The organism is Bradyrhizobium sp. 61 (assembly GCF_023073075.1).
Lineage (GTDB): Bacteria > Pseudomonadota > Alphaproteobacteria > Rhizobiales > Xanthobacteraceae > Bradyrhizobium > Bradyrhizobium barranii.
Map to the genome: position 1 here is coordinate 1 of NZ_JADPIU010000088.1, position 110,855 is coordinate 110,855.

General features: G+C 63.9%; 115 protein-coding genes (1 of these 115 running past the window's edge). 64 read left to right on the plus strand and 51 right to left on the minus strand.

The features are described from left to right. Positions 1–196: 196 nt before the first annotated feature. The 4 genes from IVB46_RS36540 to rocF all read right to left on the minus strand — a co-directional run bounded on the left by IVB46_RS36540 (position 197) and on the right by rocF (position 3,531). The gene (locus IVB46_RS36540) at positions 197–481 is read right to left on the minus strand and encodes a hypothetical protein (protein ID WP_166343085.1); all 285 of its coding nucleotides are present in this window, start codon (positions 479–481) and stop codon (positions 197–199) included. A gap of 113 nt (positions 482–594) precedes the next feature. Beyond that, on the minus strand, positions 595–1,137 hold the full coding sequence (locus IVB46_RS36545) for a cytochrome c (RefSeq protein WP_247303333.1): 543 nt from the start codon (positions 1,135–1,137) through the stop codon (positions 595–597). Continuing rightward, positions 1,124–2,395: a sulfite dehydrogenase gene (gene soxC / locus IVB46_RS36550; RefSeq protein WP_247303335.1), complete on the minus strand. Its 1,272-nt coding sequence runs from the start codon at positions 2,393–2,395 to the stop codon at positions 1,124–1,126. The genes IVB46_RS36545 and soxC overlap by 14 nt, the downstream gene beginning before the upstream one ends. A 158-nt stretch (positions 2,396–2,553) precedes the next feature. Continuing rightward, positions 2,554–3,531: an arginase gene (gene rocF / locus IVB46_RS36555; RefSeq protein WP_247303337.1), complete on the minus strand. Its 978-nt coding sequence runs from the start codon at positions 3,529–3,531 to the stop codon at positions 2,554–2,556. A 266-nt stretch (positions 3,532–3,797) separates the two neighbouring features. Here rocF and IVB46_RS36560 point away from each other — a divergent pair, with 266 nt between their 5' ends. Continuing rightward, positions 3,798–4,058: a hypothetical protein gene (locus IVB46_RS36560; protein WP_071911781.1), complete on the plus strand. Its 261-nt coding sequence runs from the start codon at positions 3,798–3,800 to the stop codon at positions 4,056–4,058. Positions 4,059–4,077: 19 nt separating this feature from the next. On the opposite strand, the gene IVB46_RS36565 is transcribed toward IVB46_RS36560, so the two are convergent. Both IVB46_RS36565 and IVB46_RS36570 read right to left on the minus strand, forming a co-directional pair. Beyond that, positions 4,078–6,822, minus strand: a complete 2,745-nt coding sequence (locus IVB46_RS36565) for an EAL domain-containing protein (RefSeq protein ID WP_247344750.1) — start codon at positions 6,820–6,822, stop codon at positions 4,078–4,080. A 61-nt stretch (positions 6,823–6,883) separates the two neighbouring features. Continuing rightward, complete coding sequence (locus IVB46_RS36570; RefSeq protein WP_247344753.1) at positions 6,884–8,131, minus strand: FecR family protein; 1,248 nt, start codon at positions 8,129–8,131, stop codon at positions 6,884–6,886. A gap of 131 nt (positions 8,132–8,262) precedes the next feature. On the opposite strand from IVB46_RS36570, the gene IVB46_RS36575 reads away from it, so the two are divergent. From IVB46_RS36575 to IVB46_RS36585, 3 genes are all read left to right on the plus strand, one after another. Beyond that, on the plus strand, positions 8,263–10,059 hold the full coding sequence (locus IVB46_RS36575; RefSeq protein WP_247303343.1) for a POTRA domain-containing protein: 1,797 nt from the start codon (positions 8,263–8,265) through the stop codon (positions 10,057–10,059). A gap of 148 nt (positions 10,060–10,207) precedes the next feature. Then, positions 10,208–11,038, plus strand: coding sequence for an alpha/beta hydrolase (locus IVB46_RS36580; protein ID WP_063982042.1), 831 nt, complete (start codon positions 10,208–10,210; stop codon positions 11,036–11,038). Between the two features lie 78 nt (positions 11,039–11,116). Next, positions 11,117–11,293, plus strand: coding sequence for a hypothetical protein (locus IVB46_RS36585; RefSeq protein WP_247303345.1), 177 nt, complete (start codon positions 11,117–11,119; stop codon positions 11,291–11,293). A 50-nt stretch (positions 11,294–11,343) separates the two neighbouring features. Here IVB46_RS36585 and IVB46_RS36590 read toward each other — a convergent pair whose 3' ends face one another. Further along, positions 11,344–11,685, minus strand: coding sequence for a phasin (locus IVB46_RS36590; protein WP_014493705.1), 342 nt, complete (start codon positions 11,683–11,685; stop codon positions 11,344–11,346). 145 nt (positions 11,686–11,830) lie between these two features. After that, a complete protein-coding gene (locus tag IVB46_RS36595) occupies positions 11,831–12,016 on the minus strand; it encodes a hypothetical protein (RefSeq protein ID WP_063982041.1) in 186 nt (61 codons plus the stop codon). A 678-nt stretch (positions 12,017–12,694) separates the two neighbouring features. Here IVB46_RS36595 and IVB46_RS36600 point away from each other — a divergent pair. Continuing rightward, a complete protein-coding gene (locus IVB46_RS36600; protein WP_247303347.1) occupies positions 12,695–13,051 on the plus strand; it encodes a hypothetical protein in 357 nt (118 codons plus the stop codon). A gap of 50 nt (positions 13,052–13,101) precedes the next feature. On the opposite strand, the gene IVB46_RS36605 is transcribed toward IVB46_RS36600, so the two are convergent. Both IVB46_RS36605 and IVB46_RS36610 read right to left on the minus strand, forming a co-directional pair. After that, positions 13,102–13,674 (minus strand): hypothetical protein, encoded by a 573-nt coding sequence (locus IVB46_RS36605; protein ID WP_247303349.1) that lies wholly within the window; start codon positions 13,672–13,674, stop codon positions 13,102–13,104. A 39-nt stretch (positions 13,675–13,713) separates the two neighbouring features. Further along, the gene (locus IVB46_RS36610) at positions 13,714–14,244 is read right to left on the minus strand and encodes a GcrA family cell cycle regulator (protein ID WP_247344756.1); all 531 of its coding nucleotides are present in this window, start codon (positions 14,242–14,244) and stop codon (positions 13,714–13,716) included. A gap of 166 nt (positions 14,245–14,410) precedes the next feature. Here IVB46_RS36610 and IVB46_RS36615 point away from each other — a divergent pair, with 166 nt between their 5' ends. Then, positions 14,411–15,019, plus strand: a complete 609-nt coding sequence (locus IVB46_RS36615; protein ID WP_028152904.1) for a S24 family peptidase — start codon at positions 14,411–14,413, stop codon at positions 15,017–15,019. A 99-nt stretch (positions 15,020–15,118) separates the two neighbouring features. After that, positions 15,119–15,394, plus strand: a complete 276-nt coding sequence (locus IVB46_RS36620) for a hypothetical protein (protein ID WP_247303352.1) — start codon at positions 15,119–15,121, stop codon at positions 15,392–15,394. Positions 15,395–15,438: 44 nt separating this feature from the next. On the opposite strand, the gene IVB46_RS36625 is transcribed toward IVB46_RS36620, so the two are convergent. After that, on the minus strand, positions 15,439–16,413 hold the full coding sequence (locus IVB46_RS36625; protein ID WP_247303354.1) for a quinone oxidoreductase: 975 nt from the start codon (positions 16,411–16,413) through the stop codon (positions 15,439–15,441). Between the two features lie 227 nt (positions 16,414–16,640). On the opposite strand from IVB46_RS36625, the gene IVB46_RS36630 reads away from it, so the two are divergent. The 3 genes from IVB46_RS36630 (at position 16,641) to IVB46_RS36640 (ending at position 19,317) form a co-directional block, all read left to right on the plus strand. Beyond that, positions 16,641–16,838: a hypothetical protein gene (locus tag IVB46_RS36630; RefSeq protein WP_208087881.1), complete on the plus strand. Its 198-nt coding sequence runs from the start codon at positions 16,641–16,643 to the stop codon at positions 16,836–16,838. A 146-nt stretch (positions 16,839–16,984) separates the two neighbouring features. Beyond that, positions 16,985–17,932, plus strand: a complete 948-nt coding sequence (locus tag IVB46_RS36635; RefSeq protein WP_014493696.1) for a MoxR family ATPase — start codon at positions 16,985–16,987, stop codon at positions 17,930–17,932. A gap of 5 nt (positions 17,933–17,937) precedes the next feature. After that, on the plus strand, positions 17,938–19,317 hold the full coding sequence (locus tag IVB46_RS36640) for a VWA domain-containing protein (RefSeq protein ID WP_247303365.1): 1,380 nt from the start codon (positions 17,938–17,940) through the stop codon (positions 19,315–19,317). A 25-nt stretch (positions 19,318–19,342) separates the two neighbouring features. Here IVB46_RS36640 and IVB46_RS36645 read toward each other — a convergent pair whose 3' ends face one another. Then, positions 19,343–19,525, minus strand: a complete 183-nt coding sequence (locus IVB46_RS36645) for a hypothetical protein (RefSeq protein ID WP_028152900.1) — start codon at positions 19,523–19,525, stop codon at positions 19,343–19,345. A 365-nt stretch (positions 19,526–19,890) separates the two neighbouring features. On the opposite strand from IVB46_RS36645, the gene IVB46_RS36650 reads away from it, so the two are divergent. Further along, positions 19,891–20,112 carry a hypothetical protein gene (locus tag IVB46_RS36650; RefSeq protein WP_247303367.1) on the plus strand — a complete coding sequence of 74 codons (222 nt, stop codon included), beginning with the start codon at positions 19,891–19,893 and terminating at the stop codon, positions 20,110–20,112. Between the two features lie 87 nt (positions 20,113–20,199). Here the strand turns inward: IVB46_RS36650 and map are convergent, their stop codons facing one another. Next, positions 20,200–20,952 (minus strand): type I methionyl aminopeptidase, encoded by a 753-nt coding sequence (gene map, locus IVB46_RS36655; RefSeq protein ID WP_085405731.1) that lies wholly within the window; start codon positions 20,950–20,952, stop codon positions 20,200–20,202. Positions 20,953–21,134: 182 nt separating this feature from the next. Between map and IVB46_RS36660 the strand changes: the two genes are divergently transcribed. Then, on the plus strand, positions 21,135–22,454 hold the full coding sequence (locus tag IVB46_RS36660; RefSeq protein WP_247303369.1) for a dicarboxylate/amino acid:cation symporter: 1,320 nt from the start codon (positions 21,135–21,137) through the stop codon (positions 22,452–22,454). 8 nt (positions 22,455–22,462) lie between these two features. Here IVB46_RS36660 and IVB46_RS36665 read toward each other — a convergent pair whose 3' ends face one another. Both IVB46_RS36665 and IVB46_RS36670 read right to left on the minus strand, forming a co-directional pair. Next, positions 22,463–23,836: a hypothetical protein gene (locus tag IVB46_RS36665; RefSeq protein ID WP_247304728.1), complete on the minus strand. Its 1,374-nt coding sequence runs from the start codon at positions 23,834–23,836 to the stop codon at positions 22,463–22,465. A 101-nt stretch (positions 23,837–23,937) separates the two neighbouring features. Then, the gene (locus IVB46_RS36670) at positions 23,938–25,212 is read right to left on the minus strand and encodes an allantoate amidohydrolase (RefSeq protein ID WP_247303370.1); all 1,275 of its coding nucleotides are present in this window, start codon (positions 25,210–25,212) and stop codon (positions 23,938–23,940) included. Positions 25,213–25,612: 400 nt separating this feature from the next. Between IVB46_RS36670 and IVB46_RS36675 the strand changes: the two genes are divergently transcribed. Genes IVB46_RS36675 through IVB46_RS36700 form a run of 6 tightly spaced genes read left to right on the plus strand, consistent with a single transcriptional unit; the run spans position 25,613 to position 31,485 of the window. Beyond that, complete coding sequence (locus tag IVB46_RS36675) at positions 25,613–26,725, plus strand: BMP family ABC transporter substrate-binding protein (RefSeq protein ID WP_247303372.1); 1,113 nt, start codon at positions 25,613–25,615, stop codon at positions 26,723–26,725. Beyond that, positions 26,722–27,834, plus strand: coding sequence for an ABC transporter permease (locus IVB46_RS36680; RefSeq protein ID WP_247303374.1), 1,113 nt, complete (start codon positions 26,722–26,724; stop codon positions 27,832–27,834). The genes IVB46_RS36675 and IVB46_RS36680 overlap by 4 nt, the downstream gene beginning before the upstream one ends. A 1-nt stretch (position 27,835) precedes the next feature. After that, positions 27,836–28,762 (plus strand): ABC transporter permease, encoded by a 927-nt coding sequence (locus IVB46_RS36685; protein WP_038957599.1) that lies wholly within the window; start codon positions 27,836–27,838, stop codon positions 28,760–28,762. 11 nt (positions 28,763–28,773) lie between these two features. Further along, positions 28,774–29,457, plus strand: a complete 684-nt coding sequence (locus tag IVB46_RS36690) for an isochorismatase family cysteine hydrolase (RefSeq protein ID WP_063982027.1) — start codon at positions 28,774–28,776, stop codon at positions 29,455–29,457. Further along, positions 29,454–30,986 (plus strand): ABC transporter ATP-binding protein, encoded by a 1,533-nt coding sequence (locus IVB46_RS36695; RefSeq protein WP_247303376.1) that lies wholly within the window; start codon positions 29,454–29,456, stop codon positions 30,984–30,986. The genes IVB46_RS36690 and IVB46_RS36695 overlap by 4 nt, the downstream gene beginning before the upstream one ends. Positions 30,987–30,999: 13 nt before the next feature. Further along, the gene (locus IVB46_RS36700; RefSeq protein ID WP_247303378.1) at positions 31,000–31,485 is read left to right on the plus strand and encodes a nucleoside deaminase; all 486 of its coding nucleotides are present in this window, start codon (positions 31,000–31,002) and stop codon (positions 31,483–31,485) included. Between the two features lie 183 nt (positions 31,486–31,668). Here IVB46_RS36700 and IVB46_RS36705 read toward each other — a convergent pair whose 3' ends face one another. Continuing rightward, a complete protein-coding gene (locus IVB46_RS36705) occupies positions 31,669–32,778 on the minus strand; it encodes a hypothetical protein (protein WP_085405721.1) in 1,110 nt (369 codons plus the stop codon). A 573-nt stretch (positions 32,779–33,351) separates the two neighbouring features. Between IVB46_RS36705 and IVB46_RS36710 the strand changes: the two genes are divergently transcribed. The 4 genes from IVB46_RS36710 (at position 33,352) to IVB46_RS36725 (ending at position 38,055) form a co-directional block, all read left to right on the plus strand. Then, complete coding sequence (locus IVB46_RS36710; protein WP_247303381.1) at positions 33,352–34,923, plus strand: ABC transporter ATP-binding protein; 1,572 nt, start codon at positions 33,352–33,354, stop codon at positions 34,921–34,923. Further along, complete coding sequence (locus IVB46_RS36715; protein ID WP_247303383.1) at positions 34,907–35,998, plus strand: ABC transporter permease; 1,092 nt, start codon at positions 34,907–34,909, stop codon at positions 35,996–35,998. Before IVB46_RS36710 ends, IVB46_RS36715 begins: the two co-directional genes overlap by 17 nt. After that, positions 35,985–36,902: an ABC transporter permease gene (locus IVB46_RS36720; RefSeq protein ID WP_085405716.1), complete on the plus strand. Its 918-nt coding sequence runs from the start codon at positions 35,985–35,987 to the stop codon at positions 36,900–36,902. The genes IVB46_RS36715 and IVB46_RS36720 overlap by 14 nt, the downstream gene beginning before the upstream one ends. A 76-nt stretch (positions 36,903–36,978) precedes the next feature. Beyond that, the gene (locus IVB46_RS36725; protein WP_247304731.1) at positions 36,979–38,055 is read left to right on the plus strand and encodes a BMP family ABC transporter substrate-binding protein; all 1,077 of its coding nucleotides are present in this window, start codon (positions 36,979–36,981) and stop codon (positions 38,053–38,055) included. Between the two features lie 109 nt (positions 38,056–38,164). On the opposite strand, the gene IVB46_RS36730 is transcribed toward IVB46_RS36725, so the two are convergent. Next, the gene (locus IVB46_RS36730; RefSeq protein WP_247303385.1) at positions 38,165–39,514 is read right to left on the minus strand and encodes an 8-oxoguanine deaminase; all 1,350 of its coding nucleotides are present in this window, start codon (positions 39,512–39,514) and stop codon (positions 38,165–38,167) included. Positions 39,515–39,665: 151 nt separating this feature from the next. On the opposite strand from IVB46_RS36730, the gene IVB46_RS36735 reads away from it, so the two are divergent. Continuing rightward, positions 39,666–40,493: an FAD binding domain-containing protein gene (locus IVB46_RS36735; RefSeq protein WP_247303387.1), complete on the plus strand. Its 828-nt coding sequence runs from the start codon at positions 39,666–39,668 to the stop codon at positions 40,491–40,493. Then, positions 40,490–43,216: a molybdopterin cofactor-binding domain-containing protein gene (locus IVB46_RS36740; protein WP_247303389.1), complete on the plus strand. Its 2,727-nt coding sequence runs from the start codon at positions 40,490–40,492 to the stop codon at positions 43,214–43,216. Before IVB46_RS36735 ends, IVB46_RS36740 begins: the two co-directional genes overlap by 4 nt. Here IVB46_RS36740 and uraD read toward each other — a convergent pair. The 4 genes from uraD to IVB46_RS36760 all read right to left on the minus strand — a co-directional run bounded on the left by uraD (position 43,213) and on the right by IVB46_RS36760 (position 45,832). Continuing rightward, positions 43,213–44,100, minus strand: coding sequence for a 2-oxo-4-hydroxy-4-carboxy-5-ureidoimidazoline decarboxylase (gene uraD / locus IVB46_RS36745; RefSeq protein WP_247303397.1), 888 nt, complete (start codon positions 44,098–44,100; stop codon positions 43,213–43,215). The two genes, IVB46_RS36740 and uraD, sit on opposite strands and share 4 nt — an antisense overlap. Positions 44,101–44,105: 5 nt before the next feature. Continuing rightward, positions 44,106–45,041, minus strand: coding sequence for an allantoinase PuuE (puuE, locus tag IVB46_RS36750; RefSeq protein ID WP_247303399.1), 936 nt, complete (start codon positions 45,039–45,041; stop codon positions 44,106–44,108). After that, on the minus strand, positions 45,042–45,455 hold the full coding sequence (locus tag IVB46_RS36755) for a DUF3830 family protein (RefSeq protein WP_014493672.1): 414 nt from the start codon (positions 45,453–45,455) through the stop codon (positions 45,042–45,044). It abuts the gene before it with no gap. Positions 45,456–45,544: 89 nt separating this feature from the next. Continuing rightward, entirely contained in the window at positions 45,545–45,832 is a 288-nt protein-coding gene (locus tag IVB46_RS36760; protein ID WP_247303400.1) for a hypothetical protein, read from the minus strand. A 253-nt stretch (positions 45,833–46,085) separates the two neighbouring features. On the opposite strand from IVB46_RS36760, the gene IVB46_RS36765 reads away from it, so the two are divergent. Beyond that, a complete protein-coding gene (locus tag IVB46_RS36765; RefSeq protein WP_063982016.1) occupies positions 46,086–46,301 on the plus strand; it encodes a hypothetical protein in 216 nt (71 codons plus the stop codon). 539 nt (positions 46,302–46,840) lie between these two features. On the opposite strand, the gene IVB46_RS36770 is transcribed toward IVB46_RS36765, so the two are convergent. The 3 genes from IVB46_RS36770 to IVB46_RS36780 all read right to left on the minus strand — a co-directional run bounded on the left by IVB46_RS36770 (position 46,841) and on the right by IVB46_RS36780 (position 50,374). Beyond that, positions 46,841–47,341 carry a hypothetical protein gene (locus IVB46_RS36770; RefSeq protein WP_071911727.1) on the minus strand — a complete coding sequence of 167 codons (501 nt, stop codon included), beginning with the start codon at positions 47,339–47,341 and terminating at the stop codon, positions 46,841–46,843. Positions 47,342–47,778: 437 nt separating this feature from the next. After that, positions 47,779–49,704 carry an AI-2E family transporter gene (locus tag IVB46_RS36775; protein WP_247303402.1) on the minus strand — a complete coding sequence of 642 codons (1,926 nt, stop codon included), beginning with the start codon at positions 49,702–49,704 and terminating at the stop codon, positions 47,779–47,781. A gap of 274 nt (positions 49,705–49,978) precedes the next feature. After that, entirely contained in the window at positions 49,979–50,374 is a 396-nt protein-coding gene (locus tag IVB46_RS36780) for a hypothetical protein (RefSeq protein WP_247303404.1), read from the minus strand. A 289-nt stretch (positions 50,375–50,663) separates the two neighbouring features. Here IVB46_RS36780 and IVB46_RS36785 point away from each other — a divergent pair, with 289 nt between their 5' ends. Then, entirely contained in the window at positions 50,664–50,921 is a 258-nt protein-coding gene (locus IVB46_RS36785; protein WP_247303407.1) for a DUF2798 domain-containing protein, read from the plus strand. A gap of 66 nt (positions 50,922–50,987) precedes the next feature. On the opposite strand, the gene IVB46_RS36790 is transcribed toward IVB46_RS36785, so the two are convergent. From IVB46_RS36790 to IVB46_RS36800, 3 genes are all read right to left on the minus strand, one after another. Further along, entirely contained in the window at positions 50,988–52,775 is a 1,788-nt protein-coding gene (locus IVB46_RS36790) for a chloride channel protein (protein WP_166100381.1), read from the minus strand. Positions 52,776–52,788: 13 nt separating this feature from the next. Next, complete coding sequence (locus tag IVB46_RS36795; protein ID WP_247303409.1) at positions 52,789–53,436, minus strand: L-fuculose-phosphate aldolase; 648 nt, start codon at positions 53,434–53,436, stop codon at positions 52,789–52,791. 176 nt (positions 53,437–53,612) lie between these two features. Then, positions 53,613–54,239 (minus strand): MarC family protein, encoded by a 627-nt coding sequence (locus IVB46_RS36800; RefSeq protein ID WP_247303411.1) that lies wholly within the window; start codon positions 54,237–54,239, stop codon positions 53,613–53,615. A 145-nt stretch (positions 54,240–54,384) separates the two neighbouring features. Between IVB46_RS36800 and IVB46_RS36805 the strand changes: the two genes are divergently transcribed. The 4 genes from IVB46_RS36805 (at position 54,385) to IVB46_RS36820 (ending at position 58,088) form a co-directional block, all read left to right on the plus strand. Continuing rightward, positions 54,385–54,954 carry a ferritin-like domain-containing protein gene (locus tag IVB46_RS36805; protein WP_063982009.1) on the plus strand — a complete coding sequence of 190 codons (570 nt, stop codon included), beginning with the start codon at positions 54,385–54,387 and terminating at the stop codon, positions 54,952–54,954. 187 nt (positions 54,955–55,141) lie between these two features. Then, positions 55,142–55,525: an Hsp20/alpha crystallin family protein gene (locus tag IVB46_RS36810; protein WP_014493661.1), complete on the plus strand. Its 384-nt coding sequence runs from the start codon at positions 55,142–55,144 to the stop codon at positions 55,523–55,525. An 8-nt stretch (positions 55,526–55,533) separates the two neighbouring features. Further along, positions 55,534–57,927 (plus strand): endopeptidase La, encoded by a 2,394-nt coding sequence (lon, locus tag IVB46_RS36815; RefSeq protein ID WP_247303413.1) that lies wholly within the window; start codon positions 55,534–55,536, stop codon positions 57,925–57,927. Then, the gene (locus tag IVB46_RS36820; protein ID WP_247304837.1) at positions 57,924–58,088 is read left to right on the plus strand and encodes a hypothetical protein; all 165 of its coding nucleotides are present in this window, start codon (positions 57,924–57,926) and stop codon (positions 58,086–58,088) included. The genes lon and IVB46_RS36820 overlap by 4 nt, the downstream gene beginning before the upstream one ends. A 72-nt stretch (positions 58,089–58,160) precedes the next feature. Here the strand turns inward: IVB46_RS36820 and IVB46_RS36825 are convergent, their stop codons facing one another. The 6 genes from IVB46_RS36825 to IVB46_RS36850 all read right to left on the minus strand — a co-directional run bounded on the left by IVB46_RS36825 (position 58,161) and on the right by IVB46_RS36850 (position 62,833). Continuing rightward, complete coding sequence (locus IVB46_RS36825; protein WP_014493658.1) at positions 58,161–58,463, minus strand: HU family DNA-binding protein; 303 nt, start codon at positions 58,461–58,463, stop codon at positions 58,161–58,163. Positions 58,464–58,744: 281 nt separating this feature from the next. Then, positions 58,745–59,977, minus strand: coding sequence for an acetyl-CoA C-acetyltransferase (locus IVB46_RS36830; protein ID WP_247303416.1), 1,233 nt, complete (start codon positions 59,975–59,977; stop codon positions 58,745–58,747). Between the two features lie 278 nt (positions 59,978–60,255). Beyond that, positions 60,256–61,719 (minus strand): GH1 family beta-glucosidase, encoded by a 1,464-nt coding sequence (locus tag IVB46_RS36835; protein ID WP_247303418.1) that lies wholly within the window; start codon positions 61,717–61,719, stop codon positions 60,256–60,258. Then, the gene (locus IVB46_RS36840) at positions 61,628–62,107 is read right to left on the minus strand and encodes a hypothetical protein (protein ID WP_247303420.1); all 480 of its coding nucleotides are present in this window, start codon (positions 62,105–62,107) and stop codon (positions 61,628–61,630) included. The genes IVB46_RS36835 and IVB46_RS36840 overlap by 92 nt, the downstream gene beginning before the upstream one ends. 89 nt (positions 62,108–62,196) lie before the next feature. Beyond that, positions 62,197–62,604, minus strand: a complete 408-nt coding sequence (locus IVB46_RS36845) for a hypothetical protein (RefSeq protein ID WP_085405692.1) — start codon at positions 62,602–62,604, stop codon at positions 62,197–62,199. Positions 62,605–62,665: 61 nt separating this feature from the next. Beyond that, positions 62,666–62,833, minus strand: a complete 168-nt coding sequence (locus IVB46_RS36850) for a hypothetical protein (protein ID WP_166343176.1) — start codon at positions 62,831–62,833, stop codon at positions 62,666–62,668. 124 nt (positions 62,834–62,957) lie between these two features. Between IVB46_RS36850 and IVB46_RS36855 the strand changes: the two genes are divergently transcribed. Then, positions 62,958–63,521: a DinB family protein gene (locus tag IVB46_RS36855; protein WP_247303422.1), complete on the plus strand. Its 564-nt coding sequence runs from the start codon at positions 62,958–62,960 to the stop codon at positions 63,519–63,521. A gap of 9 nt (positions 63,522–63,530) precedes the next feature. Here the strand turns inward: IVB46_RS36855 and IVB46_RS36860 are convergent, their stop codons facing one another. Beyond that, a complete protein-coding gene (locus IVB46_RS36860) occupies positions 63,531–64,493 on the minus strand; it encodes a LysR family transcriptional regulator (RefSeq protein WP_247303424.1) in 963 nt (320 codons plus the stop codon). Positions 64,494–64,572: 79 nt separating this feature from the next. On the opposite strand from IVB46_RS36860, the gene IVB46_RS36865 reads away from it, so the two are divergent. Then, complete coding sequence (locus tag IVB46_RS36865) at positions 64,573–65,160, plus strand: DUF4440 domain-containing protein (RefSeq protein WP_247303434.1); 588 nt, start codon at positions 64,573–64,575, stop codon at positions 65,158–65,160. A gap of 48 nt (positions 65,161–65,208) precedes the next feature. Here IVB46_RS36865 and IVB46_RS36870 read toward each other — a convergent pair whose 3' ends face one another. Then, positions 65,209–67,686: a TonB-dependent receptor gene (locus IVB46_RS36870; protein ID WP_247303436.1), complete on the minus strand. Its 2,478-nt coding sequence runs from the start codon at positions 67,684–67,686 to the stop codon at positions 65,209–65,211. Between the two features lie 153 nt (positions 67,687–67,839). Continuing rightward, complete coding sequence (locus tag IVB46_RS36875; RefSeq protein WP_063982002.1) at positions 67,840–69,189, minus strand: histidine kinase; 1,350 nt, start codon at positions 69,187–69,189, stop codon at positions 67,840–67,842. A 193-nt stretch (positions 69,190–69,382) separates the two neighbouring features. Here IVB46_RS36875 and IVB46_RS36880 point away from each other — a divergent pair, with 193 nt between their 5' ends. Then, positions 69,383–70,003 (plus strand): response regulator transcription factor, encoded by a 621-nt coding sequence (locus IVB46_RS36880; RefSeq protein WP_014493646.1) that lies wholly within the window; start codon positions 69,383–69,385, stop codon positions 70,001–70,003. Positions 70,004–70,078: 75 nt separating this feature from the next. After that, positions 70,079–70,924, plus strand: coding sequence for an S-formylglutathione hydrolase (fghA, locus tag IVB46_RS36885; protein ID WP_247303438.1), 846 nt, complete (start codon positions 70,079–70,081; stop codon positions 70,922–70,924). 238 nt (positions 70,925–71,162) lie between these two features. Here the strand turns inward: fghA and IVB46_RS36890 are convergent, their stop codons facing one another. Continuing rightward, on the minus strand, positions 71,163–71,735 hold the full coding sequence (locus IVB46_RS36890; protein ID WP_247303440.1) for a DUF3280 domain-containing protein: 573 nt from the start codon (positions 71,733–71,735) through the stop codon (positions 71,163–71,165). A gap of 59 nt (positions 71,736–71,794) precedes the next feature. Between IVB46_RS36890 and IVB46_RS36895 the strand changes: the two genes are divergently transcribed. From IVB46_RS36895 to IVB46_RS36920, 6 genes are all read left to right on the plus strand, one after another. Then, entirely contained in the window at positions 71,795–72,976 is a 1,182-nt protein-coding gene (locus tag IVB46_RS36895; protein ID WP_247303442.1) for an ABC transporter substrate-binding protein, read from the plus strand. Between the two features lie 8 nt (positions 72,977–72,984). After that, positions 72,985–73,953: a YVTN family beta-propeller repeat protein gene (locus IVB46_RS36900; protein WP_166343188.1), complete on the plus strand. Its 969-nt coding sequence runs from the start codon at positions 72,985–72,987 to the stop codon at positions 73,951–73,953. Beyond that, positions 73,950–74,756, plus strand: a complete 807-nt coding sequence (locus tag IVB46_RS36905; RefSeq protein ID WP_247303444.1) for an ABC transporter ATP-binding protein — start codon at positions 73,950–73,952, stop codon at positions 74,754–74,756. The genes IVB46_RS36900 and IVB46_RS36905 overlap by 4 nt, the downstream gene beginning before the upstream one ends. Next, positions 74,753–75,601, plus strand: coding sequence for an ABC transporter permease (locus IVB46_RS36910; protein WP_063981997.1), 849 nt, complete (start codon positions 74,753–74,755; stop codon positions 75,599–75,601). The genes IVB46_RS36905 and IVB46_RS36910 overlap by 4 nt, the downstream gene beginning before the upstream one ends. Next, entirely contained in the window at positions 75,598–76,206 is a 609-nt protein-coding gene (locus IVB46_RS36915) for a hypothetical protein (RefSeq protein ID WP_247303446.1), read from the plus strand. Before IVB46_RS36910 ends, IVB46_RS36915 begins: the two co-directional genes overlap by 4 nt. A gap of 134 nt (positions 76,207–76,340) precedes the next feature. Further along, positions 76,341–76,640, plus strand: coding sequence for a copper-binding protein (locus IVB46_RS36920; RefSeq protein ID WP_063981995.1), 300 nt, complete (start codon positions 76,341–76,343; stop codon positions 76,638–76,640). 309 nt (positions 76,641–76,949) lie between these two features. Here the strand turns inward: IVB46_RS36920 and IVB46_RS36925 are convergent, their stop codons facing one another. Continuing rightward, on the minus strand, positions 76,950–77,507 hold the full coding sequence (locus IVB46_RS36925) for a PQQ-dependent catabolism-associated CXXCW motif protein (RefSeq protein WP_247303448.1): 558 nt from the start codon (positions 77,505–77,507) through the stop codon (positions 76,950–76,952). After that, positions 77,504–78,385 (minus strand): substrate-binding domain-containing protein, encoded by an 882-nt coding sequence (locus IVB46_RS36930; protein ID WP_247303450.1) that lies wholly within the window; start codon positions 78,383–78,385, stop codon positions 77,504–77,506. Before IVB46_RS36930 ends, IVB46_RS36925 begins: the two co-directional genes overlap by 4 nt. Positions 78,386–78,514: 129 nt before the next feature. Between IVB46_RS36930 and IVB46_RS36935 the strand changes: the two genes are divergently transcribed. Both IVB46_RS36935 and IVB46_RS36940 read left to right on the plus strand, forming a co-directional pair. Then, on the plus strand, positions 78,515–79,441 hold the full coding sequence (locus IVB46_RS36935; protein WP_247303452.1) for a quinoprotein relay system zinc metallohydrolase 2: 927 nt from the start codon (positions 78,515–78,517) through the stop codon (positions 79,439–79,441). Between the two features lie 76 nt (positions 79,442–79,517). Further along, on the plus strand, positions 79,518–80,336 hold the full coding sequence (locus IVB46_RS36940) for a quinoprotein dehydrogenase-associated SoxYZ-like carrier (protein ID WP_247303454.1): 819 nt from the start codon (positions 79,518–79,520) through the stop codon (positions 80,334–80,336). Between the two features lie 228 nt (positions 80,337–80,564). Here IVB46_RS36940 and IVB46_RS36945 read toward each other — a convergent pair whose 3' ends face one another. Beyond that, on the minus strand, positions 80,565–80,924 hold the full coding sequence (locus IVB46_RS36945) for a hypothetical protein (RefSeq protein ID WP_247303456.1): 360 nt from the start codon (positions 80,922–80,924) through the stop codon (positions 80,565–80,567). A 135-nt stretch (positions 80,925–81,059) separates the two neighbouring features. Here IVB46_RS36945 and IVB46_RS36950 point away from each other — a divergent pair, with 135 nt between their 5' ends. Genes IVB46_RS36950 through IVB46_RS36970 form a run of 5 tightly spaced genes read left to right on the plus strand, consistent with a single transcriptional unit; the run spans position 81,060 to position 84,694 of the window. Next, a complete protein-coding gene (locus IVB46_RS36950; protein ID WP_247304734.1) occupies positions 81,060–82,007 on the plus strand; it encodes an ABC transporter substrate-binding protein in 948 nt (315 codons plus the stop codon). Position 82,008: 1 nt separating this feature from the next. Then, a complete protein-coding gene (locus IVB46_RS36955) occupies positions 82,009–82,746 on the plus strand; it encodes an ABC transporter permease subunit (protein ID WP_038957639.1) in 738 nt (245 codons plus the stop codon). Next, positions 82,736–83,476: an ABC transporter ATP-binding protein gene (locus IVB46_RS36960; protein WP_247303459.1), complete on the plus strand. Its 741-nt coding sequence runs from the start codon at positions 82,736–82,738 to the stop codon at positions 83,474–83,476. The genes IVB46_RS36955 and IVB46_RS36960 overlap by 11 nt, the downstream gene beginning before the upstream one ends. 58 nt (positions 83,477–83,534) lie before the next feature. Further along, on the plus strand, positions 83,535–84,320 hold the full coding sequence (locus IVB46_RS36965) for a pentapeptide repeat-containing protein (protein ID WP_247303460.1): 786 nt from the start codon (positions 83,535–83,537) through the stop codon (positions 84,318–84,320). Between the two features lie 26 nt (positions 84,321–84,346). Beyond that, entirely contained in the window at positions 84,347–84,694 is a 348-nt protein-coding gene (locus tag IVB46_RS36970; protein WP_187387988.1) for a hypothetical protein, read from the plus strand. Positions 84,695–84,704: 10 nt separating this feature from the next. Here IVB46_RS36970 and IVB46_RS36975 read toward each other — a convergent pair whose 3' ends face one another. The 4 genes from IVB46_RS36975 to IVB46_RS36990 form a co-directional block, all read right to left on the minus strand. Beyond that, positions 84,705–84,914: a hypothetical protein gene (locus IVB46_RS36975; protein ID WP_014493627.1), complete on the minus strand. Its 210-nt coding sequence runs from the start codon at positions 84,912–84,914 to the stop codon at positions 84,705–84,707. Between the two features lie 122 nt (positions 84,915–85,036). Next, on the minus strand, positions 85,037–85,939 hold the full coding sequence (locus tag IVB46_RS36980; protein ID WP_247303462.1) for a hypothetical protein: 903 nt from the start codon (positions 85,937–85,939) through the stop codon (positions 85,037–85,039). Between the two features lie 24 nt (positions 85,940–85,963). Further along, positions 85,964–86,044: a pyrroloquinoline quinone precursor peptide PqqA gene (pqqA, locus tag IVB46_RS36985; RefSeq protein ID WP_012029362.1), complete on the minus strand. Its 81-nt coding sequence runs from the start codon at positions 86,042–86,044 to the stop codon at positions 85,964–85,966. Positions 86,045–86,215: 171 nt separating this feature from the next. After that, complete coding sequence (locus tag IVB46_RS36990) at positions 86,216–86,608, minus strand: EF-hand domain-containing protein (protein ID WP_063981985.1); 393 nt, start codon at positions 86,606–86,608, stop codon at positions 86,216–86,218. Positions 86,609–86,947: 339 nt separating this feature from the next. Between IVB46_RS36990 and IVB46_RS36995 the strand changes: the two genes are divergently transcribed. From IVB46_RS36995 to IVB46_RS37020, 6 genes are all read left to right on the plus strand, one after another. Continuing rightward, complete coding sequence (locus tag IVB46_RS36995) at positions 86,948–88,612, plus strand: methanol/ethanol family PQQ-dependent dehydrogenase (protein ID WP_247303464.1); 1,665 nt, start codon at positions 86,948–86,950, stop codon at positions 88,610–88,612. A 10-nt stretch (positions 88,613–88,622) separates the two neighbouring features. Next, a complete protein-coding gene (locus tag IVB46_RS37000) occupies positions 88,623–88,979 on the plus strand; it encodes a cytochrome c (protein WP_085405669.1) in 357 nt (118 codons plus the stop codon). After that, complete coding sequence (locus IVB46_RS37005; protein WP_247303466.1) at positions 88,976–89,905, plus strand: transporter substrate-binding domain-containing protein; 930 nt, start codon at positions 88,976–88,978, stop codon at positions 89,903–89,905. Before IVB46_RS37000 ends, IVB46_RS37005 begins: the two co-directional genes overlap by 4 nt. 291 nt (positions 89,906–90,196) lie before the next feature. Continuing rightward, the gene (locus IVB46_RS37010) at positions 90,197–91,219 is read left to right on the plus strand and encodes an FUSC family protein (RefSeq protein WP_247303469.1); all 1,023 of its coding nucleotides are present in this window, start codon (positions 90,197–90,199) and stop codon (positions 91,217–91,219) included. Between the two features lie 100 nt (positions 91,220–91,319). Then, a complete protein-coding gene (locus tag IVB46_RS37015) occupies positions 91,320–92,321 on the plus strand; it encodes a tripartite tricarboxylate transporter substrate binding protein (RefSeq protein WP_247303471.1) in 1,002 nt (333 codons plus the stop codon). Positions 92,322–92,441: 120 nt separating this feature from the next. Then, positions 92,442–92,867, plus strand: coding sequence for a hypothetical protein (locus IVB46_RS37020; protein ID WP_028151278.1), 426 nt, complete (start codon positions 92,442–92,444; stop codon positions 92,865–92,867). A gap of 40 nt (positions 92,868–92,907) precedes the next feature. Here IVB46_RS37020 and IVB46_RS37025 read toward each other — a convergent pair whose 3' ends face one another. Beyond that, positions 92,908–93,876: a helix-turn-helix domain-containing protein gene (locus IVB46_RS37025; RefSeq protein ID WP_014493617.1), complete on the minus strand. Its 969-nt coding sequence runs from the start codon at positions 93,874–93,876 to the stop codon at positions 92,908–92,910. 513 nt (positions 93,877–94,389) lie between these two features. On the opposite strand from IVB46_RS37025, the gene xoxF5 reads away from it, so the two are divergent. The 7 genes from xoxF5 (at position 94,390) to IVB46_RS37060 (ending at position 102,299) form a co-directional block, all read left to right on the plus strand. Further along, the gene (gene xoxF5 / locus IVB46_RS37030) at positions 94,390–96,201 is read left to right on the plus strand and encodes a lanthanide-dependent methanol dehydrogenase XoxF5 (protein ID WP_063981978.1); all 1,812 of its coding nucleotides are present in this window, start codon (positions 94,390–94,392) and stop codon (positions 96,199–96,201) included. Between the two features lie 120 nt (positions 96,202–96,321). Beyond that, the gene (locus IVB46_RS37035; protein ID WP_135216089.1) at positions 96,322–96,804 is read left to right on the plus strand and encodes a c-type cytochrome, methanol metabolism-related; all 483 of its coding nucleotides are present in this window, start codon (positions 96,322–96,324) and stop codon (positions 96,802–96,804) included. Positions 96,805–96,861: 57 nt separating this feature from the next. Further along, positions 96,862–97,971: an S-(hydroxymethyl)glutathione dehydrogenase/class III alcohol dehydrogenase gene (locus IVB46_RS37040; RefSeq protein WP_014493614.1), complete on the plus strand. Its 1,110-nt coding sequence runs from the start codon at positions 96,862–96,864 to the stop codon at positions 97,969–97,971. A 33-nt stretch (positions 97,972–98,004) separates the two neighbouring features. Beyond that, positions 98,005–98,568 (plus strand): S-(hydroxymethyl)glutathione synthase, encoded by a 564-nt coding sequence (gene gfa, locus IVB46_RS37045; RefSeq protein ID WP_063981977.1) that lies wholly within the window; start codon positions 98,005–98,007, stop codon positions 98,566–98,568. A 648-nt stretch (positions 98,569–99,216) separates the two neighbouring features. After that, positions 99,217–99,669 (plus strand): (2Fe-2S)-binding protein, encoded by a 453-nt coding sequence (locus tag IVB46_RS37050; protein WP_014493612.1) that lies wholly within the window; start codon positions 99,217–99,219, stop codon positions 99,667–99,669. Between the two features lies 1 nt (position 99,670). Further along, a complete protein-coding gene (locus IVB46_RS37055) occupies positions 99,671–101,983 on the plus strand; it encodes a molybdopterin cofactor-binding domain-containing protein (RefSeq protein WP_247303473.1) in 2,313 nt (770 codons plus the stop codon). A gap of 55 nt (positions 101,984–102,038) precedes the next feature. Beyond that, positions 102,039–102,299 (plus strand): hypothetical protein, encoded by a 261-nt coding sequence (locus IVB46_RS37060; RefSeq protein ID WP_085405658.1) that lies wholly within the window; start codon positions 102,039–102,041, stop codon positions 102,297–102,299. 221 nt (positions 102,300–102,520) lie between these two features. Here IVB46_RS37060 and IVB46_RS37065 read toward each other — a convergent pair whose 3' ends face one another. From IVB46_RS37065 to IVB46_RS37080, 4 genes are all read right to left on the minus strand, one after another. Further along, positions 102,521–104,248 (minus strand): methanol/ethanol family PQQ-dependent dehydrogenase, encoded by a 1,728-nt coding sequence (locus IVB46_RS37065; protein WP_247303474.1) that lies wholly within the window; start codon positions 104,246–104,248, stop codon positions 102,521–102,523. Positions 104,249–104,364: 116 nt separating this feature from the next. Further along, the gene (locus IVB46_RS37070; RefSeq protein WP_247303477.1) at positions 104,365–105,018 is read right to left on the minus strand and encodes a Rieske (2Fe-2S) protein; all 654 of its coding nucleotides are present in this window, start codon (positions 105,016–105,018) and stop codon (positions 104,365–104,367) included. Positions 105,019–105,282: 264 nt separating this feature from the next. Further along, a complete protein-coding gene (locus IVB46_RS37075) occupies positions 105,283–105,747 on the minus strand; it encodes a group III truncated hemoglobin (RefSeq protein ID WP_247303480.1) in 465 nt (154 codons plus the stop codon). Positions 105,748–105,882: 135 nt separating this feature from the next. After that, positions 105,883–106,794 carry a 3-hydroxybutyryl-CoA dehydrogenase gene (locus IVB46_RS37080; RefSeq protein ID WP_155257984.1) on the minus strand — a complete coding sequence of 304 codons (912 nt, stop codon included), beginning with the start codon at positions 106,792–106,794 and terminating at the stop codon, positions 105,883–105,885. Between the two features lie 339 nt (positions 106,795–107,133). Here IVB46_RS37080 and pstS point away from each other — a divergent pair, with 339 nt between their 5' ends. The 3 genes from pstS to IVB46_RS37095 all read left to right on the plus strand — a co-directional run bounded on the left by pstS (position 107,134) and on the right by IVB46_RS37095 (position 109,438). Continuing rightward, positions 107,134–108,189, plus strand: coding sequence for a phosphate ABC transporter substrate-binding protein PstS (pstS, locus tag IVB46_RS37085; protein ID WP_247303483.1), 1,056 nt, complete (start codon positions 107,134–107,136; stop codon positions 108,187–108,189). 182 nt (positions 108,190–108,371) lie between these two features. Beyond that, positions 108,372–108,743, plus strand: a complete 372-nt coding sequence (gene arsC / locus IVB46_RS37090) for an arsenate reductase (glutaredoxin) (protein ID WP_247303485.1) — start codon at positions 108,372–108,374, stop codon at positions 108,741–108,743. Then, the gene (locus tag IVB46_RS37095) at positions 108,740–109,438 is read left to right on the plus strand and encodes an ABC transporter permease (protein ID WP_247303487.1); all 699 of its coding nucleotides are present in this window, start codon (positions 108,740–108,742) and stop codon (positions 109,436–109,438) included. Before arsC ends, IVB46_RS37095 begins: the two co-directional genes overlap by 4 nt. Here the strand turns inward: IVB46_RS37095 and IVB46_RS37100 are convergent. Together IVB46_RS37100 and IVB46_RS37105 are read right to left on the minus strand one after the other, a co-directional pair. After that, the gene (locus IVB46_RS37100; protein WP_247303489.1) at positions 109,412–110,221 is read right to left on the minus strand and encodes an extracellular solute-binding protein; all 810 of its coding nucleotides are present in this window, start codon (positions 110,219–110,221) and stop codon (positions 109,412–109,414) included. The two genes, IVB46_RS37095 and IVB46_RS37100, sit on opposite strands and share 27 nt — an antisense overlap. A gap of 197 nt (positions 110,222–110,418) precedes the next feature. Then, on the minus strand, positions 110,419–110,694 hold the full coding sequence (locus IVB46_RS37105; protein WP_041959014.1) for a hypothetical protein: 276 nt from the start codon (positions 110,692–110,694) through the stop codon (positions 110,419–110,421). Positions 110,695–110,786: 92 nt separating this feature from the next. Here IVB46_RS37105 and IVB46_RS37110 point away from each other — a divergent pair, with 92 nt between their 5' ends. Further along, on the plus strand, positions 110,787–110,855 hold the start of the coding sequence (locus IVB46_RS37110) for a hypothetical protein (protein ID WP_346016154.1). It continues 1,467 nt past the right edge of the window; only the first 69 of its 1,536 coding nucleotides appear in the window; its start codon is at positions 110,787–110,789; its stop codon lies beyond the right edge, outside the window.

Below are 110,855 nucleotides of genomic sequence, written 5' to 3' on the forward strand. Positions count from 1 at the left end.
GCTTGGGGCAACTCAAGTCGTGACCCCGTTGCATCATCTATCGGGGGACAGCCACCATCATCCCCCCTTGCTCGGAGCCGGGCCCATTACGGCATCTAGACCGGCGACAGCTACGCCGACATCTGCGACGCCAAGATCTGAGACGCGATGACGATGATGAAGGCCGCGAGCACGGCCGACACGCTGACGAAGCGTATTACGGCGTCACGGGATTGACGGTCGGAGATGTCTTCGGCCCCGGCCGCTCCGGCTCGACCGGCGACTTCGGTGCGGTGGGAAGCACCTTGGCACCGGCGGCATGTGCGGCCTCGCCCGTCGTCGCATACATCGCAACATGAGCCGGCTGAGTCTTGGCGCGGTTCCACGGCCCGTGATCGACGATCACCATCGCAGCAATCGTCAAGCCGGCCACGATCAGCGCGATCACGCCGGGATGGCGAAGCGCCGAGGACATGGAGTTTGCGAAGCGATGTGTTGCCATCGAAAGACCCGTGCTGTTTCCTCTCGCGGGTTAACTCAAACGCATCCTGCGAGTTCCGCCCATCGCTTAAGCAAGTTCCGAGCCACTGCGCGGAACTGATCGTCCCGATACGATCACTTTTTCACGTCCGGGCGCGCGTCGCCGACGAAGCTGCCGCGGTTCGGCATTTTGACCGCCGAAAGCGATTTGGCATCGAGTGTCGCATCGGCTCCCACCAGCCCGTTCAGGTTCAGGATATAGGCGGACACCGCATAGACGTCCTCGTCACTCAGCGACTGCGGCGCGTTCTGCGGCATGGCGCGGCGGATATAATCGAACAGCGTCGGCGCATAAGGCCAATAGCTGCCGACGGTGCGGATCGGCTTGGCCGTCCCGATCGTGCCCTGCCCACCGACGAGCCGGTCACCCAAGCCACCCTCGCCTTTATCGCCATGGCAGGAAGCACATTGCTGGGCGAACACCTCGCGCCCATGGCTGACCGAACCGCCTCCCTTCGGCAGATTACTGCCGTCACGTCCGACATCGATATTCCAGCCCGCGATCTCCGCAGTCGTCGCAGGGCGACCGATGCCATAAGGGCTTTGCGCCTGCGCTTCGCTCGCGAAGGCACCCAGCGCGATTGCGACGACAACGCCGCAGGTCTCACGCCAGCGCATTGGTCACCTCGCCGTCGGCCGCGATGCGCCAGGGCCAGATCGCGTTGTTGTGGTAGAAATAGTTCTCCCCGCGCACGGCGAGCAGCTCCGCCAGCGTCGGCTGCACATAGCCGGTCTCGTCGACGGCACGGCTCTGGATCACGGCTGGCTTGCCGTCCCATTGCCAAGGCAGGCGGAAGCGCGTGAGGGCGCGCGTCAACACCGGCTCCTGCAGTCGCGCGTCCTGCCAGCTCTTGCCGTCATCGACCGAAACCTCGACGCGCTTGATCTTGCCATGTCCGCTCCAGGCGATGCCGGTGATCTCGTGGAAGCCGGGCGCGCTCAGGCGATGACCGCCCGAGGGGCGCGTAATGATCGACTTCGCTTCCATGTAGAAGGAAAACTCGCGCGCCGTGCCGTCGGGCAAGAGATCGGTGTATTTCGAGGTCTCTTCGCGCGAATAAGTGGGCTCCGCGGTCACGTGCAGGCGGCGCAGCCACTTCACGCTCATATTGCCTTCGAAGCCGGGCAGGAACAGCCGCAAGGGATAGCCCTGCTGCGGACGCAACCGCTCGCCGTTCTGGCTGTAGACCAGAAGGGCGTCCTCGAGGCACTTCTCGATCGGAATGCTGCGCGTCAGCGCGGCGGCGTCAGCGCCTTCGGCGACGACCCATTTGGCGTCCGGTTTCAATCCGGCCTCCTGGAGCACCAGCTTCAGGCTCACGCCGGTCCATTCGGCGCAACTCACCAGACCCACGAGGTCCGATGCCGTCTTGCCATAGGGCTTGGTGTAACCGGGATTACCGGAGCATTCGAGGAAGTGGATGCGCGACTCCGACGGGAAGCGCCTGAGATCGTCCATCGTGAAGATCAGGGGCCGTTCGACGAGGCCGTGCAGCATCAACCGATGCTGCGCCGGATCGATGGTCGGAACACCGCCATGATGCCGCTCGTAGAACAGTCCATTCGGCGTGATGATGCCGTCGAGCTCCTGCAATGGCGTGCGGCTGGAGGCCGATATGTACTGCTTGAGAGTCTTCGAGATGTTCTTGACGACGCCCTTCTCGAACGGTGACGGCGCGCCATAGGGCTGGGCTCCCATCGGCTCGCCCGGCGCCTTCATCCATTCGGGAATGTTGGGCGGAAGGTTGTCCGTCTCCGCCGCGGCCGACGCACCAGCGCCCAGAACGGCGCCACCCGCCACCGCGGTGCCGACCTGCAGGAAGCGACGGCGTGTTGTTCTCGCGGATTTTCCGGCGGCGTCGATCGTGCTGCTCATTGCGGATCCTCCCGAAGCGCGACCCGCATCAAACCCTCCGCGAAGGGCGTTTGCAATCCGCACATATTTCAAAAACAGGCGATTTCGACCAGGACTGATCTAGATCAGCCAGCCGCAACAGTCATTCCGTTCTTCGCGATGCAAAACAGCTCTCGGCGTCACTCGCCCGGTGCGATCGCGTTACTCGGCGTCGGGCGGTCGGTGATCTGCTGTCCGAACAGGCTGCCGATCAGCTCGACCGCCGTGCGCGCGGTGCGACCGCGCTCGTCCAGGAACGGGTTGAGCTCGACGATGTCGACTGATCCGACCACGCCTGAGTCATGAAGCAGCTCCATGATCAGATGCGCCTCGCGATAGGTCGCTCCGCCCGGCACCGTGGTGCCGACTCCCGGCGCCACACACGGATCGAGGAAATCGACATCGAAGCTGACATGGAGCACGCCATCGCACGCCTTGACGCGCTCGATGACGCGCCGGATCAGCACGGCGACGCCGAACTCGTCAATCTGGCGCATGTCGACAACCCTGATCCGGCGTGTGCGCATCAATTCCCTTTCGAGCTTGTCGATCGAACGCGCGCCGAACAGGTCCAGCCTGTCGGGATCAATCGAGGCGCGCGGATCATCGCCGAGCAATCCATCGAGGCCGGGCTCGCCACACAAGAACGCCGCCGACATGCCGTGCATGTTGGCGGTGATCGTCGTCTCGGGCGTGTTGTAGTCGGCATGGGCGTCGAGCCAGAGCACGAACAGCTCGCGTCCGCGCTCCTGCCAGTGGCGCGCCATGGCATTCACCGAGCCCATCGACAATGTGTGATCGCCGCCGAGGAAGATCGGCAACGCCCCGGTCTGCGCGATCTCATGGCCTCTGCGGCTCAGCAGACGCGTCCAGCGCTGGATTTCGCGATAGTGATTGGCTTTTTCGGGCGGCCTGTCAGCGAGGTCCCTGACCTCCGCCACCGAGAGATCGCCGTAATCGATGACTTCGAAATCAAGGCCTTCGAGCAGTGGCGCAAGGCCGGCGGTGCGCAGCGCTGCGGGGCCCATCAATGTGCCGCGCTGCGAAGCTCCCATGTCGATGGGCGCGCCGAGCAAGGCGATGCGCCGGCCTTGATCCGTCATGATCCGATCGGTCACGGCAATCTCCTGAGATCAGCAAGCCTCCGCCAGCCTAACAGAGATTCGCATCCGTCGTTTCCCGGGATTACGGGACGAAAGGGCTCGCGCGCCCGGAACAAATTCCCGGACGCCGCATTTTGTTTACAGGGCCGGCATCCGCCGTTCAAAACGGCGCCTGTCGCGGATAGCCAAAGGTCTCTCGACCCGCTGTTCAAAACGAGCGCACGCGCGGATAGCCAAAGGTGCCGGCCTCCATCTCTTCGCCAATTCCGGAGGTCGCGATCTTGAGCACGGACATACCGCAGCCCAATCCCCCGCCCGGCATGGCCGAGCGTGCCATCGACGCAGCGACCGACGTGTCCCGCACCATTGGCGAGGTGGCAGGCGGCCTGCACGCCGCGGTCGATCGCCTCACGGCCGCAATCGACGAAGCACGAAAACCCGGCCGGCCGCTCGCGACCGTCGCGGCAATCACGCGCGAAGCGCCCTTGGCCAGTCTGTTCGTCGCCTTCCTCTTTGGCGTGGCAGTTGCACGCCGGCGGTAGCGATCGGAGTTGAAGCGGTTCAAGCCGCGCTGACGGCTTCGAGTTCAGCCGGCAGGAATTGCCTCTCGAACGCCTCGGCAGGCATCGGCCGGCCGAAGAAATATCCCTGCCCTTCCTCGCATCCCATGCTGACCAGGAAGTCGGCCGTGGCACGGTTCTCGATGCCTTCCGCCACGACAGTGAGCCCGAGCTGCTTGCTGAGACCGATGGTCGAGCCGACGATCGCGGCGTCGTCGGAATCGGCGAGCAGGTCAAGCACGAACGACCGGTCGATCTTGAGCCCGTCGAGCGGAAACTTCTTCAGATAGCTCAGGCTCGCATAGCCCGTGCCGAAATCGTCGAACAGAACGCGGACGCCGAGCTGCTGGATCCGCTCGAACATGTCGAGCACGCGGCTTTCGTCATGCAGCACGATATCCTCGGTGACTTCGAGCTCGAGCAGCGACGGCGTGAGCCCCGTCTCCGCGAGCAGCGCCGCAACGGAATGCGCGAGGTCGCCGGACTCGAGCTGCGACGGCGAGAGGTTGATCGCGACGCGCACGCTGTTTCCGGACAATTCCCAGGCTCGCGCCTGCCGGCAGGCGGTCTCCATCACCCAGTTCGCGATCCGCTCGGACAAGGACGAGGTGTTGACCACCGGCATGAATTCCCCGGGCGAGACATAGCCGCGCACGGGATGCCGCCAACGGATGAGCGCTTCGGCCCCGAGCAGGCTGCCGTCGACCAGTCGAACCTGTGGCTGATAGAACAGTTCGAACTCGCCGCGATCCGCGGCAAGCGCCAGCTCGCTCTCCAGCGTCAGCCGGTTCTCCAGCTCCTGCCTGATCGCATTCTCGAAGATCACGTGGCTGCCGCGCCGCGTCATCTTTGCCTTGCTCAGCGCCAGATGACCATTGCCGAGAAGGTCGTCGGCGTTGTGCCCGCCTTCCGGATAGACGGCGACGCCGATGCTGATCCTGACGCGATGTTGGCGCGCGCCCGTTGCGAGCGGCACTTCGAACGCGCGCGCGATCCGCTCGGCAAACTCAACAATCGGCTCGCCAGCCTCCGTACAATCAAGCGCGATGGCGAACTCGTCGCCGCTGAGCCGGGCGATGACCGCCTTGCCATCGACTTTGGTCCGGAGGCGCTCCGCGACGGCCCGCAGCACGAGGTCGCCGGCCGAATGTCCAAGCATGTCGTTGATCTGCTGGAAGCCGTCGAGGCCGAGCACAAGCAGCGCGACGTCGGACGATCGCGGCTCCGCCGCGGCGATCAGATTGGCGAGGCTCGCATGCAGCATGTTGCGGTTGGCAAGACCGGTCAACGCGTCATGTTCGGCAAGATACCTGACGCGTTCGGCTTCGCGCTTGCGGACCGAGATGTCGCGCAGGATCGCTCCGTACTGGAAGCCGTCCGTGCCCTGCCAGCCCGAAAAGCTCGCTTCGACCGGGAACGTCTCGCCGGTCTTCCGCCGCCCCTGGAACTCGACGACGACGGCACCGCCGGGCACCAACAGCGCCTGGCGCGCAGCATCGCGCATGGCAAATGCCTTTGCGCCACCGCCGGCGGGCTCCGCACAGAGCGTTTCGAACGGACGCCCGATCATTTCGGTCGGCATGTAACCGAAGATCGCACTGGCGCCCGGATTCCACACCGTGATCCGGTGATCCTCGTCGGTGCAGATCAGACCGTCGCCGAGCGACATCGCGATACGATGAAAGCGGCTCTCGGCAATACGTCCCAGGAGACTACGGAAATCGATCTCGTCGAGTGCAATCGCCGTCAGATAGGCAATGATCGCAATGTGAAACAGCGACGTGTCGATGATGAGCGGCCAGCTTGCCTGCACGAGCGCAGCGGCAAGTTCCACGCCCGCTCCTGCGGCGACGAGGATGGTGACACGGACGCCCGGTGCGGAACGGCGCCACGAATACATCATCGCCAGGCAGATCAGGCCCAAGCCAATGATCATGCCGGCATCGGACGTCCAGCGCAGCATCCGGTTCTGGAGGATCGATTCTGCCGCCAGGGCCTGGAGGACGGGCCCAGAGACGATCTTGCCGTTGGGAACGCTGAACCGGTCGCCCAGTTCGAGCGCGGTAGCACCGACGATGATCTTCTTGTCTCTCAGCTTGTCCAAGGTCGCGGTATCGCCGCGCAGCACGTCATAATAGGAGACACTTGGGATGGAGGCCGCACGAATGCCGAAATCGATAAGGAAGGGTGGCCGCCGATTGGCGTCCTGCCCGGCCAGCACGACGGCCATCGACGGCATCACGGCATCGCCAAGCTTCTCTCCGACCGGATAGCGGCGCACGAGCCCGTCGGATTCGATCGCAACATTGACGACGGCCGGCCACGACTGGTTGCTGAACGGCTTCAGTGGACGATTGATGTGAACCGCGCCACCATTCGGCGTCGGCTGCTTGAAGGAGGGCAGGATCGTCGAACCGCCGACCTCCCGAAGCGCGATGACGAGGGCTTCGTCAGAGGCCGGATCCGATGGTGTGCTGAAATCGACGTCGAAGGCGACGTCCTGTGCCCCCGCCGCCTCGAGCCTGTGCAACAGCTCCGCGTGGAGCCGGCGCGGCCAGGGCCATATTCCGATCTGGTCGATCGAGGGTGCGTCGATGGCCACCACGACGACATTGCCGCTGGCCGTACGCGATTGCCAGGCGAAGCGCAGATCGGTGAGCGCGTTGCGAAGCGCGCCGTGCCACCCCGTGGACAGCACGACCGCAAGCGCGATCATGACAAGAATATGCGGCCGATGGCGTTTCACTTTGCTCCCCTGCACCGGCGGTCCCTGCCGCCAGGCGCTCCCCTATACCGACGACACGGTCCTAGCGATGGCCTCTGCCCCAATACCAACCGTAGTGGTGGCCGTGATTGCCGTTACCGTTGTTGCCGTTATTCCCGTTTCCGCTGTTCCCGTTGCCGTTGTTGCCATTGTTGCCGGTGCCACCGCTTCCGTTGCTGGTCGTACCAGTCCCGTTGCTTCCGCTCCCAGAGCTTCCGCCGGACACATCGCTGGTCGAACCAGCGGTGGTCGCAACGGTCGTCGTCGTATTTGACGACGTCGACGTGGCACTGGCCGTGGGTGCACTACTGCTCACCGTAACCGCCGTGACGTTGGAGCTGTTGGCGGCCGTGGTCGTCGTGCTCGCCTTCGCATCGCTCCACACCGTCTCGGTCCCGGTGCTGGCGTTCGCGTTGCGCACGTGCCCCGTTGTAACGGCGCCGTGGGCGAGCCCGTTCGTGACCTTGTGGACATTCAGCTTGACCTCGCCGAGCGAACTGGAGATGCGCACGACGCCGCCTTTGGGCGCCTGACCGCCGGCCGCTTGATGCGATTGCACCAGCGCGCCGGCCGCCTTGGTCCCCTTGTCGATCGGACCGAGCGCATGGATCGCATGGCCACTCGCCGCATTGCGCGGTGCCGACAGGCCCGATTTCGGCACCGGGACTCGCTCGATCGTCGAGGCGCGCGGCTTGCCGTGCTCGATCGGATTGAAGGTGCCGGCACCACTCAGGCTGAGGCCGGGCTTGCCGTGCTCAAAGGAGGTGGCGGCCTGTCCCGGCATGACCTGTGCGATCTGTCCGGACTTGAAGTCGGAGACTTCAACCTGGCCGCGGAGCACGCCGACCTTGGTGCTGCCAGCATTCACGGTGACGCTGAATTGCGTTCCCTTGACCACGGCGGCGAGATACGGCGTCTCGACCTCGAAATGCTTGACGTTGCGCTTCTCGACCTCGAGCAGGATCGAACCCGCCTGCTGGATGATGGTGGTCGAGAGCCCTTCCTTCTTCTCGGCCGGCAAACCGACCACCGAGTTCGGGGAGATCAAAATCGATTCCTCGCCGCGGACGAGCAGCACGCGTCCGTTGCGTCCGGTGCGAATGGTATCACCGGCCCTCAGCGTCCCTTCCTGGGTCAATGACACAGGCTGCGCGCCGTTGGCGGCAAGCCAGACCTCACCCGAGGACTTGCTGACTGACCAGACGCCATCGTCCGCGGCAGATGCGAACGAGGCCGTACCCAGGATCAGCGCGGCCACGAAGGCGCACCGCATTCCAACTCTGCCCAGCATCACGATCCTCAGTCCCGCATTACAGCCAGTCCTGAGGCGTATCCGAAATCACTCAAGAGAGAATTAGCGGGAACCGGCAAGTCCAATGGCTGCATTAACCAATCATTGACCATAAAAAACTAAGAAAAATCATGCAGCTAACGAACTCTTACCGGCTCTTGTGCACTGCTCCGTTAAACTACGGTGAGCAGCTCGCTGCGCGCATTGAGAAGCGGCATCTCCTTATGGCACTGGCGCTGGCGGCACCGATTTTCACGGGAATTTCGCAGGCGTTCGCTCAACAGGCGAACCAGCCCGGCTTCGATCCGCGGCAGCCCGAGAAATACTTTGAAAACCAAACCGAGCAGGAATCGCTGAGCCGTCCTCCGGTCACGCTGCCGGCGGTCGGCCGGCCCAACACAGGCGGGGATACGAAACCACAATTCGTGTTGCGCGGGCTCGATGTCAGCGGCGCCCAAGCCATTCCCCGCGATCGCATCGCCGCAGCCTATCAGTCCTATCTCGGCAAGAAGGTCTCGCAAGCCGACCTCGCCGCGATCGCCGGCGCGATCAGCGATCTCTACCGCGCAGACGGCTTTCATCTGAGCCGGGCGATCGTGCCGCCGCAGGACATCGCCGACGGTCGCGTCCGGATCCAGGTGATTGAAGGCGCTATCGTGCAGGCCGAGCTGAAAGGCGACGGCGCCGAGCAGTTTGGCGTGAGGCCGATGCTGGGGCCGGTTCTCGCCGAGCAGCCGTCGCGCCTGGCAACGCTCGAACGTCAGCTCTTCCTCATCAATAGCGGGCCGGGCATCCGGATCACCGACACCGCGCTCGAGGAGATCGGCGGTGCCACCGGCCGCTTCCGCCTCATCGTCAATTTGAAGACCTGGCACGTCTTCTCGTCGTTCGGCCTGGATAATCTGGGCTCATCGTCGGTCGGCCCGTGGCAGACCTACGCGACCGGCGCTTTCAACTCCTACCTCACGCCCGGCGATACGCTGGCGGTCAACCTGTCGACCATTGCCAACGACCCGCGTGAGCTTGGCTTTGCGCGACTATCCTATGACGCGCCCGTCGGCGTCGATGGCGTGCGCCTCGGCGCTTCCGTCCTGTACAGCGCGGTCCGGCCGGGTGACGCCCGCCGCCTCGAGAGCGACATCACCACGACAGAGGCGTTCGAGCTGCGGGCAAGCACCGTGCCCTTCATGTCGCAATCATCGGCGTTGACGCTGACCTTGGCCGGCACCTTCAGCAACGTGTCCGAGCACGATCTTTACGGCCCCTGGTACAACGACCACATCAGGACCGCGAGCCTGACCGCCGATTACCGGCTCCAGGATCGCTTCGGCGGCACCAATTTCGCGACGCTGACCTACCGCCAGGGTCTCGACATCTTCGGTGCCTCGCATTTCGACGACGATCTGCTCTCGCGCGACGGCGCCGCGTCGAACTTCTCGGTGCTGAACCTCTGGTTCACGCGCTACCAGACCCTCAACGACGTCTGGTCGCTCAAGCTGTCGGCCGCCAGCCAGACGGCATCGCGGCCGCTGTTCATTTCGCAGCAATTCTATCTCGGCGGCGCGGCTTTCGGCCGGGGCTATGGTGCAGCCGAGATCAGCGGCGACAACGGTCTTGCCGGCTCGCTCGAGCTGCGCTTCGACCAGAAGCTCAATTTCCGCTACTGGACCGGCTATCAGCTCTACGCCTTTGGCGACGCCGGCGCAGTCTGGAACGACGGCTACCGCCTGAGCGACGGCCTGTCGCTGACATCGGCCGGAGCCGGCGTGCGGTTCTTTCTGCCGGATGATCTTCAAGCCGATCTCGGCGTAGCCGTCCCCTTGAGCTACCGGGCTCCAGACAACGAGCGCCGCAGCCCACGCTTCCTGTTCACCCTCTCGAGCGCATTCCGGCTCTGCCCCGAACGCGGCAGGGGCGGCCGCCTCTAGCTGCCGCGCTTTGAGCACACCCGGCATGCGGCCCTTTTGCGGCCTTGCTCACAGACTTGCCTAAATTTAATCCCGTAACTTGCTCACGATCGCTCGATCCGGGGGCTTGCAATGACCATTTTCAGTCGAAAGTGATTGGGACGGAACCATGAAGAGGGTGTTTGCAATCCTGGCCTTTCTCTGCGTGCTCGGCGTCGGCCAGTATTTCGTGGTCAGCCGGTTCGCGATCCGACATGAGATTTTGACCCTGTTCGATGCCTCGCGCCAACGGCCGATCTCGGTCGAGATCGCGGTGCGGCGCGACTACGAGACCAAGGCCAATCTCGGGCTCTGGAAGCTCCCGCTCGCCATCATCAGCAACGGCAACACCGTCAAGGCGACCGAGTATTCCTTCCTCGCCAACGTGCTCGCGGCGCGCGGTTATCTCGTTGCCAGCATCCAGCAGGACCTGCCGAGCGATCCGCCGTTGATGACCCATGTCGGTCAGCAATATGTCGGGCGGCGCGAGGTCTATATCCGCTGCGAGGCCAACATCCTTTTCGCCCTGGCCGAACTGAAGCGACGGCAGGAAAACACCGACTACGACCACATCACCCTCGTCGGCCATTCCAACGGTGGCGACGTCTCGATGTATGTCGCCCATCAGCACCCGGAGATCGTGTCGAAGGTGATCACGCTCGACAATCTGCGGGTGCCCTTCGTGCTCAGCGACAACCTGAAGATCTTGTCGTTCCGCTCCAAGGATCCGCATTTCCAGACCGACCCGGGCGTGCTGCCGACGCCTGAAGAGGCCAAAGCGCGCGGCATCGACATCGTCCATACCGGTGCTCAGCACACCGAGATGAGCGATCGCGGTCCCGATGCGGTCAAGGAGAAGATCCAGGCGACACTCGACCGCTTCCTGCGTGACAGTGCCAGCAGCTCGCTCGCGCCGGCTGACACCAGAAGCCCGATGATCATGAACCCCGGCGACTACTAGCCGGGCCCCCTTTGCGGCAGATCAAGGCAGCTCCAGACTGGCGACGATAGGAAGGGCCTCACCATCCCGGAGAGGCACGTGTCGCACTCCATCGAAAGCCTTGATACGAAACGTCTCGATACGGCAGGCCTTGGCCTGCCGGCTGCGAGGACACCGGTAATCGCGCGGCATCTCTATCGTGCGACCCGCAAGCTGCTGCGGTCGATCATCGCCCGCATCGATCTCTCGCAATTTCCGGGATCGTGCTGCGGCTGAGCGCGGCGTCACGCAAAATCAATTTGCGGTCACGCGGCGCACACCGGAACTCAGGACTTTCCCTTGCCGGGCTGCATGAAACTGCCGGTCATCTGGCGCATGTGGTCGCCGGCGCTGGTGAACTGGCTCCGCAGGAAGTCGGACTGGATTCGCATCGCTTCCTGAAGGTCGGTGGCATGCACGAGCTTGCGCGCGTGCTCGAACGCCGACTTCATGTTCTGCTCGGTGAACGCGAGCGCCTGCTTGGACACTTCGGTACCCGCTCCGGGAACCGACGTCATCGATTTGGTGGCAGCTTCGAAAAACATGCCGAATGCCTGTTCCGCCTGATCGATCGTCTTTTCGGCCAGGTCGCGCAGTTCGGCCGGGACTTCGAGCTTCGGTTCGATCATGGTCATACTCCTCCCCTTTTTCCCAACTGAATACCACACTTGCCGGATCGCATTCCAGCGGCAGCCTGGCGGACAAACGTCGCCCGGCGGTCCGGCTCCGGCCGGAAAACGGGGGACGAGGCGTACGGCCGGCGCGCGGCTGGGGTCAGGACAGGGGGTGCTCGGGAAGGGTTTCTTCAGTGCCGAGGTCTTCGACCAGCTTGATGACCTCGAAACGCTGTCGAGGCCCGAGCTTCAGGAACGCGCGAAGCAGGCGCAGACTTTCAACGGTGCTGCTTGCAGGCGCGCCGAGCTTGAGGTGCAGTTCAGCCGCGAAATTGAGGTTTTTCATCTCGCACCTATGACAAGCATCGGCCCTCGTGATCAGACGTCGAGGTCTCGCTCGAGAACCGAACACCATGACCGGACGCCATGGTGACCCTGATATCTCGGCCGGGCACCCGGTGGGTTAACACACTGAACCATATACTGGCTCAACAGAACAGGTTGCAATTATGTCAAGAAACAACCCTTCCGGCAAGCCCAACCGTCGCCCTAGCGATGCTTCGTCCGCATCGCACCACGGCAATTCCGGATAACAGGAATATGAACCGTCGTCACCCACCTGCGTCAAGAAGCGGCATCACTCACGCACACGACCTCGATCGCTGTCAATCGGTGCGACGTTTCGCCGTGTTTCCGGTGTGAACGGGGTCAGATTAAAGTTTCTTCAGCGTATACACGTAATTGTTGAGTCCGACCTCGGCGGTTGTATCGTCGGCGAAATGAACGTCGAGCCTCGCAGCCAGCCTGCAGCGTCTTGATCCGTCCGCCAGTGAAGCCCCCTTGAGCTGCTCGGCTTGGACGCGGTTCCCCCTTACCGGGTTCATCGGTCCGAAGATATCTCCGCCAATGAACCGTCGTTCAAGGTGGAACGACCAAGCGGTTGCGAAGCGGCCACGCAGACCACGGGCGCCATGGCTGACGGACTTCTCGATTCGGGCGCGCCTCAGCACCAAAGGACGACAGCATGCTTTCCCGCTGCGATCTCATCAAGGGCGGCGCGATCGCGCTTCTCACTTTCTCGATACAAGGCGCATGGGCGCAGGAGACCAGGATGAATCTGTTCAAGATCATCACCATCAAGGACGAAATCGTCGTCGGATTGTCGGCGGAGGAGCTCCAGGCGCTCGGCGGCAATGATGCGAGCGCGGTTGCGCACGCGCTGGCGCAGAAGGGCGATCTCACGGTCTGGCAGTACAACGTGCATCGCGGCCCGACCGGTGAATTGCAACAGGCGCCGACCGCGAAGATCGGGCTCTTGGCCAACGCGTCTCTCCGTGTCGAGCCCTACACGACGCCTTACCAGATCGTGCCGCATCCGTAACAAGCGGCCCGGGCGCGCCTGCGGCGAGACCCGCAGGCGCACCACTACTCTCAACGCTGCTTCGCGCGCCGAGCCCGGCCTTCCGTCGCAAAGCCGTAGATCAGCGCCAGCCGGTCCAGGCATTCGCGAAAGCGCCGCGCGAAATAGTCGTTCCAGCGCTGGGTACGAACAGCGCGCCGCTCCCCGATCTGATCCATGGTCAGCCCCAGCACCAGGACGTCGTGCACCAGCGCGGCGCCGTCGGTACCGAGTTCGCGCTCGACCCGGTTCAGGCGCAGCACGGCCTGGCGCTGGTCCTCGGTGACGGGCTCGCGCGAGCGCGTGCCATCGACGTATTCGCGCGTCGGGTCCACCGCCTGGGGCCCGCGCTCCGCCCTCTCCCAGTCGTTCTGGAAGGCGCGCCCGCCGCAATATTGCGCCTCGTCGATCTGGTGATGCGCGTGCAACCGGCCGAGCGGATCGCCGCGGATCGAGCGGACGGCGACGATCTTCTCGCCGGCATCGAGCGCCAGCGGATTGTCGACCTCGACCTCCGCCACCTCGGCATTGAACGGCACCTCGCGCGAGCGCCGATCGTAGATTCCAGTCAATCTGTAGGACTTGTTGCGTCGTGCACCTGCCACTCGGATACTCCTCGCAAAATTGAACGGATAGCGGTCTCGTCAGGCGGCAGAGATCAGCCTCAAGACGACGGGACCGGCGGCGCGAGCGGACGCGGCCTCAGACCTTCGCGTCAGGCGAGCATGCGGCGTGCAATAGCTCGAGCCCGGCTGGCGCGGATGGCCGCAGAAGGCGATCCCCTCCCCGTCCTTGTCGCCACCATAGGGATAGCGGCAGTCGTCGCGCCCGAGTTCGCCCAGCGCGACCAGGCGGGGCTGGACGCCGACACAGCGCAACTTGACCCGCGCGGGCTTCATTGCGGATTTCGGTGGCAAGTTCAGGTTCGGCACCGCCGCACGGAGCGGCCCGATGAGACAGGCTCCTGACGGCAAGGACGGCACGATCGATGGACTCGTCATCCGCGACGGTGCCGCGAGTCCCAGCCGCTTGGCGCGGCCGGCCACCGCGTTGCGTGTGTAAGCCGTTCCAAACCTTCCGTTTATCTGTCTTCCGATCTCCGCATAAGACATTCCCTTGAGAAAATAGTCGCGAAGCGCGTCGGAGTGCTCCGACGGCCAATGACCCGGTTCCATGCTGCTGTCCTGTGATGCGCCTCCTCCGATCGCTCGATCGCGAGGCGGAGCGTACATTCCGTTATTCCGAAGCAACTGTCAAGCGACAATTCTGATATTCATAATTGCATCAATTCCGAATTTCGGATTACAAGAGGCGGGACGATGGGCAATCGAGGGAATCACCATGTTGGACGTTGCAATGATCGAGCGGGGCCTGGAGAAGACGGGCAAGAGCAAGGGCGGCCTGGCGGCGGCCATGGGCGTGCGGCCCGGCGCGGTGTCGGAGATCCTGGGCGGCGAGCGCCTGGTGAAGGCGTCCGAAATCATTCCGATCATGGAATATCTTGAGCTCAATCTCGCGCCGATCATGGGCCGCGTCGGGGCCGGCGCGGTGATCGAGCCCGATTATGAACAGGTTCCCCCGGAAGGCCTCGGCGATATCGCGCTGCCGTTCCCGATCATGGAAGAGACCGTCGCCTTCGAGATCGTTGGCGATTCGATGCTGCCCAAATACGAGAGCGGCGACGTGATCGTCGTCTACAAGGACCAGCGTCATCCGCTGTCGAGCTTCTACGGTGAAGAGGCCGTGGTCCGGCTCAAGACCGGTGAACGCTATTTGAAAACCATCGAACGCGGAAAAACTCCCTCCGTCGTCAATCTCAACAGCTTCAACGCCAAGCCGATCGTCGGCGTCAAGCTCGAGTGGGTCGGCGAGATCTGCCTGTCCATGCCCAAGGGCCAGCTCGAGCGGCTGCGCGCCAAATCGGCACGCCCTCGCAAGAAGAGCAAGTAGGCATCGATTTCCGATTTCTAGAAATCACCCTTGACTTAATTCTGTTTTTCGGAAATACTCTGCCGCACTCCCGGCTACGGGGCGCGGCAGGATCGTTTCATGCAGTATTTCGTCGTGATGATCGACTATGGGCGGCGCGGACGCGAGGCGGTCGTCGATCCCGAAATCACAAGGCGCGAGGTCATCTCCCGCGTCGCCTCGGGTGAATATCGAAACATCTCGTTCATCCACGAAATCGCGGAGAATGCGGTCGAGGACGTGACCGAGGCGATCCTGACCGAGGCCGCCCTCCCCCAGGTTCCGCCTGAAGAAGTCGACCTCCAAGCGATCCGTCTCGATCACGACCGCGACCTGCGTAAGCACGAGAAGACCTGACGCAGGCCCAAGCGGCCTGCGTCACGTCACTGCCCGGCCGGATATCACACCGTGAGAACGGTCGATCCCGTGGTCTTGCGCGCAGCGAGATCGGCATGCGCTTTGGCGGCATCCTTCAGCGGGTACGTCTGGTGCACCTCGATCTTGACCGCGCCGGACTTCACGACGTCGAACAGCTCGTTCGCCATCGCGACCAGGGCCTCGCGCTTGGCAGCGTAGGTGAACAGCGTCGGACGGGTGACGTAGAGCGAGCCCTTCTGCGCGAGCAGGCCGAGATTGAGCGGCTCGACAGCGCCGGAGGACGCACCGAACAGCGCGGCAACACCGAGCGGCGCAAGACAATCCAGCGACTTCAGGAACGTGTCCTTGCCGACGGAATCATAGACCACCGGCACCTTCTTGCCGCCCGTGATCTCGTCCACACGCTTCACGAAATCCTCGCGCGTATAGATGATCACATGATCGCAGCCATGTGCCTTGGCGAGCTTTGCCTTCTCGTCGTTGCTGACGGTGCCGATCACTGTCGCGCCGAGATGTTTTGCCCACTGGCTCAGGATCAGGCCGACGCCGCCGGCTGCGGCGTGGAGCAGGATGGTGTCGCCGGCCTTCACGCGATAGGTCTGCCGGATCAGATATTGGGTGGTGAGCCCCTTCAGCATCATGGCCGCCGCGGTCTTGTCGTCGACGCCGTCGGGCAGCTTCAACAGCCGGTCGGCCGGGATCAGCCGCGCCTCGGCATAGGCGCCGAGCGGCGAGGCACCATAGGCAACGCGATCGCCGGGCTTCAGATCGGTAACGCCGGCCCCGACCTCCTCGACGACGCCAGCTCCCTCGCTGCCGAGACCGCTCGGCAATTGTACCGGATACACACCGGAGCGATTGTAGATGTCGACGAAGTTGAGGCCGACCGCCGTGTGGCGAATGCGCGCCTCGCCCGGCCCGGGCTTGCCGACACTGACTTCCTCCCAGACCAGGACTTCAGGACCGCCGGTCTTGTGAAAGCGAATGGCATGCGTCATGGGCGTTGCTCCCTTATCGTTGCAGTGAAGGTCCGTGGAAAACGGATCGGCCTGTGAAATAGGAATTCGGTCGGCCCGTTACAGTACAGAGACGTAACAAGAATGTCACAGCGAACGACAAACGCCTGCCGTTCCGCCTCTGGTCGAAAGAGTTGATGACGGCACCGGCGCGTTCCGGCAGTAGCCTTTTCGCGGGGTTTGGTGGTCGCCTGCGAAGGAGAGCCGAGATGCCAGCTTATGTACAGCATCATCAGGACATCGAAATCGCGCCTGTAATTTGTCCCGCCTGCATGGGGTTCCTGCCGATGTACGTCCGCGAGGTCGAACCGCATTGGGGCCTTGCCAAGATCGACTTCGTCTATGAATGCGCGGACTGCGGCGCCGAAGTCCGGCAGACCATCCGCAAGCCGGAGCTGCGGCACTGACCGCACGATCAGCCATCGCTTAAGTATTTGCGCTGAACGGAAAAAGCGACGTTCAGCGCGGGTCAGGCCGTCCCAAACGAGGCTTGTTCTTTGCCGGGAACGCAGGCAGAACAAGCCTCAAGCAAGACCTTTGGGAGCGCCCTTTCGTGGCTGAACAGAAGGCCTCGACCTCGATCGAGGCAGTGGAGAGCGGCCTCGCCGCGCAGGGCTATATCGCGAGCCGGCAGATCGCGACCGCCGTCTATTTGTCGCAGCAGATCGAGAAACCGATCCTGGTCGAAGGGCCCGCGGGCGTCGGCAAGACCGAGCTTGCCAAGGCCATTGCTGCCTGGCGCGGCATGAAGATGATCCGCCTGCAGTGTTACGAGGGCCTCGACGAGGCCAAGGCGCTCTACGAGTGGAAATACGCAAAACAGCTTCTCTACACCCAGATCCTCAAGGACAAGCTCGGCGAAGTCCTCGGCGGCGCGCAGACGCTGCATGACGCACTCAATCAGCTCCACGATTTCGGCGACGTGTTCTTCTCCAAGGAGTTCGTCGAGCCGCGGCCGCTGCTGCAGGCGCTGGAGCAGCCGGGCGGTTGCGTGCTGCTGATCGACGAGATCGACAAGTCCGACGCTGAATTCGAATCGCTGCTGCTTGAGATCCTGTCCGACTTCCAGGTCACGATCCCGGAGCTCGGCACGGTCGCGGCGATCACGCCGCCGACGGTGATCCTCACCTCGAACAGCGAGCGTGACCTCGGCGACGCCCTGAAGCGGCGCTGCCTGCATCTGCATATCGGCTTCCCCGAGCAGCGGCTCGAAGAACGCATCGTCGAGAGCCGCGTCTCCGGTATCTCGCAGGCGCTGCGCCGGCAGATGGTCGGCTTCATCCACGAGATCCGCTCGCTCGACCTGAAGAAGCTGCCTTCGGTCAGTGAGACCATCGACTGGGCGCGCGTTCTGGTTCTACTTCAGGCCTCGGAGCTCGATACGGACATCGTCAAGGACACGCTCAATGTGCTCCTGAAGTACGAGGCCGACATCGAGGCAGCAACGCCGCAAGTTACGACCTTCATTGCCAAGGCGGCACGGTCCAACGTCTTCGGTTGACGCCGATGCGCGAGAATCTCCATCGTTTCTTTCGAGCGGCGCGCGGTGCCGGCGTGCATGTCTCGCCCGCCGAAAGCATCGATGCGATGCGCGCGGTCAACCAGGTCGGCTTTTCCGACCGGGCCATCCTGCGCGATGCGCTGCTCCTGACGCTCGCCAAGTCGCAGGACGAGAAGCTCGCCCTCGGCGACTGCTTTGATCTCTTCTTCAGCCAACCAGAGCCGCGGCAGGATCAACCCGAGGCCGACGACAACGACGACGCATCGCAGGACGCGGATCAGCCCCCCTCACCCGGCTCGGCCAGTGAAGCAGGCGAAGGTCAGGCTTCCGAAGCATTAGGCGCGCTTGCGCAGATGCTGCTGTCGCAGGATCGCAACGCGATCGCAGCCGCGATCGCCAGCGCTTCCGGTGCGGCTTCGCTGTCCGACATCCGCTATTCGACTCAGCGCGGCATCTTTTCCAGCCGCATCCTCGACGCCATGGGCCTTCAGCGCCTGCGCGACGATCTCGACGCGCTCACCGCGACCAATCCGTCGCTGGCCGAGCGTCTGCGCGGCGCGCTGGACGCGTTACGCGAAGCAGTCCGCGACACGGTCTCGCAAGGCCTTGCGCTTTATGCCCGCGAAGAGGCCGAAAACCTCCGCAACGAGATCCTGCGCAACGCGCCTCTCGCCCGCATCGAGCGGCGCCAGGTCGCGGAGATGCGCGCCCTCATCCGCCAGATCGCGCGGCGCCTGCGCGAACGCTACTCGAAGCCGCGCAAGCGTCAGCGCCGCGGCCATCTCGACGTCCGTCGCACACTGCGCCGCAACGCGGCCTGGGGCGGCGTGCCCTTCCTCACCGCGTGGAAGCGCAAGCACCGCGACCGGCCGAAGATCGTCGCAATCTGCGACGTCTCAGGCTCGGTCGCGCAGGTCTCCGATTTCTTCCTGCTCCTGATCCACTCGCTGCACGAGGTGGTCGACGACGTCCACTCCTTCGCCTTCTCCTCGCATCTGATCGAGGTCAGCGAGATCCTGGAAAAGAAGTCGCCGGAAGAGGCGATGGCCGAGATCATGTCCAAGGTCGGCTTCGGCTCATCCGACTACGGCTCTTCGCTCGTCGATTTCGAGAAGGGGTTTATGAGCACGCTGACGCCGCAGACCACGGTGATCGTGCTCGGTGACGCCCGCAGCAACAATCTCGACCCGCGCGCCGACATCCTGCGCCGCATCTCCGAACGCTCGAAGCGCGTGGTCTGGCTCAATCCCGAAGGACGGCTCGCCTGGGGCTTCGGTGATTCCGAGATGCCGCGCTACGCGACCTTCTGCACTGTCGTGCGCCAATGCGCCACCGCACAGCAGCTCGAACGCGCCGTGTCCGACATCGTGGCGACTTATCAGTAGACGGCAATCACGTCCGCCGCTGGCGTCAGGCGGCAGTCAGCTCGGCCTGGACGAGGTTGCACTCCCGAAAGTGATGCGCAATTTCGTCGAGCGCGCGCTGCTCCCATTCCTGGGCCTGCGCGAGCCAGAACGCCCGTCGCTCCGAATCCAGCGCCGCCCGCTCTCGGCAGAGGAATTCCTGACTGCGAATTGCCATCAGCCTGTTCATGCACTCACACTCCTGTCGTGTGAAGCCAATCCCCTGCGAATCAACGTAGCAGAGTCCAGTCAGAGTCCAATCGCCCTCGCTTCACGATTTCTGTGCATATCGCGACGCGCAATGGGACAGTGATGCTTCCCGTGCACTGCGGTAACTCTCGCCGCACGATCAAGCGCACATCATCAATTAGTGATCGGAGACCGGGACGATTTTCGTGCGCGAACGATCTTAACTGTTGTGGCGCAATGACGTGCGGCAATTCGTGAAGAGAGGTTCTAAACAGCTTACCGAATTCCCGACTCATTGTCGTCGCATGGTGTTCATGCGGCGCCGCTAACAGGGGCTCGCGAACTTGGACTATCGCTTGAGGCAACATGAGCAACGACATCGACTTCGATCTTTCGCCGGACCAATGGGAAGCGCTGAAAGCGCTTCGCAACCCCGTGTCGAATGGTCGCCTCTCGAAGGCCTATCTCGTCGAAGGTCTCGTCAAGCTCGGTCTCGTTGTGATCAATGACGGCGTACCCTCGATGACGCCAACCGGACGCAAGGTGCTGGTGCGCGGATCGTGCCGGCTACTGGATCTCGTGGCGTGACGAGACTGTCCGCGCGCAACAGCTCTGCATGATCGCCTGAAAAATAATCTCTTGCGTTCCCGATGACAGCGCGTCGCGGGGACGACCTCAATCCGCCAGCGTAACGATCAAAGGTCCATTTCGGGTTGCGACAACCGTGTGCTCGTACTGAACGGTAGGCGCCTCGGGGCTGCTGTAGAGCGTCCATGGATCGTCATCACCGTTCTCGGCCCACTCCGCGCCAAGCGACAGGAACGGCTCGACGGTGAACACCAGGCCATCGCTCATGATGCGGCGCTCGGAGCGATCGGGCCATGTCGCGATCTCCGTCGGCTCCTCGTGGAGCGACAAGCCGACACCGTGACTGGCTAGGTTCTTGACGAGCATGTAGCCGTTTTTCCGCGCAAACGTCCCGATGGCCTGACCGATGCCGGCAATCGGTTTGCCGGCGCCGACCTGCCGCAGGCCCGTCCACATCGCCCGCCGACCATCCCTGCAAAGACGCTCGATCGAACGGGTCACGGGCGGAACGGCGAACGAGGCTCCCGTATCGGCAAAGAAGCCGCTCTTCTCGGCCGAGACGTCGATGTTGACGAGGTCGCCACGCTCGATCCGCCGGGCACCCGGGATGCCATGAGCGATCTCTTCGTTCACGCTGATGCAGGTTGCGCCAGGAAAGGCATAGGCCAGTTCCGGCGCCGAACGCGCTCCGGCGGCCTCAAGGAGCTCTCGTCCGATCCGGTCGAGTTCCGCCGTGGTCATGCCGGGCTCGAGGGCCTTCCCCATCGCCTCAAGGGCATTGGCGACGATACGCCCGACCTCTTTCAGGCAGATCAGATCGTTCTCATTCGAGATTGTCATATCAAGCTCTCGCGAAAGCCGGGACATAGCTGTTGCGATGCCGACTTGCAAACGGAAGAGCGCGCACAAGAATCCCGGATTATGCGGCGCCCTGGATGACTTCCAGGACCAGGCCGCGACAATCTGGCACGGTTGTTGCTCCTTTTTGACGTCCAAGACGCGTCAAACCGGGGGAGTCCACCATGTCGACCATCACCGCGGCACCTACCGCCGAGCCGAAGCCGCTCTACACCTCGCTGTTCGTCCAGGTCCTCGCCGCGCTGGTGCTTGGCGTCATCCTGGGGATGGCCGTTCCGGACTTCGCCATCGGGCTCAAGATCCTCAGCGACGCTTTCCTGAAGCTGATCTCGATGATCGTGGCCCCGATCGTGTTCTGCGTCGTCGTGCACGGCATTGCCGGCGCCGGCGACCTCAAGAAGGTCGGCCGGGTCGGCGTCAAGGCGCTGGTCTATTTCGAGGTGATGACGACGGTCGCGCTCGTGGTCGGCCTGCTGCTCGCCTATCTCTTCGGCCCCGGCCACGGCATGAACATCGATCCCTCGACGCTCGACGCCAAGGCGCTCAACACCTATGCCGACAACGCCCACAAGCTGTCCGGCGGCGGCATCGGCGCCTTCCTGATGAACGTGATCCCCAGCACCTCGTTCGATGCGCTGTCGCGCAACGACGTGCTCCAGGTGCTGTTCTTCGCGATCCTGTTCGGTGTCGGCCTTGCGCTCGTCGGCGGTGAGAAGGGCGCGCTGGTCACATCGATCATCGACGCGGCCTCCACCGTGCTGTTTCGGGTCATGGGGCTGATCGTGCGGGTCGCGCCGCTCGGCGTGCTCGGCGCGGTCGCCTATACCGTCGGCAAATACGGTGTCGGCTCGCTGAAGCAGCTCGTTTCGCTGGTGATGCTGTTCTACGTCTCGGTCGGCATCTTCGTGCTGGGCGTGCTCGGCGGCGTGATGGCGCTCGCCGGAATTAGCATCCTCAAATTCCTCTCCTACTTGCGCGAAGAGTTGACCATCGTGCTCGCGACCGCGTCCTCCGATGCCGTGCTGCCGCAGATCATGAAGAAACTGGAGCGGATGGGCGTGAAGGATTCCGTGGTCGGCCTCGTCATCCCGACCGGCTATTCCTTCAACCTCGACGCTTTCTCGATTTACCTGACGCTTGCCGTCGTCTTCATCGCGCAGGCGACCAACACGCCGCTGTCCTTCGGCGATCTCCTGCTGGTGCTCGGCGTCTCGCTGATCACGTCGAAGGGCGCGCACGGCGTGCCGGGCTCGGCGATCGTGATCCTGGCCGCGACGCTCAACGCGGTGCCGAGCATTCCCGCCATCGGCCTCGTGCTGGTGTTGTCGGTCGATTGGTTCATCGGCATGGCCCGCGCCCTCGGCAACCTCGTCGGCAATTGCGTGGCGACTGTGGTGGTGGCCGCCTGGGAGGGTGACCTCGACCGCGCCAAGGCGGCCAAGGTGCTGGAGGGCGGCGAACTGGTGGACGTGACCGCGGGATAGGCCGCGGATCAATCATTCCACTGGAGGAGTGGCGTTCCATACGCCCTCCTCCAGACCGACAGGAAGCGCGGAAACCAGGAGTGCGCCACGGCGCCCTTGTAGGCCCAGGTGCGATACTTCAGGCCCTGCTCCGAGATCAGCTCCTGATAGCCGCCATGGACCTCGGTCGCGGTCCGAATGTCCTTCAATATCCCCTGCGCGCAAGCCCGATAGGTATCGCTCCCTGAGGCTTCATCAAAATCCAGCATCCGATCCGCGAATTCAACATTGAATGTCGGCCACGACGAACGCCCCTGATAGGCCGGCGCCGCGATCTTGTGGATCATCTTGTTCCGTGGATTATCCGCGGACACCAGGAAGTGGAACGTGCTGGGGATGCGAAAGCGCGGCTCGGCGATGATCAGATCCGTCGTAGCCGCAAACAGCGCCCGCTCGCTAGCATTGTTCATGTCCCAGAAGCCGCGATGCACGCTGACGAAATCCAGGGCCACCAAGGACACCGGTGCGCCCGCCGGGCCGTCAAGCGAATGCCTGATATAGCCGTCCTTGCCGAACAAACGGAGCAGATCTCTCTTGTACTGCGCAAGGTCGCGACCGAGCAGCCGCTTCAGTTCGTTCTCGTCGACGATCCCGAGCTGCACGCCCCACACAAACGTCGTGTAAACGCAGGCGTTGGTGACGAAGCGCCTCCGCTCGGCCCTCGTATCCGTTGCCGCAGAGCGAGGCCCGCCGGCATCGCACAGCAGATATCTGGTGCCATCAGTGTCAAATGGCTCCAGTTCGCTCGCAAGCCGGAGGATCGCTCGCTTCAGGTCTGCGCCATACTCGGCCAGCAACAGGCGGCCAGCATGTGCGCATTGCGACATCGCCAGATAGGAAGACGCTCTCTCGTCGGCACCTATCATCTGCTGGAGACCGGCGAGAATGCCGAGCAGCGTGTCCGAGGGCCGCGAGAAATAATTCACGCCGAGGTACCGCCCACGTCCCGCAGGGACGATGGTCGTCGTGACCACGTCGGCGCGAACCGCCTCCAGCAGGAGGCGAACGCTCTTTTCGAGCAGGCGCGCCCGGCGCACTGCGTCCTGCGAATCCATGATGGTTTCGGGATCGAGAACGTCGGGATAAAACCAGGCGAAGTCGCGCGGGTAATAGGCGGAGGCGTGCGGCGCTCCCGTGACGAGGAAGGCCTCGGTCACCGAAAAGGCACTGTCCATCGAGTGCCGGTAGAGGTCCTCGATGTCCGACAACGCATGATGCGATTGTCTCAGGAAGCGATCACCGAGAAAATTGACCGCCTGAAGCGCGTTGGCGACGAAGGTCGCAGCCATCCCCTGGTAGAACCGGTTCTCACGATGTGATGGAAAAGAGATGTCGCTGTTCATATGCGTCAATCGGCTGATGTCTCGTGACCCCGTGATGGCGGCCACCATTTTAAACATGACTGATTCGTATCTCTACCCGGTGACTTGCGGGCTTCAGGCAATCACTTCGCGCCGGCGCGGCCCTCCCGCGGCCTGAAATTCTCGATCACCCGCAGCAGCACGCGCGCGCCGGCGTCGGCATCGGCGAGCTCGACGTGCTCGTCCGGGTGGTGGCTGATGCCGCCGCGACAGCGGACGAAGATCATGCCGACATCGGCGATATCGATCATCGCCATGCCGTCGTGCCCTGCCCCGCTCGGCAGCTCGAACACCGACGCGCCTTCGGCGGCGATCGCCCGCGCGATCTGATCCTTCAGCCAGGGTGCGCAAGGCGCGGTGCGGTTCTCGTGCGTGACGTCGAGCTGAAGCGCCAATTGCCGGCGTTTGGCGATGGCCTCGATTTGCCGGACGACGTCGGCGACCGCGCGCTTGCGATGCATGTCGGTCGGTGCCCGCATGTCGATGGTGAACGACACTTCGCCCGGGATGACATTGGTCGCGCCGGGCCTCGCCTGGATATAGCCGACGGTGCCGACCAGCCCGCCCGCGTCGGTGCGGCAAAACTGCTCGATCGCGCCGATGCATTCGGCCGCGCCGGCGAGCGCATCACGGCGCAACGCCATCGGCACGGTGCCGGCATGACCGGCCATGCCGGTCAGCCGCGCAGCGAGCCGTGTCGCGCCCGCAATCGCAGTGACGACCCCGACGGGCAGGTTCCGGGCTTCCAGCACCGGGCCCTGCTCGATGTGCAATTCGAGATAGGCGAGCAGCTCGCGCCGGGCCCGCGCGGCCGCGCCGATGTGATCGGGATCGAGGCCGAACGCGACGAGCGCATCGCGCATCGACACGCCGTCGCGGTCGCGCGTGTTCAGGACACTCTCGTCGAAGGTGCCCGCCACCGCCCGGCTTCCGAGCAGCGTCGAAGCGAAACGTACCCCCTCTTCATCGGCAAAGCCGATCACCTCGATCGCGAACGGCAGGCGCTTGCCGCGGCGGTTGAGATCGGCGACGCAGGCAATCGCCGTGGTCACCCCCAGCGGCCCGTCCCATTTCCCGGCATCGCGCACCGTGTCGTAGTGCGAGCCGAGCATCAGGCAGGGCGCCCCCAACTGCTCGCCTTCGTAGCGTCCGCAGACATTCCCGATCGCATCGAGATGCGCGTTCATGCCGGCTTCGCGCATCCAGCCCAGGATGAGGTCAGCGGCCTTGCGCAGCTCGTTGGTGAGGAAGATGCGGGTGAGCTTGTCGCCGTCTTCCGAGATCGCGGCGAGCTCGTTGATCCCCCGCACGATCTCCTCGCCGAGCGATGCATTCTGAACGGGGTTACTAGCAATCATCTCGGCGAGATTCCCATCTCTTGGGACCGCGGCGGCGGTCCTGGCGGCGATCGATACAAGTTCGGTGCCAGCAAAAAAGTCACGACCGCGGTCCCGATCCGCGCGTGGGTAGCATGAATGCGGGTTGCCGGCAGTTCGTAGCTCCCGCCATGCACACACGCGAGCTGGCCTGGCTGCTCAACTCCATTGCATACAACTTCTATATTTTGCTCAAAAATTAATCTGACGGTTTACTCGGCAGGATTCTGAAAATTTATAAAAACGATACTTTTCAATGGCTTCAAATCAATTGATCACTCCGTGGCCTCTGGCACGAAGCTTGCGACATCTTATCCCCAGGCTCCGCCAGACCGGCGCGGCCGCGAGATTAAGGCGGGACATCCGCCAAGGGGAGCGAGCAATGGATTTCGGCAAGATTTCACGACGTCATTTGTTGCAGGGCGGCGCGGCGCTGACCCTCGGTGCGGCAGCGGGCGTCCGTCCCGCCTTCGCGGCCGATACCACCATCGGCTTCATCTATGTCGGCTCGCGCGACGACTACGGCTACAACCAGGCGCATGCGCAGGGCGCGGCGGCACTGAAGAAAATTCCGGGGCTGAAGGTCGTCGAGGAAGAGAAGGTGCCGGAGACCGACGCGGTCGAGAAGACGATCGAGTCCATGATCAACCTCGACGGCGCCACCCTGCTCTTCCCAACCTCGTTCGGCTACTACAACCCGCACATGATCAAGATGGCCACCAAGTTCCCGAAGCTGCGCTTCGAGCACTGCGGCGGCCTGTGGAGCGACAAGGATCCAAAGAACGCCGGCAGCTATTTTGGCTATATCGACGAGGCCCAGTACATTTCGGGCATCGTCGCCGGCTACACCTCCAAGAGCGGCAAGCTCGGCTTCGTTGCCGCCAAGCCGATCCCGCAGGTGCTGCGCAACATCAACGCCTTCGCGCTCGGCGCCAGGCTCGCCAATCCCAAGGCCACCACGCAGGTCATTTTCACTGGCGATTGGTCGATGCCGGTCAAGGAGGCCGAAGCCACCAACAGCCTGATCGATCAGGGCGTCGACGTGCTCACCTGCCACGTCGACGGCCCGAAGACCATGGTCGAGAACGCGGCGCGCCGCGGCGCCTTCGTCTGTGGCTATCACACCAACCAGTCGCCGCTGGCGCCGAAGGCGTATCTCACCGGCGCCGAGTGGAATTGGGAAGCGCTCTATCCGAAGTTCGTCAAGATGATCGCCGCCGGCGAAAGCATCCCGAACTTCTATCGCGGCGGACTCAAGGAAGAGATCGTCAAGACCTCGCCCTACGGTGAGGCAGTCTCCGCCGAGGCGCGCAAGCACGCCGACGAGGTCAAGGCCAAATTCCTGTCGGCGGAGGGCTACGCCATCTTCAAGGGCGGGCTGCTCGACAACAAGGGCAAGACGGTGATCGCGGCCGGCACCGATCGCGGCCAGAAGGATCCTGAGCTGGAGAAGATGGACTACCTGGTCGACGGTGTGATCGGAGCGACTTCGTGACAACGGAAGCCGCGGATTCCACTGAAGCGGCCGGGACAATCGCCCCGGCCGCCGGTCCCGGCTTTCTTCAGCGCCACGGCGCGACCATCGAATACGTCCTGATCCCGGGCGCGGCGCTGGCCGGCGCGCTCGTGATCTTCGGCATCTTCGTCGCGATGTTCGGCAAGAACCCGCTCGATCTCTATTTTTATATGTACTACGGCGCTTTCGGCACCTGGTTCTCCTGGCAGAATACGTTGACGCGTGCTGCGCCGCTGATCCTCACCGCGCTCTGCACCGCACTGCCGGCACAGCTCGGCATGGTCATCATCGGCGGCGAAGGCGCGCTCCTGATCGGCGCGCTGTCGGCGACCAGCGCCGCGCTGGCGCTTCAGGGCACGCCGCCGCTCGTCGTGCAAATTGCCATGGTCATCGGCGGCGTGATCGGCGGCGGTCTGTGGATCATGTTGTCGGGCGGCTTGCGCCAGTATCGCGGCGTCAACGAGACCATCTCGAGCCTGCTGCTCGTCTACATCGCGCTCGCGATCCTCAACCATCTTGTTGAGGGGCTGATGCGCGATCCCGCCAGCCTCAACAAGCCGTCGACGCGCGAGATCGGCGCCGCCAACATGATCGGCAGCATTCCCGGCACCGACGTGCATTGGGGCCTCGTCTTCGGCCTGATCGCCGCGATCGCTGCCTACGTCCTGATCTATCACACCGTGTTCGGCTTCGCCGCGCGCGTCGCCGGCGGCAACATCCGCGCCGCAAAGATCGTCGGTCTCGGCGTCAGCAAGTTGATCCTGACCATCTGCTTCCTCGCCGGCGGCGCCGCGGGCCTTGCCGGCATGATCGAGGTCGCCGCCGTGCAGGGACGCACCAACGCCAACCTTGCGGCGGGCTACGGCTTCACCGGCATTCTCGTCGCCTTCCTCGCCCGGCAGAATCCGCTCGCGATCATTCCTGTCGCGATCCTGCTCGGCGGCATCAGCGCCAGCGGCGGCCTGCTGCAGCGCCGCCTCGGATTGCCCGACGCATCCGTTCTGGTGCTTCAGGGCATCATCTTCGTCTTCGTGCTGGCCAGCGATGCACTTTACGGCCGCATTGGATTTTTGAAGGGAAAATCCTGAAATGGCAGACGGATCGATCGGCCTCTGGACAGTCCCGCTTGCCGTGCTCGGCGGCGCCATTCGTGTCTCGACGCCGTTCCTGTTCGTGAGCCTGGGAGAATGCATCACCGAGCGCTCCGGCCGCATCAATCTCGGCCTTGAGGGCACGCTGGTGATGGGCGCGATGAGCGCCTACGGCATCTCCTATCTCACGGGCTCGCCCTGGCTTGGCGTGCTCGCCGCCGGCATCACGGGTGCACTGCTGGGCGCATTGCACGCCGGTATCTGCTCGCTGCCGCGCGTCAACGATATCGCGGTCGGCATCGCGCTGATGCTGTTCGGCACCGGCCTTGCCTTCTATCTCGGTAAGCCGCTGATCGAGCCCACCGCGCCGCGCCTGCCCGCGATCGATTTTGGCTGGTGGAGCGACGTCCCGCAGGTTCGCGCCGCGCTACGCGTCAACGTCCTGTTCCTGATCGGCGTCGCGCTCGCGCCAATCCTCTATTGGGCCTTCCGCACCACGCGCTGGGGCCTTTTGATCCGCACCGCCGGCGAGAGCTCCGACGCAGCGCGCGCGATGGGCCATTCCGTGTTGCTGATCCGCCTGCGCGCGACCATGGTCGGCGGCTTCCTTGCCGGCATCGGCGGCTCGTTCCTGTCGCTGTTCTATCCCGGAAGCTGGAACGAGGGCCTGTCCTCCGGCCAGGGCATCACGGCCGTGGCCCTCGTGATCTTCGCGCGCTGGGATCCCCTGCTCTGCCTGTGGGCCTCGCTCGCCTTCGGCGGTGCCGCGGCCCTGGGCCCTGCACTGCAATCGGTCGGCGTCACCTCCGGCTACCACCTCTTCAACGCCGCCCCCTACATCCTGACGCTGGCGATCATGATCATCACCTGCTCGCCGAAACGCACGCTGACCGGAGCCCCGGCCGAATTGTCGATCACCCGCTAGAGAGCGAAATCATGCCCGAGCGCTATCTCAAGTCCGAGCCCTACGCCTGGCCTTACAATGGCGATCTCCGTCCCGAAAACACCGCGCTCATCATCATCGACATGCAGACCGATTTCTGCGGCATCGGCGGCTATGTCGACAAGATGGGCTACGACCTCTCGCTGACGCGGGCGCCGATCGAGCCGATCAAGAAGTTGCTCGCAGCGATGCGCGCGCAAGGCTTCCACATCATCCATACGCGCGAAGGCCACCGCCCCGATCTCTCCGACCTTCCCGCCAACAAGCGCTGGCGCTCGCGCCAGATCGGCGCCGGCATCGGCGATCCCGGCCCTTGCGGGCGTATCCTCGTTCGCGGCGAGCCGGGCTGGGACATCATCGAGGAGCTGGCGCCGCTGCCGGGCGAGCCGATCATCGACAAGCCCGGCAAGGGCTCGTTCTGCGCCACCGACCTGGAGTTGATCCTGCGCGTGCGCGGCATCGAGAACATCGTGCTGACGGGCATCACGACCGACGTGTGCGTCCACACCACCATGCGCGAGGCCAACGACCGCGGCTTCGAATGCGTCCTGCTGCACGATTGCTGCGGCGCGACCGACAAGAGCAATCACGACCATGCACTGAAGATGATCAAGATGCAGGGCGGCGTGTTCGGCGCGGTCTCGACGTCGGACGCCTTCATCGGAGCTATTTCGTGATCATCGGCGAAACGCCGCCGCCAGCAGGCGCCTTCGGCGTCGACGCCATCGCAATGACCATGCGCTTCGGCGACTTCCTCGCGCTCGACAATGTCGAGCTGAAGGTGCGGCCGGGCTCGTTCCACGCGCTGCTCGGCGAGAACGGCGCCGGCAAGTCGACGCTCGTCAAATGCATCATGGGCTATTACCACGCGACCGAAGGCGACATCCTCGTCGGCGGCCGCGAGCAGGCGATCGCAAATCCAAAGGACGCCCACGCGCTCGGCCTCGGCATGGTCTACCAGCATTTTACCCTGGTGCCGGCCATGACGGTCGCCGAAAACCTCGTGCTGGCCCGCGACGATGTGCCAGCCGTGGTGAACTGGTCGAAGGAGATGAAGGAGCTCGAGGCTTTTCTGGCGCGGATGCCGTTCAAGGTGCCGCTCGGCGCCAAGGTCTCCGACATCTCCGCCGGGGAGCGGCAGAAATGCGAGATCCTCAAGCAGCTCTATCTGAAGCGCCGCTTCCTGATCCTGGACGAGCCGACCTCGGTGCTGACGCCGGCGGAGGCCGACGAAGTTCTTGGCATGCTCCGCGACATGGTCGTCAAGGGCGAGCTGACGATCCTGATGATCACGCACAAATTCCGCGAGGTCATGGCCTTCGCCGACGACGTCACGATCCTGCGCCGCGGCAAGCTCGCAGGTGCCGGCAAGGTTTCCGAACTCACACCGGATGCGATGGCGCGAACCATGATCGGCGCCGAAGAGCTGACCGTGCAGCCGCCGCGCACCGGCGAAGCTGGCAATGCGCGTTTGGAGTTGGAAAAGCTCCGCGCGCTCGACGATGCCGGCGCCATCGCCGTGCACGACGTCTCACTCACGGTCCGCGCCGGTGAGATCGTGGGCATTGCCGGCGTCTCCGGCAATGGCCAGCGCCAGCTGGTCGAGGTATTGGCCGGCCAGCGCGAGCCGGAGGGCGGTGAAATTCGCGTCGCGGGCGATTCCTATCACGCCAGCCGCGAGGAGATGTGCCGCCACAAGATGTCGCTCTTGCCCGAGGAGCCGCTCAAGAACGCCTGTGTCGGCGGCATGAGCGTCGCCGACAACATCGCCTTCCGCGAATTCGACCGCGCGCCCTTCGCCAGCGGCGGCTGGTGGCTCAACCGTGGCGCCTTCCGGGACGATGCGAAGAAGAAGATCGCCCAGTACAAGATCAAGACCCGCACCCCGGACACGCCAATCTCGGCGCTGTCAGGCGGCAACGTCCAGCGCGCCGTGCTGGCACGCGAGCTTGGCGGCAACGTCGAGGTGCTGATCGCGGCCAATCCCTGCTTCGGCCTCGACTTCGCGGCGGTGGCGCAGATCCACGCCGAGATCATGGCCGCCCGCAACCGTGGCGCCGCCGTGCTGCTCGTCAGCGAGGATCTCGACGAATTGCTCGAACTCTCCGATCGGCTGGTGGTGATGTTCCACGGCGAATTCGTGTATGAAGCACGAACCAGCGAAGCCGATCTGACCGTGGTCGGCCGGCATATGGCGGGGCATTGACCAGGGACGAGCGATGAGCGGCGGATCCGAGCGCGACGAACACTTCCTCCGCCTGTCCTTTACGGTCGCCCGCCGCTCGCTCACCCATGGCAACCATCCGTTCGGCTGCGTCGTCGTCGATGCCGATGGTAAGGTGCTGATCGAGACCGAGAACGGCTACATGCCCGACCACGACGGCACTGCGCATGCCGAGCGCCTGGCGGCCACGCAGGCCTGCCGTACGCTCAGCCGCGAGGTGCTGGCGACATCCACGCTCTATTCCTCCGCCGAACCCTGCGCGATGTGTGCCGGCGCGATCTACTGGGCCGGCATCGGCCGTGTGGTCTATGGCCTCAGCGAGCACCGGCTGCGCGGCGTCACCGGCAACCATCCCGAGAACCCCACGCTCGATTTGCCCTGCCGCGAGGTCTTAGCCAGCGGCCAGCGGCCGACGGAGGTTGTGGGGCCGCTGCTCGAGGACGAAGCTGAGGCGCTGCACGACGGCGTGTGGGCGAAGTAGCGAACTCCAAGAACTCGCCTGCGTAGGGTGGGCAAAGCGAAGCGTGCCCACCAATCCCAACCGCTCGGAGAGATGGTGGGCACGGCGCGTTGCGCCTTTGCCCACCCTACGCTCTCACAAACGCCGATGGAGCCGCGCGGACATGCGCGGCGCCATCGTTGTAGCTTGGAGACATTCAGTCGATCAGAACTTCACAGTGACGCCACCGTACACCGTGGACTCGGTGCAGCTGTTGGTGCTCTGGCCGGTCGCGGCGACCGTGCAGACGCCGGGCATGGCGTTGTGGTCGAGGCCGAACTTGTTCTGCCAGTAGCGATAGGCAACCCAGAGATCGACGAAGTGCGAGTACTTGTCACCCCAGGCTGCCTTCGAAGCGTCGAAGGTCAGACGGATCGGTTCGCTGTTCAACTCGACCTTGGAAGCAGTAGAGAACCGGCCAGGGCCGGAGAGCGCGGGAAGGCCGTTCGAGTCGCCCTTCGCTCCATACCAGCCGGCGCGGCCGCTGATCGACCAGAACTGCATGTTCGGCGGCAGGAAACCGAGGTCCATGTAGTAGTTGATTTCGACGGCCCAGGTCGGGTTGTAGCTGACATTGCCATCGGAATTACAGCTCACACCCGGGAGGGGGCCAGCAAAACCGCTGCCGCACTGAGTGAAGGCGTTGTGGTTGGAGAACTCCCAGTACATCAAGGGCGCGACGTTGATGTAGCCCTTGTAAGGAAGATCGAAGGCGAACTGGAGACCGGCAACGACGTCCCGCTTCGCGGGCGCCAAGAAGGTGTTCTCGGAATTGCCATCCATACCGACTTCAAACGAGATGTTCTGCAGCGGCCCCGTGGTGAAGGCCTTGGTGTTGAAGAGCTGGTTCCAGCCGAAGGTCGAGCGGAACAGGCCGTAGATCTCGGTCGCGCCGGCGCAGTCGGCTGCACCGAAGGAGGAAGACAGACCAGGTGCGATACAGGGCGAAGCAGGGTCGTTATGGCCCGACTTGAACATCGAGATGGTGAAGAAGTTGGTGCCGTAGGCCCAGAGGTCGAAGTGCGTGAACGAATAGACCTGCTTGGCGGTCGTACCGTTGATGCTGCCGTTCGGATTGACGCTCCACATGCCGGGGTCAGTGCCCTTGGGCATCCAGGAGAACGTGACGCGGTTGTCGATCACCAGGAAGAACGGGACGTCCGACGCTTTCTTGGCAGCCTTGACCGGCAGGTCCGCTGCCTGAGCCAGGCCACTGGTAGCGAGTGTAGCAATCGACAGCGCCGCCGCTGCGATTGCCTTGAAACCAAACGACATCCTGAATACCCCCAAGTTTGGACACGTAAAAATGAACGCCCCTTGGGTGCGACACTTGCGCCGATCTCCCGGAGTGAGAAGCCTCAACTTTTTTCAAGGCATGCCGCTTGTTTCGGCAGGAGGCGGCCTTTCGACCTGGGAATTCGAGGATTTTTTCCGTTTCGCTGTTGCGTGCGCGCGGTGACGCGATGCCGAACATTCCCGTTTGATTTCATTTGTCTTTTGTGGCGGCGCAAGAATGCAGACACAATTGACGACAGCGACCGTTGGCCCGGTCGGGATTTGCATAGGCGCGCCGGCGTGACTTTGCTCAACTTCACGTCAGGCCTGCACAGCGGGTTCCGATTTGGTTTGAGCCGTCACAAATTTGCAACAGGCGTCTCTCGCAGGAGGCAGCCGCAACGGCTCTCCCGAATGTCGGTTGGAGACGATCATCGACTGACAAGGCCGCGACTCGCGACACAGACCGCCTGCCGAAGCGTTGAGCAAGGGATGACGCTTTTTCACATCTTACGCGACGGTTTAAACTAGCTCACAATTGAGGCACTTCACCCCGTGCCAGCGCATCGGCGAATGTTAGACCAGACGTCCAACGACCTGCATTCCGGCGAGCCCCCTCTGCTTCAGACGATCGGGCTCACCAAGCGCTATGGTGATTTCCTCGCCAACGACTCCATCAGCATCGAGATCCAGCCGAAACAGATCCATGCCCTGCTCGGCGAGAACGGCGCCGGCAAGTCGACGCTGGTCAAAGCGATCTACGGGCTGATCCAGCCCAGCGCCGGCGAGATCCGCTGGCAGGGCCACCCCATCGTGCTGTCGGGTCCGTCAGAGGCGCGCAGCCGCGGCATCGGCATGGTGTTCCAGCATTTCTCGCTGTTCGACAATCTCACCGTTGCCGAGAACGTCGCGCTCGGCCTCGACGGCAGGGAATCCTTCAAGGACATGTCGGCGCGGCTGGAGCAGGTGTCGAAGTCCTATGGACTGCCGCTCGATCCCAGGCGCGAGGTCTGGCAATTGTCGGTCGGCGAGCGCCAGCGCATCGAGATCGTCCGCGCGCTGATGCAGGATCCGAAATTCCTGATCCTGGACGAGCCCACTGCCGTGCTGACACCGCAGGAGGCCGACCAGCTCGTCATCGTGCTGGAACGCCTCAAGGCCGAAGGCCGCGCCATCCTCTACATCAGCCACAAGCTCGACGAAGTGAAGCGCCTCTGCGACACCGCCACGATCCTGCGCGGCGGCAAGAAGGTCGAGACCTGCAATCCCCGACTCGAGACCGCGGCCTCACTCGCGCGGATGATGGTCGGCGGCGAGATCAGGGAGGTGAAGGCACCGGCAGGCCGGAAGACCACCGTGCCGCGACTCGTCGTCAACGACCTTTCACTCGCGCCGAGCGAGGCGCATGGCGTGCGGCTCGAGCACATCTCGTTCGAGCTGAAGGGCGGCGAGATCCTCGGCATCGCCGGCGTCGCCGGCAACGGCCAGGACGAGTTGTTCGCCGCGCTCTCCGGCGAGCGCCTGTCGAACGACCCCGGCACCGTCGTGATCGAAGGCATCGCCGCCGGCCACCTCTCGATCACCCGGCGCCGCAAGCTGGGCGCGGCCTTCGTCCCGGAGGAACGGCTCGGCCACGGCACCGCGCCGCGCATGAAGCTGTCGGAGAACGCGCTACTGACCGGGCACGCCGCCAGCGGCATGGTCCATCACGGCTTCATCGACACCGCGGCGACACTAAAGACCGTGGACCGCGCCACCGAAACGTTCGACGTGCGCAAGGCCAAGCGGGATCCGGAAGCGGCGAGCCTGTCCGGCGGCAATCTGCAGAAGTTCATCGTCGGCCGCGAGATCCTGCGCAACCCCGCGGTGCTGGTGGTGAGCCAGCCGACCTGGGGCGTCGATGCCGGCGCCGCCGCCGTGATCCGCCAGGCGCTGCTTGATCTCGCAACCGCGGGCGCCGCCGTGCTCGTCACCAGCCAGGATCTCGACGAGCTCGCGGAGATCGCCGATCGGATCGCCGTGATGTTCCACGGCCGGCTCTCGGCGCCGCTTGCAACAAGCGAAGCCACGCGCGAAAAACTCGGGCTGTTGATGGGGGGCAGCAGCCTGGAGCCGAAGGAGGCCGCGCATGCAGTTGGTGCTTGAGAAGCGCGTCGAGCGCTCCAACACGATCGCGCTGGTCTCGCCGCTGATCGCGATCGGGCTGACGATCGCCACCATGACCATCCTGTTCGCGATCCTCGGCAAGAATCCGCTGCTCGCTCTGCATGCCTATTTCATCGCGCCGTTGACCGACGGCTATTCGCTGCAGGAGATCGCGGTGAAGGCCACGCCTCTGGTGATGATCGCGATCGGACTGTCGCTTTGCTATCTCGCCAATGCCTGGAACATCGGCGCCGAAGGGCAATTCCTGATCGGCGCGGTGGCCGGAAGCTGGATCGCGGTGAAGACGCAGGGCACCGATGCCGGCGCCTGGGTGCTTCCGGTCATGCTCGTGCTCGCCGCCGCAGCAGGCGCGCTCTATGCGCTGATCCCGGCGATCTGCAAGGTGAAGTTCGGCGCCAGCGAAATCCTGACCAGCCTGATGCTGGTCTATGTCGCCGACCTCTTCCTCGACTATCTCGTGCGCGGCCCCTGGCGCGATCCGCACGGCTTCAACTTCCCGACCACCGCGGAGTTCGATCCGGTCGCAACGGTGCCGCTGCTGATCGAAGGCGGCCGGCTGCATCTCGGCTCGATCATCGCCCTGCTCGTCGTCGCGGCAGCCGCGATCCTGCTCGGCCGCACCATCAAGGGCTTTGAGATTCGCGTGGTCGGCGCGGCGCCGCGCGCCGCACGGTTCGGCGGCTTCAACGCCAACCAGTTGGTCATCCTGACTTTCGCTGTGTCGGGAGCGCTCGCCGGGCTCGCCGGCATCATCGAGGTCGCGGGTCCGGTCGGGCATCTCCAGCCCGGCATCTCGCCAGGCTACGGCTTCACCGCGATCATCGTCGCCTTCCTCGGTCGGCTGAACCCGCTTGGAATACTAATTGCAGGCCTTTTTCTCGCATTGACCTTTATCGGCGGCGAGCAGGCGCAGATCGCGATGAAGATCCCGTTGGACGTCACCAAGGTCTTCCAGGGCATCCTGCTGTTCTACGTCCTCGCCTGCGATTCGCTCATTCTCTATCGCTTCAAGCTGGTTTTCCCGAACCGACAGGTGGCCCGTGGAACTGGTTGAAGCCATCATCCTCGCGGTGCTCGCCGCATCCACGCCGCTCCTGATCGCGGCGACCGGCGAGCTCGTGACCGAGCGCTCCGGCGTGCTCAATCTCGGCGTCGAGGGCATGATGATCGTCGGCGCGGCCTGCGGTTTTGCCGGTGCGTGGCTTACCGGCTCGATCTTCATCGGCGCGCTGTTCGGCATCGTCGCGGGCACGCTGATGTCGCTGGTGTTCGCGCTGATGACGCTCGGGCTCGCCGTCAACCAGGTTGCGACGGGTCTCGCGCTGACCATCCTCGGCGTCGGCCTGTCCGGCCTGATCGGCGCCGGCTTCGTCGGCGAGCGCATCACGCCCGCGATGCACCTCTATATTCCCGGCCTCACGGACATGCCGCTGATTGGCCGGGTGTTGTTCGGCGAGGACGCCTTTGTCTATTTCTCCATCGCACTCGTCATCGGCGTCTGGTGGTTCCTGTACCGCACGCGGGCGGGTTTGATCCTCCGCGCCTGCGGCGACAATCATGTCTCCGCGCATGCGCTCGGCTATCCCGTGCTGCGCATCCGCACCTTCGCCGTGATGTTCGGCGGCGCCTGCGCAGGACTTGCCGGCGCCTATCTGCCGCTCGCCTACACGCCGTTCTTCATTCCCGGCATGACCGCGGGCCGCGGCTGGATCGCGCTGGCACTGGTCGTGTTTTCGTCCTGGCGGCCGGGCCGGCTCGTGGTCGGCGCCTACCTGTTCGGCGCGGTGACGATCCTGCAACTGCACGCGCAGGGCTGGGGCGTCGGCATTCCCTCGCAGTTCATGTCGGCGCTGCCTTACCTCGCAACCGTCATCGTTCTGGTCCTGCTCTCACGCGCGCGCACCGGCGGCTCGACCGCGCCGGCCGCACTCGGCACCGTGTTCGTGCCCGACCGCTAGTTTCATTTCCGCGGCGTGCGCGATGGGGCGCGTACGTTGCGGATCGTGGCTGTCCCCTGATGTTTGGAGATTGATGATGAGGAAATCACTTCTTGCGCTGGCTGCCGGGCTTTTGCTTGCCGGAAGCGTCAGCGCAGCCTCCGCCGCCGACAAGCTGAAAGTCGGCTTCATCTATCTGGGTCCGATCGGAGACTTGGGCTGGACCTACCAGCACGACCTCGCGCGCCAGGCCCTGGTGAAGGAGCTGGGCGACAAGATCGAGACCACCTATCTCGAGAACGTGCCCGAAGGTCCCGACGCCGAGCGCTCCATCGAGCAGCTCGTCCGCGCCGGCAACAAGCTGATCTTCACGACCTCGTTCGGCTACATGGACCCGACGCTGAAGGTCGCCAAGAAATATCCGAACGTGCATTTCGAGCACGCCACCGGCTACAAGCGCAACCCGAACATGTCGACCTACTCGGCCAAATGGTGGCAGGGCCGTTACATCCAGGGCCTGATCGCGGCCAAGATGTCGAAGTCCGGGGTGCTCGGCTATATCGGCTCGTTCCCGATTCCGGAGGTCGTCTCCGGCATCAACGCGACGATCCTCGCGGCGCAGACCATCAATCCGAACATCAAGGTCAAGATCATCTGGGCCAACACCTGGTTCGACCCGGGCAAGGAGGCCGACGCCGCCAAGGCGCTGATCGACCAGGGCGCCGACATCATCATGCAGCACACGGATTCGCCTGCTGCGATGCAGATTGCCAGCGAACGCGGCAAGCTCGCCTTCGGCCAGGATTCCGAGATGATCAAGTTCGGGCCAAAGACCCAGCTCACCTCGATCCTGGACACCTGGGGCCCTTACTACATCGAACGCGTCAAGGCCGAGCTCGCCGGCACCTGGAAGTCCGAGGACAGCTGGGGCGGCCTCGACAGCCATATGTTCGCGATGGCGCCCTACACCAACATGCCTGACGACGTGAGGAAGATGGCCGAGGATGCCCAGGCCGCAATCACAGCGGGCAAGCTGCATCCGTTCAAGTGCCCGGTCATTGGGCAGGACGGCAAGCCGGTCGAGTGCAAAGGTGGCGATCACCTCGATGACGGCCAGATCCTCGGCATGAATTTCTACGTCAAGGGCATCGACGACAAGCTTCCGGGCAAGTAGCACGCTTCTTGCATTTCCTAGATCACCTGCTCCTCCCGGAGGAGGTTCGGAGGGGGTGGCCAGAAGCACCCGGCACTTGTGGTCGCCCCCTCTTTCTTTTTTGCCCGGATTATCCCGCCTGCATCGCCCGCGCTGCGGAACTGTGGCGGCGGATGAGATCGGGAACATCCAGTCCCGGGATCGCGCCGTCGATCACGGCCCATTGTCCCCCCACCATCACCCGGTCGGCCCGATGCGCCCCGCACAGCACCAGCGCGGCCAGCGGATCGCCGTGACCGGAGAAGCGCAGCTCGTCGAGCCTGAACAGGGCGAGATCGGCCGCCTTGCCGACGGCGATCTCGCCCAGTTCCGGCCGGCCGACGCAGGCCGCCGAGCCCTTGGTGGCCCAGCGCAGCGCATCCTTGTGGCTGACCTTGGCCACTCCGTAGCGCGCCCGCTGCAGCAGAAACGCCGCCCGCACCTCCTGCATCAAATTCGATCCGTCGTTCGAGGCCGAACCGTCGACGCCGATGCCGATGCCGACACCGGCCTCCTCCATCTCGCACACCGGGCAGCAGCCCGACGCCAGAATTTGATTGCTGCATGCGCAATGGCTGATGGTGGTCTTGGCCTTGCCGAGCCGCTTCATCTCCTCCGCATTGAAGAAGATTCCATGGGCGAGCCAGGTCCGCGCATTGAGCCATCCGCATTGCTCGAGATAGTCGAGCGGACGGCAGCCATACATCTGCTGGCAGAATTTGTTCTCGTCCTCGGTCTCGGCGAGATGGGTGTGCAGACGGACGTCGAGCTTGGCGGCGAGATCGGCGGTGGCGCGCATCAGCGACGTCGTGACCGAGAACGGCGAGCAAGGCGCCAGCGCGATCTGCACCATCGCATCCGCGCCACGCTGGTGATGCTTTGCAACCACCCGCGCGCTGTCGGCGAGGATCGTGTCCTCGTCCTGTACGACGCTGTCAGGCGGCAGGCCGCCGTCGCGCTGCGACAGGTTCATCGAGCCGCGTGTGAGTAGCACCCGGACACCGAGCCGTTTTGCGACCCCGACCTCGATATCGATGGACTCCTCGAGCCCCGCGGGGAACACATAGTGGTGATCCGTTGTGGTGGTGCAGCCCGAGAGCAGGAGCTCGGACATCGCCACGGTGACGCCGAGCTCGAGTGCTTCCGGCGTCATCCTCGCCCACACCGGATAGAGCGCCTGGAGCCAGGGAAACAGCTCGCGGTCCATCGCCGCCGGCAGCGCCCGCGTCAGCGTCTGATAGAAGTGATGATGTGTGTTGATCAGGCCTGGCAGCACGACATGCTCGCCCGCGTCGAACACCGCGACATCCGCCGTCGCAGGCCTGCCGCCGGCCGGCACGAGCTCGACAATCCGGCCATCCCTCACCACGATCCCGCGCTCGGCGCCGTCAGCGAGGATGGCGAGGGGATCCCTGATCCAGATCGGCTTTGCATCGCTCATGATCGTGGTCTCCTCACATCCGCTGATGACAAGGCCGGCAAGGCGGCCGCCGGCCCGATCACCTTCATGCTACGACTTGCTTGTTGCGACTTGGCTCCGGTCTTGCAAGACTCATCTGTACGATTCACGGGCGAAAAGCTTTGGCGCAGCCATGGATTTGAATACCATCACGACGGTGGCCCATCCGCAAACGCGCGCGCAGCTGCCCGCCTGGACGGAAGGTGATGCTTGGCTCGCGGGCGGCACCTGGCTGTTCTCGGAGCCCCAGGTCCACCTGAAGCGGCTGATCGATCTCACCGATCTGAAATGGCCGGCGCTCACGATCACCGACACCCATCTCACCATCTCCGCCACCTGCACCATCACGCAGCTCGACGGTTTCGCCTGCCCGCCCGACTGGCTCGCAGCACCGCTGATCGGCCAGTGCTGCCGGGCTTTCCTTGCTTCATTCAAGATCTGGAAGACCGCGACGGTCGGCGGCAATCTCTGCATGTCGCTGCCGGCGGGACCGATGATCTCGCTCACATCAGCGCTGGATGGCGTCTGCACCATCTGGAAGGCCGGCGGCGGCGAAGAGAAGATACCCGTCGTCGACTTCGTTATTGGCAACCAGCGCAACCGCCTGACGCCAGGCGACCTGATCCGGCAGATCGATATCCCGATTGCCGCGCTGAAGCGCCGCACGGCCTTTCGCCAGATCTCGCTGGCCCCGGTCGGCCGCTCTGCGGCGCTTCTGATCGGCAGCCTGGACAGCGATGGCACGCTGACGCTGTCGGTGACCGCATCGACCGTGCGACCGATCCAGCTGTCCTTTCGCAAGGCCCCGGACGCGGGCGCGCTTCGCGACGCGATCGCGCAGCAGATCCCGGATGATCTGTACCACACCGACATCCACGGCAAGCCGCTCTGGCGCAAGCATATGACGCTAAGGCTCGCCGAGGAGATTCGCGGCGAACTCGTGGGGGCGACGTCGTCATGAGTTTCGAGGTCAACGGCAAGACGTTACCGCAAGAGCCGCGCGCCGGCCAGTGCCTGCGCACGTTCCTGCGCGAGCTCGGCCATTTCGGCGTGAAGAAGGGCTGCGATGCCGGCGATTGCGGCGCCTGCACCGTGCTGCTCGACGGCGAGCCGGTGCATAGCTGCCTGATCCCGGCGTTCCGCGCCGAGGGGCGCGCCGTCACCACGATCGAAGGGCTCGGTGGCGACCACGGCGTGCATCCGATGCAGCAGGCCTTCCTCGATGCGCAGGGCTTCCAATGCGGCTTCTGCACCGCCGGCATGATCCTGACCTGCGCCTCGCTGAACCAGGCGCAGCGCACTGATCTCGGATCGGCACTGAAGGGCAATATCTGCCGCTGCACCGGCTATCGCTCGATCGAGGACGCACTGCTCGGCAAGACCAATGTCGAGGAGAGCGTCGAGCCCGGCGCCGCCTTCGGCCGCAGCCTTCCGGCCCCAGCAGGCCCCGATGTCGTGCGCGGTAAGGCGCACTACACCTTCGACACCGCCATCGACGGCCTGCTGCACATCAAGCTGCTGCGCTCGCCGCACGCCCACGCGAAAATCGTCGCGATCGACAAGTCGGATGCGCTACGCGTGCCCGGCGTGCACGCGGTCCTGACGCACGAGGATGCGCCGTCGGTGCTGATCTCGACCGCGCGGCATGAGAAGGACTGGATGGATCCGGAGGATACCCGCATCCTCGATGACGTCGTCCGCTTCATCGGCCAGAAGGTCGCCGCCGTCGTCGCCGAGAGCGAGGCCGCCGCCGAGGAGGCGTGCCGGCGGCTGAAGGTCGATTACGAAATCCTGCCTGCGCTGATCGATCCGGAGCAGGCGATGGCGCCGGGTGCACCTGTCATTCATCCTGACCGCACCACCGCGAACCGCATCGCCGATCCCCCGCGTAACCTCGCGGCGGAGACCCATGGCGAATACGGCGACGTGGCGGCGGCACTCGCGACGTCTGCCGTCACCTATGAGGCGACCTTCCACAGTCACCGCGTGCAGCACGCCGCGCTGGAGACCCATGGCGGCCTCGCCTGGCTCGACGCTTCCGGCGTGCTCAATGTCCGCACCTCGACGCAGGTGCCGTTCCTGACCCGCCGCGCGCTGTCGGACATCTTTGAGCTCCCAATGGACAAGGTCCGCGTGTTCTGCGAACGCGTCGGCGGCGGCTTTGGCGGCAAGCAGGAGATGTTCGTCGAGGACATTCTGGCGCTCGCTACGCTCAAGACCGGACGACCGGTCAAGCTGGAGCTGACCCGCGAGGAGCAGTTCATCGCGACCTCGACGCGGCATCCGATGCGGGTCCACATCAAGGCCGGCGCCGATGCCGACGGCAGGCTCACCGCGCTCCAGCTCGAGGTGCTCTCCAACACCGGCGCCTACGGCAATCATGCCGGCCCCGTGATGTTCCACTCGCTGTCCGAGTCCATCGCTGTCTACAACTGTCCGAACAAGAAGGTCGATGGCTTCGCCGTCTACACCAACACGGTGCCGTCGGGCGCGTTTCGCGGCTATGGCCTGCCCCAAACGCAGATCGCGATCGAAGCCGCGATCGACGAGTTGGCACGGCAGCTCGGCATCAGCCCCTACGACATGCGCCGGCGCAACGTCGTCAAACCAGGCGATCCCATGCTGTCGCCGCCGCCGTCCGAATTTCACGACGTGCTCTATGGCTCCTACGGGCTCGACCAATGCCTCGACCTCGTCGAACGCGCCATGCAGGCCGACGGCCCGCAGCCGGACCTGACGCCGGAGTGGCTGATCGGCGACGGCGTCGCGCTGACCATGATCGACACGGTGCCGCCGGCCGGCCATCTCGCGGATGCGATGATCGTACTCAACGACGACGGCGGCTTCGACCTCACCGTCGGCACCGCCGAGTTCGGCAACGGCACCAGCACCGTGCACCGGCAGATCGCGGCGACGACGCTCGCAACCACCGTCGACCGCATCCGCCTGCGCCAGTCCGACACCGCCCATGGCGGCCACGACACCGGCGCCTATGGCAGTGCAGGCACCTTCGTTGCCGGCAAGGCAACGCATGCAGCCGCGATGCAGCTCGCGACCGAACTGATGGCTGTGGCCGCCAGCGCCTGGCTGTGCGACGCCGCCAGCTGCACGCTCGACGACGAAGCCGTCGTCAGCGGCGTCCGGCGGATGTCGTTTGCAGAACTCGCGAAGCTTGCGCGCGAACGCGGGCAGCCGTTCGCAGGCACCGGCAATTCCGAGGGGACGCCGCGCTCGGTCGGCTTCAACGTCCAGGGCTTTCGCGTTGCCGTGAACAAGGGCACCGGCGAGATCAAGATTCTCCGGAGCGTGCAGGCGGCGGACGCCGGCGTCGTCGCCAATCCCATGCAGTGCCGCGGCCAGGTCGAGGGCGGCGTCGCGCAGGCGATCGGGGCGGCGCTCTACGAGGAGATGGTGATCGACGCGACCGGCCGCGTCACCAACCCGAAATTCCGCGACTACCACCTGCCCTCCTTCGCAGACGTTCCGCGCACGGAGGTCTTCTTTGCCGAGACGTCCGACACGATCGGGCCGCTGGGCGCCAAATCGATGAGCGAGAGCCCGTACAATCCGGTCACCGCCGCGCTCGGCAATGCGATCGCGGATGCCACCGGCATCCGCTTCACCGCGCCGCCGTTCAAGCCGGACCGGCTGTTTCCGGCGCTGCACGAGAAGTTTGGGAATTAACTGCCGCGATAGGTTGAGTAGCTCCACGGCGTGACCAGCAGCGGCACGTGGTAGTGGCTTTCCGGCTCGCTGATCGCAAAGCGCAGCGGGATCTCGTCGAGGAACGGCGGGTCTGACAGCGGCACGTTGCGCCCCGCGTAATACTTGGCAACGCTGAATTTGAGCTCGTAGCGGCCGATCGGCAGCGGACGGCCGCCGATCAACGGCTGGTCGGTGCGGCCATCGGCATTGGTCACGGCGCGTGCGATCACGCGGCGCTCGCCGAGATTCGCAAGCTCGACGAGCTCCACCGGGATGCCGGCTGCAGGCTTTCCGGCGTGATTGTCGAGCACATGCGTCGAGAGCCGGCCGTGCACCTTCAGCTTGTCGTCGGCGACGACAAGCTGATCGAGCCGCAGCGCGGAGATGCGGCCGATCTCCTCGATCGCGCGCCGCGTCTCGGTCTTGGCGATATTGCGCAACCGCGTCTCGAAGTCGCGCAGCACGGAATCCCTGGTGTGACGGCGCACGCAGACGATATAGGGGAAGCCGAATTTGTCGCGATAGGCGTTGTTGACGCGCTCGAACGCGGCGTATTCTGCATCTGAGAGACGGTCGAGGCCGGCGCTGTTCTGCTCGTCGGTCGATTCTGCAGTGAGCCCCGCCGCACGCTGGGTCTTGTTGGCGAGATCGGGATGCGCCCGGATCAGCGCGAGCTGCACGTCGGGCTCGGCAGCCTGGATCGCCGCCATCAGCGCTGAGTGCAACTGGTTGATACCGGCGAACGGCCGCTGCCCGGCAAGTTTCTCCGCAATCCACGGTGAATATTCGACGACGTTGGCAAGGACCGCGACAAAGCCGGCCTGATCAGCAGCATTGAGATCGGCGAGCGAGATTTGCGCCATCGTCCTCACCCGATCTCGAATGCGTCGGCGGCAAGATGCGCATGCTTGTCGTGCCAGTGCTGCGCGATCTGGAGCCGCGTCGGCACCCAGACGCGATCGTGCTTGCCGATATAGTCGAGGAAGCGGATCAGTCCCGCGGCGCGGCCGGGCCGGCCGGCAAGACGGCAATGTAGCCCCACCGACATCATCTTCGGCGCGGTCTCGCCCTCGGCATAGAGCACGTCGAAGGCGTCCCTCAGATAGGTGAAGAACTGCTCGCCTTCGGCAAACCCCTGCGGGTTGATGAAGCGCATGTCGTTGGCGTCAAGCGTATAGGGAATGATGAGCTGCTTGCCGTTCGCGCCCTTGACCCAGTAGGGCAGATCGTCGGCATAGGAGTCGCAGAGATAGAGGAAGCCGCCCTCCTCCATCAGGAGGCGGTTGGTGTTGATCGAGGAGCGCCCGGTGTACCAGCCGAGCGGCCGCGAGCCCGTCGCCTCGGTGTGGACGCGAATGGACTCGGCGATCTCGGCGCGCTCCTGCGCCTCGGTCATGTCCTTGTGCTCGATCCATTTCAGGCTGTGGCTTGCGATGTCCCAGCCTGACTCCTTCATCGCCGCGACAATCTCCGGATTCCGCTTCAGCGCAGTGGCAACGCCGAACACGGTGGTCGGCCACTTCCGTTCGTTGAACATCCGCCACAGCCGCCAGAAGCCGGCGCGCGAGCCATATTCGAACATCGACTCGATATTGGCGTGGCGCTGGCCCGGCCAGGGCTGCGCACCGAGGACGTCGGACAGAAACGCTTCCGAGGCGCGATCGCCGTGCAAGATGTTGTTCTCGCCGCCTTCCTCGAAATTGACGACGAACTGCACCGCGACCCGCGCGTTGTCAGGCCATTGCGGATGCGGCGGGTTGCGGCCGTAACCGCGGAGATCGCGCGGGTAGCGAGTATCCGTCACTCAGACTTCCTCGAAGCGGATCGGCAGGGCGCCCTTCCACAGCACGCTCTTGCCGAGGGTCGCGAGATTCTCCAGGCCCGAGGTCAGCGTGATGAAATGGTTGCCGGCGAGCTGGCCCATTTTGCTGGCGAAGTGCACGCCGCCATAGGCGAGCAGGATCTCGGTCTCGCTGATGCCGCCGGGATAGAGGATGATCTGACCCGGCGCGGGATAGCTGGTGTGGTTCTCGTAGCCGACGCCGAAATCGAGATCGCCGAGCGGCATCCAGACGCCCTCGCCGCTCCAGCGCACATGGATGATGTGGCTTTCGAACGGCAGCGCCTTGCGGAACGCAGCGACGGTCTTGGGCGCCAGTTGCTCCTCGAAGCGGGCATCGAAGGTGAAGTCGCCGGCGCGGATAACGAGTTTGCTCATCTCATCTCTCTGGATCGGGGGCCAAAGGCCCACGGGGAATTTTCAAGCAAAGAGCATTCCATCGGGCTTCGCGCAAGTGGCGCGGCCCGTCATCTGCGGTCGTAGGACCAGCCGAAAATACCGCTCCGCCGCACCTCCGGCTCGGGGTCGGCGGCGGGCGCGGCCGAAGGGGGCGCCTCCTTCAGTTCCGCCTGTAGCGGAGGTGGAGGCGGCGCCGGCAGATTCTCGCATTTCATGGAGTAGACCAGCTTGCCGTCCGCGGTCCGCCCGATCGGGGCGCAGAGGTCTGGATGCGCTGCCGAGGTCTTTGGCGTGAGCTTAACCTGCGCGGCCGCCGGCGAGGCGATCAGGAGAAGGACCAGCAGATATTTCGACATCGTTGTCGCCTGAGAACTCAATTCGCCTCATTGAACCGGATTGCCGGGGGCAAGTCCACCGGCGCTGCGGGCGCGATTGCCGAATATTTGGCCGGGGCCAGAAAATTTGCTCGCCCCAACGTGATGGCCGCGCTTCAGATCGTGAAACCGGCCCGGCTGATATCCGGCAGGGCACATCGCCATGTCAGCCACGACCGCGAACACAGGCGACCTTTTTCTCACAGCCTGAATCGCCGTCACGGGAGAAACAACCATGCGAAAGACTTTTGCCATTCTCGGCGTCACCCTGATCGCCGCCGCCACCATCCAGACCGCCGCCGCGAGCGACCGCCACCACAGAAGCAAGGTACACCCCGCCCCGATCACCCAGTCGGTCCGCGACTCCAACGCGTTCTGGCCGTCGCAGCCGACCACACCCGACTGGCAGCGCTACGCCAACGGCGCGCTGTCGGCACCGGCGGGGCGGTGATGCGGGCGTAGAACGCGGTTGCTGCGACGTCTCTCGTGTCCCGGACGCGCTGCAACGCGCAAGCGTTGCTGCGCAGAGCCGGGACCCAGAAAGCGACACGGTACAATGCGGAGAGTAGAACGCGGAGACATGGGCCCCGGCTCTGCAGCCGCACCGCAAGAGCGCTGCGCTCGCAATGACGGAAGTGAGGCATCGGCGTCGTCCGCCAATTGTCACTGTCATTCCCCGCGAAAGCGGGGAATCCAGTACGCCGCGGCCTCTCGGCTCAATCACAGCCGTCTCTGGAATGCTGGATCGCCCGGTCAAGCCGGGCGATGACAGCGAGTGCTGCAGACGCACCAATGGCCGACGCGCTGACAGTCGCAGAACCTTTGGCGATGGGCGGGCCGTCGCTCTCGGTCATCGTGTTCATTCCTGTTGCGTCGCGACAGGATAACTCGCTTCCGCTTTTTTGGCGGCATAGCGAACCTTGCCCGGACTTGCCGGTAGGTCAACCGAATGACCCCAACCGGACTTTGGCTGCGGGCCTCACGCATGCGCTACGCGGTTCGGGATGAACCCTGCATGACACGCTTGACCACCATGGCCGCGATCCCCGCGAGCACGGCCTTTGCCTGCGGGGACGCAAGTATGTCGATGATCGGGTTCGACGGTTGGGCTTGCTCGTGAGGCTGGGCATCGCCACTGGCGAGGATATCCCGGAGCTGACCGGGCCTCCCATGCAGATCGGTGAGCACCTCGCCCAGTTCCTTCGGTTCGGGGGCCACTTGTCCCGGTAGCGCCACGCCGCGCGCGGCGGCTCGCTCCTGCAGCATCTTCACGAACGCCGCCCGTTCTTCCGGCGAAAGCTTGCCCAACGCTTCTATCGCTGCCTGCGCGTACTGGTCAGACGGCACGGCGTGTGACACATCACCATACCGTTTGAGAACCTCTTGATCGGAATAACCCTCCGACGGATTTCCTTGTTCGTATCGATCAACGAAATCCCGATACTCTTTCTGGCGTTGCCCACCGCCCATTAACTCGTCAAGGATACCCATGTACAGCTCCTCCTTGCGTGATTAGCTCAGGCTGCTTGCCACAGACAACGACACGTTTCGCTTGCGCGACATACGAGCGATATCGGCGTTACGCACAAGATACAGGCGAAGAGTGCAGTCGCTCCGATAGTTGCTACTTCCAAGGTAAACCCACGTTGAGAGTATTGACCTAGGTCAAAGGGTCATGGCGGCCGTGCAAACTGAATGTTTTGCTTGTGAGGCGTGAGTGGACATTCCACGCGCGTGTCGCAATGATCGCTATTGTCCCTGCTGAAGCTTTTGGGTCCGGCCAAATGTGCGGTGCGCGATGGCAAATATTCGCAAGGGTCACCGTCGCGCGGTCCCCGCCCATCCTTTTGCTCTCCACGGGACCCGGTGACCGATGCGGATGGTCGCCCTGCGACGCCCGGCAAGCCAGAGGAGCAAAAGATTCGTTTTTACGCCGGAGCAGCTGCCTTCGCCTGATCCGACGCATCAGGTTGCGCGGAGGTCACGTGAACGACTGCTTCCAAGGCTGCACCGAACGACCCGCTCGCTACCAACGCGTTGGAAGCGTTTCCCACCGTTTCTGCGGCTCCCGTTCCCAGCAAAGCGAACAGGATACGGGTTGCGCCAATCCTTTTACTGAGCCCTCGAACGACGTGCTGAATCTTGGCGGTGGACGGCTGACTCAGATAGCAGACACATACAAGCGCGGTGTTCGCCAATTCGAGCGAAAGCAATTTCGACATTGATGAAGCATCAGCCTTTTCCGCAATTGCCTGAATCCCGCGGTGCCGCAGAAGCTGCGCCAGCACAAGCGCCGTCGCCTCATCGAGTCGCCCGGCACCAGGGATGCAAACGACCGAAATAGACGAGGTCGGCGGCTCTGGAATCAAAGCGTGCTCGGAGCCTGCTCGCTCGAATGTAATGGCAGCTCCGGGGCTTGAGCTTAGATCCGGGGAACTGGGTCCTGTTGCTTCCACGTCATGGCGTGCCCCCAGCTCAGCGACCAATTCTTCCACCGTTGAGACTACCCGATTTAATCGGTCCTGATCGAGGTGACCCAATTGACGGTCGGCCTCCGCGAGTCTCAGGCCTTTCAAGAGGATGTCGTCATAATAATTCTCAAGCGACGAGTCATTCAGGTATTCATGTGCCTGTTCCACCGCTTCAATTGGATCTCCCGCCAGCATTCGTTGATAAGCCAGTTGCGGCGGCGTCAGCGGTGGTCGATCGCCAAGCATAACGTCAAGAAATTTGAGGCGATCGACATGCCGCCCAAGGACGACGAGACAAATTGTCAGGGGCGTGGCCAACACCAGTCCGACCGGCCCCCAAAGCCACGTCCAGAATGATGCTGACAGGATAATTGCAATCGGGGAAAGACCCGAGCTATGCCCAAAAATCAAGGGTTCGAGAACCTGTCCTGCGAGCAACTCAAGCACGACGAACAATGCCGCCGTAAGTATCAGCATCTGCCAGCCCGTGCCCACCGCCGCCGCGAGAATGAGAGGGAATACCGCAGATATCAATGCACCGATATACGGTACAAATCGCATAATCATCGCGATCAGACCCCATAGCGGAGCCGAGGGGACACCGATGAATTCAAGACCTAAGCCTATTGCAAGACCGAACACGCCATTGAACGCGATCTGGGTAAGAAAGAGCTTGCTCAGACGCTTACCGGCGTCGTCCAGGGCCGCAGTCGTGCGTTGAATATCCGCGGATCCGGCCAGTCGGACAAGCCGATTCCTTAGATCTTCCCGTTGCAGCAGGACAAAGACAACAAAGATCACGACGATCCCTGTCGTCGTTAAAGGTGAAATCAGTGGCTGGATGATTGCGCCAAACGTCGACAGAGCACCAGGATCGGGTTGCCTTACCTCAACGGGTATGGGTATCGGCTTGTCTGAGGGCTGTCTGCTGAGTTCGCCGTCAGTAGGTCGACCGGCCCCATCTCGATTCTGCAACTCTGTCTTCAATTCTTTCAGAACTGTCGACGCCTGCTCCAATGTTCCAGAGCCGCCGCCCATTAAGCCGCGCAGGCTTTCGATCTTGTCACTCAATGTTTGTTGATAGCCTGGCAGCTTGGTGGCGAGCCGGGTCGCCTGCGAAACCATAAGACCGCCTAGACTAAATATGATCGAGAATCCGATGAAGACGACCACCAGCACAGAAATCGTGCGCGGAATTCGCCAGGAACGTAAGCGCATCACGAAGGGCGCCATAACGAAACTCAGGAGAACTGCTAACGCGAAGGGAACAAAAATTTCACGACCGAAATAGAGCGCAGCAATTATCAACGCTGCGACGGCCATATTCGTCAGCACAGTCCCCCGCGGCTGTGCCAATCTCATTTGAGGAGATTTCTCTTCCATGGCGCGTCTTCCATGGCGCGGCTCATTCATCCCATACGTGGGTGAATTCTCCTTCGCGACACCATCCTACACCGAACTAACTTGTTCCGACAGCCCGAGCATGCCGTTCAATGTCGCTAGCTCGTCTCATAGCGCGCGGGTTGACAGCCCGCCGGGTGTTTTACCCCTCGGGCAAACACAGAGCCGCTTAGCCCGGACGGAGCCAACGGGACGGCGCGAAGCCGCCGCACGATGACACGCTCCGTGCAATCCGGGCTACGGCGAGAACAGGCGCCTAATAAGGCTGATAGTAGCCACGCGGACCGTAATAGGGACCGCCGCCATAATATCCCTGACCGCCATAGTAAGGACCCGAGCCGTCATAATAGCGATTCTCGTAGTACTCTTGGCGTCGGCTCTCTGCGATCGCGCCTCCGATCAGACCTGCCGCCACGCCCATGAAGGCAAGCCCTGCCGCATTTGGACCCCGGCGATAGTAGCGGTGGCGCCGGGCGGCGCTGAAATCCGTCGCTACTGATCTGCTCGACGTCGCAGAGTCCGCGCTGACGGACGGCGAACCAGCCGGCGCCGCAGACGAGGGCGAGACGGAAGCTGTCGCCAGGGCCAGACTCGCAAACGCAGCCAGTGCGGTGTTGCGGCCAAACCTGGAATTTGCGGGCCTATCGCTCATCTCGGCGTCCTTTGTTCTCATTCAAAGTCAAAATATGAAACGATCCATAACGTGCAAACTACTGAAAGGTTTCGTGATCGCGGCAATCTGCCACGCTTCGAACGATTGTAAACCGAACGACCAGATCCAGCTTGAACCACTCAACCTGAGCGGATAATGAACAGCCGCGCCGTTTTTCGGTCGCCGTAAGCGTTTCACGTGAACCAACGCATCAACCGACGCCGTCGGGATCGATGCATTTTCGCAGGTTCAACGTGACTGACGCGTCCTTTTCCTCAAGAGAAATCAGATGATTGCGGTTCGCAAACTGCCGGCGCGCTATGCGCCGGTCGTGATGCCATTTGTACTGTCCATCCTCATGACGGCCGTGGTGTCGGTCATTTCGACGCTCCGGAGCCTCGGCGCGACGCCGGCGTTCCTCGCGACCTGGCCGGGCGCCTGGGCGCTGTCATGGCTCGTCGCCTTTCCCACGCTGCTGATGGTGCTGCCACTGGTCCGACGGATCGTGGCGTGCGTCGTCGCTTCCCCATCTCAACCAGGCCGATAGCCGGCGCGGACGGCGGCACACGAAGCACGCCGTCCCGCTTCCATGATTGCGTCTGCGGGAGTGATCCTACGACAGCGCCCCGAGCACGCCGCGCGTGGCCTTGTCGATCTCCTCGACATAGCGGCGGCGGGCAAACGTCTCGGTGAGGAAGCCGACCACCTTGCGACTGTCGGTGGAATCGACCACCGCCAGCATCTCGGCTTCCGCCTCGTCGAACACGGCCATCGCCGACTTCACGTTCATTTCCGGGATCAGCACGATCTCGGTCAGGCGGGCGAGCTCGATCACCTGGATGTCGTCGGCGATGCTGTCGAGATCGCTGGAGAACAGGTCGGGCAGCAGGACGAGGCCGACATATTCGTCGGCATTGTTGACGATGACGATGCCGGGCCGCGAGCCCAGCGCGAATTCACCGCGCACGGCGGCGATCGTCGTGGTCGATGGCACCTTGCCGACGTCGGAGCGCATCAGCCGCTCGACCGTGAGGTTGCGCAGCCAGCCGACGTCGTTGGCGCTGCGGATGGTCTCGCCGCGCAGATGCAGGCGCCAGGTCGAGAAGGAATGACCGAACATGAAGCGGACGCAGATCGAGGTGACGATGCAGCCGGCCAGCACCACGGCGGTGACGTCGACATTGCGAGTCATTTCCAGCACGAGGAACGACATGGTCAAGGGGCCGCCAACGATGGCGACGCCGAGCGTCGCCATACCCGTCAGCATCGCGACCAGCGGGTCGATCACGAATTCCGGGCTGATGAGCAAAAGAACCGCAGCGAAGAACTTTCCGATCAGGCTGCCGACGAACAACGAGGCAAAGAACAGACCGCCGCGGAAACCCGAGGCGAGCGAGATCAGGCAGGCCGTCACCTTCAAGGCGATGATGATCGCGATCAGGCCGATCGTCATGTCGTGAAAGAGATCGAGCACCATGGCGCCGTGGCCGGCCGCGAGCACCTGCGGCGTGACGATGGCAAAGCTGCCGACGATAAGGCCGCCGATCACCGGGCGCAGCCAGACCGGCAGCCAGACAAACAGGCGCTCGAACATCGAAGACGACCGCATCACGGCGATGCCGACGCCGCTGGTAATGAGCGCAAGCCCGATCAATGCCAGATATTGCTCGACGCCGACCGCGCTGACCTTCGGTATCTCGATAGAGTACGGCGCGCCGCCGAGCCATTGCGCGGTCAGCGCGCCAGCAAGCGAGGCCGCCAGGATCGGCGCGGCGCTGCCGACCGAATAGACGCCGACGATCAGCTCGCAGGCATAGAACGCGCCGGTGATCGGCGCGCCAAACGCCGCTGCGATCGCAGCGGCGGCGCCGCAACCGACGATCAGGCGCAAATCGTTGCGGCGCAGATTGAAGAACTTGCCGAGCAGTGAGGCGATACCCGAGCCGATCTGGGTGTAGCCGGCCTCGAGGCCGACCGAGGCGCCGCAGCCGTTCGAGATCAGCGTCTGGCTCGACACCACCATGCTGTCGCGCATCGACAGATTGCCGCCGCGCAGCGCGTTCGCCTCGATCGGGTCGACCGCGTTGGAGATCTTCAGCCGCCGCCGCCACCACTCCATGATACCGAGCGCCAATCCGCCGAGCGCGGGCGCGATCAGGGCCGCCCAGGGGCTGACCCGGGCGTGCGCGGATAGGCGAACGTCGACGGGAATGCCGTAGATCATCATATGGGCAATCTGCGCGATCTCGGCCATCAGCGTCACGATGGCACCGGTAAACGTGCCGATCACGAGCGCCAGCGGGATCAGGTAGAACTCGTTGCTGCGCAAGAGCGCGCGCAGGCGAACCATGACGCGGTTCGATCCCTTGCGATCGGCGATGTGTCTGATCCGCGCGAACACCTTTTTGCCCGCCCTAACCTTCCGACATGCCGTAGCCGGCCATGCGCTGGCTGACACGTTCGATCTCGGCACTCGACAGCAGTGGCGGTTTTCCGATCTGGAGGCAGCCGTGATACTGCCGCGCCAGCGTCTCGACCTCGACGGCGAGCCACATCGCCTTGTCCAGCGTCTTGCCGACTGCGATCATGCCGTGATGGTCGAGCAGACAGGCGAGCCGGCCCTCCAGCGCCCGCAGCGCATGCTCGGACAGCTCCGCCGTTCCGAAGGTGGCATAGGATGCGCAACGGATACTGTCACCGCCGGCGGCCGCGATCATGTAGTGCACGGGCGGAATCTCCATGCCCATGATCGCCAGGATGGTGCAATAGGTGGGATGAGCGTGGACGACGGCGTTGACGTCGGGCCGCGATTTCAGGATGTCGCGGTGGAAGCGCCACTCACTGGAGGGCTTCTGACCGGGGGCATGGGAGCCGTCCATCGCCATGAACACGATCTGGTCGGGCGTCATGGCGTCATAGGGCACGCTGGTCGGCGTGACCAAGAGCCCGTCTGCATGCCGGACGCTGATATTGCCCGAGGTGCCCTGGTTGATGCCGAGCGCGTTCATGCGGCGGCACGCGTCGATGATGGCCTGTCTCTTTGCGAGCTCGTCCGCTGTCATCGATATCTCGGTTTCTTCTCGGCTTCTTGACGATGGACCTTTGTTAGACCGGGAGTACGTCAAAGCTATATGGCAGTGCAAGAGAAAGCGGCCGGGATTGGCTGCTGCCTTGCCGGCTGTACCGTTACATCAAGAAACCAATTGTAAAATCAGTATATTAGCAGATTGTCGCAGGTTTACAAAAAGCTCGCCCGGACGGCCCCAATTCCGTTGATCACGAACTGCACCGAATAGGCTGCGAGCAGCATGCCGAGGACGCGTGAGAGCACGGCATTTCCGGTGCGCCCGAGGGTGCGCGCGATCAGGCTCGCGGAGACGAAGCATAGCATGCAGAGCAGGCACACCGAGACGACGACCGCGATGATGATCGCGAGCTTGGCCCCATAGCCGGCATTGCCCGTCAGCAGCAGCGTGGTCGCGATCGCGCCGGGACCGGCCATCATCGGGATGGCCAACGGAAACACCGCAACGTCGGAGGCATGCTCCGAGGTCGCCTTGTCGGCCTCGCGCGCCTCGCGATGCGGACGGTCGCCGAAGATCATCTGGTAGGAGACGCCGAACAGCAGCAGTCCACCGGCGATCTGGAAAGCGGGGATGCCGATCCCGAGTTGGCGCAACAGCCAGTTTCCGGCCAGCGAGATCACCACCAGGATCGAGGCCGCGATCAGCGGCGCGCGCAGCGCGATCGTGCGCTTGACCTTGTCGGGCATGCCTCCGGTCGCGGCCAGGAAGGCCGGCGCAAGGCCGACGGGATCGACCACCAGCAGCAGCGTCACGAAGGCGGACAGGGCGAAGTCGAGCATGCGGGTGGGTCTCACGCGAGGTGCAGCCGCAATCCATAACCGCTGGAGGAGGCCTTCGCGAGGAACATTTGCCCTCGCAGAGTCTTGGTCGCGCGAGGATTGAGGAAGGCATCGCCCTTCCCGTGTCGCCTCAAGAGGAGGATTTATGGCTAAACGAGCGAAGAAACGTGCGAACGCGAAAAAGACCGCGGCGCGCCGTCCGCGTCAGGCACCGAAGATGTTGAGCGACCTGTTTCTGGAGACGCTGAAGGACATCTATTACGCCGAGAACAAGATCATCAAGACGCTGCCGAAGATGGCCAAGGCGGCGCATTCCAAGGACCTTGCCGCCGCCTTCAACAAGCATCTGCGCGAGACGCAGGGCCAGGTCAAACGGCTCGACCAGATCTTCAAGATGCTGGGCAAGCCGGCCCGCGGCAAGCCCTGCGAAGCGATCAACGGCATCACCGACGAGGGCGCCGAGATCATGAAGGATTTCAAGAACGCCCCTGCCCTCGACGCCGGCCTGCTCGCGGCCGCTCAGGCCGTCGAGCACTACGAGATCTCCCGCTACGGCACGCTGCGCACCTGGGCCGAGGAGCTCGGCATGCCGGACGCGGCAAGGCTGCTCCAGGAGACGCTGGACGAGGAAGAGGCGACCGATCACACGCTGACCGAGCTCGCGACCTCGGTCATCAACCTCGAAGCGGAAGAGGAGTACCGCGCCGCGGCCTGATCGGCGCGACGCGCCCAACTGTTGCCTTCGATGCCGCGGAATATCCCCGCGGCGTCGAAGCGTGCGACTGCAAGGGCCTCCTCCGGTTGGAGAGGCCAGGCATGCTCCAAACGCGCAATGCTGGAATTTTGGGGAACCGTCCCCATATGCTCGTTTTCCAACCGCAGCGCCTTCCCCGAGTTTTGCCATGCAACCCAAAAATCCCCTCGACTGGATGCTGTCCGAAGCCCTGGACTCGCTGACCCGCGCCGAACGGCTGCGCCAGCAGTTCGGCCGCCAGGAAGCCTGCTGGGAGCCGCCGATCGACGTGCTCGAAACCGAGCATGAGCTTTTGATCCTGGTCGCGCTTCCCGGCGTCAATCCCGATAATGTCGAGACGGTGATCCTCGACGGCGTCCTCGTCATCTCCGGCCAGCGCACGCTGCCGCCGGAGCTTCGCAACGCCCGCATCCACCGGCTCGAGCTGCCGCAGGGCCGCTTCGAGCGGCGCATCGCGCTTCCCGTTGGCCGCTACGCCATCAGCCGCTTCGTGATGGACGGCTGCGTCGCGCTGCGCCTCGCCAAATCCTGAGGTCGATCATGGCCACCGAACAGATGAATACCGCACAAACCAATTCCCAGAATAATTCCGACGTGAAGATTCCCGAAGACGCGCTGATCGTCATCCCGGTGCGCGAGATGGTGCTGTTTCCCGGCGCCATCGCGCCGATCGCGATCGGCCGGGCGAAGTCCATCGCCGCCGCGCAGCAGGCGCTGCGCGAGCAGCGGCCGGTCGGCATCGTCCTGCAGCGCAGCCCCGAGATCGAGGAGCCCGGACCTGACGATCTCTACCGGGTCGCGACCATCGCCAACATCGTGCGCTACATCACCGCGCCCGACGGCACGCATCACATCGTCTGCCAGGGCGTGCAGCGCGCCCGCATCCTCGACTTCCTGCCGGGGACGCCGTTCCTCGCCGCGCGTTTCCAGCAGATCCCCGAGCCGACCACGAGCTCGCCCGAGATCGAGGCGCGCGCGCTGAATCTGCAGCGCCAGGCCATCGAGGCGGTCGAGCTGCTGCCGCAGGCGCCGCCCGAGCTGGTCGCGATGTTCCAGAGCACCACCGCGCCCGGCGCGCTGGCGGACCTGGCGACCTCGTTCATGGACATCAAGCCGCAGGACAAGCAGGAGGTGCTGGAGACCATCGACCTCGCCTTGCGCGTCGAGAAGGTGTCGAAGCACCTGGCCGAACGGCTGGAGGTGCTGCGCATCTCCAACGAGATCGGCCAGAAGACCAAGGCCTCCTTCGACGAGCGGCAGCGCGAGGCGATCCTGCGCGAGCAGATGGCGACCATCCAGCGCCAGCTCGGCGAAGGCGACGGCAAGGCGGCCGAGGTCGCCGAGCTGACGGCTGCCATCGCCAAGGCCAACATGCCGCCGGAAGCGGAGGCGCACGCCAAGAAGGAGCTGCGCCGCTACGAGCGCATGCCCGAGGCTGCCGGTGAGTCCGGCATGGTCCGCACCTATCTCGACTGGCTGATCGAACTGCCCTGGGCGCTGCCCGCGGAGAAGCCGATCGACATCAAGGAAGCGCGTCGCATCCTGGATGCCGATCATTTCGGCCTGGAGAAGATCAAGGGCCGGATCATCGAATATCTGGCGGTGCGCAAGCTCGCTCCGCATGGCAAGGCGCCGATCCTGTGCTTCGTCGGCCCGCCCGGTGTCGGCAAGACCTCGCTCGGCCAGTCCATCGCGCGCGCGATGGATCGCCCCTTCGTGCGCGTCAGCCTCGGCGGCGTGCATGACGAGGCCGAGATCCGCGGTCACCGGCGCACCTATATCGGCGCGCTGCCCGGCAACATCATCCAGGGCATCAAGAAGGCCGGTACGCGGAACTGCGTCATGATGCTGGACGAGATCGACAAGATGGGCCGTGGCGTGCAGGGCGATCCCTCGGCCGCCATGCTGGAGGTGCTCGACCCCGAGCAGAACGGGACGTTCCGGGACAACTATCTGGCCGTGCCGTTCGACCTGTCGCGCGTGGTGTTCATCGCGACCGCCAACATGCTGGACCAGATTCCGGGCCCGCTGTTGGATCGCATGGAGCTGATCAGCCTCGCCGGCTACACCGAGGAGGAGAAGCTGGAGATCGCGCGCCGCTACCTGGTGCGGCGTCAGCTCGAGGCCAACGGTCTGACGGCCGAGCAGGCCGAGATCGAGCCGGAGGCGCTGAAGCTGGTCGTCAAGGGCTACACCCGCGAAGCCGGCGTGCGCAACCTCGAGCGCGAGATCGGCAAGGTGTTCCGCCATGCCGCGGTGCAAATCGCCGAGGGCACGGCTGCCAAGGTCGTGGTGAGCCCGAAGGACATCGCCACCGTGCTCGGCCAGCCGCGCTTCGAGGGCGAGATCGCGCAGCGCACCAGCATTCCGGGCGTCGCCACCGGGCTTGCCTGGACGCCGGTCGGCGGTGACATCCTGTTCATCGAGGCCTCGCGCGTGCCCGGCCGGGGCGGCATGATCCTGACTGGCCAGCTCGGTGACGTCATGCGCGAGAGCGTGCAGGCTGCGATGACGCTGGTGAAGAGCAAGGCCACGCAGCTCGGCATCGATCCGTCGGTGTTCGAGAAGAGCGACATCCACGTCCACGTGCCGGCGGGCGCAACCCCGAAGGACGGACCGAGCGCGGGCGTTGCGATGTTCACGGCGTTGACGTCCCTGCTCACCAATCGCACGGTGCGCAGCGACACCGCGATGACCGGCGAGATCTCGCTGCGCGGTCTGGTGCTGCCGGTCGGCGGCATCAAGGAGAAGGTGGTGGCTGCGGCCGCCTCCGGATTGAAGCGGGTGATGCTGCCGGCGCGCAACAAGCGGGACTACGACGACATCCCGAAGAGCGCGCGGGACAACCTCGAATTCATCTGGCTGGAGCGCGTCGACGAGGCCATCGCCGCAGCGCTCGAGCCGGCTGATGCCAAGGTCGAAGCGGCGGAGTGAAGGCGATGAAGAAATTGCTGGAAAAAGCGAGGCGATCGCGGAAGACGCAGCGGCTGCGTCAGCTGCTCGACCGTGCGATCGACCGGGTTCGCGATGCGCTGGCGGCACCAGGGCCGCGGCTTCAGCCCGTTCCGATCCGGGTGAAGCGCCGCAAGGGTTGAGCCCTCCGTCTCAAGCCCTCGCGGCAGCCCCAAACAAAAGGCCCCCTCCTAGCCGAGGGGGCCTTTGCGTTGTTAGCCCACCGCGTCCTTGGCGGCCTTGACCGGGCGGGCGCGGACGATCTTCCGGGCCGGCTTGGCCTTGAACATCATCTCTTCACCCGTGAACGGGTTGGTACCCTTGCGCGCCTTGGTCGCGGGCTTCTTGATGACCACGAACTTGGCGAAGCCCGGCACCAGGAACAGGCCGTTCTTCTTGAGCTCCTTGTGACCGACGTCGGTCAGCGTCTCCATGACGCTCTTGACGTCGCGCTTGGAAAGCTCGGTGGCGGTCGCAATCTTTTCGATCAGCTGCGATTTGGACATTTGGGTTGGCATCGTGTCTCCTCTGATTCGTTGCCGGTTGCATATTAGACCAACCGTTGAAGGCCCAGAGCCTTCTGCACAGTTTTGTCGCGATTTTACGGGCTTTTTTGGCCCTCTGAGGCAAAAAACCCTGCTTTTCAGCGGCTTCCAGAGCGGAAGGAGCCTCCGGCAGCGGTTTTTGCCTTGTTTCAAAGGCCCGCACGCCGCCTTGCTAAAGCTGATTCGCTGCTTTCGACAAGCGACGACCGGCCTCTTTGTGAGAGGCCGGTCGCGATTCACCCTGAAAAATAAGGCTAGACGCGCTCGATGATGACCGCGGGAGCCATGCCGCCGGCGGCGCACATGGTGACGAGACCGCGCTTCAGGTCGCGCCGTTCGAGCTCGTCGAGCACGGTGCCGATCAGGATCGAGCCGGTGGCGCCGATGGGATGGCCGAGTGCGATCGAGCCGCCATTGACGTTGACCTTGGCGCGGTCGAGCTTGAGGTCGCGGATGTACTTTTCCGCCACCACCGCAAAGGCCTCGTTGATCTCGAACAGGTCGATGTCGTCGATGGAGAGCCCCGCCTTCGCCAGCACCTTGCGCGTGGCCGGCACCGGCGCGTTCAGCATCAGGGTCGGCGAGTCCCCCATGTTGGCCATCGCGACGACGCGAGCGCGCGGCTTCAGGCCGTGCGCGCTGGCATAAGCGGGCGATGCGAGCAATATCGCGGCGGCACCGTCGACGACGCCGGACGAATTGCCGGCGTGATGCATGAAGTCGATGTTGAGGTCCGGATATTTCTGCAGGATCAGGCCGCGATAGGTCGTGCCCTTGTCGTCGAGCGCATAGTCGGCGATCGCAGGGAATGCGGGCTTCAATGCGCTCAGCCCTTCCATCGTGGTCTGCGGCCGCGGATACTCTTCATGGTCGAGCGCGAGGCTGCCGTCCTCGCGATGCACGGGCGCGAGGCTCTTCTTGAAGTGACCGCCGGCAATCGCTTGCGCGGCGCGCTTCTGGCTTTCGAGACCGAGCGCGTCGACGTCGCTTCGCGTGATGCCTTCCAGCGTCGCGATCGCGTCGGCGCAGACGCCCTGATGCGACTGCGGATGCCGTGCACGAAGCCGTAGATTGCCGGAGTCCATCATCATCGGACCGCCGCCGCGGCGTCCTTCCATCGACATCATCTCGCAGCCGCCGGCGATGACGAGGTCTTCGGTGCCCGACATGATCGAGGCCGCCGCCATGTTGACGCTGGTGATGCCGCTTCCGCAGAAGCGGTCCAGCGTCACCGCGCTGGCGCGCACGTCGTAGCCGGCATCGAGCGCCGACATGCGGCCGAGGTCGCCGCTTTGGGTCGCGACCTGCGCGCTGCAGCCCCAGACGATGTCGTCGACATCGGCGGTGTCGATGCCGGTGCGATCGGCGAGCGCGCGCAGCACGGTCGCGCCGAGCTGCTGCGGATGAATGCCCGAGAGTGCTCCCTTGCCGGCCTTGCCGACGCCCCGCGGGGTCCGGCAGGCATCGATGATCAGCGCGTCAGCCATTGGCGTTGTCCTCTTGTTTATGGGCGTTGATGTCGTTTCTGAATAAGGGGAGGAGTGGAGTCAACGTGCGGTGCCGCGCGGCCTCCTTGCAAAAAACTGAAAAACAACCCCATGCACAGTAGAAACGCGGGTTCCGCATGAGGCGCGGCGATACCGGCGAAGCGATTGGCCTGTCAGGCTAAACGGCCGTGGCCGCGCGATCTTGCGTCACCTCGCCCCGCCTGCGGGAAGAGGTCGGATTTTACGCGCGGCGGAAAATCCGGGAGAGCGAGAGAAAGCTACGCCCCCGCCGCGTTCTTCGCGATCACGTTGCGGTAGAAGGTCGCGCTGAGCTTTGGCGTGCGCACCTGCGTGTCGAAATTGACGTGATAGAGCCCGAAACGCTTGTTGAGCCCGAACACCCATTCAAAGTTGTCCAGCAGGCTCCAGAGGAAGTAGCCGCGCACCGGCACGCCCTCGGCGGTGGCGCGCTGGAGCTGCGCGAGATAGTTGCGCAGGTACATGATGCGGTCGGTGTCGTAGATCTTGCCGTCAGGCGTCACCACGTCGTCGCCGGAGGTGCCGTTCTCGCTGATGTAGATCGCATCCGTCTTCCAGATCTTTGCGGCCAGCTTCGGCACCCAGTAGATCGTCTCCGGCGCGACGCGCAGCCAGTTCGAGTTCATGTGCGGGAACGATTTCGGGATCGGCAGCGGCATGAAGCCCGCGCCCTGATCGGACGGCACCACATAGTTCTGCGGCGCGTAGATGTTGAGGCCGAGGAAGTCGACCGGCGAGGAGATGATCTTTAGCTCGGCGTCGGTGTATTTCGGCGCATCGGCGCCCGCGTATTTCAAGAAGGCGTCGGTATACCGGCCGGTCATGATGACGTTGAGATAACCGGCATTCATCTCGCGCAGCGCGATCTCGGCCGCAAGGACATGCTCGGGCGTGTCGATTGCGGGAACGCAGACGTCGATATTCTCGGCCGGCCCGACCCTGGTGCCGCGGCGGCCGTGCGCCCGCACCGCCTGCACCGCGAGCCCGTGCGCGAGCGCGCTGTTATGCCTGACCTGGTTGACCTCGGCTTGCGGCAGCGTCACGCCGGGCGCGTCGATGCCGAGGCCATAGCCGAACTGGACGAAACGTCCGCTCTCGTTCAGCGTGAACACGTTCTTGACGCGATCGGTCAGGCGCTCGGCGACATAGCCCGCATAGTCGCCAAAGATCTTGCAGGTCTCGGTCGAGCGCCAGCCGCCGAAGCGATCCTGGAGCGATTGCGGCAGGTCCCAGTGATAAAGCGTCAGCCACGGCTCTATGCCGTTCTTGAGGAGCTCGTCGACGAGACGATTGTAGAAGTCGAGCCCCTTCGGGTTCGGCTTGCCGTCGCCGTCCGGAAACACCCGCGGCCATGCCACCGAGAAGCGGTAGGCCTTGCAGCCGAGCTCCTTGATGAGCGCGATGTCCTCCTTGTAGCGCTGATAATGCTCGACGGCGCGATCGCCGGTGGTGCCGTCCTCAATCTTGCCGGGGATGCGCACGAACTTGTCCCAGATCGAAGCCCCCCGCCCGTCGACGTCGACCGCACCCTCGACCTGATAGGACGAGGTCGCCGTGCCCCAGACAAAGCCCGCCGGAAAGCCATCCATGCCTCGCGGCGCCGGTGCCGGCTTAACCTCGGCGGCCTCCAGCGGATTTGCGATACCGGCTGCGGACAATCCCGCCAGCTTGGCAAACTGGCGACGCGAAACCTTGTCCGACATTGATACTGCCCCTTGAGACGATTGTTGCGGCGGCACAATGGCGTGTCGGAAGCTGCTTGAAAAGCGGGAGTTCCGGGACTTGCGGATGCAAAAATGCAGAAGAACGCCCCGGATTTACCCCCCAGCCCTGCTTTTTGCCCTTCACGCCCTGAGCCGCATCGAAGCACGCCAACAGCGAATTGATCACGGCTCGCGAGCCCAGACCATCCACCACGAAGTCGCGGTCCTTGCCGTTGGGCGGTATGATCTTCAGCTTCGCGCTGCGAATGCAGGAGCGATCGTCCGAAACCATCGATAGAACGATCCGGCGCTCCACCATCGATGGCAAGAACGCATACGTCCGTTCACAAACGCGGTCCCGAGTGATTGCGAGTTCTGCTGCGGACATCCCGCCAGCCTGGCAAGCAGGCGACGCGAAGTCTTGTCCGACATGATGCTGCATTGAACCGGGCACGCCGAGCGACCCGGCTCGCTCGATCAGCGCGAGCGCTTGGGCAATTTCGGAAGCTTGTCGGGATTGAACGCGGCTACCTGCTCGGTTCGCTCACGCGCGGGCGGCTGCTGTTCCGTGAGAATGAGCGTACCCTGGAGGATCATTCCCGGCATCTGCGCTGCCTTCGCCGTGTAAGTCGCGACCTTGCCGGGGCAGTTTCCCTCGATGTCCAGCGTGAGCTCGTCGTCGATGCCGAAGACCGTTGCACGTCCGTCGGTATGACGCTTCGTCGACACGGTGGCGGTGAAGCGATCTCCATCGACCTTGCAGGAGCCGTGATAGGTCATCAGGCTGTCGCAGCCCCAGATTTGTCCGTCTGCGACATGGACGATCCCGGTACCCTGGTCGAGTGGCGTCTTGTACCACGCCGCGTAGGTGCCGTCCTTCAGCATGGGAGCAGTCTCCCTTGACATTCCCTCGCGAATAATCCGCATGATTAGCGCTAAGAAACGGTTAATCGCGCGGCCCGTGCGAATCCGGTCTGTCCCTTCGCAACTCGGCTTCCAGTTCCTCGATGATGCTGTGAAGCAGGCACGCGGCAAGCGGATCGGTGACTTCGCGCTCCAGAAGCCTGTAACGCGCGATCTGGAATTCCCGCTCTCGCAACTGGTGCTCTGTCATCGGACGGGCCCTCCGGCAAACCTACCCGGAAACAGCCAAGTCGTTTCGTTACAATTTTCAGATCATTTGCTATGGTTTCTGATCGGTAAAGGAACGCGGCGCCGAGCAGGTCGAGGGGTTTGCAATGTCGATCGTTCAAACCTATCGCGCCTTCGCCTACAACAATGCCTGGGCGAACCACCGGTTGCTCCGCGCGTGCGCCGAGCTGAGCCAAGGCGAATTTGAGGTCGAGCGGACGGGCTTCTTCCCGAGCTTGCAGCGGACGTTGAACCACATTTATGTCGTCGACCTCTTTTACGTCGATGCGCTCGAGGGCGGATGGCTTGGGCCAAAGGCCTGGGAGGATCCGATCCCATTTCCAGCTCTTGCAGGGCTCTCGGAAGCTCAAGCATCGATGGACCGGCGCTTCATCGGCGTCTGCGATGCTCTGACACCCGCCTCGTTGAACGAAGACGTGCGGATCAATCGAGATCCTGGTGTCCAGATAGAGCGACGCGACCGGCTGCTGATGCATCTCATTCAGCATCAGATTCACCACCGTGGGCAGGCGCATGCGATGTTGTCGGGAACGCGCATCAAGCCGCCGCAGCTCGACGAGTTCTTTTCAACTGCCGAAGCGCCGTTGAGGGCATCCGAGTTTGCCGATCTGGGCTGGACGGAGGAAACCGTTTGGGGGCCGCCCAACTGAGCGCGCGCGCTACCGATTGCGGTTCCGACCTGCTCCGACCGAGGCGAAGACAACTTCCATCAGCCATGCAACGCCGGCGTCCTTCATCGCAGCCTTGGTCGCGATGGCGCAGATCGTATCCGGCTTACGGGCGAAAGGCAGCTCGACGAACATCAATCCGAAATGCCCGGCGTGCTGCTGCATCAGACGCCGCGGCAATGCAGCGATCAGTTCGGACCCTGCAAGCTGGACCAGCGCCATCATAAAGTTCGGGACAGTCAAGGCAATGCGGCGCTTGAGACCGCGCTTTGCCAACATCTCATCGACGAAGCCGCGTGGCTCACCGCTGAGAGACACCAGCAGATGCTGCGATTGCGAGAAAGCCGCAGGTGTCGGAGCTCTGGCGAAGGCGTGTCCCTTGCGCATGGCCAGCACGAATTCCTCGTCGTAGAGCCTGCGCGCCTCGAAACGCGGCGATACCGCCGGCAGCGGCAGCATCGCGACGTCCAGCTCTCGTCTTTCGAGCATCTCGAGGCACTCGTGCCAGGGGTCGCCGATCGCGCCGCCGCGGGGCGCGGGCATCACATGGATCAATCCGATGTCGATGTGGGGCGCCCTGCTTGCGATCGAACCGAGTAGCTGCCCCGTTGTCGAGGCGAGAACAGCATCGGGTGCGCCGATCGTAAAGCGGCGATGGCTTTTTGCAGGGTCGAATGGTGTAGCCAAGCCAACCAGTTGTTCGACGCGCGCGATGATTTCAGCGATCGGGTGGTCGAGCTCCAGGGCCCGCTCTGTTGGAACGACGCCCTTCGGCGTTCGCAGGAACAGCGGGTCGTTCAAAACAAGGCGCAGCCGGCCAAGCGCGTGGCTGACAGCGGACGGCGTCAGGTTCAGTCGCGCGGCCGCGCGCGCGACATGGCGTTCTTCCAGGACCACGCGGAAGAGCACAAGGAGATTCAGTTCGACCCTGGATAGATCAATTTGGTTCAGCATATTGCTGAAATCATATCGCTGGATTCATCAAGATCAAGGCCCCATGGAATGCGCAGATCGTGCAATCAGGAGCCTCGAAATGATCAGAAGGTCGAAAGGGGTGAGCAAAGGCCATGGCTCGCCGGACAACCAGGACTCGCCGCACAGGATGTCGAGGCGCTCGATGATGATGGCGGCGGCGGCAATTCCTGCTTCCGGTCAGCTTCCGGCCAATGCAGCCGCCGGGGACGACGCGACAGCCGGTCTCATCAAGCTCGCCGGCGAGAAGAATGCCGCTTTCATGCGTGGCGACATGGGCCGCTGGTCGCAGCTGGTCCGGATTGCCCCGGATTTCACGCTGATGCAGCCCTTCGGTGGCCCTGCCAGCTTCGGATTCGACAGCAGCCCAAAACGGCTGGCTGACCTGGCGCAATATTTCAGGAACGGGGAAACCGGACTGGAGGTCTTGCAGACCTATGCCTCGAACGGGCTCGTTGCGCTCGTCATGATCGAACGCCAGCGCGCGGAGGTCGGCGGCCTGCATGCCCAGGACTGGTCGCTGCGCGTCACGGAGATCTATCGCAAGGACAGCACGGACTGGCAGCTGGTACACCGCCATGCAGATCCGCTGGTCCGGCGCATTTCCTTGCAGCAAGCGGCGATCCTCGCCCGAGGCTGGGCGGAGTAAAGGCGATGTCTTTCGCCCTCCAGAGGCGGCCGGGCTTGCGTGTCGAACTCAGAACGTCATCCGCATGCCCGCATAGAACGCGCGCGGCCTTGCCGGGCTCAGCGATCGCGGGTCGGTGAATTCCGCACCGCCATTGGTGAAGTTGGGCAAGGCTTCCCTGTCGAAGAAGGTGCCAAGGGTCGAGTAGCGGTTGTCGAAGATGTTGGCGACGCGACCGTAAATCTGCAGGTTCTTGGTGATCTGGTAAGAGGTGTGGAGATTGAACACGGCGTAGGACGGCAGCTTCGGAAACTGGTTGGACTCATCGCCGACGAAATACTGGCTCGAGACAAAGAGCGCGTCGCCCCCGACCTTCCAAACGTCGGTCACAGCATATTCGACGCTGGCCTTGATGAGGTGGCTCGGAAGGCGCGGAATGTGGTTGCCCGGCAGGACCTGGATGTTGCCGGCGTCGGCGAACGGGCTCTCTGAGCCAAGCGTCAGCGCGTCGAGGAAGCGCGCGTCCAGGAACGCATAGCTCGCCTGGAACTGAAGCACATTCGACTTCAGGCTCACCTCGGCTTCGATACCCTGCCTGCGCGTCCGGCCGACGTTCTGGAAAAAGCCGAAGCCAGTCAGGCCCGGAATTGGGGTCGCGAGGATGTCGTCGTAGTTGGTGGCACGGTAAGCACCGATTTTCCAGCCGAGCGAGCCGATGTTCAATTCCTTGGTGCCGCGGAAGCCCGCTTCGAAGGTCTTGGATACGACTTGCTGCAGTGAGGGGTCAGCGATCAGAAACTGCCCGATGATGCATGGCCTCGCCGGATCGGCGCAGCCGAGCTCGAGTGGCGTGGGCACCCGGTTGGCTTCGGAATAGCCGGCATAGGCAGTCACTTCAGAGGTGATCTTGTAGGTGCCGCCGATGATCGGATTGAGCCGATCATAGGTATGATCGCCATTGAGTGCGGTGCCGAGCTGGTCCATCAGCGTGACACGGGCCGCATTGAATCGCCCGCCTGCCGTCACCGCAAAGCGATCGTCCACGTTGAACGTGTCGAGCGCATAGAGCCCGTGATATTGGTTGACGGTGCGAAGCGACACGGGACCAACCGATGTCGGGTCACCGGAGGGACCCAGGAATATGCCGCTGCCCGTGACGACATAGTTCGTGCCTATGGTTCCTAATTCAGCGCTGCCGGTGAAGCGCGTGCTGCTGACATCATAGCTCGCGCCAACTACGAAGCGGTTCTCATGACCGAACAGCTGGTCGGTGTTGGTTGCCTGACCGGATACGCCAAACGTGATCGATTTCGTGCTGGTGCGATCGATCTCGCTGAGGATGGCGTCTGGCGCAAAGGTATTGGCGAGCTGAACGCCATTCAGGCCAAAAGCCGGGACCGTATCATTGCCAAAGCACAGGAGCGTTGGATCGGCACATGCCTGGGCGTCGGTCGGGTTTCCGTCCACGGTGCTCTGTTTGAAGCTCCGCACATGCGCCGTGCCCTCAAAGGTCCAGGTCGGCGTCGCCTCCACCTTGCCGGTCAGGTTGAGATAGCCGACCTTGTTGGAGATGGTTTGCGGCGTTGTGTAGGTCGCCCCCCAATATTGCTGGAGCAATTCGGCCGGAACAGTGCTGGGTCCTGCCAGGGAATTGTTGGCGACGCCGCCATTGAGGTGGAACTCGTTGCCTTCGAAACGATACCCGACGTCGCCATAGAAGCGCCGGACATCCGATTGCGAGAAATTGCGGAAACCATTGTCGTGAACGCCTTCGAGCGCTCCGTAGACCGACCAATTATTGTCGACCTGCTTGCCCCATTGTGCGGAGCCCTGGATGCGGCCGAATGAGCCGCCCATGATATCGATCTCGGCCCCTTGATAGGTGAAGCCGTTCTTCATCTGCAGATCGATGGCACCGCCGAGGGCATTGAGGCCGTATGCCGGATTGTTGGTCACGACCAGCGCCGATCGGATCGCGGCCGTCGGGATCAGATCCCAATTAACAGTGTCGGAAAACGCCTCGTTGATGCGTACGCCGTTCTGGTAGACGGCGAGGCCCTGCGGCGTGCCGGCCAGAGGTGAAGCGACGAAGCCGCGAAACTGCACATCGGGCTGGAATGGATTGCCCGTCACTTCATTGATGCTGAGACCAGGCACGTACTGCTGCAGGGCAACGGCGATATCCGGCGAGGCGGTACGCCTGATCTGGCTGGCATCGACCGCATTGATCGCGGACGGCACCTTGTCGACGTCGAGACCTCGGCCGGTGCCCGGTGAGGTCGGGTAGACGTAAAGGCGCGTCCTGGGGCTGGCGGACGCCGGCGCCCCTACCCGTGCGACCGGCCGCGTTGGCGCACTGCGCCTCACGGCCGACGGCGGTGGTGCCGTGATCTCGACCGCCGGCAGATTCTGGACGTTGGTTTCCTCATCCTGCGCGGCCGCGGCGGGGTCTGCAAGGGCCAAGCCCGACACCAGCCCCGTCGACACCGAGGCTATCAACAAACGACGCTTGAACCAAAGAGCGTTGAACCAAAGAGGTTTGCCCATCCCTGCCTTCCCATCCGTGACCACCGGCTGTTTTGATTTTCGCCGTTTGGTTGAGATGAGTGTATTCGGCGGCAGTGAGTCCGCCAGCCACAAAAGGTCTGGCACTATCCGCACCCGTTTTCCCGACCAAATCGGGAATTTTTCCCGATGCAATCAGGACGCCGCCGTCGGAACCAGCGCCTCCACGGTCAAGCCGCCGTCGCCGGAGACGACGTTGAGCGTGCCGCCCAGCGCCAGAATGCGCTCGCGCATGCCGACGAGGCCGAAGCCGAGCTTCTGGCCCGGCTCCATGCCGCGGCCGTTGTCGCTGACCCGCACGCGCGCATAGCCGCGGCCGCCGGCCTGCTCGACGGGCTCGATCACGACATTGACCGACGTCGCGCCGGCGTGGCGGAACACGTTGGTGAGCGCCTCCTGCACGATGCGGTAGATGGTGAGGTCGGCCGTCTCGCCGGTGACCCCGAGCGTGGCGGAGATCACGGTTTCGATCGCGACGTCGGGATGCGACTCCCGCCACAGCCGCGAGAGCGATTCCAGCGCCTGGCGCAGGCCGAGCTCGGCAAGGCCGACGGGCCGGAGCCGCTCCAGCACCCGGCGGGTGAACTGCTGGAGCTGGTTGATCTGTTCCAGCAAGGCGCTGCCGTGCTTCCGGACCGAGTCGGCATTCGGCGCGCGCCCGTCCGCGAGCTTCGCCAGCGCGCTCGCATGCGCGCGCAGCGAGAACAGATACGGCCCGAATTCGTCATGCAGCTCGCGCGCGATCTCCTTGCGCTCGACGTCCTGGAGCGACACCGCGCGCTCGGCCAGGAGCCGCTTTTCCTCCACCGCCTCGCCGAGCGCCGCCGCGAGATGATTGAGCTTGCCGCAGATCGCGGCCAGCTCGGGCGCACCGCCCGGCGTGGCGCGCGCGTCATAATGCCCACCCTCGATCGCGGTCATCGTCTGCGCCAACGACTGCAGCGGCGCGAGCGCGCGGCCGACCACCGTCATCATCACCAGGAACAGCGCGAGCGCGATCACCGAGCCGACCTCGAGCTGGGTCACGATGGCGTCCCAGATCTCGGCGATCTCGTCGTCGGGATGCGCGGTGATCACCAGCGAGCCCGGCTTGCCATGGACCGAGACCGGCACGCTCACCGTGGTCTGCTCGGGATGAACCAGGCCGACGAACCAGGCCGGCGGTCCGCGCGCGTCGTCATCGGCAGGCCGGGGCGGCGTCAGCGGGTTACCGCCGGCGTCCTGAAGCGCGATGCTGACATGGCGCAGGCGGCTCAGATCGCGCGCGATCTGGTTCAACCTGGCATCCGGATCGGGCGCCTCGTTCAGATCCGCAACGATCATCTCGATGAATTCGCGCGCAAGCCGGATCACGCTCTGGTCCTCGGCCTGCACGCGCGGCCCGGCTTCCGCGACCTGGCGGCCGATATTGACGGCGAGCCCCAGCGCCAGCAGCAGCGCCAGCAGAAGGTTGATGCGCGCGCGCAACGATAGATTTTGCCACATTGGTGCCGCCCGTGCCTCGCGAAGGTTGGCCCGCGCCTGTCCGATGACGTTGACAGAGGCGAAGCGCCCGATATCTAATCGAAAGCGTACAGCAATCCCGGCCGGGTTGCATGAGGCGACATGAGACGCGCGCAGCGTTCTTGTTCGGATCATGCGGCGGAAAAGCAGGCCGAGGCTGTCACGGGGAACGCCTATGCGCATTCTGATCGTCGACGATCATCCCATTGTCGCCTCCGGCTGCCGTGCCGTGCTGGCCGACGAGGGCGAGATCGAGATTTTGGAGGCCGCCGACGCCGAGGACGGCGAATGCGTCTTCATTGTCGAGCGCCCCGACCTGTGCATCATCGACATCAACCTGCCGACCGTCTCCGGCTTCGAGCTCGCGCGCCGCATCCTCGAACGTGCGCCCGAGGCCCGCATCATCATGTTCAGCATGAACGACGACCCTGCATTCGCCGCGCGCGCGATCGAGTGCGGGGCGAAGGGCTACGTCTCCAAGACCGGCGACCCCGACGACCTCGTCGAGGCGATCCGCGCCGTCGGGGGCGGCGGCACCTATCTGCCGACCGCGATCGCGCGCAGCATCGCGTTTGCAGGACCGACGCTGGCGCAAAGCCCGCTGTCGAAGCTGAACGCGCGCGAGATGGAAATCCTGCGGCTGCTCAGCGCCGGAAAGAGCCTGTCTGAGATCGCGTGGCTGGTGCAGTCGTCCTACAAGACTGTCGCCAACACCTCCTCGATCATGCGACAGAAGCTCGGCGTGAAGACCTCGGTCGAGCTGGTGCGGCTGGCGATCGACAGCGGCGTCGCCTGACGCATACACCGCCACGAATTCGGTCACACAAGCGTTGCAATCTTGATGTGGTTAGATGCCACGGAGCATAACGGCATGACGATCCAGACTGTCTCGACCAACACATCCTATGGCGGCGTGCAGGGCGTGTACCGCCATGCCAGCCAGGCGACCGGAACCAACATGGTGTTCTCGGTCTATGTTCCCCCACATGCCGCCGGCGCAAAGCTTCCCGTGGTCTGGTATCTCTCCGGCCTCACCTGCACCCATGCCAATGTCACCGAAAAGGGCGAATTCCGCAAAGCCTGCGCCGAGCTCGGCCTGATCTTCGTCGCGCCGGACACCAGTCCGCGCGGGCCCGACGTGCCGGGCGATGCCAACAATGCCTATGATTTCGGCCTCGGCGCCGGCTTCTATGTCGACGCGACGCAACAGCCGTTCGCGCGCAACTATCGCATGTGGAGCTATGTCACCGACGAGCTGCCCAAGCTCGTGGCGGAGAATTTTCCGGTCGACGCCAAGCGGCAATCGGTGATGGGCCATTCGATGGGCGGCCACGGCGCGCTGACGGTCGCGCTGCGCAATCCGCACCGCTATCGCGCGGCCAGCGCGTTCGCGCCGATCGTGGCGCCGTCGCTCGTGCCCTGGGGCATCAAGGCGCTGACCGGCTATCTCGGACCGAACAAGGAGACCTGGCGCAACCACGACACCGTGGCGCTGATCGAGGACGGCGCGAAATATTCCGGCTTCCTCGTCGACGTCGGCGAGGCCGACAATTTCCTGAAAGAACAGCTCAGGCCCGAGCTGCTCGAGGCCGCCTGCACCAAGGCGGGCATCCCACTGACGCTGCGGCGGCAGGCGGGATATGACCACAGCTATTATTTCATCTCGACCTTCATGGGCGATCATCTGCACTGGCATGCGGAAAGATTGAAGGGGTGATTTCTTCCTTCTCCCCTTGCGGGAGAAGGTGGCATAGGCGGCCCACGGCCGCCGTTCTTAAGAACGCCGAAGCAAAGCTTCGGCTATGGCGCCGGATGCCGGATGAGGGGTATCTCACCGCGCTTCAAGTGAAAGTTAGACTCGCGGAGAGAGACCCCTCACCCGTCTTCGCTTCGCGAAGCCACCCTCTCCCACAAGGGGCGAGGGTGCAGCAGAGCTAGCGGGGAAAGGCGAAGCTCTACTCCGGCTTCCCGTAGTTCGGCGCCAGCAATCGATTGCGGATCAGGTAGCTCATCGTGCGCGACCACGATTCGTCCGTGTTGCCGCGCATGTCGGCGCTGGCGGTGGTGATCATGTTGCCGGTCTTCACGTCGCGCAAATAGATGTTCAGATTGATGATCAGGTTCGAGACCTTCTGCACCATGCCGGTGATCTCTAGGTCGGCGCCAAGCTGGCCGGCAAGCTTGAGGTCGCAGCCGCCGCAGGCCTGCAGATTGGCATGACGGGCGGCATCCCTGACCGGTGCGATGTCGAGCAGTTGGAACCTTCCCGACAGCGCCAGTTCCTTGCGCAGCTGGTCGCTGATGCGCTCGAGCCGCGCCTCTTCCGGCCTGGAGCCGTAGAACTCGCCGGGAAGGCTGGTGTCGATCAGCTCGAAATCGAATACCGCGAGCCTTGGCGGATCGGCCAACGCGACCGAACCGGTCAACAGCAAAGCTGCGAAACAGATCAGCGCTCGCATGATCGTGATTCCCGGCCTCGCGCGCGCGGGGACGAAATGCGGGGTTGCAAGCCGGGCCAAATCGGTCATGCTTTAGCAGAGACAATTCTCCACCGGCGGTCAAGCCAGGGAGAACATCTGGAGGAAACATGATCCGATGGTTGGTCGGCCTGATCGGCCTGGGTCTTGCCGCGACGAGCGCGCTCGCGGCCGACCCGGTGCAGATCGGCGTCGGCTATCTCGGCGTCGCCGGCACCAGATCGACGCTGTCGCTGGTCGAGCAGCCTGCGGAGAATGACGGCGTCGCCGGCGCGCGCCTCGCCATCGAGGACAACAACACCACGGGAAAATTCCTCAACCAGCGTTTCACGCTGGAGGAGCACCGCATCAAGGAAGGCGAAGATCCGGTTGAGGCTGCGGCTGCGCTCGCCGAGAAGAACGGCTTCATCATCGCCGACCTGCCGGCCGACGCGCTGTTGAAGGTCTCGGACGCCCTGCGTGAGCGCGGCACGCTGCTGTTCAACGCCGGCGCGATCGACGAGCGCCTGCGCGAGGCCGATTGCCGCGCCAATGTCATCCACACCGCACCGACGCGCGCGATGCTGGCCGATGCGCTCGGCCAATACCTGGTGTGGAAGCAGTGGAAGCGCTGGGTGCTCGTGGTCGGCTCGCATGACGAGGACAAGCTGTTTGCAGACGCGCTCCGGCGTACCGCCACACGCTTCGGCGCCAAGATCGTGCAAGAGAAGACCTTCGAGGACAAGGGCGGCGCGCGCCGCACCGATAGCGGTGTCACGCTGATCCAGCGCCAGATGCCGGTGTTCACGCAACAGTTGCCGGCCTATGACGTGCTGGTCGCCGCCGACGAGAGCGAAGTGTTCGGCGCCTATCTGCCCTATCGCACCTGGGATCCGCGCCCCGTCGCGGGCTCGGCCGGCCTCGTGCCGCGCAGCTGGGACGCATCGCAGGACCAGTGGGGCGCGATCCAGATGCAGAACCGCTTCATCAAGCTGAACTCGCGGCGCATGACCCCGCTCGACATGCAGGCCTGGACGGCGGTGCGCATGATCGGCGAGGCCACCTCACGCACCAATTCCGGCGACGTCAAGAAGGTCACCGACTTCATCAAGGGGCCGGATTTTTCGGTCGCTGCCTTCAAGGGCACAAGACTGACCCTGCGCGACTGGAACCTGCAGCTGCGCCAGCCGATCCTGCTGGTCGACGGCCGGATGGTGGTGTCGGTGTCGCCGCAGGAGGGATTTCTGCACCAGGTCTCCGAGCTCGACACGCTCGGCTACGACCGCCCGGAGAGCAAATGCAAGCTGAAATGAGGACGCGAATGTTGCGCATGTGGCGTGTGGGGTTGCTGTCCGGACTGGCGCTTGCGGCCGCGCCCGCGCATGCCTTCATCGCCTATGTCTCGAACGAGAAGAGCAACACGGTCTCGGTGATCGACACCGACAGCTGGACCGTGACCAAGACCATCAAGGTCGGCCAGCGCCCGCGCGGCATTGACTTCACGCGCGACGGCAAGTTCGTGATGGTCGCGGTCGGCGACGACGACACCATCCAGGTGATCGATGCGAAGACGCAAGCGATCGTGGACAGCCTGCCCTCCGGGCCCGACCCGGAATTGTTCGCGCAGGATGCGGCCGGAAAAATCCTCTATGTCGCCAACGAGAACGACAACACGGTGACCGTGATCGATCTGGAGAAGCGTGCGCGGCTCGGCGACATCCAGGTCGGCGTCGAGCCCGAGGGCATGACCATCAGCCCCGACGGCAAGACGCTGATCAACACGTCCGAGACGACCAACATGGCGCATTTCATCGACACCTCGTCGCGCCAGATCGTCGCCAACGTGCTGGTCGACGCGCGGCCGCGCTTTGCCGAATTCAAGCACGACAGTTCCGAGCTGTGGGTGTCCTCGGAGATCGGCGGCACGGTCTCGATCATCGATCCCAAAAAGCACGAGGTAACCGGCAAGGTCACGTTCGAGATTCCGGGATTGCGGAAAGAGGCGATCCAGCCGGTCGGCATCGGCATGACCAAAGACGACAAGACCGCCTTCGTCGCGCTCGGCCCCGCCAACCGCATCGCCGTGGTCGACGTCGCCTCGCGCAAGGTGACGAAATATTTGCTGGTGGGACAGCGCGTCTGGCACATGGCGTTCACGCCGGACGAGAAATACTTGCTCACCACCAACGGCGTGTCGAACGACGTCTCGGTCATCGACGTCGCCGCGCAAAAGGTGATCAAGACCATTCAGGTGGGCGAACTGCCCTGGGGCATTACGATCTCGCCATGACCAGCCCTGCTCCCATCGCCGAACCACAGGAGATGCCGAGGCTGGAATCGGCCGCGGTGCCGGCGCTGTCGATCGACGGCGTCAGCCATTCCTATGGGCCGCGCCGGGCGTTGATGGACGTCTCCTTCAATGTGCAGCCTGCTAGCTTCACTGCGCTGCTCGGGCTCAACGGCGCGGGCAAGAGTACGCTGTTCTCGCTGATCACGCGCCTGTTCGGCATCCAGAGCGGCCGCGTCGGCATTTTCGGCCACGATATCAGCAAGAGCCCCGGCGAGGCGCTGCGGCTGCTCGGCGTCGTATTCCAGCCGCGCACGCTCGATCTCGACCTGTCGCTGACGCAGAACCTGCTCTATCACGCCGCACTCCACGGCATCAGCCGGCGCGAAGCGGCCGCGCGCAGCGGCGAGCTGCTCGGCCGCATCGGCCTTTCTGAGCGTGCCGGCAGTAAGGTGCGCGATCTCTCGGGCGGCCAGATGCGGCGGCTGGAGATCGCACGCGCCCTGCTGCACCGGCCGCGGCTGCTGTTGCTGGACGAGCCGACCGTCGGCCTCGACGTCAAGGCGCGCGCCGACATCATCAGCCATGTCCGCCAGCTCGTGACCGAGCAAGGCATCGGCGTGCTCTGGGCCACGCATCTGTTCGACGAGATCATGGCCGGTGACGACCTCGTGGTGCTGCACCAGGGCAAGGTGCTGGCGCAGGGGCCGATGAGCCGCGTCGTCACGGATGCCGGCGCACAGGACGTCAACACCGCCTTCATGCGCCTGACCGGTGCGCAGACGATGCCGGGAGGCGGCGCATGAGCAGCATCACGACGCGGGATACACCGCGCGGTTTCTCGGCCGCGGAATACATGACCTGCCTCACCGGCATCGTCTGGCGCGAGGGCCTGCGCTTCCTGCATCAGCGCGAGCGCTTTGTCTCGGCGCTGGTGCGGCCGCTGGTGTGGCTGTTCATCTTCGCCGCCGGCTTCCGCCAGGTGCTCGGCATCTCCATCATCCCGCCCTACGAGACCTACATCCTCTACGAGGTCTATATCGCGCCCGGACTGATGGCGATGATCCAGCTCTTCAACGGCATGCAGTCCTCGCTCTCGATGGTCTATGACCGCGAGATGGGCAACATGCGGACGCTGCTGGTGAGCCCGCTGCCGCGCGGGTTCCTCTTGTTCTGCAAGCTGCTGGCGGGCACCGCAGTGTCGCTGCTCCAGGTCTATGCGTTCCTGCTGATCGCCTGGTTCTGGGACATCACCCCTCCCGCGATCGGCTATCTCACCGTGCTGCCGGCGCTGATCCTGTCGGGGCTGATGCTGGGCTCGCTCGGCATGCTGATCTCCTCGGGCATCAAGCAGCTTGAAAGCTTCGCCGGCGTAATGAACTTCGTGATCTTTCCGATGTTCTTCGCCTCCTCCGCGCTCTACCCGCTCTGGCGGGTGCAGGAGGGCAGCCCCTATCTCTACTATCTCTGCCAGGCCAACCCGTTCACCCATGCGGTCGAGCTGATACGTTTTGCATTCTACGGGCAAATCAACTGGATCTCGCTGGCGGTAGTGGCGGCCTGCACAATCGTCTTCATGATCGGCGCGATTCTGGCCTATGATCCCTCGCGCGGGCTGGCGCGACGGGGCCCTGCGGGAGGCGAAGGATGAAGGTTCTGGCCATGGCCGCTTTTGCGCTCGCCGTTGCGAGCACGGCTGCGTGCGCCGCCGATCCACGCTATCCCAACTGGCCTTGCACGCAGGCCAAGGTGCCGGACATCTCGCTCGCCGCCGTCTGGGCCGGTCCCGCACTCGACGACGCCGAGACCAAATGGAAGGACGACGCAAAGGTCACCGCGCTGGTCTCAAAACTGTCGGCGCGGAAGACGCCGATGGACGAGGCCGAGAAGTCGGTGAAGGCGTTTTTGGCCGGCTCCGCCGCTGACAAGACGGCGAACGCCAAGCTGTTGTTCGCCGGCTTGTTCGACACGCTCAACGCCCAGCGCTCGCAGGTCATGAATGGGCTCGAACGCGTCAGCCGCAAACAGCGCGAGGCGGCCGACAAGATCCGCGAGGAGTCGATCCAGCTCCAGGCGCTCCAGAGCGCGACACCACGCGACGACGCAAAGGTCGATGCGCTCAGCAACCAGTTGATCTGGGAAACCCGCATTTTCGAAGATCGCCACAAGGTGGTGCGGTTCGTCTGCGAGGTTCCGACCGCGATTGACCAGCGCCTGTTCGCTCTCGGACGCGTGATCCAGCAGGAGATGGAATAGCGTCAGCCTCGCTGACGACGACTTTCGGAAAGTTCCCGCGATATCAATCGTTACCCTTTGCCGCGCTATCAGCCGGAACCAAATCGCTCTAGGATGGCTTGTCGACGTGAACTCCAAGACGTCGGGAGGCCTCGATGGGAACAACAAAATTCATCTTCGCATGCGCTGCAGCCATCAGCACGCTTGCGTCCCCTGCTTTTGCTGACGACATGACCGGGATGGTCACCAGAATCGACCGGCTCAACAGCACGATCTCGATCCAGCAGACACAGAAGGGCACGGTCGGCGGCAGCGCAGGCGGCGCCGGCACGCTTCAGGAGTACAAGGCCAAGGACGCCGCGATGCTGGATGCCGTCCATGCCGGCGACAGGGTGACGTACTCGGCGACCGACAACAACGGTACGGGCACGCTGACGAAGCTGCAGAAGCAGTAGGGCTTGGATCTTCGCCTCTCCCCGCGTGCGGGGAGAGGCCGGAATGCGCGCATAGCGCGGATTCCGGGTGAGGGGGAGCCTCCGCGAGTCCGTCCGGTCAACATTCGCGACGCTCCATCCCACCGTCATTGCGAGCACAGCGAAGCAATCCAGAATCCCTCTGCGGAAAGACTCTGGATTGCTTCGCTGTGCTCGCAATGACGACGAGGAAGCAGCGTGTATCTTCAACACCGCGCCCGCGGAGAGTCCCCCCTCACCCCAACCCTCTCCCCGCAAGCGGGGCGAGGGAGCGCACCTGCGCTCGCTCAGCTACTGCTCGGGCCGCGGCTGCGGCTGCGTCTCCTCGGTCGGAAGGTTTGCGCGCTCCCAGCCGTCGGTGCCGTCGGGGTACCAGGCGACGTTGGCATAACCGTAAGCCAAGGCGCGCTTGGCGGCGTTCCAGGACATCCAGCAGTCGGCCAGGCAATAGATCACGAGCAGCGCAGCCTTGTCGCCGCGCGCGGCGCGGGCGAGGCCGCGCTGGAAATAATCGTCCATGGCGGGCGGCAGCACGCCGTAGCCGGTGTCCGGCAGCCAGATGCTGCCCGGAATGTTTTTCCGCGGCATATCGCGCCAGACGGTGCCTTCGGGGAGGTTCTTCGGCTTCGGCGCGCGTGGCAGCACGTCGATGAACGCGCCGCTCTTCGCACGCCAGATTGCTTCGGCCTCCGCAGTCGTCAGCACGCGCGCGCCAGTGAGCGTCGCCGGCACCGGCGCGCGGTAATTGTCGGAGCGATACCCCTCGGGCTCGAACGGCTCCTGCTGCTGCGCCAACGCCGGCGCCACCAGAATGGCGGCAACCAGCGCAGCGGCAACGCGCCGCCTCATGGCGTCTTCTTGGCCGTCTCCGCGCCGAGCGGCTTGTCGCTCTCGTCGAGCAGCGGTACGCCGAAGTCGAGCAGGATCTTGTTGATCTCGCCCTGGTTCTCCTGGATCAGCTTGTTGAGCTGCCGCTTCCAGTTCTGGTCGGCGGGCCGCACGCCCATGCCGATGCGATAGACCAGCTTCGGCCCCGAGGTTTCCTTCACCAGCGGCGTGACATGAAGCGAGCCGGCCTTCTTCGCATAATACCCGGCCATCGGACCCCACAGCACGCCGGCGTCGATCTTGCCGGCGACGAGGTCGTCGACCATCGCCTGTGCGGAGTTGTCGAAGCGCGTGTCGATCATCAGGGGATAGGGTTTTGCATCGCCCATCAGGCCGGCGATCGCCATGTTGGTGGCCGGCGGCGTGCCGGCGACGATGCCGACATGCTTGCCTTTCAACTTCGGGTCTTCGAGCGTATCGACTTCCTCGAGCCCGCTGCCTGTTTTCGCGACCAGCGCGTATGACGTGCGATAATAGGGATTGGTGCCCTGCACGAGATCGTCGCCTTGCGGAAATCCCATGATGACGTCGCAGCGATGCGCGCCCAGCGTCATCCGCACGAAGCCGGTGGCCTGCGGGAAGAAGACGTAGTCGAGCTTCTTCTGGAGCTTGTCTGCGAGCAGCTCGGCGAGCTTGTTCTCGAACCCCTCGCCCTTCTCGTTCGAGAACGGCAGATTGCGCGGGTCTGCACAGACGCGCAGCACTTTTGGATCGACCAGCTCGAACGAGAGGTCGCCGGTCTCGCTGGTCTGCGCAATGGCGACGTCGCCGAATGCGCAGGATGCCACCAGGACCCACAGTGAAAACAACCAGCGACGATGTCGCCCGGCCTCCGTCATCGCGCTTCCTCCTCGGTTTGTTTGAATGCTAGCCATGCAACGCATGACGCGCCATGCTTTGCCAAACTTTGTGTTGGCTTTGGTTTGTTGCAGTGCAGTGCGGCAAGCCATCTGAACTGAGGCGGAAAAGTGTCTCGCATCGCTTCCTTGATCGCAGCCCTGTCCCTGCTGGGGACAGCAACGCTAGCACGCGCCGGGGCAGCCGAATTGCCTGTGAGCGAAGTCGCACCAGGAATCTTCGTGCACTCCGGGACCACCGCCCTCATGACCCGCGAGAACGAAGGCGACATCGCCAATGTCGGCTTTATCGTCGGCGAGGATGCGGTGGCCGTGATCGACACCGGCGGCAGCCTCCGTGAGGGCGAGGCGCTGCTGGCGGCGGTGCGGGCTCGCACATCCAAGCCGATCCGCTACGTCATCAACACCCATGGCCATCCCGACCATGTCTTCGGCAATGCGGCCTTTGCCGCAGAGGGAACCAGCTTCGTCGGCCACAGCAAGCTGCCGCAGGCGCTGGCGACGCGCGGGCCGTATTATCTCGACAATTTTAGACGCCTCATGGGTAGCGAATTGATCGATCCCGTGAAGATCGTGCCGCCCACCCTGCTCGTCTTTGATACCCTCACGCTCGATCTCGGGTCGCGCCGCCTCACCTTGCGGGCCTGGCCGGCGGGGCACAGCGACAACGATCTGACCGTGTTCGACGAGACCAGCAAGACGCTGTTCTCGGGCGATCTCGTCTTCCTCCGCCATATCCCGGTGATGGACGGCAGCATCCGCGGCTGGCTCGGCTCGCTCGGGGAACTCGACAAGATTCCAGCGCAGCGCGTCGTGCCCGGTCACGGGCCTGTGAGCGACTGGCCTGCCGCGCTCGGCGACGAGCGGCGTTATCTCACGACGCTGCTGGCGGACGTGCGGGCGTCGAACAAGAAGGGCGAGCCGATCCGGACTGCCGCCGACAAGGCGGCCGCATCGGAACGGCCGCATTGGCAATTGTTCGAAGACTACAATGCTCGCAACGCAACCGCAGCATTTTCGGAAATTGAATGGGAGTAGTGGACGCGCTACGCTGGACGGGGGATCGGCTGCGCCGCCCCAGAGAAAACTGCTTCGTCCGCACGGAACCACGACCATGACGGGATGCACACGCCGCCTGCCCCTGATCGCCGCATTGCTTGGCATCGCCTTCGCTGTGCCGGCGAGCGCCGAGGAGGCTTATGATCCCTGGCCGGGCCTGGTGCAGGACATCTTCAGCAACCGTCCGATCAACGACGGCAACGACGTCATCGGCATCGAGATGCCCTATCGCGCCGAGGACGCGGCGATCGTGCCGGTGACCCTGCGCAGCAAACTGTCGCCCGCGGATAGCCGCCGCATCCGTTCGATCACGCTGGTGATCGACCGCAACCCCGCGCCGATGGCAGCGAAGTTCGAGCTCGGCGCAGATGCCAACGTCACCGAGATCTCCACGCGCGTGCGCGTCAACAACTATACCGACGTCCACGCGGTTGCCGAGCTCAGCGACGGCCAGCTTTACGTCGCCAAGACCTATGTGAAGGCCTCAGGCGGCTGCTCGGCGCCGGCAGGAAAGAACATCGAGGAAGCCAGGAACCGGCTCGGCCAGATGCGCTACCGGCAATTCGCGCGCGAGGAGGCACCGGCCAGCCGCGCCCGCGAGGCGCAGATCATGATCGGCCATCCCAACAATTCCGGGCTACAAATGGATCAGGTCACGCAGCTCTACGTCCCCGCCTTCTTCGTCAACCAGCTGAAGCTGACGCAGGACGACAGCCCCGTGCTGTCGATGGAGGGCGGCATCTCGATCTCGGAAGATCCCAACCTGCGCTTCACCTATGTGTCCAACGGAGCCAAGCGGTTCCGTGCGGAGGCGAAGGACACGGACGGGCATGTGTTCCGCAATGAATGGGATGTGGAGAAGCCGGGGACGTAAGGCGCTGCCTTCCCTCCCCCTTCAAAGTCAAACGCGGTGCGGATGACTGTGCCCTCGCCCCTTGTGGGAGAGGGCAGCACCGCTGGTAGACAAAAATTCGCTTGGGTGAGGGGTTTGTCTCCGCGAGCTACTCTCTTACGATAGTATTCGCGGAGGCATACCCTCATCCGGCGCTTCGCGCCACCTTCTCCCGCAAGGGGAGAAGGGATCGCACCGTCTATGCGGCAGCTAGAAACACCTCACCTCGGCTTCCGCCTGCGCGCGCCGGAGATCATTCACCGCCGAATTCGCCTGCTCCGACGTACGAAACTGGACGCCGAGATTGCCGCGCACCTGGGACATACTCAGCGCCGTCTCGGCGGTGACGTAACGGTCATAGGACACGATCGAGGCCACCACGTCGATCGAGCAGGAGCATTGCTCGATCGACTGCCGGCTCTCGCCATTGGCCTTCATGCAGCCATAGACGTATTCGGCACGCGCCGAGGTCGGATAATCGTTGGCCTCCTCGGCACGCGCGGCGTAGACGGTCGCAGCCCACACCGCCAATGCGGCGACAATCGGTCGTAGCCGTCCCGCCAGATTCATGAGCGTCCTCCCGCTGGTTGCGACGAAAGCTATGCTATGCGTATTGTCATGAAAAGCACTCCCTTCGAGGAAACGGCTCACAAGGTGATGAGAGCACTTGGTTTGAGAGCGCCTGGACGAACATTGGCGCTCGCGATGACGCTGGCGCTGTCGCTGGCCGCACCCGGCCGCGCCGCGGATACGATCCGCCTTGCAGTGCAGAAGACCGGAACATTCTCCTGGGAGCTGGCCGCAATCCGCGCCGGCGGGCTCGACAAGGAAGCCGATCTGTCGCTCGACGTCACCGAGCTCGCGAGCCCCGAGGCCGGCAAGATCGCGCTGCGCGCCGGGAGTGCCGACATCATCCTGTCGGACTGGCTGTGGGTGTCGCGCGAGCGCGTGCTCGGCGCCAAGCTCACCTTCTATCCCTATTCCAGCGCGCTCGGCGCGGTGATGGTGCCGGCCTCGTCGCCACTCAAGACGCTCGCCGACCTCAAGGGCCGTAAGCTCGGCGTCGGCGGCGGCGCGATCGACAAGAGCTGGCTGCTGCTGCAGGCGCGGATGAAGCAGGACGGCATCGACCTGAAGTCCGATGCGAGCATCGTCTATGGCGCGCCGCCCCTGATCGCCGCCAAGGCGCTCGATGGCGAGATGGATGCAAGCCTCAACTTCTGGAATTTCTGTGCGCAGCTCGAGGCCAAGGGCTTTCGCCGCCTCGCCGGCATCGAGGACATTTTGCCGAAGCTCGGGGCCAAGGGCGCGGTGTCCGCGGTCGGCTACGTCTTCGACGAAGGCTGGGCCGCAAGCCACCGCGATGCGGTGGCGCGTTTCATTGCGATGACCCGCAAGGCCAAGCAGCTGCTGATCACCTCGGACGCCGCCTGGGACAAGATAGCGCCGCTCACCGGCGCGAGCGATCCGGCCATCCTTAAGACCTACCGCGACCGCTATCGCGACGGCATTCCGCGCCGGAGCATCGTGGACGAGGAGGCGGATGCGCGCGTGCTCTATCGCGTGCTTGCCGAGATCGGCGGACGCGACCTGGTCGGGCCGGCGGCCGAGCTCGATCCCGGCACCTTCTATCACGCGGTCCCCGGAGACTGAGGTGCTGCGTCTTCTCTCGTTTTCCCTGTTCCTCGCAACCTGGTGGATTGCCGCGCTGTTCGTCGGCGGCGCAAAGCTGCCCTCCCCGCCGGCCGTGCTCAACGTCATCATCGCGGAAGCATCGAGCGGCGCCCTGTTCCTGCATCTCGGCGCCACGCTGGCGCGCGTCGCGCTCGCCTTCGTGCTGGCGATGTCGCTCGGCAGCGCCATCGGCTATTTGATGGGACGGGTGAAGCTCGCCGACCGGCTCGGCGATCCCTGGCTGATCCTGCTGCTGAACCTGCCGGCGCTGGTCGTGATCGTGCTGGCCTACATCTGGGCCGGCCTGACCGAAGCGGCCGCGATCGCGGCGATCGCCATCAACAAGCTGCCGACCGCCATCGTCACCTTGCGCGAGGGCACGCGCGCGCTCGACCGTTCGCTGGACGAGATGGCCACCGTGTTCGCGATGCCGCGCTGGCGTGCGTTCCGCCACGTCGTGCTGCCGCAGCTTGCGCCCTATATCGCAGCCTCGGCCCGCTCCGGATTGTCGCTGGTATGGAAGATCGTGCTGGTGGCCGAGCTGCTGGGACGGCCGAACGGCGTCGGCTTCGAGATCGGCGTCGCCTTCCAGCTGTTCGACACGCCGCGACTGCTGGCCTATTCGCTCACCTTCGCGGCCGTCGTGCTCGTCATCGAAACCTTGCTGGTGCAGCCGTTCGAAGCCCGCGCAACCCGGTGGCGGCCCCGTGCGGCTTGAAGTCGATATCTCCGGAAAGACATTCAGGAGTGCCGCGGGCGAAACGCACGAGGTGCTGGCCCCGGTCAGCTTCGCGCTTCAATCCGGTGAGGTCGGCGTTTTGATCGGCCCCTCCGGCTGCGGCAAGAGCACGATGCTGCGCATTATCCTCGGGCTCGACCGCGATTTCCACGGGACCATCGCGCGTCCACCGGAAGCGCGGATCGGGATGGTGTTCCAGGAGCCACGGCTGCTGCCGTGGCGCTCGGTCGAGCAGAATGTGCGGCTTGCGGCCCCTGATATCTCCGAGGCGAAGCTGTCGGAGCTGTTCAGGATCCTGGAGCTGGAGGCGCATCGCAGCCACTTTCCGGGCGAATTGTCGCTGGGTCTTGCCCGGCGCGTCGCGCTGGCCCGCGCCTTCGCGGTCGAGCCCGATCTGCTCGTGCTTGACGAGCCCCTCGCCTCGCTCGATGACGCGCTCGCCGGCCGCCTGCGCGACGAGATCGCGACGCTGGTCGCAAGCCGCCCCATGATGACGCTGCTCGTCACCCACAGCCTCGACGATGCGGTCCGCCTCGGCGACCGCTTGTTCTTCCTGTCGCCGCAGCCGGCGCGAATTCTGGCAGAAGTGCCCATCAGCATCCCGCGTGGCGCACGCGGCGACGCAGAGGTAGCCGCGATCAGGGCGGACCTCGCGGCGAGAATCCAAGGCGAACATGGCGGCGAACGCGCCGGGCGTGATGCCTCATAGGCAGCCACGCAAAGCGCGTGCTAAACAGGGCCCGTAGCGGAGCCCGATGATGACGCGAATGGTCGCCCTCATGACGCTTGGCCTCGCTCTCGTCGCGACCATGGCGAGCGCGCAGGACATGATGCGTGACGTCGACCTCACGTCACCCGCGATGGTCTCCGCGGAAATGAGCCGGCAGGAGGTCGAGGCCATCCTGGCCAAAGCCAGCGCCGGGGCGCCGGCCGATTTCACCGGCAAGCGGTTGTCGGGGCTCGATCTCTCGGGTCTTGACCTTTCCACGGCGATTCTCCGTGCGGCACGACTCAACAAGACGAAACTCGCCGGTGCCCGTCTTGATCAGGCGATCCTCGATCAGGCGTGGCTGCTCGACGCTGATCTCGCGGGCGCGAGCCTGAAGGGCGCCAATCTGTTCGCCTCGCAGATGGCGCGCGCGCGTCTGGACGGCGCGGACCTGGCCGGTGCTCGCATCGCGGCCGACCTCACCGGCGCAAGCCTGATCGGCGCCTCGATTGCGAACGCGCATCTTGGCGCCGATATGCGCAACCAGTCGATGGGGCTGATGCGCGCCGTGCTGCGATCCGCCAATCTGGAAGGGTTGAACGCGCGCAATGCCGACCTGTCGCGCGTCGATCTCGAATTTGCCTCCCTCAAGGGAGCCGACCTGACCGGCGCGTCGCTCAAAAATGCTCAGCTCGGCGGCGCCGACCTGACCGGAGCCACCGTCACTGACGCCGATTTCGAGGGCGCTGATCTTGCCTCGGCGAAGCTGATCGCGCCGATCGGCCTTGACCGCGCCAGGAATTTCGACAAGGCAAAGAACCGCGAGCGCCTGATCAGGGAATAACAGGGCGCCTTTGGGAGGATCGGCTGATGCGTTGGTTTCTGGCTTTGATCGCGTTGTTGACGTTGGCCGGCGAAGCCGCCGCCCAAAGCAAGGGCAAGGGCATCCGGCTCTGGAATTTGACGACGGAGACGATCTCCGGCTTCCAGCTCTCGCCCGCCGGCAAGACCGAGTGGGGCCCGAACCAGTGCCTGAACGACAAGGACAAGGAGGTCGACCACGACGAGCGGCTGCGCATCACCGGCGTCGAACCCGGCCGCTATGACGCCAGGGTCAGCTATCCCAATGCGCGGCAGTGCATCGTCCGCGACATCGAGATCAAGGCGGACGCGGTGTTCTCGATCGCCGACAAAGACCTGAAGGACTGCTCGAAATAACGAAGGCGGCTCACGCCTTGTCGTTCGGGTGCGGATATTCGCAGCGCCACCGCACCGCCTGCCACTTCGGATGGTCGCCGACCCATTGCGCGATATAGGGCGGCGCAGCCATCACGCATTGCCTCGGCGACCCCGCAAAGTTGAACACCAGATGCTGCTCCTCGCAGGTCGCAGGCGAGAGCACCGCACACACAGTCACCACCAGGTCAATCGGGTTCATGCCGGAATCCTGTCGCAAGGGGACAATCGAGATTAGCACGAAAGATTACGTTCCGAGGAGCAGGAAGTTTCAAACGGACGGGATGTTCCCTCTCCCAGCGCGGGCAGAGGCGGAACAAACACCTAGAAGTTTACCCCGAACACCAATCGCGCCTGATGACGCTCGAAATTGACGAGGTCGAGATTGCCGCCCGATCCGGCCGGGCGGCCCCAGGCCTGCATGCTCCAGCTCAGGGTGAGCCGCGACTTCTCCGATAGCTGGAAATAGGCGGTCGGACCGACAAACAGCGCCTGCCCCGAGAGCTCACCGAGGCCGATGCCCTCATACTGGCGGAAGTAGCGCATCTCCCCACCGAGCAGAAAATTGGGGCGCACGCGCACCAAGCCGCCAAACGCCGCCCCGATCGTCGAACTCTTCTCGGACAGACCTGCCACCTCGAAGCGCGCCCATTCCGGCTGATAGATCAAATTGAGCGCGCCGATGACGAAGTTCGGGACCAGCTCGCGGTCGAAAGCGAGCGTGAAATCGGTGCCGTACATCCGCCCCTTCGCGCCGCTGGTCTCGTCGATGCGATCGCCATGGAGTTCGGCGGCGACAGTCAATCCGAATGGCGCGCGCCCGCGGTCGAGCAGGCGGTAACGCAGGTCGAGCGAGGCACCCTGGAAATTGAACTGGCGGCGGTCGTCGATATCGGGAACGCCGGTGATGTCATGCAGCGTGGCGGTGCCGCCGACCTCGATACGGAAGTTCGGCAGCGGCACGACTTCGATCTCGACCTCCTGCTGGAGGGCGCGATAGGTGCCGCCCTTGCCGAAGCGTCCCGTGGTCTGAGTCTGGAATTCGCGCTCGCCGGGATTGCCGACATCGGTGCCGATCATGAAGCCGAAGATGTGCTCGGTATCAAAGCTCTCTTCGGCACTGACACACGCCGGTGCAAGCGCAACACCGAACGCAATTGCCGTCCAGATCGTGTGGGCTCCAATGGGCATTGCGAACACTACCACGGCTTCGACGGCCTTCGCCATCGAAGCCGCGGCAGGTCGTCAGTCTTACTTGCGCGCAGCGCAGGCGTACATGTTGATTTCCATGCCGACCGGCACTTCCACGATCTTCGGAGCTTTCCAAGCCATTCGGGTCTCCCAAGGGTATTGAGCGCGACATCGCGCGGGGCAAAACCTAGGGCTGCGTCAGGTGCAGCGCAAGCCTGGAATCGAAGCGCAAACACAGCGAACTGTCGCATTATGCTCGCGAATTTCCCTCTCGGGCAAATCGCCTTCGCTCCCAGTCAAGCGCCGCGTCTCTCACCGCAACAGGCGCAGCAGCGCGCGGCCGGCGCGCGAGTTTAGCTCCTTCGCATCCAGCGTTCCGTCCTTGTCGGGATTCGCTGCGTTGAAGCGCTGCTCCACCACCGCGAGATATTCGTCGAGCGTGAGAGTCCCGTCGCGATCGGGATCGGCGGCGGCGAGTTCTTTCGCCGTTAACCGTCCGCGCAATTCGCGCGCGTCAAGCGTGCCGTCGTGATCGGGATCGAGCTTTGCGAACAGCGCGGCGGCCGCCTTCTTCACCTCGGCGAGATCGAGCGTGCCGTCATTGTCGGTGTCGAACATCTTTACGGCGTTGCCGGAAGCAGCCCAAGCTGGACCGGACAGCACTGCAATCGTGAGCGCAAGCGCAACTGAGCGACGTGAAATCATCAAACCCTCCTGACCAGCCCCCCGATTCGTAGGGGATCGAAACGACATAAGTCCACAAGCGAGCCCCGGTTCAAGTCCGGAATTGCAACCTGCGCACCGCACAACTCGCGGAACCCGACGGCCCGAGCAGAGCGGCCGAAGCCGGCAATGCTTCATGCCACGGAATTTTTTCAGCGTCTGCGCACAAGTTGAAGTCGGTTGTCAGGTTTCCGTCAGGTGACCCGCATCTGGCATCCAACATATCGGCGACGCACTTACCACTTTCGTATTGACGTGTTTTGCGTTCGGGCGGAGTGTTGCTTCCGCAGCGTCAAAAGGCGCGCATATTGGGAGGAACGGATGAAACGCTTTGCGATGGCCGCGAGCCTCGTCATGCTTGCATCGACGTGTGCAAACGCCCAGACCACCGAGCAGCTGGTCAAGGGTGCGACCGATACATCGAACGTTCTCAACTACGGGATGGGCTACAATCTCCAGCGCTTCTCGACGCTGAACCAGATCAACAAGGACACCGTCAAGAATCTCGTCCCGGTCTGGAACTACAGCTTCAATGACGATCGCAGCGAGGAATCGCAGCCGCTGGTGTATCAGGGCGTAATCTACGTGACCTCGCACAATGCGACCATGGCGGTCGATGCCAAGACCGGCAAGCAGATCTGGAAATCCAAGATCGAGTATCCCGCCGAGACGCCGCGCATCGTCTGCTGCGGCATCATCAATCGCGGTGCGGCGCTCTATGACGGCAAGGTCTTCCGCACCACGCTCGACGCCAACGTGATCGCGCTCGATGCGAAGGACGGCAAGGAGCTGTGGCGGCAGAAGGCCGCCGACATCAAGGAAGGCTATTCGATGACGGTGGCCCCGCTGGTCGCCGACGGAGTCGTCATCACCGGCATCTCCGGCGCCGAATTCGGCACCCGCGGCTTCATCGACGGCTGGGATCCGGCGACGGGCAAGCATCTCTGGCGTACCCATTCGATCCCCTCGCCCGACGAGCCCGGTGGCGACACCTGGAAGGGCGACACCTGGAAGCTCGGCGGCGGCTCGACCTGGATCACGGGGTCTTATGATCCCGAGTTGAACACGGTCTATTGGGGCATCGGCAACCCCGGCCCGTTCAATTCGGCGGTGCGCCCGGGCGACAACCTCTACACCTGCTCCGTGCTGGCGATGGATCCCAAGACCGGCAAGATCAAGTGGCACTACCAGTTCTCGCCGAACAATCCGTTCGACTATGACTCGGTGGCCGAGATGGTCCTCGCCGACATGAATGTCGAGGGCAAGCCGACCAAGGTGCTGATGGACGCCAACCGCAACGGCTTCTTCTACGTGCTCGACCGCACCAACGGAAAGCTGCTCGCGGCCAATCCTTACGTGAAGGTGAATTGGGCGACCGGCATCGACATGAAGACCGGCAAGCCGATCGAGACCGACGTCTCGAAGGACGCGCGCGACGGTAAGAAGGTCACCGTCTATCCGTCGATCCTCGGCGGCAAGAACTGGGAGCCGATGTCGTTCAATCCGCAGACCGGCCTCGCCTATGCCAACACGCTCGCCTTCGGCGGCAGGTACAAGACCGAGCCTGTCACCTTCAAGCAGGGCGAATGGTATCTCGGCATGGACCTCACCGACCTCTGGGAGTGGGGTGACGGCCCGCGCGGTCATCTGAAGGCGATCGATCCCATGACCGGCAAGGCCAAGTGGGAAGCGCCAAGCGACATCCCGCGCTTCTCGGGCGTGCTGTCGACCGCAGGCGGCGTCGTGTTCTCGGGCGCACTGACAGGCGAGTTCGAGGCCTTCGATGCCGACACCGGCAAGAAGCTCTGGCAGTTCCAGACCGGCTCCGGCATCGAGGGACAACCGGTGACCTGGCAGCAGGATGGCGTGCAGTACATTGCCGTCACCTCCGGCTATGGCGGCGTCTACTCGCTGTTCTCCGGCGACGAGCGGCTTGCCAAAGTGCCGCCCGGCGGCTCGCTGTGGGTTTTTGCGGTCAAGCAATAACCACGGCCCGATGCTGAAGGACATATCTCACAAGACGGTGGCGACGGTCGCCACCGTCGCGGTGCTGACGGTCGCGCTTGCGGCGACCGTTCGTGCCGCGGACGATGCAACCGGCAATCCCGTGCAGGCACAGATCGACTATGGCAAGTCGACCTATACTTCGAAATGCTCGCACTGCCACGGCCCCAACATGATGAATTCCGGCACCATCACGCCGGACCTGCGCGCCTTTCCCGACGACAAGACGCGCTTCGTCACCACGGTGAAGAACGGCAAGAACAACAAGATGCCGCCCTGGGCCGACATTTTGAGCGACGACGAGATCGGCAATCTCTGGGCCTTCGTCTCGAGCAGGAGAAAGCCATGAGACCCTGGCTCGCCGCATGGAGCGTTGCCGCGATCCTCGCGGCGGCGACCACCGCCTCGCGCGCGGCCGAGGAGCCGCTGAAGGTTTGCCTCGATGAGGACCGGCCTCCGCTCTCGGTGCATCACAAGGGCAAGCCGGATTCAGGCTTCGACGTGCTGCTGGCGCAGGCGATCGCGGACCGGATCGGCCGGCCGCTGAAGATCCAGTGGTTCGAGAGCAAGCTGGACGAGGATTCGAGCCCGCAGCTCGAGGCCAACGCTTTGCTCTCCGACGGGCGCTGCTCGCTGGTCGGCGGCTATGCGCTGACGACGGATTCCCTCGTCAAGCCCGGCATGAAGACGGCACGCTTGCCGGATTTCACCGGGGCCACGCGCGACGACCGGCGCCGCCGCGTCGCGCTCGGCGTGCTCGCGCCGAGCCAGCCTTACGTCTATTCGCCGATAACGGTGGTACTCGGGCCGAAGGTGCAGGGCCGCAAGATCGGTGATATCGGCGATCTCGCCGGCCTTCGCCTTGCGATCGAGAGCGGCTCGCTGGGCGATGCCATCCTGATGACCTTCGACAAGGGCCGCCTGATCGACAGCATCACCCATCTCGTCCCCGGTCGCGATGATCTCCTCGGCGCGCTCCAGCGGGGCGACTATGACGCGACGCTGATCGACCTCGGCCGTTTCGACGCCCACCGCGCCGCGCATCCCGACACGACGATCACCGCGTCGGGCTATTATTATCCGATCGGCGCCAATCGCGGCTATGTCGGGCTCGCCAGCGACGGCGCACTGATCGAGGCGGTCAACAAGGCGCTGACCAGCCTTGCCGCCGAGGGCAAGATCGCCGAGTTCGGCAACCAGGCCGGCCTCACCTATCTACCGCCGCGCGAGCCTGCGGTGCTCGGCGATGTCTGGGCGAAGATCATTCAAAGGTGAGGTAGCCACACGTGCCGTCACATCACCGGTGTCATGCCCCGCGACCCGGCTACGCCAAGGCTTCGCCGGGGCTGAGGTCTAGGGGCGCCGAAGCTTTAGCGTAGGCGGCAGGCGGGGCATCCAGTACGCCGCGGCCTCTCGATTCAATCGCAAGCGCCTCTGGAATACTGGATCGCCCGGTCGAGCCGGGCGATGACAGCGAGGGTGTGGTGCGACCGTCGCTCCACACGCCAAAGTGCCGACCACATTTCCGTGGTATGCATCGTGTTTCGTTCGCCCCTTTGGTGCCCCGTGAATCCCCCCACGACACCCTCCGCCACCAACCTGCGCGATCTCCTCTCCCGCGAAATCAAAACCGCCGAGCTCCTGCGCGCGCTGATCGTCGTCGGCCCGATGGTCGCCGCCTATTTCATCTCGCGCGAGACGGCGCTGCTGAACCTGGGGCTCGTCGCGGTCTCGCTGCTCATTCCGGCGCTCAGGCAGCACTTTCCGCCAAAAGTCGTCGCGTGGCACTATCTCGCCATTCTCGTCACCTTTGCCGCGCTTTTCCTTGCAGCTCCGGTCAAGCCGCTATTCGTGGTGCTGACGGCGCTCGCCGGCTTCCTTGCGGTGGCGGGGACGCGCTATGGCGAACATTTCCGCGCGCTCGGCAATTGGGTTTTCATCCCCGCCGTCTATCTCGCCTGCGAGGTGCGGGAGGGCGTGAGCGCCTCGGAAGCGATGCGTCATGCCGGCGTGATCATCGCCTCCTCTCCGATCGCGCTTGCGCTCGTCTGCGCTATCCAGATTTACGACCAGCGGCAGCGTGGCAATGCCGCGACCTCGTTCGGACCGCCCGCGGCCGACTGGTTTCTGCCCGCAGCGGCAACCGCCATGGCGGTCTTTGCCGCAGCCGCCCTGGTCGAGATCTTCAACCTCGCGCAGGGGCAATGGGTGATGTGGTCGGCCGCAAGCGTCGTGGTCGGCGACCTCACGGCGTCCACCGGCAAGCTGAAGCAGCGGGCGATCGGCGCCTTCGTCGGCGTGCCGCTCGGCTTTCTCCCAGGCCTTGCCCTGTCGCAAAGCCGCGTCGGCTACGCCATCGCGATTCTGGCGGCCACCCTCACCCTGATCTCGTTCTCCCGCTACATCGTCGGCTTCGGCCTGCGCTGCTTCTTCATTGCGCTCGCCGCATCCTTTGCCGGCGGCGCCAGCGGCATCGCTGAGGAGCGCATCGTCAACGTGCTGATCGGCGGCACGTTCGGCCTGATTGCGGTAGCCCTGACCGAGATCGTCTGGCTGCGGGTGATGCGGAAGACCCGATCGCCCGGATGACGCGCAAATGGGCACCGCGCGGCCTTGTCGAATGCGCCAATCTGTCTCGCCTGCCACCCCAGCCCGATGCAGTAGGGTCGGCAAAAATCAGGAGGGAATCATGCCCGCAAAATTCGATCGCCGCCACTTCATCGCCGCCGGTACCAGCGCACTCGCGATGCCCTTCGTCGCGCGCGGCGCCTCGGCGCAAGGCGCATCGCAAGGCAGTTGGCCCTCGCGGCAGATCCGCATGATTTGCAGCTATCCCGCCGGCGGACAGACCGATTTGCTCGCGCGCGCCTATGGCGAATTCATCTCCAAGCAGATCGGCAAGACCGTCGTGGTCGAGAACAAGCCCGGCGCCTCCGGCGCGATCGGCACGGCAGAGGTCGCCCGCGCCGAGCCCGACGGCCACACCATCCTGTGCTCGATCTCGACCACCTACATCATGAACCGGGTCGTGATGAAGAATCCCGGCTACGACATGGACAAGGATCTGGCGCTGGTCAGCGTCATTCCGGGCGCCGGCCTGTTGCTGGTCGCGAACCCCAAGACCGGGGTCAAGACGCTGGAGGATTTCGTCGCCTTCGCGCGCAAGAGCGGCAAGGTCAACTTCGGCACCTATAGCGCGGGCTCGGCCCCGCACATGACGATCAACGAGCTCAACAAGCAGTACGGTCTTTCCATCGAGCCGGTTCACTACCGCGGCGAAGCGCCGATGTGGACGGGGATGCTGGAAGGCACGCTCGATGCCGCAATGGGCAGCTACACGGCGGCGCAGTCCGTTCTGCAAAGCGATCGCGGCACTGTATTCGCCGTGCATTCGAAGAAGGTCGACGCGATCCCCGCCATCAAGACCCTCCCGGAGCAGGGCGCAACGTCGAAATTCTTCACCGTGAGCGGCTTCTCCGGCTGGGCCGTGCCGAAGGCGACGCCGCAGCCGGTGGTCGACCGCCTGGCGGCGCTCTGCGTCGCCGCCAACAGCGATCCGAAGGTGAAGGAGGTTCTCGCGACCTTCGTGCTCGAGCCGGCCATCGGCTTCAAGGAGACCAATGCCCTGTATCAGCACGAGTTGCCGATCTGGATCGAGAGCGCGCGGTCGCTCGGCCTCGAGCCGGCCTGAACCTTGCGCGGCGCGCGGAGCCCGGCATCCGACCAAAGCCTAGTGTCGGAAGCGCATTTTCCCGCTATGATTGTGTGCCGGTGCCGTCCCCCTCACCGGCGGACAAGAAAGGCCGATCGCATGACACCGGATGGCGTCGCCGTTGCCGTCATGATCATCCTGCTCTTTCCGATGGGCTACTTCACGCTGGCCTCGCCCGCCTTCCTGCTGGTGAAGCTCGATATCCAGCCCGTCGCCCAGCTATTGCGTGGGATGTTCAACGCCCATTTTCTGGTGATGCGCGTCGCCGGCGTGATCGGGGCGCTGGCTTTCCTGCTCGACGGTCGCCTGGTCGCCGCGATGGGCGTCGGCCTGCTCGCGGCCCTGGCGATCTGGGGACGCCGCTGGTTCATGCAACGGATCGACGACCAGCTCCGCGCGAGGGACGCAGGCGATGCTGAAGCCCCGCACCGGCTGCGCCGGCTGCATTGGAGCGGCATGCTTGGCAACGCGGTGCTGCTGGTCGCTCTCGTGACCAGCATTCCCTACGTCGCTATATCGGCCTGAGAGATATCGCCGCGCGGCCTGCGTCGGCTGCGGCGCTCGCCTAATGCTCGCCCGAGGCCGCGGCGCCCTGCTGGGCCTTGTGGATCGAGGACGGCACCACGCCAAAATATTTCCGGAACACGCGGCTGAAATGCGATGAGCTGGAGAAGCCCCAGGAGAAGGCGACGTCGGTGATGGTCTTGCCGCCGTGCGCCTCGAGCTCCTGGCGGCAATTCTGCAGGCGCGCCTGCCAGATGTAGTCGCTCACCGTGGTGCCGCGCTCGGAGAACAGCATGTGCAGATAGCGCTTGGAGCAGCCGAGCTCGGCGGAGATCTGGTCGATGCACAGATCCGGATCGCGCAGGTGCTCGCGGATGAAGAATTGCGCGCGCACATACATCGCCTCGGGCCCGACGCGATCGAACATCGTGTCCGCTTCGCGCAACGGCAGCAGCAAGAGGTCGATCAGCGAATCGGCGACACCGACCGCGCTGTTCGCCGACAGCTTGGCCGCCTCGTCGAAGGTGGCATGGACGAAATCATGGGCGATTCTCCCCGTCCCGGTCTTCGCCGACAATTTGCAGGCCGGCATCCGCTGCGACGGGAATCCACGGTCGCGCAGCAAGGCCTTCGGCACGATCACCACGTCGTGGCGGGTGAAGGCAGGGCTGATGATGGAATGCGGACACGAGACGTCATAGGCGATGATGTCGCCCGGGTTCAGCTCGATGTGGCGGCCTTCCTGCTCGAAATAGGACACGCCGTAGGTCTGGAAGTGGATCTTGATGTACGGGTGTTCATTGGCTTTGGCGCGCGCCAGCGTGTGCGCGATGCGATGCTGGCTGACCTCGATCTGGCAGAGCTTCAGGCGCGAGACGCTCGTGTAGTCGATGCGTCCCTCGAGCGAGGACGCCTCGAGCGGATCGACGTCGAAATGCCCACACAGGCTTGTCAGCCCGTCGATCCAGCTCTGGATCTGCCGCTTCGGCGTCAGGCCGGTCGTCGAGAGCGTGTGAATGGTGTCGGACATTAATCCAGCCGCTGGTTTCATCTGCAGATTCGACGCGAATCGCAACCAGCGCTGCTGGAGCCCTCAGCTATGATTGCGTGACGTTTACCTCGAATTTGAGCGGTCTTTTGCAACGAGCGCGATCGTTCCATTGCCACCCTTGACGGTTAATCCTCCGCCTTAGTTGCAGCGCCGTCAAGGGGAACCTGAGCGCCGAAGGCGCCGCGAAGGCGCGCGGAAGCCGCTGAATTCGCTACTGCAAAATCAAAAACTTTGCGTCCGTGCGCTGTCAAGCAAACCGGCTTCCCTCTTGGGCAAGTTTCCCGATGACGAAGTCGTTAGGGATTGCGGCAGGAACAACAAAAACGGGCCTCTCCTGCACGTGGACCCGTAGCTCTCATCCGGAGGAGGAAACAGCACAGCATCGTTTCTGGTCCCAAACGTGACCGCCCTGCACGAGCAGACGCCGGACGAGAAGCCCGGTGATTAAGCAATGCTTCGGAAACAATAAACGAGACCAACGGAGGAATGACTATGCGCAAGGTGCTAATGGCGACCTATCTTGGCTCCGCGGCGATGCTCGCCGTCGGCAGCGCGTCAGCCAATGACGAGCTGATCAAGATGTCGCAGAATCCCAAAGACTGGGTCATGCCGGCGGGCGACTACGCCAATACCCGCTATTCCAAGCTGAACCAGATCAACGCACAAAACGTAGGCAAGCTCCAGGTCGCCTGGACCTTCTCCACCGGCGTGCTGCGCGGCCACGAAGGCGGCCCGCTGATCATCGGCAACGTGATGTACGTCCATACACCGTTCCCGAACAAGGTCTATGCTCTTGACCTTTCCAACGAGAACAAGATCATCTGGAAGTACGAGCCGAAGCAGGATCCGAACGTCATCCCGGTGATGTGCTGCGACACGGTCAACCGCGGCCTGTCTTACGGCGACGGCAAGATCATCCTGCATCAGGCTGACACCACACTGGTTGCGCTCGACGCCAAGACCGGCCAGGTCGCCTGGTCTGTGAAGAACGGCGATCCCACTAAGGGCGAGACCGGAACCTCTGCGGCGCTCGTCGTCAAGGACAAGGTCCTGGTTGGCATTTCCGGTGGCGAGTTTGGCGTCCAGGCTCACATGACGGCTTACGATCTCAAAACGGGCAAGTTGGCTTGGCGCGGTTACTCGGGAGGGCCTGATGATCAAATCTTGGTCGATGCCGAGAAGACCACCGCTCTCGGCAAGCCGGTCGGCAAGGACTCCAGCCTCAAGACCTGGCAGGGCGATCAGTGGAAGATTGGCGGCGGCGCCACCTGGGGCTGGATCTCCTTTGATCCTGAGCTGAACCTGATCTATTACGGATCAGGCAATCCCTCGACCTGGAACCCGAAGCAACGTCCAGGCGACAACAAATGGTCGATGACGATCTGGGCCCGCAATGCCGACACCGGCGTGGCCAAGTGGGTCTACCAGATGACGCCGCACGATGAGTGGGATTATGACGGCGTCAACGAAATGATCCTCTCGGATCAGTCGATCAACGGCCAACCGCGCAAGCTGCTGACCCATTTCGACCGCAACGGCCTCGCCTACACGATGGATCGTGTCACCGGCGAACTGCTGGTCGCCGAGAAATACGACCCGAAGGTGAACTGGACCTCCGGCGTCGACATGGACAAGAACTCACCGACCTATGGCCGCCCGAAGGTTCTCGACGCGGCCTCGACTGAAAAGGGCGGCGAGGATCACAACACCAAGGGCATCTGCCCGGCCGCGCTCGGTACCAAGGACGAGCAGCCGGCAGCCTACTCGCCGGACACGCAGCTGTTCTACGTTCCGACCAACCACGTCTGCATGGACTACGAGCCGTTCAAGGTGAGCTACACCGCGGGCCAGCCCTATGTGGGTGCGACGCTCTCGATGTATCCGCCGCAGGGTGAAACCCATATGGGTAATTTCATCGCCTGGGACGGCAAGACCGGCAAGATCGTCTGGTCGAACAAGGAGCAGTTCTCGGTCTGGTCGGGTGCGCTCGCAACCGCCGGCGGCGTGGTGTTCTACGGCACGCTCGAAGGCTACCTGAAGGCGGTCGACGCCAAGACCGGTAAGGAGCTCTACAAGTTCAAGACTCCCTCCGGCATCATCGGCAACGTCACCACCTATGAGAACGGCGGCAAGCAGTATGTCGCAGTGCTCTCCGGCGTGGGCGGCTGGGCCGGCATCGGTCTGGCAGCTGGTCTGACCGATCCGACCGCCGGTCTCGGCGCAGTCGGTGGCTACGCGGCTCTCAGCAACTACACGGCACTCGGCGGTACGCTGACCGTGTTCTCGCTGCCAGCGGCGAACTAGCCTCACCTTCGTGTCGCTCCGGCGCGTGGATCAACTCCACGCGCCGGCTCGTCTCCACCGAACGCCTTCGAGGATCATCTCTTGCGTAAAATCTGCTTTGTCATCGCTGCGACCATCTTCGTGACCTCGGGGGGAATTGCCGTTGCGGACGGTCCGGGCGACCCGACTGCCGTCAAGAAGGAAGACGACGGAAAGTGGCTCGATAAGGAAGGAAACCCGACCTACAAGATTTCGGCCGACGGCACCGTGGACTGGTTCACCTATTCCGGATATCGCCGCTATCACTCCGACTGCCACGTCTGCCATGGCCCCGACGGCATGGGATCCACCTACGCACCGGCGTTGAAGGATTCGGTCAAGACCATGAGCTACGGCGACTTCCTCGGCGTCGTCGCCTCCGGTCGCAAGAACATCTCGACCGCGCAGGAGAACGTCATGCCTGCCTTCGGCGACAACCCGAACGTCGCCTGCTACATGGACGATCTCTACGTCTATCTGCGCGCCCGCTCCGACGAGGCGTGGGGCCGTCAACGTCCCTCCAAGAAGGATGAGAAGAACGAGACCTACACCAAGGCGGAAGACGCCTGCATGGGCAAGAAATGAAGGTTACCAGGACCGATACCACCTCGTGGCGTCCTGCGAGAATTTGAGGAGTTTACGATGAAGACACGTGCCGCCGTTGCTTTCGAAGCCAAGAAACCACTCGAGATCGTCGAAGTCGATCTGGAAGGACCGAAGGCCGGCGAAGTCCTGGTCGAGATCAAGGCGACGGGCATCTGCCATACCGACGCCTACACGCTCGACGGCTTCGACAGCGAAGGAATCTTCCCGTCGATCCTGGGTCATGAGGGCGCCGGTATCATCCGCGAGATCGGACCGGGCGTGACCTCGGTGAAACCGGGCGACCACGTCATCCCGCTCTACACGCCGGAGTGCCGGCAGTGCAAAAGCTGCCTGAGCCAGAAGACCAATCTCTGCACCGCGATTCGCGCGACGCAGGGCAAGGGCGTGATGCCTGATGGCACCAGCCGCTTCTCCTACAAGGGCAAGCCGGTCTACCACTACATGGGCTGCTCGACCTTCTCGAACTTCACCGTGCTGCCGGAGATCGCCGTCGCCAAGATCCGTGAGGACGCGCCGTTCGACAAGAGCTGCTACATCGGCTGCGGCGTCACCACCGGCGTCGGCGCCGTCGTCAACACCGCGAAGGTCACGCCGGGCTCCAACGTGGTCGTGTTCGGCCTCGGCGGCATCGGCCTCAACGTGATCCAGGGCGCCAAGATGGCCGGCGCCGACAAGATCATCGGCGTCGACATCAACGACTCCAAGGAGGATTGGGGCCGCCGGTTCGGCATGACCGAGTTCGTCAACCCCAAGAAGATCACCGGCGACATCGTCGCGCATCTGGTCAACCTGACCGACGGTGGTGCCGACTACACCTTCGATTGCACCGGCAACACCACCGTGATGCGCCAAGCGCTGGAAGCCTGCCATCGCGGCTGGGGCACCTCGATCATCATCGGCGTTGCCGAATCCGGCAAGGAGATCGCCACCCGCCCGTTCCAGCTCGTCACCGGGCGCAACTGGCGCGGCACGGCCTTCGGCGGCGCACGCGGCCGCACCGACGTGCCCAAGATCGTCGACTGGTACATGAACGGAAAGATCCAGATCGATCCGATGATCACCCACGTGCTCAAGCTCGAGGAGATCAACAAGGGCTTTGACCTCATGCACGAGGGCAAATCCATCCGTTCAGTCGTCGTGTTCTAGCTCGAAAGCGTCACACCCAAGGAGGATCGACCCATGACTGTTGCACTCCATCCCTCGATCGATAACGGCGTCAAACAGGGCAGCGGCAGCTTTGCCGGCGGCACGCTGGTCTGCAAATGCACGGACCACCCGGTCAAGGTCGCCGTGAAGGGCGACGTCGCCCACAACCACGCCTGCGGCTGCACCAAGTGCTGGAAGCCGCAAGGCGCGAACTTCTCGGTGGTCGCCGTGGTGCCACGCCAGAACGTCAGCGTGACCGAGAACGGCGACAAGCTCCAGATCGTCGATCCCTCGGCGGTGATCCAGCGCCACGCCTGCAAGGCCTGCGGCACGCACATGTACGGCCGCATCGAGAACAAGGGCCATCCGTTCTACGGCCTCGACTTCATCCATCCCGAGCTGTTCCAGGAGCAGGGCTCGCAGGCGCCGCAATTCGCTGCCTTCGTCTCCTCCGTGATCGAATCCGGCGTGAAGCCGGAACAGATGGCAGGCATCCGCTCGCGGCTGAAGGAAATCGGGCTCGAGCCCTATGACTGCCTGTCGCCGGCGCTGATGGACGCGATCGCGACCCACGTGGCGAAAGCCAAGGCTGCCTGACAAGGCTGCCTGACAAGGCCGCCTGAACAGGCCCGCCAGACCCTCGCCGTGCCCGTCCGCTCGCTGGCCCCGACCATCGCCAGCGAGCCGGACGGTCCGGCCCTCGACCAAATCGCTGCGATGCCGCCGCATCGCACGAGGCAGACGCGAGCGCCATGAGCTCCTCAGATGAGCTCCTCAGTCCTGGTCTCTGAATGACTGCGCAGTGCCGCCCACTTCCCCCTCGAAGTCCGCGCCGCTGCGTTCTCCCTCCCTCGACTGAGGCATCCTGCTTCGTCCGCGCAGTCTCTGCCGGACGAAGCTTTTTTCGTCGTGCACATTTCGCAGGCGCAGGGGCGTGATGCCGCGCCCTGCTTTTGACAAACCTTCGTTGCAACTTTTCCCTTCAACAACACCCGGCTGTGAACGCCGGGCCGGCGCGGTCTCTGCTACGATTGCGTCGTCACGATGCCGCGCGAATTCAATCAATCAAGAATAAGACGGGAGGTATCGAGCACATCCGGACATCACGATTCGCATTCCTGCTTGCTGCCGGGATCTGCCCGCGCAGGAGAACAAGCCGGATGCGGCGACACGACGAAACGGGCAGTGCGCCGACCTGTGTCGGCAATGTTCAATCGACATGCTTATGAAGAGCGAGGGACCATCATGATCAAGGTGAAGATCAACGGCCAGGAACAGAGCTGGGACGGCGACCCGGATCTCCCGCTACTCTGGTTCCTGCGTGACGAGGCCGGGCTGACCGGCACCAAGTTCGGCTGCGGCCAGGCCCTGTGCGGCGCCTGCACCGTCATCGTCGACAAGGAGGCCGTGCGTTCCTGCATCACGTCGATCAACGACGTCGCCGGGCGCGAGGTGACCACCATCGAAGGGCTGCATCCGAACGGCGACCACCCCGTCCAGAAGGCCTGGCGCCAGGTCAACGTGCCCCAATGCGGCTTCTGCCAGGCTGGCCAGATCATGCAGGCCGCAGCGCTGCTGATGGAGAATCCCAAGCCGTCACACGACCAGATCCGCGAAGCGATGGCCGGCAACATCTGCCGTTGCGGCTGCTACCAGCGCATCGAGAACGCAGTCCATCTCGCATCGACGGGAGTGTGACATGAATTTCATCGATAAACCCGGGAAGCTTCGTGGCTTCGAGAAGAACATTCGGGTCGAGAAGGTCTCGCGCCGCAGCATCCTGAAGGGGCTCGGCATCACTGGCGGCTTCGTGCTCGCCGCACCCGTGATGTCGCGCCAGGCGTTTGCCTATGAGACCGGCGCCGGCAAGATGCCGCACGGCGTCGTGGTCGATCCGCGCGTCTTCGTTGCCGTTGCTCCCGACGGCACCGTCACCATCCTCGCCCATCGTGCCGAAATGGGCACCGGCGTGCGCACCAGCCTGCCGCTGATCGTTGCCGAGGAGATGGAGGCTGACTGGTCCAGGGTGAAGGTGCAGCAGGCCCATGGCGACGAGGTCAAGTTCGGCAACCAGGACACCGACGGCTCCCGCAGCACGCGGCATTATCTGATCCCGATGCGCCAGATCGGCGCCTCCGCCCGCACCATGCTGGAGCAGGCCGCAGCCAAGCGCTGGGGCGTGCCGGCGACCGAGGTCAAGGCCGTCAATCACGAGGTCGTCCACAGCGCCAGCGGCCGCAAGCTCGGCTTCGGCGAACTCGCCGCGGACGCAGCCAAGGAATCGGTGCCGAACATCGAAGGCCTCAAGCTGAAGGACCCCAAGGACTTCCGTTATCTCGGCAAGGGCCAGATCAGCATCGTCGATCTCCACGACATCACCACCGGCAAGGCGCGCTACGGCGCCGACGTACGCCTGCCAGGCATGAAATATGCGGTCATCGCGCGCCCGCCGGTGACCGGCGGCAAGCTGGTCTCGTTCGATCCGGACGCGGCGCTGAAGGTCCCCGGCGTCGAGAAGGTGATGCAGGTGCGCGGCTGGCCGTGGCCGTCGAAATTCCAGCCGCTCGGCGGCGTCGCGGTGATCGCGCGCAACACCGGCGCGGCGATCAAGGGCCGCGACGCGCTGAAGCTGACCTGGGACGACGGCGCCAACGGCAAATACGACTCGGTCGCCTATCGCAAGGAGCTCGAGGAAGCCTCGCGCAAACCGGGCCTCGTCGTACGCCAGGAGGGTGACGCAGACGCTGCGCTGAAGAGCGCCGACAAGGTCGTCGTCGGCGAATACTATCTGCCGCACCTCGCCCATGTCAGCATGGAGCCGCCGGTGGCGGTCGCCGACGTCAAGGGTGACAAGGCGGAGATCTGGGCGCCGGTGCAGAGTCCCGGCGGCACCCGCGAGGACGTCGCCAAGACGCTCGGCATTCCCGAGGACAACGTCACGGTGAATGTCACGCTGCTCGGCGGCGGTTTCGGCCGCAAGTCGAAATGCGACTTCGCGCTCGAGGCCGCACTGCTGTCGAAGGAGCTCGGCGCGCCGGTGAAGGTGCAATGGACGCGCGAGGACGACGTCCGTCACGACTTCCTGCACACCGTCTCGGTCGAGCGGATCGAGGCGGGGCTCGACAAGAACGGCAAGGTGATTGCCTGGCGCCACCGCAGCGTGGCCCCGAGCATCGCCTCGACCTTCGCCGCGGGTGCAAACCACCAGGCGCCCTTCGAGCTCGGCATGGGCCTCGTCGACATGCCGTTCGAGATCGCCAACATCTCCTGCGAGAACCCGGAAGCCGCGGCGTTCACCCGCATCGGCTGGTTCCGTTCGGTCTCGAACATCCCGCGGGCCTTTGCGGTGCAGTCGATGGTAGGCGAGATCGCGCAGGCGACCGGGCGCGACCAGAAGGAGACGCTGCTCGCGCTGATCGGCAGTCCCCGCATCGTCAAGCCGGCGGTGAAGGACATGTGGAACTACGGCGAGCCCTATGACAGCTACCCGATCGACACCGCACGCCTGCGCAAGGTGGTCGAACTGGTCGCCGAGAAGGGCGAATGGGGCCGTCAGGTGCCGAAAGGCCACGGCCTCGGAATTGCCGTGCACCGCAGCTTCGTCAGCTACATCGCCACCATCGTCGAGGTGGCCGTCGACGAGAAGGGCAAGCTGACGGTGCCGCGGGTCGACACCGCGATCGACTGCGGCACCTATGTCAACCCCGAGCGCATCGCCTCGCAGATGGAGGGCGCGGCGATCATGGGGCTGAGCGTCGCCAAATACGGCGCGATCACCTTCAAGGACGGCAAGGTGGAGCAGAAGAACTTCGACGACTTCCAGGTCCTCAGGATGGATGAATCTCCTCTTGTCACCAACGTCTACATCGTCCCGCCCGGACCCGACACGCCGCCGAGCGGCGTCGGCGAGCCCGGTGTTCCGCCGTTCGCGCCCGCGCTGATGAACGCGATCTTCGCCGCGACCGGAAAGCGTATCCGCAGCCTTCCGCTCGGCAAGCAATTGGAGGCTTAAGACGGAACATTGAGCGGCCTCGCGCCGTTTCCATCGATCTGACAGGAGCAGATCGATGACCAACATCTCAAAGGCGCTCGCAGTCTCGTTGCTGTCGGGCGCCTTTTTCATGACGACCACCGCTGCGTTCGCTCAAAGCAACACCACCCCGCCGACCACCGCCACGCGCCCCACCGCGCCGGAGCAGAACTCGCTTCCCAACGTCGGCGCCCCGCCGCCTTCGACCACGCAGACCACCGGGCAGACCAGCTCCGATCCGAAGGTTCAGGAGATGAACCAGAAGGAAAAGGACAAGGTTGATCGGCAGGGGAAGTAGCGGTTCAACGCCTGCACCCACAAACCGCCGCTAGCCGTCATGGCCGGGCTTGTCCCGGCCATCCACGGCCTCTGCCGCGGCACGAAGAACGTGGATGCCCGGGACAAGCCCGGGCATGACGGGTTCGTGGCGCGAGCACCCCACACGCAAAATGCGGCGGACGTTGCCGTCCGCCGCATTTGCCCCCTGACGCTCCGCTTCCTTCGATTCGCCCGCGGAGCTTATTTCTTCAGCGCGAACACCCAGATCACGCCGCCCTGCGGCACATTGGATTCGATGCCGATATTGTTGGTCGCGAGCGCATCCTGGATGCGCTGCGCGTCGACGCCCCATCCCGACTGGATCGCGATGTATTGCGTGCCGTCGATCTCATAGGACGACGGCATGCCCATGATGCCGGAGTTGGTCTTCTGCTCCCACAGCAGCTCGCCGGTCTTGGCATTGAAGGCGCGGAAGTTGCGGTCGTTGGTGCCGCCGACGAAGACGAGATCGCCTGCGGTCGCCGTCACCGAGCCGAACAACTGCGACTTCGGGAAATTGTGCTGCCACACCTTCTTGCCGGTGACGGGATCCCAGGCCTGGAGCTCGCCGAAATGATCCGCGCCGGGCTTGGTCTTCAGGCCGATGTCTTCCGGCTTGGTGCCGAGCCAGAGTTCGCCGGGCTTGAGCGGAAGCTTCTCGCCGGTAAAGCCGCCGCAGAAATTCTCGTTGGCGGGCACGTAGACGAGGCCTGTCTTCTGGCTGTAGGCCGCCGACGGCCAGTCCTTGCCGCCCCACAGCGACGGACAGAACTCGACGCGCTTGCCGACGGCCGGCTTGTGATCGGGATCGACGATCGGCCGTCCGGTCTCGGCATCGATGCCCTTCCAGACGTCGGTGGAGACGAACGGCCAGCCGGCGACATAGTTGATCTTGGTCGGCGTGCGCTCGAGCACCCAGAAGATCGCGTCGCGGCCGGGATGGACCAGGCTTTTGATGTTGCGCCCATTGCGTTGCAGGTCGATCAGCATCGGCGCTTCGACCTCGTCCCAGTCCCACGAATCGTTCTGGTGATACTGGTGATAGGTCTTGATCTTGCCGTTGCTGGGATCGAGTGCGAGCACCGACGAGGTGTAGAGATTGTCGCCGGGGTGCATCTCACCGGGCCACGGCGCAGCATTGCCGACGCCCCAATAGATCGTCTTGGTCTCCTTGTCGTAATTGCCGGTCATCCAGGCCGAGCCGCCGCCGTTCTTCCAGTCGTCGCCCTGCCAAGTGTCGTGACCGGGTTCGCCTTCGCCCGGAATGGTGTAGGTCCGCCACAGCTCCTTGCCGTCCTTGGCATCGTAGGCGGCGACATAGCCGCGCACGCCGAACTCGCCGCCGGAGCCGCCGACGATGACCTTGCCGTCGATGATCAGCGGCATCAGGGTCATGTACTGGCCCTTCTTGTAATCCTGCACCTTGGTGTCCCACACCACCTTGCCGGTCTTGGCGTCGAGTGCCACGACATGGTCGTCGGTGGTGGCGAGATAGAGCTTGTCCTCCCAGAGGCCGACACCGCGACTGGTCGGATGCAGCTGGAACAGATCGTCGGGGAGCTGCCGCTTGTAGCGCCAGTACTCGTCGCCGGTCTTCGCGTTCAGCGCGATCACCTGGCCCATCGGGGTCGCCACGAACATCACGCCGTTGTTGACGATCGGCGGCGCCTCATGGCCTTCGACCACGCCGGTGGCAAACGTCCAGACCGGCGTGAGATTCTTGACGTTCGAGGTGTTGATCTGGTCGAGCGGGCTATAACCCTGCCCGTCATAGGTGCGCCGATAGAGCATCCAGTTGCTGGGTTCCGGATTTTCCAGCCGCTGCGCGGTGACGGGAGAATAATTCTCGATCGGGCCGGCGCCGGCGGCGGTCGAGGCAAGACACGTGAAGGCGACGAAGCCGGACAGTAACCATTGCTTCCTGGTCATGGACGTTCCCTTTTTCATCCGTTTGAATTCTTGCTTTGAATTCTTGTCGTTCGTCCCGTCGTCCGCCCCTCGGCGGATGCGGCCTCTCGTGACGCGGGCATAACCCGCAACGTCCGTCATCCTGGCTGCACGCCACCTACCTTTCCGATGAAGTTGCCGGCGACGCTGAGCGAACCGTCAGCGAGCGCGAGCGGCAGCGCAGCAAGCCGCCGCGGCGCCGGCCCGAATACGACCTGCGCGCCCTCGCGGGGATCGTATTCGGAGTTGTGACACATGCACTTGAACACGTCCTTGTCGCCGACATCGCTCTTGACCCAGGCGGTGACGGGACAGCCGGCATGCGAGCAGATCGCCGAATAGGCCAGGATGCCATCGACGGCCCGCGCGCGGGTCTTCTCGTCGAGCTCGGCGGGATCGAGCCGGATGATCAGGATTTCGTTGAGGCGCGATGCGCTGCGCACCACCGATGTGTTGGGATCCTTCGGCCAAGCGTGAACCGGCGGTCCACCGGCCGGGAGATCGGCCGCGGTGATGATCTTTCCCTCCTGGTCGCCTTCGGAGAAGACGAGCAGATCACCCTTCTGCGGACGTTCATCGGAGCCTGGCGGATCCTCGCCCGCGCGCGCCTGCGTGGAACAACCAAGGCAGGCGGTCGTGGCGAGCGCGCCAAGCAGCAGCGTTCGCCGCGTCTGTTCTATGCCCGCGTCGACTTCAGACTCCGCGGTGCTCTCGGACGATGAGGGAGTGGTGTTGAACGATGCGCGCGACATGCACGCTAGCAGGCGCTGGAACTCTGCCGAAAAAAAGGCGGAGAGTTGGTGCCGCAGCGCATCAATATGTCTTTGCTCGCTTTGGTTGAACGCAAATGAAGGCGTTCCAGCGCATATTTGCAATTGCAACGTCGCATCGCGCGATCGGCATGATGATTTTGCAGATCAGACCGATGATGCCGGAATTGGTGCAACGCCTTATTGGCCGCGCAGCACAACCTCGAAGCGATACAACTGCACGTTTTGCAGGCAGATTTGCTGTCGTCAGGACCGGAGCACGTGACGCGGCGCAGCGATGCGGCCGGCGATGGTCGCCGACGCCATCTCAAAACTGTCGGCGATGCGACGCGCCTTGTCGATGAAGAGCGCGGCCGCCGGCGGCGGACAGACCTCGCGCGCGGTCTGCTCGAACAGATCGAGCCAGCGGTCGAAATGATTGCCGACCAGGCTGAGTGGCACATGCGCCCGCATCGGCGAACCATGATAGCGGCCGCTCATCAGCACGACCGACGACCAGAAATCCCTAAGTTTGGCGAGATGCTCGTCCCAATTCTGCACGATCGCAAAGACCGGCCCCAGCAGCGCATCCTCGCGCACGCGTCCGTAGAAGCGGGTGACGAGCTCCCCGATCATCTCCTCGGTGATCCCGGTGCGCTCGATCGCATCCTGGGTCAGCAGGTTCCGCCGCGCGGCCGCCGCCTCGCGCTCGGCCTTCAGTCGATCCGACATGTCCTTCGTTATCCGTTCATTTGTTCCCGCAGGCCGCCCGTTCGACATTGTCGGGCCAATTGCGCGCGGCGTCTTTGTCGCAGCGCAAATTGCGGGGATCGGGCGGCGGATGCCGGGCACCCGCCGCCGGCGCCATCAGGCACCGTAAGTGTAGAAGCCCTGGCCGGTCTTGCGGCCGAGATGCCCGGCATCGACCATTTCCTTGAGCAAGGGGGCCGGACGATATTTGGGGTCGTTGAAGCCCTTATAGAAGACCTCCATCACCGAGAGCATGGTGTCGAGCCCGACGAGATCGGCGAGCGCCAGCGGCCCGATCGGATGGTTGCAGCCGAGCTTCATGCCGGCGTCGATCTCCTCGGCGGTCGCGATCCCTTCCTGGAGCGCAAAGATCGCCTCGTTGATCATCGGGCAGAGGATGCGATTGACGGCGAAGCCGGGGCTGTTCTTGGCCGTGATCGCCACCTTGCCGACCCGCTTGGCGAAATCCAGCGCCTTGGCGTGGGTGTCGTCGGAGGTCTGCAGGCCGCGGATGAGTTCCAGCAGCGCCATCACCGGCACCGGATTGAAGAAGTGCATGCCGATGAAGCGATCGGGGCGATCGGTTGCGGCGGCAAGCTTCGTGATCGAGATCGAGGAGGTGTTGGTCGCGAGCAGCGTGCGCGGCGACAGCGTGGCGCAGAGGTCCTTCAGGATCTTGACCTTGAGCTCCTCGTTCTCGGTCGCGGCCTCGATGACGAGGTCGCAATCGGCGAGCTTCGCGCGGTCGGTGGTGCCGGTGATGCGCTTGAGAGCCGCCTCGCGATCGGCCGCCGACATCTTCTCCTTCTTGACCAGGCGCTCGAGGCTGCCGCCGACGGTCGACAGCCCGCGGTTCACCGCCGCATCGGAGATGTCGACCATCACGACCGAGAGCCCGGCCGCGGCACAAATCTGCGCGATGCCGTTCCCCATGGTCCCCGCCCCGATGATGCCAACCGTGTTGATCATTGCCTCGTATCCTTCATCCTTGCGGGCGTGCCAGACGGCCCGGCCCCATTGTTCCTGCATAAGGGTCTAGCACCGCCAACAGGCGGGTGCGACCCGATCCCGCCCCTTCCTTAAAGCATCCCAGGCGGGAATAAAGCCGCCATTCGGTCGCGAAATGGCATGATTTGGCGGTCTGACAGGCAGTTTTCCCGAAATTTGCGCGTGCTCTACCCCCGGCGCTTTTCCGCGGGACGGCTGAGCCCGGCCCGCTTGGACCACCTTGATCTACATCAATCGGACGATGCGGTGGTCGCTAACGGTGTGGTGTAATTGATGCGCAATGGCCAGCGCGAATGCCTCGCGACGCTATTGTGACATAGCCCACATCAGCCTCGTGCCCTACCTGTTAGCGTCGCGCACATGAAAAAACATATTGCACTTCCCGTCATCCTCGCCGCTCTGCTCGTCGCCACGCAAAGCTTGGCGGCCGAGACCAAGGGAGCCGGCTCAACCTTCGTTTCGCCCGTGATGGCGAAATGGATCGACGCGTACAAGACGAAGACCGGCAATACCGTCAGCTATCAAGCGGTCGGCTCGAGCATCGGCGTCGGCCTGATCAAGAAAGAGGCCGTCGACTTCGGCGCAAGCGACATGCCGCTTGATCCCAAGGAGCTGGACAGGCTCGGCATGATGCAATTCCCGATCGTGATCGGGGGCGTCGTGCCGGTCGTCAATATCGATGGGGTCAAGCCCGGCCAGATCCGCTTCACCGGCCAGATGCTCGCCGACATCTATCTCGGCAAGCTGAGATCATGGAACGATCCGGCCATTCGCGCGATCAACCCCGACATCAGACTGCCGAACACTGCGATCACGGTGGTTCATCGCACCGACGGATCCGGCACGTCGTTCAACTGGTCGAACTACCTCTCGAAGGTCAGCCCGCAGTGGAAGACGAGCGTGGGCGAAGGCACCTCGGTCGAGTGGCCGCTTGGTCTCGGCGGCAAGGGCAATGACGGCGTCGCCTCGCTCGTCAGCCTCGTGCCCGGTTCGATCGGCTATCTCGAATACACTTACGCGCTGCAACGGCTAGACCGAATCTCATTTGGCGTCGTGCAGAACAGCGCCGGCAATTTCGTCGTCCCCGACGCCGCATCGTTCCAGGCCGCGGCCTCGAGCGCGGACTGGAAGGCGGAGAAGGATTTCCACCTCGTGCTCACCAACGCGCCCGGCGAAGACGCCTACCCCATCACGGCCACGACCTTCGTGCTGATGCCGAAAGCGCCGAAATCCGAGGAACGATCGGCAGCGGCCATCGACTTCATCCGCTGGTCGCTGGAGAACGGAAAGACGCAGGCCGAGACGCTGAACTACGTTCCGCTTCCGCCTGCCCTGGTCGACCAGATCGAACGCTATTGGCAGCAGAGCATCGAGACAAACCCCACGGTCTCGGCGTCGGCTAACGTCAAGCGCTGAAGCTTGGAAACGAGCGGCCGTCATGCCCGGGCCTGTCCCGGGCATCCACGTTCCCAGTGCCAGCCACGCGACCGCGATCCTTCTGGAAATCTCGCCGTGAATCGTGATTTAGTCGCGCGAAAGGCCTGTTGCTGGCTCGCCGCGGCGAGAACGCGCGAAGGTCCAGGCCCGGGGGCTTTCGAATGGACGTGATCATCTACCACAATCCCGATTGCGGCACGTCGCGCAGCGCGCTTGCCACAATCAGGAGTGCCGGCATCGAGCCGCACGCGGTCGAATATTTGAAGACGCCACCTTCGCGAACCTTGTTGCAGCAGCTCGTCGCGCGCATGGGGATTTCGGTGCGCGAGGCGGTCCGTGAAAAGGCGGCGCCCTATCCGGAGCTCGGGCTCGACAACCCGGCACTGACGGATGACCCGCTGCTCGAAGCGATGATGGTACATCCGATCCTGATCAACAGGCCGATCGTGGTGACCCCGAACGGCGTCAGGCTTTCCCGCCCTTCGGATCTGGTGCTTGATCTCCTGCCGGCGCAACAGCGTCCGGCCGGATGAACGATTTCGCGCGATCCATCGGCGCCGCGCTCACGCTGATCGGCGAGGCCGACGCCGAGCTGCTCGGCATCGTCGCGCTGTCGGTTCGTGTCAGCCTGACCGCCGGCATCGTCGCGCTGCTGATCGGCGCGCCCATCGGGGCCCTGCTCGCGATCACCCGATTCCGCGGGCGACAGGTCGTCATCGTGCTGACCAATGCGCTGCTCGGCCTGCCGCCGGTCGTGGTCGGGCTTGCGCTCTATCTTCTGCTGTCGCGGTCCGGCCCGCTCGGGGCAGCCGGACTGTTGTTCACGCCGACCGCCATGGTGATCGCGCAGACCCTGCTCGCGACCCCGATCGTGGTCGCGCTGGTGCACCGGCCGGCGAGCCTGCTTTGGGCCGAGTATGGCGACCTCGCGCGGATCGACGGACTATCGACGCTGCGCAGCATCGGCTTGCTGTTCGCGCTCGGCCGAACGTCGCTGCTGACGGCCTTTCTCGCGGCGTTCGGACGCGCGATCGCCGAGGTCGGCGCCATCATCATCGTCGGTGGCAACATCCGCGGCTTCACGCGCACGATGACGACGGCGATCGCACTGGAGACCAGCAAGGGCGACCTGCCGCTGGCACTTGGGCTCGGGCTGATCCTGCTCGCGCTGAGCGTGGCGGTGTCGACCGTCGCCTTCCTGCTAGTGGGACGCGTTGGGGAAAAATAGCTGCTCGCCGCCGACCTTGTAGCCGGCGATCGCATCCTGCCCCTTCGGCGAAACCAGCCAGTCGATGAAGGCCTGTCCGTCCTTCGCCTTCACATTCGCATGCGTCGCCGGATTCACCAGCATGACGCCATACTGGTTGAACAGCCGCTTGTCGCCCTCAGTCAGGACGGCAAGCTCGCCCCGGTTCTTGAACGACAGCCAGGTGCCACGGTCCGACAGGAGATAGGCGTTCGACGACGAGGCCATGTTCAGCGCCGGACCCATGCCCTGGCCGATCTCGCGATACCAGCTGTCCTTGCTGGCGCCGATATCGACGCCCGCCTCCTTCCACAATCTCAGCTCGGCCGCATGGGTGCCGGACTTGTCGCCGCGCGAGATGAATGGCGCCTTCGCCGCCGCGATCTTGCGCAGCGCATCCGTGACGTCCTTGCCGCCGGCGATCTTTGCGGGATCGCTCTTCGGACCGACAATGATGAAGTCATTGTACATGACATCGAAGCGCTTCACGCCCTGCCCCTCGGACATGAACTTGTCCTCGGCCGGCCTGTCATGCACGAACACCACGTCTGCATCGCCGCGCCGCCCGATGTCGAGCGCCTGGCCGGTGCCGACGGCAACGACCTTCACCTCGATGCCCTCCGCCTTCGAGAACAACGGCAGCAGGTAACCAAACAGGCCCGACTGTTCCGTCGACGTCGTCGAGGCCACGGTGATGGTGCGATCCTGCGCGAATGCGCATGTCGACCAGACCAGAACCGCTGCGATGGCGGCAAGCTTTCTCATTGCGTTGTCCTCACTCCCCAGACGTTTGAACTTAGGCGGGAAGGATGACGCAGGGAAGTCCGACGTTCGGCGCATCAGCGGCCGGGTATGTCTTGCGGATCACGTCTTTTCTCCTTCGCCGTCGAAGGAAGCGTATCGGGGATCGGCGCGGCAACTCTGTGGGCGCGGTCACATTGGCCGTCTGCCGCGCCGGAGCTTCAGGACGACCGCAGCTTTTCGATGATGGCCGTCACCTCGTTCAGCTGGGCTTTGGCCGTGGCCAGCAGATCGAGCAGATCGCGCGCCGACTGGGCTGATCCGCCAGCGGCGGCCTGATCGATCACGCTCAAGCCGTCGGTGAGACGCGAGATGATTTGCACGAGTTCATCGCGGCGCGCCTCGAGGTCCGCAAGCGTTGCATCAAAGCGCTCGTCGAGCCGGGCGCCTTGCAACGAGCGGATCGGAACGATCCTGTCGTCGGGAGGATCGGACATGCGCGTGCTTTGCGTTGCTGTCCCGCCCATCCTAGGCGCGACCGCCCGCAACCCGGCGGTGGAGCATTGTCGCATCCGACACGGCAGTCGCGTTGCCCTTTCCCGCGCGGTGGACGCACGGATGTTCTGCAATTGGTCCCACCGACATTGACATCGATGTG

What these genes read in the sequence shown, in the direction of transcription:
- IVB46_RS36540 (WP_166343085.1), bottom strand. Translation starts at nt 481, where the DNA reads ATGGCAACACATCGCTTCGCAAACTCCATGTCCTCGGCGCTTCGCCAT.
- IVB46_RS36545 (WP_247303333.1), bottom strand. Translation starts at nt 1,137, where the DNA reads ATGCGCTGGCGTGAGACCTGCGGCGTTGTCGTCGCAATCGCGCTGGGT.
- soxC (WP_247303335.1), bottom strand. Translation starts at nt 2,395, where the DNA reads ATGAGCAGCACGATCGACGCCGCCGGAAAATCCGCGAGAACAACACGC.
- IVB46_RS36570 (WP_247344753.1), bottom strand. Translation starts at nt 8,131, where the DNA reads ATGCTGGGCAGAGTTGGAATGCGGTGCGCCTTCGTGGCCGCGCTGATC.
- IVB46_RS36575 (WP_247303343.1), top strand. Translation starts at nt 8,263, where the DNA reads ATGCAGCTAACGAACTCTTACCGGCTCTTGTGCACTGCTCCGTTAAAC.
- IVB46_RS36580 (WP_063982042.1), top strand. Translation starts at nt 10,208, where the DNA reads ATGAAGAGGGTGTTTGCAATCCTGGCCTTTCTCTGCGTGCTCGGCGTC.
- IVB46_RS36590 (WP_014493705.1), bottom strand. Translation starts at nt 11,685, where the DNA reads ATGATCGAACCGAAGCTCGAAGTCCCGGCCGAACTGCGCGACCTGGCC.
- IVB46_RS36595 (WP_063982041.1), bottom strand. Translation starts at nt 12,016, where the DNA reads ATGAAAAACCTCAATTTCGCGGCTGAACTGCACCTCAAGCTCGGCGCG.
- IVB46_RS36600 (WP_247303347.1), top strand. Translation starts at nt 12,695, where the DNA reads ATGCTTTCCCGCTGCGATCTCATCAAGGGCGGCGCGATCGCGCTTCTC.
- IVB46_RS36610 (WP_247344756.1), bottom strand. Translation starts at nt 14,244, where the DNA reads ATGGAACCGGGTCATTGGCCGTCGGAGCACTCCGACGCGCTTCGCGAC.
- IVB46_RS36615 (WP_028152904.1), top strand. Translation starts at nt 14,411, where the DNA reads ATGTTGGACGTTGCAATGATCGAGCGGGGCCTGGAGAAGACGGGCAAG.
- IVB46_RS36620 (WP_247303352.1), top strand. Translation starts at nt 15,119, where the DNA reads ATGCAGTATTTCGTCGTGATGATCGACTATGGGCGGCGCGGACGCGAG.
- IVB46_RS36625 (WP_247303354.1), bottom strand. Translation starts at nt 16,413, where the DNA reads ATGACGCATGCCATTCGCTTTCACAAGACCGGCGGTCCTGAAGTCCTG.
- IVB46_RS36630 (WP_208087881.1), top strand. Translation starts at nt 16,641, where the DNA reads ATGCCAGCTTATGTACAGCATCATCAGGACATCGAAATCGCGCCTGTA.
- IVB46_RS36640 (WP_247303365.1), top strand. Translation starts at nt 17,938, where the DNA reads ATGCGCGAGAATCTCCATCGTTTCTTTCGAGCGGCGCGCGGTGCCGGC.
- IVB46_RS36645 (WP_028152900.1), bottom strand. Translation starts at nt 19,525, where the DNA reads ATGAACAGGCTGATGGCAATTCGCAGTCAGGAATTCCTCTGCCGAGAG.
- IVB46_RS36650 (WP_247303367.1), top strand. Translation starts at nt 19,891, where the DNA reads ATGAGCAACGACATCGACTTCGATCTTTCGCCGGACCAATGGGAAGCG.
- map (WP_085405731.1), bottom strand. Translation starts at nt 20,952, where the DNA reads ATGACAATCTCGAATGAGAACGATCTGATCTGCCTGAAAGAGGTCGGG.
- IVB46_RS36660 (WP_247303369.1), top strand. Translation starts at nt 21,135, where the DNA reads ATGTCGACCATCACCGCGGCACCTACCGCCGAGCCGAAGCCGCTCTAC.
- IVB46_RS36665 (WP_247304728.1), bottom strand. Translation starts at nt 23,836, where the DNA reads ATGAACAGCGACATCTCTTTTCCATCACATCGTGAGAACCGGTTCTAC.
- IVB46_RS36670 (WP_247303370.1), bottom strand. Translation starts at nt 25,212, where the DNA reads ATGATTGCTAGTAACCCCGTTCAGAATGCATCGCTCGGCGAGGAGATC.
- IVB46_RS36675 (WP_247303372.1), top strand. Translation starts at nt 25,613, where the DNA reads ATGGATTTCGGCAAGATTTCACGACGTCATTTGTTGCAGGGCGGCGCG.
- IVB46_RS36685 (WP_038957599.1), top strand. Translation starts at nt 27,836, where the DNA reads ATGGCAGACGGATCGATCGGCCTCTGGACAGTCCCGCTTGCCGTGCTC.
- IVB46_RS36690 (WP_063982027.1), top strand. Translation starts at nt 28,774, where the DNA reads ATGCCCGAGCGCTATCTCAAGTCCGAGCCCTACGCCTGGCCTTACAAT.
- IVB46_RS36700 (WP_247303378.1), top strand. Translation starts at nt 31,000, where the DNA reads ATGAGCGGCGGATCCGAGCGCGACGAACACTTCCTCCGCCTGTCCTTT.
- IVB46_RS36705 (WP_085405721.1), bottom strand. Translation starts at nt 32,778, where the DNA reads ATGTCGTTTGGTTTCAAGGCAATCGCAGCGGCGGCGCTGTCGATTGCT.
- IVB46_RS36710 (WP_247303381.1), top strand. Translation starts at nt 33,352, where the DNA reads ATGTTAGACCAGACGTCCAACGACCTGCATTCCGGCGAGCCCCCTCTG.
- IVB46_RS36715 (WP_247303383.1), top strand. Translation starts at nt 34,907, where the DNA reads ATGCAGTTGGTGCTTGAGAAGCGCGTCGAGCGCTCCAACACGATCGCG.
- IVB46_RS36725 (WP_247304731.1), top strand. Translation starts at nt 36,979, where the DNA reads ATGAGGAAATCACTTCTTGCGCTGGCTGCCGGGCTTTTGCTTGCCGGA.
- IVB46_RS36730 (WP_247303385.1), bottom strand. Translation starts at nt 39,514, where the DNA reads ATGAGCGATGCAAAGCCGATCTGGATCAGGGATCCCCTCGCCATCCTC.
- IVB46_RS36735 (WP_247303387.1), top strand. Translation starts at nt 39,666, where the DNA reads ATGGATTTGAATACCATCACGACGGTGGCCCATCCGCAAACGCGCGCG.
- IVB46_RS36740 (WP_247303389.1), top strand. Translation starts at nt 40,490, where the DNA reads ATGAGTTTCGAGGTCAACGGCAAGACGTTACCGCAAGAGCCGCGCGCC.
- uraD (WP_247303397.1), bottom strand. Translation starts at nt 44,100, where the DNA reads ATGGCGCAAATCTCGCTCGCCGATCTCAATGCTGCTGATCAGGCCGGC.
- IVB46_RS36755 (WP_014493672.1), bottom strand. Translation starts at nt 45,455, where the DNA reads ATGAGCAAACTCGTTATCCGCGCCGGCGACTTCACCTTCGATGCCCGC.
- IVB46_RS36760 (WP_247303400.1), bottom strand. Translation starts at nt 45,832, where the DNA reads ATGTCGAAATATCTGCTGGTCCTTCTCCTGATCGCCTCGCCGGCGGCC.
- IVB46_RS36765 (WP_063982016.1), top strand. Translation starts at nt 46,086, where the DNA reads ATGCGAAAGACTTTTGCCATTCTCGGCGTCACCCTGATCGCCGCCGCC.
- IVB46_RS36770 (WP_071911727.1), bottom strand. Translation starts at nt 47,341, where the DNA reads ATGGGTATCCTTGACGAGTTAATGGGCGGTGGGCAACGCCAGAAAGAG.
- IVB46_RS36775 (WP_247303402.1), bottom strand. Translation starts at nt 49,704, where the DNA reads ATGGAAGAGAAATCTCCTCAAATGAGATTGGCACAGCCGCGGGGGACT.
- IVB46_RS36780 (WP_247303404.1), bottom strand. Translation starts at nt 50,374, where the DNA reads ATGAGCGATAGGCCCGCAAATTCCAGGTTTGGCCGCAACACCGCACTG.
- IVB46_RS36785 (WP_247303407.1), top strand. Translation starts at nt 50,664, where the DNA reads ATGATTGCGGTTCGCAAACTGCCGGCGCGCTATGCGCCGGTCGTGATG.
- IVB46_RS36795 (WP_247303409.1), bottom strand. Translation starts at nt 53,436, where the DNA reads ATGACAGCGGACGAGCTCGCAAAGAGACAGGCCATCATCGACGCGTGC.
- IVB46_RS36800 (WP_247303411.1), bottom strand. Translation starts at nt 54,239, where the DNA reads ATGCTCGACTTCGCCCTGTCCGCCTTCGTGACGCTGCTGCTGGTGGTC.
- IVB46_RS36805 (WP_063982009.1), top strand. Translation starts at nt 54,385, where the DNA reads ATGGCTAAACGAGCGAAGAAACGTGCGAACGCGAAAAAGACCGCGGCG.
- IVB46_RS36810 (WP_014493661.1), top strand. Translation starts at nt 55,142, where the DNA reads ATGCAACCCAAAAATCCCCTCGACTGGATGCTGTCCGAAGCCCTGGAC.
- lon (WP_247303413.1), top strand. Translation starts at nt 55,534, where the DNA reads ATGGCCACCGAACAGATGAATACCGCACAAACCAATTCCCAGAATAAT.
- IVB46_RS36825 (WP_014493658.1), bottom strand. Translation starts at nt 58,463, where the DNA reads ATGCCAACCCAAATGTCCAAATCGCAGCTGATCGAAAAGATTGCGACC.
- IVB46_RS36830 (WP_247303416.1), bottom strand. Translation starts at nt 59,977, where the DNA reads ATGGCTGACGCGCTGATCATCGATGCCTGCCGGACCCCGCGGGGCGTC.
- IVB46_RS36835 (WP_247303418.1), bottom strand. Translation starts at nt 61,719, where the DNA reads ATGTCGGACAAGGTTTCGCGTCGCCAGTTTGCCAAGCTGGCGGGATTG.
- IVB46_RS36840 (WP_247303420.1), bottom strand. Translation starts at nt 62,107, where the DNA reads ATGTCCGCAGCAGAACTCGCAATCACTCGGGACCGCGTTTGTGAACGG.
- IVB46_RS36845 (WP_085405692.1), bottom strand. Translation starts at nt 62,604, where the DNA reads ATGCTGAAGGACGGCACCTACGCGGCGTGGTACAAGACGCCACTCGAC.
- IVB46_RS36850 (WP_166343176.1), bottom strand. Translation starts at nt 62,833, where the DNA reads ATGACAGAGCACCAGTTGCGAGAGCGGGAATTCCAGATCGCGCGTTAC.
- IVB46_RS36855 (WP_247303422.1), top strand. Translation starts at nt 62,958, where the DNA reads ATGTCGATCGTTCAAACCTATCGCGCCTTCGCCTACAACAATGCCTGG.
- IVB46_RS36860 (WP_247303424.1), bottom strand. Translation starts at nt 64,493, where the DNA reads ATGCTGAACCAAATTGATCTATCCAGGGTCGAACTGAATCTCCTTGTG.
- IVB46_RS36865 (WP_247303434.1), top strand. Translation starts at nt 64,573, where the DNA reads ATGATCAGAAGGTCGAAAGGGGTGAGCAAAGGCCATGGCTCGCCGGAC.
- IVB46_RS36870 (WP_247303436.1), bottom strand. Translation starts at nt 67,686, where the DNA reads ATGGGCAAACCTCTTTGGTTCAACGCTCTTTGGTTCAAGCGTCGTTTG.
- IVB46_RS36875 (WP_063982002.1), bottom strand. Translation starts at nt 69,189, where the DNA reads ATGTGGCAAAATCTATCGTTGCGCGCGCGCATCAACCTTCTGCTGGCG.
- IVB46_RS36880 (WP_014493646.1), top strand. Translation starts at nt 69,383, where the DNA reads ATGCGCATTCTGATCGTCGACGATCATCCCATTGTCGCCTCCGGCTGC.
- fghA (WP_247303438.1), top strand. Translation starts at nt 70,079, where the DNA reads ATGACGATCCAGACTGTCTCGACCAACACATCCTATGGCGGCGTGCAG.
- IVB46_RS36890 (WP_247303440.1), bottom strand. Translation starts at nt 71,735, where the DNA reads ATGACCGATTTGGCCCGGCTTGCAACCCCGCATTTCGTCCCCGCGCGC.
- IVB46_RS36895 (WP_247303442.1), top strand. Translation starts at nt 71,795, where the DNA reads ATGATCCGATGGTTGGTCGGCCTGATCGGCCTGGGTCTTGCCGCGACG.
- IVB46_RS36900 (WP_166343188.1), top strand. Translation starts at nt 72,985, where the DNA reads ATGTTGCGCATGTGGCGTGTGGGGTTGCTGTCCGGACTGGCGCTTGCG.
- IVB46_RS36905 (WP_247303444.1), top strand. Translation starts at nt 73,950, where the DNA reads ATGACCAGCCCTGCTCCCATCGCCGAACCACAGGAGATGCCGAGGCTG.
- IVB46_RS36910 (WP_063981997.1), top strand. Translation starts at nt 74,753, where the DNA reads ATGAGCAGCATCACGACGCGGGATACACCGCGCGGTTTCTCGGCCGCG.
- IVB46_RS36915 (WP_247303446.1), top strand. Translation starts at nt 75,598, where the DNA reads ATGAAGGTTCTGGCCATGGCCGCTTTTGCGCTCGCCGTTGCGAGCACG.
- IVB46_RS36920 (WP_063981995.1), top strand. Translation starts at nt 76,341, where the DNA reads ATGGGAACAACAAAATTCATCTTCGCATGCGCTGCAGCCATCAGCACG.
- IVB46_RS36925 (WP_247303448.1), bottom strand. Translation starts at nt 77,507, where the DNA reads ATGAGGCGGCGCGTTGCCGCTGCGCTGGTTGCCGCCATTCTGGTGGCG.
- IVB46_RS36930 (WP_247303450.1), bottom strand. Translation starts at nt 78,385, where the DNA reads ATGACGGAGGCCGGGCGACATCGTCGCTGGTTGTTTTCACTGTGGGTC.
- IVB46_RS36940 (WP_247303454.1), top strand. Translation starts at nt 79,518, where the DNA reads ATGACGGGATGCACACGCCGCCTGCCCCTGATCGCCGCATTGCTTGGC.
- IVB46_RS36945 (WP_247303456.1), bottom strand. Translation starts at nt 80,924, where the DNA reads ATGAATCTGGCGGGACGGCTACGACCGATTGTCGCCGCATTGGCGGTG.
- IVB46_RS36950 (WP_247304734.1), top strand. Translation starts at nt 81,060, where the DNA reads ATGACGCTGGCGCTGTCGCTGGCCGCACCCGGCCGCGCCGCGGATACG.
- IVB46_RS36965 (WP_247303460.1), top strand. Translation starts at nt 83,535, where the DNA reads ATGGTCGCCCTCATGACGCTTGGCCTCGCTCTCGTCGCGACCATGGCG.
- IVB46_RS36970 (WP_187387988.1), top strand. Translation starts at nt 84,347, where the DNA reads ATGCGTTGGTTTCTGGCTTTGATCGCGTTGTTGACGTTGGCCGGCGAA.
- IVB46_RS36975 (WP_014493627.1), bottom strand. Translation starts at nt 84,914, where the DNA reads ATGAACCCGATTGACCTGGTGGTGACTGTGTGTGCGGTGCTCTCGCCT.
- IVB46_RS36980 (WP_247303462.1), bottom strand. Translation starts at nt 85,939, where the DNA reads ATGGCGAAGGCCGTCGAAGCCGTGGTAGTGTTCGCAATGCCCATTGGA.
- pqqA (WP_012029362.1), bottom strand. Translation starts at nt 86,044, where the DNA reads ATGGCTTGGAAAGCTCCGAAGATCGTGGAAGTGCCGGTCGGCATGGAA.
- IVB46_RS36990 (WP_063981985.1), bottom strand. Translation starts at nt 86,608, where the DNA reads ATGATTTCACGTCGCTCAGTTGCGCTTGCGCTCACGATTGCAGTGCTG.
- IVB46_RS36995 (WP_247303464.1), top strand. Translation starts at nt 86,948, where the DNA reads ATGAAACGCTTTGCGATGGCCGCGAGCCTCGTCATGCTTGCATCGACG.
- IVB46_RS37000 (WP_085405669.1), top strand. Translation starts at nt 88,623, where the DNA reads ATGCTGAAGGACATATCTCACAAGACGGTGGCGACGGTCGCCACCGTC.
- IVB46_RS37005 (WP_247303466.1), top strand. Translation starts at nt 88,976, where the DNA reads ATGAGACCCTGGCTCGCCGCATGGAGCGTTGCCGCGATCCTCGCGGCG.
- IVB46_RS37015 (WP_247303471.1), top strand. Translation starts at nt 91,320, where the DNA reads ATGCCCGCAAAATTCGATCGCCGCCACTTCATCGCCGCCGGTACCAGC.
- IVB46_RS37020 (WP_028151278.1), top strand. Translation starts at nt 92,442, where the DNA reads ATGACACCGGATGGCGTCGCCGTTGCCGTCATGATCATCCTGCTCTTT.
- IVB46_RS37025 (WP_014493617.1), bottom strand. Translation starts at nt 93,876, where the DNA reads ATGTCCGACACCATTCACACGCTCTCGACGACCGGCCTGACGCCGAAG.
- xoxF5 (WP_063981978.1), top strand. Translation starts at nt 94,390, where the DNA reads ATGCGCAAGGTGCTAATGGCGACCTATCTTGGCTCCGCGGCGATGCTC.
- IVB46_RS37040 (WP_014493614.1), top strand. Translation starts at nt 96,862, where the DNA reads ATGAAGACACGTGCCGCCGTTGCTTTCGAAGCCAAGAAACCACTCGAG.
- gfa (WP_063981977.1), top strand. Translation starts at nt 98,005, where the DNA reads ATGACTGTTGCACTCCATCCCTCGATCGATAACGGCGTCAAACAGGGC.
- IVB46_RS37050 (WP_014493612.1), top strand. Translation starts at nt 99,217, where the DNA reads ATGATCAAGGTGAAGATCAACGGCCAGGAACAGAGCTGGGACGGCGAC.
- IVB46_RS37055 (WP_247303473.1), top strand. Translation starts at nt 99,671, where the DNA reads ATGAATTTCATCGATAAACCCGGGAAGCTTCGTGGCTTCGAGAAGAAC.
- IVB46_RS37060 (WP_085405658.1), top strand. Translation starts at nt 102,039, where the DNA reads ATGACCAACATCTCAAAGGCGCTCGCAGTCTCGTTGCTGTCGGGCGCC.
- IVB46_RS37065 (WP_247303474.1), bottom strand. Translation starts at nt 104,248, where the DNA reads ATGACCAGGAAGCAATGGTTACTGTCCGGCTTCGTCGCCTTCACGTGT.
- IVB46_RS37070 (WP_247303477.1), bottom strand. Translation starts at nt 105,018, where the DNA reads ATGTCGCGCGCATCGTTCAACACCACTCCCTCATCGTCCGAGAGCACC.
- IVB46_RS37075 (WP_247303480.1), bottom strand. Translation starts at nt 105,747, where the DNA reads ATGTCGGATCGACTGAAGGCCGAGCGCGAGGCGGCGGCCGCGCGGCGG.
- IVB46_RS37080 (WP_155257984.1), bottom strand. Translation starts at nt 106,794, where the DNA reads ATGCAGGAACAATGGGGCCGGGCCGTCTGGCACGCCCGCAAGGATGAA.
- pstS (WP_247303483.1), top strand. Translation starts at nt 107,134, where the DNA reads ATGAAAAAACATATTGCACTTCCCGTCATCCTCGCCGCTCTGCTCGTC.
- arsC (WP_247303485.1), top strand. Translation starts at nt 108,372, where the DNA reads ATGGACGTGATCATCTACCACAATCCCGATTGCGGCACGTCGCGCAGC.
- IVB46_RS37095 (WP_247303487.1), top strand. Translation starts at nt 108,740, where the DNA reads ATGAACGATTTCGCGCGATCCATCGGCGCCGCGCTCACGCTGATCGGC.
- IVB46_RS37100 (WP_247303489.1), bottom strand. Translation starts at nt 110,221, where the DNA reads ATGAGAAAGCTTGCCGCCATCGCAGCGGTTCTGGTCTGGTCGACATGC.
- IVB46_RS37105 (WP_041959014.1), bottom strand. Translation starts at nt 110,694, where the DNA reads ATGTCCGATCCTCCCGACGACAGGATCGTTCCGATCCGCTCGTTGCAA.